Origin of the sequence: Rugamonas rubra (assembly GCF_900114705.1) — a bacterium.
Lineage (GTDB): Bacteria > Pseudomonadota > Gammaproteobacteria > Burkholderiales > Burkholderiaceae_D > Rugamonas > Rugamonas rubra.
Map to the genome: position 1 here is coordinate 110,448 of NZ_FOTW01000010.1, position 115,343 is coordinate 225,790.

Annotated in this window: 89 protein-coding genes (1 of these 89 only partly in view); 17 read left to right on the forward strand and 72 right to left on the reverse strand. The window is 69.1% G+C overall.

Annotated elements, in window-relative coordinates:
• Positions 1-323: 323 nt before the first annotated feature.
• The 11 genes from BM252_RS11195 to BM252_RS11245 all read right to left on the reverse strand — a co-directional run bounded on the left by BM252_RS11195 (position 324) and on the right by BM252_RS11245 (position 9,129).
• Positions 324-722, reverse strand: a complete 399-nt coding sequence (locus tag BM252_RS11195) for a hypothetical protein (RefSeq protein WP_093387508.1) — start codon at positions 720-722, stop codon at positions 324-326.
• A gap of 100 nt (positions 723-822) precedes the next feature.
• Positions 823-1,323 (reverse strand): hypothetical protein, encoded by a 501-nt coding sequence (locus BM252_RS11200; protein ID WP_093387509.1) that lies wholly within the window; start codon positions 1,321-1,323, stop codon positions 823-825.
• Positions 1,324-1,332: 9 nt separating this feature from the next.
• Entirely contained in the window at positions 1,333-2,448 is a 1,116-nt protein-coding gene (gene sctU, locus BM252_RS11205; RefSeq protein WP_093387511.1) for a type III secretion system export apparatus subunit SctU, read from the reverse strand.
• The gene (locus BM252_RS11210; RefSeq protein WP_093387512.1) at positions 2,445-3,266 is read right to left on the reverse strand and encodes an EscT/YscT/HrcT family type III secretion system export apparatus protein; all 822 of its coding nucleotides are present in this window, start codon (positions 3,264-3,266) and stop codon (positions 2,445-2,447) included. The genes sctU and BM252_RS11210 overlap by 4 nt, the downstream gene beginning before the upstream one ends.
• Positions 3,267-3,276: 10 nt before the next feature.
• Positions 3,277-3,543 carry a type III secretion system export apparatus subunit SctS gene (gene sctS / locus BM252_RS11215; RefSeq protein WP_093387514.1) on the reverse strand — a complete coding sequence of 89 codons (267 nt, stop codon included), beginning with the start codon at positions 3,541-3,543 and terminating at the stop codon, positions 3,277-3,279.
• A 45-nt stretch (positions 3,544-3,588) separates the two neighbouring features.
• Positions 3,589-4,245 carry a type III secretion system export apparatus subunit SctR gene (sctR, locus tag BM252_RS11220; RefSeq protein ID WP_093387728.1) on the reverse strand — a complete coding sequence of 219 codons (657 nt, stop codon included), beginning with the start codon at positions 4,243-4,245 and terminating at the stop codon, positions 3,589-3,591.
• Positions 4,242-5,384 carry a type III secretion system cytoplasmic ring protein SctQ gene (gene sctQ / locus BM252_RS11225; RefSeq protein ID WP_093387515.1) on the reverse strand — a complete coding sequence of 381 codons (1,143 nt, stop codon included), beginning with the start codon at positions 5,382-5,384 and terminating at the stop codon, positions 4,242-4,244. The genes sctR and sctQ overlap by 4 nt, the downstream gene beginning before the upstream one ends.
• A 46-nt stretch (positions 5,385-5,430) precedes the next feature.
• Positions 5,431-6,126, reverse strand: coding sequence for a hypothetical protein (locus tag BM252_RS11230; protein WP_093387517.1), 696 nt, complete (start codon positions 6,124-6,126; stop codon positions 5,431-5,433).
• The gene (locus tag BM252_RS11235) at positions 6,123-6,614 is read right to left on the reverse strand and encodes a hypothetical protein (protein ID WP_093387518.1); all 492 of its coding nucleotides are present in this window, start codon (positions 6,612-6,614) and stop codon (positions 6,123-6,125) included. The genes BM252_RS11230 and BM252_RS11235 overlap by 4 nt, the downstream gene beginning before the upstream one ends.
• Complete coding sequence (locus tag BM252_RS11240; protein ID WP_281249346.1) at positions 6,611-8,035, reverse strand: FliI/YscN family ATPase; 1,425 nt, start codon at positions 8,033-8,035, stop codon at positions 6,611-6,613. Before BM252_RS11240 ends, BM252_RS11235 begins: the two co-directional genes overlap by 4 nt.
• Positions 8,032-9,129 (reverse strand): FHA domain-containing protein, encoded by a 1,098-nt coding sequence (locus BM252_RS11245; RefSeq protein WP_093387520.1) that lies wholly within the window; start codon positions 9,127-9,129, stop codon positions 8,032-8,034. Before BM252_RS11245 ends, BM252_RS11240 begins: the two co-directional genes overlap by 4 nt.
• 205 nt (positions 9,130-9,334) lie before the next feature.
• Between BM252_RS11245 and BM252_RS11250 the strand changes: the two genes are divergently transcribed.
• The gene (locus BM252_RS11250) at positions 9,335-11,851 is read left to right on the forward strand and encodes a hypothetical protein (RefSeq protein WP_139236415.1); all 2,517 of its coding nucleotides are present in this window, start codon (positions 9,335-9,337) and stop codon (positions 11,849-11,851) included.
• 46 nt (positions 11,852-11,897) lie between these two features.
• On the opposite strand, the gene sctV is transcribed toward BM252_RS11250, so the two are convergent.
• The 5 genes from sctV to BM252_RS11275 are packed head-to-tail and all read right to left on the reverse strand — an operon-like array spanning position 11,898 to position 16,392.
• A complete protein-coding gene (gene sctV / locus BM252_RS11255) occupies positions 11,898-13,991 on the reverse strand; it encodes a type III secretion system export apparatus subunit SctV (RefSeq protein ID WP_093387523.1) in 2,094 nt (697 codons plus the stop codon).
• Positions 13,985-14,332 carry a hypothetical protein gene (locus BM252_RS11260; protein WP_139236416.1) on the reverse strand — a complete coding sequence of 116 codons (348 nt, stop codon included), beginning with the start codon at positions 14,330-14,332 and terminating at the stop codon, positions 13,985-13,987. The genes sctV and BM252_RS11260 overlap by 7 nt, the downstream gene beginning before the upstream one ends.
• Positions 14,329-14,766 carry a hypothetical protein gene (locus tag BM252_RS11265; RefSeq protein ID WP_093387526.1) on the reverse strand — a complete coding sequence of 146 codons (438 nt, stop codon included), beginning with the start codon at positions 14,764-14,766 and terminating at the stop codon, positions 14,329-14,331. Before BM252_RS11265 ends, BM252_RS11260 begins: the two co-directional genes overlap by 4 nt.
• The gene (locus BM252_RS11270) at positions 14,763-15,098 is read right to left on the reverse strand and encodes a hypothetical protein (RefSeq protein ID WP_093387527.1); all 336 of its coding nucleotides are present in this window, start codon (positions 15,096-15,098) and stop codon (positions 14,763-14,765) included. Before BM252_RS11270 ends, BM252_RS11265 begins: the two co-directional genes overlap by 4 nt.
• A gap of 22 nt (positions 15,099-15,120) precedes the next feature.
• On the reverse strand, positions 15,121-16,392 hold the full coding sequence (locus BM252_RS11275; protein ID WP_093387529.1) for a hypothetical protein: 1,272 nt from the start codon (positions 16,390-16,392) through the stop codon (positions 15,121-15,123).
• A 120-nt stretch (positions 16,393-16,512) separates the two neighbouring features.
• Between BM252_RS11275 and BM252_RS11280 the strand changes: the two genes are divergently transcribed.
• On the forward strand, positions 16,513-18,768 hold the full coding sequence (locus BM252_RS11280) for a hypothetical protein (RefSeq protein ID WP_139236418.1): 2,256 nt from the start codon (positions 16,513-16,515) through the stop codon (positions 18,766-18,768).
• Positions 18,769-18,936: 168 nt separating this feature from the next.
• On the opposite strand, the gene BM252_RS31980 is transcribed toward BM252_RS11280, so the two are convergent.
• From BM252_RS31980 to BM252_RS11320, 9 genes are all read right to left on the reverse strand, one after another.
• Positions 18,937-19,059, reverse strand: a complete 123-nt coding sequence (locus BM252_RS31980) for a hypothetical protein (RefSeq protein WP_281249347.1) — start codon at positions 19,057-19,059, stop codon at positions 18,937-18,939.
• 103 nt (positions 19,060-19,162) lie between these two features.
• Entirely contained in the window at positions 19,163-21,127 is a 1,965-nt protein-coding gene (gene sctC, locus BM252_RS11285) for a type III secretion system outer membrane ring subunit SctC (protein WP_093387532.1), read from the reverse strand.
• Positions 21,124-21,534, reverse strand: coding sequence for a hypothetical protein (locus BM252_RS11290; RefSeq protein WP_093387533.1), 411 nt, complete (start codon positions 21,532-21,534; stop codon positions 21,124-21,126). The genes sctC and BM252_RS11290 overlap by 4 nt, the downstream gene beginning before the upstream one ends.
• A gap of 3 nt (positions 21,535-21,537) precedes the next feature.
• Positions 21,538-21,762: a hypothetical protein gene (locus BM252_RS11295; RefSeq protein ID WP_093387535.1), complete on the reverse strand. Its 225-nt coding sequence runs from the start codon at positions 21,760-21,762 to the stop codon at positions 21,538-21,540.
• Between the two features lie 94 nt (positions 21,763-21,856).
• Positions 21,857-22,411: a hypothetical protein gene (locus BM252_RS11300; RefSeq protein ID WP_093387536.1), complete on the reverse strand. Its 555-nt coding sequence runs from the start codon at positions 22,409-22,411 to the stop codon at positions 21,857-21,859.
• Between the two features lie 40 nt (positions 22,412-22,451).
• Positions 22,452-23,072, reverse strand: coding sequence for a FliH/SctL family protein (locus tag BM252_RS11305; protein ID WP_093387538.1), 621 nt, complete (start codon positions 23,070-23,072; stop codon positions 22,452-22,454).
• Positions 23,073-23,097: 25 nt separating this feature from the next.
• Positions 23,098-23,712 carry a hypothetical protein gene (locus tag BM252_RS30970; protein ID WP_174900496.1) on the reverse strand — a complete coding sequence of 205 codons (615 nt, stop codon included), beginning with the start codon at positions 23,710-23,712 and terminating at the stop codon, positions 23,098-23,100.
• Positions 23,709-24,617 (reverse strand): type III secretion system inner membrane ring lipoprotein SctJ, encoded by a 909-nt coding sequence (sctJ, locus tag BM252_RS11315; RefSeq protein WP_245774199.1) that lies wholly within the window; start codon positions 24,615-24,617, stop codon positions 23,709-23,711. The genes BM252_RS30970 and sctJ overlap by 4 nt, the downstream gene beginning before the upstream one ends.
• 3 nt (positions 24,618-24,620) lie before the next feature.
• Positions 24,621-25,037, reverse strand: coding sequence for an EscI/YscI/HrpB family type III secretion system inner rod protein (locus BM252_RS11320; protein ID WP_093387541.1), 417 nt, complete (start codon positions 25,035-25,037; stop codon positions 24,621-24,623).
• Between the two features lie 157 nt (positions 25,038-25,194).
• Here BM252_RS11320 and BM252_RS11325 point away from each other — a divergent pair, with 157 nt between their 5' ends.
• Positions 25,195-25,401, forward strand: coding sequence for a hypothetical protein (locus tag BM252_RS11325; protein ID WP_093387542.1), 207 nt, complete (start codon positions 25,195-25,197; stop codon positions 25,399-25,401).
• Between the two features lie 143 nt (positions 25,402-25,544).
• On the opposite strand, the gene BM252_RS30975 is transcribed toward BM252_RS11325, so the two are convergent.
• The 3 genes from BM252_RS30975 to BM252_RS30980 all read right to left on the reverse strand — a co-directional run bounded on the left by BM252_RS30975 (position 25,545) and on the right by BM252_RS30980 (position 26,261).
• Positions 25,545-25,694, reverse strand: coding sequence for a hypothetical protein (locus BM252_RS30975; RefSeq protein WP_174900497.1), 150 nt, complete (start codon positions 25,692-25,694; stop codon positions 25,545-25,547).
• A gap of 69 nt (positions 25,695-25,763) precedes the next feature.
• On the reverse strand, positions 25,764-25,976 hold the full coding sequence (locus BM252_RS11330) for a hypothetical protein (protein WP_093387544.1): 213 nt from the start codon (positions 25,974-25,976) through the stop codon (positions 25,764-25,766).
• A 129-nt stretch (positions 25,977-26,105) separates the two neighbouring features.
• Complete coding sequence (locus BM252_RS30980) at positions 26,106-26,261, reverse strand: hypothetical protein (RefSeq protein WP_174900498.1); 156 nt, start codon at positions 26,259-26,261, stop codon at positions 26,106-26,108.
• A gap of 325 nt (positions 26,262-26,586) precedes the next feature.
• On the opposite strand from BM252_RS30980, the gene BM252_RS11335 reads away from it, so the two are divergent.
• The gene (locus tag BM252_RS11335) at positions 26,587-27,009 is read left to right on the forward strand and encodes a hypothetical protein (protein WP_139236422.1); all 423 of its coding nucleotides are present in this window, start codon (positions 26,587-26,589) and stop codon (positions 27,007-27,009) included.
• 22 nt (positions 27,010-27,031) lie between these two features.
• Here the strand turns inward: BM252_RS11335 and BM252_RS11340 are convergent, their stop codons facing one another.
• The 15 genes from BM252_RS11340 to BM252_RS11405 form a co-directional block, all read right to left on the reverse strand.
• Positions 27,032-27,586 carry an RNA polymerase sigma factor gene (locus BM252_RS11340; RefSeq protein WP_245774200.1) on the reverse strand — a complete coding sequence of 185 codons (555 nt, stop codon included), beginning with the start codon at positions 27,584-27,586 and terminating at the stop codon, positions 27,032-27,034.
• Positions 27,587-27,763: 177 nt separating this feature from the next.
• Positions 27,764-28,447, reverse strand: a complete 684-nt coding sequence (locus tag BM252_RS11345; protein ID WP_093387548.1) for a response regulator transcription factor — start codon at positions 28,445-28,447, stop codon at positions 27,764-27,766.
• Between the two features lie 22 nt (positions 28,448-28,469).
• Positions 28,470-28,904, reverse strand: a complete 435-nt coding sequence (locus tag BM252_RS11350) for a lytic transglycosylase domain-containing protein (RefSeq protein ID WP_093387550.1) — start codon at positions 28,902-28,904, stop codon at positions 28,470-28,472.
• Positions 28,901-30,565 carry a shufflon system plasmid conjugative transfer pilus tip adhesin PilV gene (gene pilV, locus BM252_RS11355; RefSeq protein ID WP_174900499.1) on the reverse strand — a complete coding sequence of 555 codons (1,665 nt, stop codon included), beginning with the start codon at positions 30,563-30,565 and terminating at the stop codon, positions 28,901-28,903. The genes BM252_RS11350 and pilV overlap by 4 nt, the downstream gene beginning before the upstream one ends.
• 48 nt (positions 30,566-30,613) lie before the next feature.
• A complete protein-coding gene (pilM, locus tag BM252_RS11360) occupies positions 30,614-31,111 on the reverse strand; it encodes a type IV pilus biogenesis protein PilM (protein ID WP_093387553.1) in 498 nt (165 codons plus the stop codon).
• Positions 31,112-32,107: an ATPase, T2SS/T4P/T4SS family gene (locus BM252_RS11365; RefSeq protein ID WP_139236423.1), complete on the reverse strand. Its 996-nt coding sequence runs from the start codon at positions 32,105-32,107 to the stop codon at positions 31,112-31,114.
• Between the two features lie 6 nt (positions 32,108-32,113).
• Complete coding sequence (locus BM252_RS11370) at positions 32,114-32,662, reverse strand: type 4 pilus major pilin (protein ID WP_245774201.1); 549 nt, start codon at positions 32,660-32,662, stop codon at positions 32,114-32,116.
• A gap of 51 nt (positions 32,663-32,713) precedes the next feature.
• A complete protein-coding gene (locus BM252_RS11375) occupies positions 32,714-33,790 on the reverse strand; it encodes a type II secretion system F family protein (RefSeq protein WP_093387557.1) in 1,077 nt (358 codons plus the stop codon).
• Entirely contained in the window at positions 33,780-35,348 is a 1,569-nt protein-coding gene (locus tag BM252_RS11380) for a GspE/PulE family protein (protein ID WP_425442301.1), read from the reverse strand. Before BM252_RS11380 ends, BM252_RS11375 begins: the two co-directional genes overlap by 11 nt.
• 89 nt (positions 35,349-35,437) lie before the next feature.
• A complete protein-coding gene (gene pilP, locus BM252_RS11385) occupies positions 35,438-35,986 on the reverse strand; it encodes a type IV pilus biogenesis protein PilP (RefSeq protein ID WP_093387559.1) in 549 nt (182 codons plus the stop codon).
• The gene (pilO2, locus tag BM252_RS11390; protein WP_093387560.1) at positions 35,976-37,247 is read right to left on the reverse strand and encodes a type 4b pilus protein PilO2; all 1,272 of its coding nucleotides are present in this window, start codon (positions 37,245-37,247) and stop codon (positions 35,976-35,978) included. Before pilO2 ends, pilP begins: the two co-directional genes overlap by 11 nt.
• A 10-nt stretch (positions 37,248-37,257) precedes the next feature.
• Complete coding sequence (gene pilN / locus BM252_RS11395; protein WP_093387732.1) at positions 37,258-38,937, reverse strand: PilN family type IVB pilus formation outer membrane protein; 1,680 nt, start codon at positions 38,935-38,937, stop codon at positions 37,258-37,260.
• Complete coding sequence (locus tag BM252_RS11400) at positions 38,937-39,560, reverse strand: toxin co-regulated pilus biosynthesis Q family protein (protein WP_245774202.1); 624 nt, start codon at positions 39,558-39,560, stop codon at positions 38,937-38,939. Before BM252_RS11400 ends, pilN begins: the two co-directional genes overlap by 1 nt.
• Positions 39,561-39,792: 232 nt before the next feature.
• Positions 39,793-40,017 (reverse strand): hypothetical protein, encoded by a 225-nt coding sequence (locus BM252_RS30025; protein WP_139236425.1) that lies wholly within the window; start codon positions 40,015-40,017, stop codon positions 39,793-39,795.
• Positions 40,018-40,075: 58 nt separating this feature from the next.
• Positions 40,076-45,925 carry an AAA family ATPase gene (locus tag BM252_RS11405; RefSeq protein WP_093387562.1) on the reverse strand — a complete coding sequence of 1,950 codons (5,850 nt, stop codon included), beginning with the start codon at positions 45,923-45,925 and terminating at the stop codon, positions 40,076-40,078.
• Positions 45,926-46,486: 561 nt separating this feature from the next.
• On the opposite strand from BM252_RS11405, the gene BM252_RS11410 reads away from it, so the two are divergent.
• Positions 46,487-49,195, forward strand: a complete 2,709-nt coding sequence (locus BM252_RS11410) for a sulfite reductase flavoprotein subunit alpha (protein WP_245774215.1) — start codon at positions 46,487-46,489, stop codon at positions 49,193-49,195.
• A gap of 97 nt (positions 49,196-49,292) precedes the next feature.
• Here the strand turns inward: BM252_RS11410 and BM252_RS11415 are convergent, their stop codons facing one another.
• From BM252_RS11415 to BM252_RS11480, 14 genes are all read right to left on the reverse strand, one after another.
• Positions 49,293-51,386 (reverse strand): TonB-dependent receptor, encoded by a 2,094-nt coding sequence (locus BM252_RS11415; protein ID WP_093387563.1) that lies wholly within the window; start codon positions 51,384-51,386, stop codon positions 49,293-49,295.
• A gap of 239 nt (positions 51,387-51,625) precedes the next feature.
• Positions 51,626-53,458 (reverse strand): translational GTPase TypA, encoded by a 1,833-nt coding sequence (typA, locus tag BM252_RS11420; RefSeq protein ID WP_093387735.1) that lies wholly within the window; start codon positions 53,456-53,458, stop codon positions 51,626-51,628.
• 238 nt (positions 53,459-53,696) lie between these two features.
• Positions 53,697-54,632 carry a tRNA pseudouridine(55) synthase TruB gene (truB, locus tag BM252_RS11425; RefSeq protein WP_093387565.1) on the reverse strand — a complete coding sequence of 312 codons (936 nt, stop codon included), beginning with the start codon at positions 54,630-54,632 and terminating at the stop codon, positions 53,697-53,699.
• A 179-nt stretch (positions 54,633-54,811) separates the two neighbouring features.
• A complete protein-coding gene (gene rbfA, locus BM252_RS11430) occupies positions 54,812-55,231 on the reverse strand; it encodes a 30S ribosome-binding factor RbfA (RefSeq protein ID WP_093387566.1) in 420 nt (139 codons plus the stop codon).
• A gap of 89 nt (positions 55,232-55,320) precedes the next feature.
• Positions 55,321-58,179, reverse strand: a complete 2,859-nt coding sequence (gene infB / locus BM252_RS11435; RefSeq protein ID WP_093387568.1) for a translation initiation factor IF-2 — start codon at positions 58,177-58,179, stop codon at positions 55,321-55,323.
• Between the two features lie 46 nt (positions 58,180-58,225).
• Complete coding sequence (nusA, locus tag BM252_RS11440; RefSeq protein ID WP_093387569.1) at positions 58,226-59,791, reverse strand: transcription termination factor NusA; 1,566 nt, start codon at positions 59,789-59,791, stop codon at positions 58,226-58,228.
• A complete protein-coding gene (gene rimP, locus BM252_RS11445) occupies positions 59,788-60,276 on the reverse strand; it encodes a ribosome maturation factor RimP (RefSeq protein ID WP_093387736.1) in 489 nt (162 codons plus the stop codon). Before rimP ends, nusA begins: the two co-directional genes overlap by 4 nt.
• A gap of 312 nt (positions 60,277-60,588) precedes the next feature.
• A complete protein-coding gene (gene rluB, locus BM252_RS11450) occupies positions 60,589-62,691 on the reverse strand; it encodes a 23S rRNA pseudouridine(2605) synthase RluB (RefSeq protein ID WP_093387571.1) in 2,103 nt (700 codons plus the stop codon).
• On the reverse strand, positions 62,678-63,472 hold the full coding sequence (gene scpB / locus BM252_RS11455) for an SMC-Scp complex subunit ScpB (RefSeq protein WP_093387572.1): 795 nt from the start codon (positions 63,470-63,472) through the stop codon (positions 62,678-62,680). The genes rluB and scpB overlap by 14 nt, the downstream gene beginning before the upstream one ends.
• 353 nt (positions 63,473-63,825) lie before the next feature.
• Entirely contained in the window at positions 63,826-64,851 is a 1,026-nt protein-coding gene (locus tag BM252_RS11460) for a glucokinase (protein WP_093387574.1), read from the reverse strand.
• A 369-nt stretch (positions 64,852-65,220) separates the two neighbouring features.
• Positions 65,221-66,183 (reverse strand): VTT domain-containing protein, encoded by a 963-nt coding sequence (locus BM252_RS11465; RefSeq protein WP_093387575.1) that lies wholly within the window; start codon positions 66,181-66,183, stop codon positions 65,221-65,223.
• A 68-nt stretch (positions 66,184-66,251) separates the two neighbouring features.
• On the reverse strand, positions 66,252-67,979 hold the full coding sequence (locus tag BM252_RS11470) for an ABC transporter ATP-binding protein (protein ID WP_093387577.1): 1,728 nt from the start codon (positions 67,977-67,979) through the stop codon (positions 66,252-66,254).
• A 1-nt stretch (position 67,980) separates the two neighbouring features.
• On the reverse strand, positions 67,981-69,003 hold the full coding sequence (locus BM252_RS11475) for an ABC transporter permease (protein WP_093387578.1): 1,023 nt from the start codon (positions 69,001-69,003) through the stop codon (positions 67,981-67,983).
• A 14-nt stretch (positions 69,004-69,017) separates the two neighbouring features.
• The gene (locus BM252_RS11480; RefSeq protein ID WP_093387580.1) at positions 69,018-69,956 is read right to left on the reverse strand and encodes an ABC transporter permease; all 939 of its coding nucleotides are present in this window, start codon (positions 69,954-69,956) and stop codon (positions 69,018-69,020) included.
• Between the two features lie 386 nt (positions 69,957-70,342).
• On the opposite strand from BM252_RS11480, the gene BM252_RS11485 reads away from it, so the two are divergent.
• The 3 genes from BM252_RS11485 (at position 70,343) to BM252_RS11490 (ending at position 76,373) form a co-directional block, all read left to right on the forward strand.
• On the forward strand, positions 70,343-73,063 hold the full coding sequence (locus BM252_RS11485) for a TonB-dependent receptor (RefSeq protein ID WP_093387581.1): 2,721 nt from the start codon (positions 70,343-70,345) through the stop codon (positions 73,061-73,063).
• Between the two features lie 112 nt (positions 73,064-73,175).
• Positions 73,176-73,337, forward strand: a complete 162-nt coding sequence (locus BM252_RS30985) for a hypothetical protein (protein ID WP_174900500.1) — start codon at positions 73,176-73,178, stop codon at positions 73,335-73,337.
• A 246-nt stretch (positions 73,338-73,583) separates the two neighbouring features.
• The gene (locus BM252_RS11490; protein ID WP_093387583.1) at positions 73,584-76,373 is read left to right on the forward strand and encodes a TonB-dependent receptor domain-containing protein; all 2,790 of its coding nucleotides are present in this window, start codon (positions 73,584-73,586) and stop codon (positions 76,371-76,373) included.
• Positions 76,374-76,458: 85 nt separating this feature from the next.
• Here the strand turns inward: BM252_RS11490 and aroG are convergent, their stop codons facing one another.
• Positions 76,459-77,520: a 3-deoxy-7-phosphoheptulonate synthase AroG gene (gene aroG / locus BM252_RS11495; protein ID WP_093387584.1), complete on the reverse strand. Its 1,062-nt coding sequence runs from the start codon at positions 77,518-77,520 to the stop codon at positions 76,459-76,461.
• 463 nt (positions 77,521-77,983) lie between these two features.
• Here aroG and BM252_RS11500 point away from each other — a divergent pair, with 463 nt between their 5' ends.
• Positions 77,984-80,779, forward strand: a complete 2,796-nt coding sequence (locus tag BM252_RS11500) for a TonB-dependent receptor domain-containing protein (RefSeq protein WP_093387586.1) — start codon at positions 77,984-77,986, stop codon at positions 80,777-80,779.
• A 129-nt stretch (positions 80,780-80,908) separates the two neighbouring features.
• Here BM252_RS11500 and tldD read toward each other — a convergent pair whose 3' ends face one another.
• The 3 genes from tldD to BM252_RS11515 all read right to left on the reverse strand — a co-directional run bounded on the left by tldD (position 80,909) and on the right by BM252_RS11515 (position 87,492).
• Positions 80,909-82,369, reverse strand: a complete 1,461-nt coding sequence (tldD, locus tag BM252_RS11505) for a metalloprotease TldD (protein ID WP_093387587.1) — start codon at positions 82,367-82,369, stop codon at positions 80,909-80,911.
• 66 nt (positions 82,370-82,435) lie between these two features.
• Complete coding sequence (locus BM252_RS11510) at positions 82,436-83,233, reverse strand: carbon-nitrogen hydrolase family protein (protein ID WP_093387589.1); 798 nt, start codon at positions 83,231-83,233, stop codon at positions 82,436-82,438.
• A gap of 83 nt (positions 83,234-83,316) precedes the next feature.
• Positions 83,317-87,492, reverse strand: coding sequence for a YhdP family protein (locus BM252_RS11515; RefSeq protein WP_093387590.1), 4,176 nt, complete (start codon positions 87,490-87,492; stop codon positions 83,317-83,319).
• Between the two features lie 182 nt (positions 87,493-87,674).
• On the opposite strand from BM252_RS11515, the gene glnE reads away from it, so the two are divergent.
• The 3 genes from glnE (at position 87,675) to BM252_RS11530 (ending at position 91,279) form a co-directional block, all read left to right on the forward strand.
• On the forward strand, positions 87,675-90,422 hold the full coding sequence (glnE, locus tag BM252_RS11520) for a bifunctional [glutamate--ammonia ligase]-adenylyl-L-tyrosine phosphorylase/[glutamate--ammonia-ligase] adenylyltransferase (protein ID WP_093387592.1): 2,748 nt from the start codon (positions 87,675-87,677) through the stop codon (positions 90,420-90,422).
• A gap of 109 nt (positions 90,423-90,531) precedes the next feature.
• The gene (locus BM252_RS11525; RefSeq protein WP_093387593.1) at positions 90,532-90,993 is read left to right on the forward strand and encodes a cache domain-containing protein; all 462 of its coding nucleotides are present in this window, start codon (positions 90,532-90,534) and stop codon (positions 90,991-90,993) included.
• Between the two features lie 106 nt (positions 90,994-91,099).
• Entirely contained in the window at positions 91,100-91,279 is a 180-nt protein-coding gene (locus tag BM252_RS11530) for a ribbon-helix-helix protein, CopG family (protein ID WP_093387595.1), read from the forward strand.
• Between the two features lie 25 nt (positions 91,280-91,304).
• Here the strand turns inward: BM252_RS11530 and BM252_RS11535 are convergent, their stop codons facing one another.
• Positions 91,305-92,942: a SulP family inorganic anion transporter gene (locus BM252_RS11535; RefSeq protein ID WP_093387596.1), complete on the reverse strand. Its 1,638-nt coding sequence runs from the start codon at positions 92,940-92,942 to the stop codon at positions 91,305-91,307.
• Between the two features lie 234 nt (positions 92,943-93,176).
• Here BM252_RS11535 and BM252_RS11540 point away from each other — a divergent pair, with 234 nt between their 5' ends.
• Complete coding sequence (locus tag BM252_RS11540; RefSeq protein ID WP_093387598.1) at positions 93,177-93,938, forward strand: YoaK family protein; 762 nt, start codon at positions 93,177-93,179, stop codon at positions 93,936-93,938.
• 439 nt (positions 93,939-94,377) lie between these two features.
• Positions 94,378-97,275, forward strand: a complete 2,898-nt coding sequence (locus tag BM252_RS11545; protein ID WP_245774203.1) for a TonB-dependent receptor domain-containing protein — start codon at positions 94,378-94,380, stop codon at positions 97,273-97,275.
• A 163-nt stretch (positions 97,276-97,438) separates the two neighbouring features.
• Here BM252_RS11545 and gap read toward each other — a convergent pair whose 3' ends face one another.
• Both gap and tkt read right to left on the reverse strand, forming a co-directional pair.
• The gene (gene gap / locus BM252_RS11550; RefSeq protein ID WP_093387601.1) at positions 97,439-98,449 is read right to left on the reverse strand and encodes a type I glyceraldehyde-3-phosphate dehydrogenase; all 1,011 of its coding nucleotides are present in this window, start codon (positions 98,447-98,449) and stop codon (positions 97,439-97,441) included.
• A gap of 41 nt (positions 98,450-98,490) precedes the next feature.
• Complete coding sequence (gene tkt, locus BM252_RS11555) at positions 98,491-100,488, reverse strand: transketolase (protein WP_093387602.1); 1,998 nt, start codon at positions 100,486-100,488, stop codon at positions 98,491-98,493.
• A 155-nt stretch (positions 100,489-100,643) separates the two neighbouring features.
• On the opposite strand from tkt, the gene BM252_RS11560 reads away from it, so the two are divergent.
• Entirely contained in the window at positions 100,644-101,369 is a 726-nt protein-coding gene (locus BM252_RS11560; RefSeq protein ID WP_093387604.1) for a 16S rRNA (uracil(1498)-N(3))-methyltransferase, read from the forward strand.
• Positions 101,370-101,488: 119 nt separating this feature from the next.
• Here the strand turns inward: BM252_RS11560 and BM252_RS11565 are convergent, their stop codons facing one another.
• Entirely contained in the window at positions 101,489-104,371 is a 2,883-nt protein-coding gene (locus BM252_RS11565; protein WP_093387606.1) for a TonB-dependent receptor plug domain-containing protein, read from the reverse strand.
• 556 nt (positions 104,372-104,927) lie between these two features.
• Between BM252_RS11565 and BM252_RS11570 the strand changes: the two genes are divergently transcribed.
• Complete coding sequence (locus BM252_RS11570) at positions 104,928-106,559, forward strand: NAD(P)/FAD-dependent oxidoreductase (protein ID WP_093387607.1); 1,632 nt, start codon at positions 104,928-104,930, stop codon at positions 106,557-106,559.
• On the opposite strand, the gene BM252_RS11575 is transcribed toward BM252_RS11570, so the two are convergent.
• The 6 genes from BM252_RS11575 to glnA form a co-directional block, all read right to left on the reverse strand.
• Positions 106,556-108,115 carry a DUF3369 domain-containing protein gene (locus BM252_RS11575; RefSeq protein WP_174900501.1) on the reverse strand — a complete coding sequence of 520 codons (1,560 nt, stop codon included), beginning with the start codon at positions 108,113-108,115 and terminating at the stop codon, positions 106,556-106,558. The two genes, BM252_RS11570 and BM252_RS11575, sit on opposite strands and share 4 nt — an antisense overlap.
• 143 nt (positions 108,116-108,258) lie before the next feature.
• Positions 108,259-109,224, reverse strand: a complete 966-nt coding sequence (gene corA, locus BM252_RS11580; protein ID WP_093387611.1) for a magnesium/cobalt transporter CorA — start codon at positions 109,222-109,224, stop codon at positions 108,259-108,261.
• Between the two features lie 95 nt (positions 109,225-109,319).
• Complete coding sequence (gene ntrC / locus BM252_RS11585) at positions 109,320-110,855, reverse strand: nitrogen regulation protein NR(I) (RefSeq protein WP_093387612.1); 1,536 nt, start codon at positions 110,853-110,855, stop codon at positions 109,320-109,322.
• Between the two features lie 67 nt (positions 110,856-110,922).
• Positions 110,923-112,014, reverse strand: a complete 1,092-nt coding sequence (gene glnL, locus BM252_RS11590; RefSeq protein WP_093387614.1) for a nitrogen regulation protein NR(II) — start codon at positions 112,012-112,014, stop codon at positions 110,923-110,925.
• On the reverse strand, positions 112,011-112,571 hold the full coding sequence (locus BM252_RS11595) for a DUF4124 domain-containing protein (protein WP_174900502.1): 561 nt from the start codon (positions 112,569-112,571) through the stop codon (positions 112,011-112,013). The genes glnL and BM252_RS11595 overlap by 4 nt, the downstream gene beginning before the upstream one ends.
• Before the next feature lie 124 nt (positions 112,572-112,695).
• Positions 112,696-114,111 (reverse strand): type I glutamate--ammonia ligase, encoded by a 1,416-nt coding sequence (gene glnA / locus BM252_RS11600; protein WP_093387616.1) that lies wholly within the window; start codon positions 114,109-114,111, stop codon positions 112,696-112,698.
• A gap of 371 nt (positions 114,112-114,482) precedes the next feature.
• Here glnA and BM252_RS11605 point away from each other — a divergent pair, with 371 nt between their 5' ends.
• Complete coding sequence (locus tag BM252_RS11605; RefSeq protein WP_093387617.1) at positions 114,483-114,941, forward strand: rhodanese-like domain-containing protein; 459 nt, start codon at positions 114,483-114,485, stop codon at positions 114,939-114,941.
• On the opposite strand, the gene BM252_RS11610 is transcribed toward BM252_RS11605, so the two are convergent.
• On the reverse strand, positions 114,897-115,343 hold the final stretch of the coding sequence (locus BM252_RS11610; protein WP_093387738.1) for a TAXI family TRAP transporter solute-binding subunit. 984 nt of this gene lie beyond the right edge of the window; 447 of the gene's 1,431 nt are visible here — the last part of the coding sequence; its start codon lies off the right edge, out of view; it ends in the stop codon at positions 114,897-114,899. The two genes, BM252_RS11605 and BM252_RS11610, sit on opposite strands and share 45 nt — an antisense overlap.

Here is a 115,343-nt window from a genome sequence, read left to right on the forward strand (position 1 = left end):
GGGCGTGACGATCAAGAACGCCGCCCCCGCGGGCGGCGCGTTGGCGCGGCCGGCGGCGCCCGGCCGCGCGCCCCCTGCCGGCAATTCTACCGAAGCGGCGGAAGAAAATTCCTCAACAATTATTACCGCCCGGGCGGGGGCGCGCCGGCGGGGCGCGCGCCGGGCTAGTGTCCTGAATTGCAGATTCGTTGAATAAATATGACGAGAATCGTCCTGATACTGCGTCACAAATGCGCGCAAGGCCCCGGCCTTGCTGTGCTTTGTTCCTTGTCTCAGGCCGATTTCGCCATATTTATGGCTCAACGAACCAGCAATTCAGGACACTAGTCCTTGATGTCGCCGTCCTCGCCGCCCTCATCCCCGCCGCCCTTGCCGGCCGCCTTCTCCAACGCCTTCGGGTCGACGCCCAGCATGCCGGCAAGCTTGTCGAGCTCCTCGGGGGTGATTTTGCCGCTCTTCAGCTTTTTGAGCAGCTCGGCCAACTCGTCCGAACCGCCCTCGCCGGCATCGCCACTTCCGCCGGCCTCCTCGGCCTTCATCTCCTTTTCCTTGCGCGAGGCCAGCTCGTCGATCACCGCCTTCATCTCGCCCGGTTTCAGGTCGCCGCTCTTCAGCATGCCCTTCAACTCGTTGTCCGACTTGTTCGCCAGGCCGTCGCGGAACTTGTCGTCCGCCGGGCTGTGGACGTCGTTGCTGGGCGCTGGGCCGCCGACTCTACTCATGATGTGTATCTCCTGTGGTTGGGAATGGGGGGAACCGCGTGCTACACAGATGAGTGGCGCGTGGCGCCGAACGGTTCCCGCCGCCACACGCCCGGCCCGCTCAGACCGACTCGGCGTCCTCGTCGCGGCCGCACAGCGCGCCGCCGCAGCTGTCGGCCAGGCTGGCGTCGCAGCGGCCGACGCCGCCGCAGCGCTGCTCGCACTCGCCGCGCGAACGGGGCCGCGCCCGGCTGCCGGCCTGGCGCGGCCCAGGCGCCGGCGCGCGCAGCTGCGGCCGGCCCGGCGTGCCGGCCAGCGCCAGGTGGGCCGCCCGGTCGTCCAGCCCGAGCAGCACGGCCGGCAGCTGGCGCGCCTCGGCGCCGATGGCGCAGTCGCGCGGCGCCGGCCAGGCGATGGCGGCGCCGCGCGGCGCGGCGGCGCGCTTCTTGAGCGCCGGCGCCGGCGCCGGGCCGGCCTCGGGCGGCGCCTTGGCGTCGCCGGCGGCGCCGGGCGCGCCGCCCCGGCCGGCGCCGGCCACGCTGGCGCGCGCGGCGCCGGCCGCCGGCGCCGGCGTTGGCGCCGGCGTTGGCGGCGCCGCCGCGCGGGAGTCGTTCAGCTTCACCCCGCCGCCTCAGGCCGCGCCGGGCCGCTGGCCGGGCGGCGGCTCGCCGTCGCTCTCCAGCTCGACCTCGCGGCCGCAGTCGTCGGCGGCCAGCAGCTCGGCCACCACCGCGTACACATAGGCCACCGCCTCGTAGCTGGCGCGCGGGATGGCGGCGTCGAGCCGGCCGCTGGCGTACAGCGTGCGCGCCAGCCAGACATGGCGGATCACCGGGATGCCGCACTCGCGCGCCCGCAGTATCATCGCCTGCGCCACGTCGTCGCGGCCCTTGGCCAGCACCAGCGGCACGCCGCCGGCCTCCGGCTGGTACAACAGGGCGACGGCGAAGTGGGTCGGGTTGACCACCACGGCGTTGGCCTTGGCCGTCTTGGCGCTCGGTCCGGACATGGCCAGCTGGCGCGCCAGCTGCTTGCGCTGGCCCTTGACCATCGGGTCGCCCTCGGACTCCTTGTACTCCTTCTTGACCTCCTCCATGTCCATCATCAGGTCCTTGGTGTGGAAATGCAGCTGCATGCCGTAGTCGACCGCGCCGAGACACAGGCAGACCACCACCAGGGTGTGGAACACCGAGCGCAGCAGTTCGAGGAAGCCGTGGAAGACGTCCTTCGGCTCGCCGCCGGACAGGGCCAGGATGGTCGGCAGCTGCTCGCGCACCAGGTTGAAGACGATCCAGCCGATCAGGCCGGCCTTGAACACGGTCAGCATCAACTCGATCAGCTTCTTCACGGCGAACAGCTGCTTGATGCCGTTGACCGGATTGAGCTTGTCGAACTTGGGCGTGATCGCCTCGCCCGAGATCAACACGCCGAACTGCCCCCAGTAGGCCGCCACCGCCACCACGCCGCACAGCAGCCAGAACAGGAAGACCACCACCAGCAACAGCAGCGTCACCGCCGACAGCAACTGGCCCAGCGCCGGCAGGAAGGGCCGGCCGATGCCGGCCAGGGCCAGCTCGAACAGCGCGAACAACGCTGCGCGCCACAGCGGCTCGGTGGCGAAGCACAGCTCGGCCACCGCCAGCAGCATGCACAGGCGCGCCAGGTCGCGGCTGACCGGCACCTGGCCCTTCTCGCGCGCGTCCTCGAGCTTCTTCTCGCTGGGTTGTTCGGTCTTGTCGTCGCTCACGGCAGCGGCTCCGCCGGCGCGCGCGGGCCGGGGCCGACCTGCAGCAGGCTGGCCGCCAGGTCCAGCATGTGGGCGAAGTCGCCGCCGACGTAGTGCGACAGCGTCGGCCAGTAGACCAGCAGGATGAACATGCCGAGCAGGCTCTTGATCGGCGACGAGGCGAACGACACCTGCAGGTTGGAGGCGAACACGCCGACCATGGCGAAGCCGAAGTCGACCATCACCAGCGGGATCAGCACCGGACCGCCGTACACCAGCACGTACCAGAGGAACTCGCCGAAGCGCTTGACCACCACGTCGAAATGGCCCGGCTCGAACGGCGGCAGCAGGTGGAACACCGGCCAGCTGCCGTAGCTCTCGATCAGGATGCGCGCCAGCGCGACGAACAGGCCGGCCTGTATCATCAGCAGCACCACCGCCTGCACCAGCATGGCGCCGAGCGCGCTGGCGTCCTGGTCCATCGACTGGTTGTTGGCCTGGATCTGGATCGGCGAGCGCTGGCTGTCGAGGATCGAGCCGATCGACTGCACCACCCAGATCGGCAGCGCCAGCAGCACGCCCAGCATGCCGCCGAGCAGCGTCTCCTTGAACACCAGCACGACGGCGGTGAACACGTCGGGCGGCGTGTGGCGCACGAACTCGAAGGTCGGCAGCGCCGCCGGCAGCGCCACGGCCAGCGCGGCGCCGGTGCGCGCCATGCCGGTCAGCGTGCGCAGGCTGAAGCCGGGCAGGATGGTCAGGCAGACCAGGGCGCGCGGCGTGACCAGGGCGATGGTCACCAGCAGCGTCTGCAGGTCGAGCAGCAGGGATGGCGGCATGCGGCGCTCCTCAGTGGCCGATGTTGGGGACCATGGCCAGCGCCAGGTCGGTCAGCTGCAGCAGCTCGGTGCCGAACCAGCGCCCCACCGCCGTGATGGTGACCGCCACCGAGACCAGCTTGACCACGTAGGGCAGCGTCTGGTCCTGGATCTGCGTGACCGCCTGCACCAGCGACACGACGACGCCGAACAGGGTGGCGATGATCAGCGGCGGCGCCGACAGGACGATCGCCAGCCACAGGCCGTGCTGGAAGAAGTTGATGGTGTCGGCGGTCATCGCGCCCCCCCCGCCGCGCCGCGCGGCGGCCGGCACAGGCGCCGGCTAGGCATACGACAACGCCAGCGCGTTGAGCAGCTTGCCCCAGCCGTCCACCATGGTAAACAGCAGCAGCTTGAGCGGAATGGTGATGGTCTGCGGGCTGACCTGCTGCATGCCCAGCGCCATCAGCACGTTCGACACCAGCAGGTCGATCACCACGAAGGGGATGTAGAGCAGGAAGCCGATCTCGTAGCCGGTCTGCAGCTCGGAGACGACGAAGGCGGGGATCAGCACCAGCGTGTCGCTGTCCCTGGCGCCCTGCGCGGCCTCCTTCGGCCAGAGCTTTTTCGCCGAGGCGAGGAACAGCTCGCGCTGGTCGGGCCGGCTGTGCTTGAGCATGAAGGCGCGCAGCGGCTCGAAGGCGTCCTGCGCCTGGGCCAGCACCGGCCTGGCCTGGCTGCCGCGGCCGGACTCGATGTTGGCGGCGATCTTGCCGATCTCCTGCACCGTCGGCGCCATCACGAACACCGTCATCGCCAGCGAGATGCCGTAGATGGCCAGCGTCGGCGGCACCTGCTGCACGCCGGTGGCGCTGCGCAGGATCAGCAGCACCATCGAGATCTTCAGGAAGGAGGTCGTCGTCACCACGATGAAGGGCACCAGCGACAGCATGCCCAGCAGGATGGCGAAGGAGACCACATCGAACTGGCCGCCCACTATGCCGCGTCCCACTCGGTGACGCGGATGCCCAGCCGGCCGGCCACGTCGACCGCCTCGCCGGTGCCGAGGCGGCGCCCGCGCGCCAGGATCGCCACCGCCGCCGGCGAGCCGCCGTGGCAGGACAGCACGGCGCCGGGCGCCAGCGCGCGCAGTTCGCCGAGCGTCAGGCGCAGGTGTCCCAGTTCGAAGCTGAGGGTCAGCGGCAGCAGGTCGAGCGGGGTCAGGGCGTCGTGCCCGGGGTCGGCGTCGGCGCCGGGGGCGGCGTCGGCGCCGGGCCCGGCGGGCGGGGCGGCGGCGGCGGCATCGGCCGGGCCGAGGTCGGCGTCGAGGTCGGGCGGCGGGGTGTCGGTCAGGGTTGGCTCCAAGGTGTCCTCCAAGGCGAGAATGTGCAGGGTGCCCGGCGCCAGGTAGCGCAGGCGGAAATGGCGGCCGCCGAGGCGCAGCCGGCCGACGCCGTCGCAGCCGAAGCGCGGCGTGTCCGGCAGCAGCACGTCGCCGGGCGCCAGCGCGCGGCAGGCGTGGCCGGGCATGGTGTGGCTGGCCAGGACCACGGCCGGCGCCAGCGGCAGGTCGAGGAAGCGCGCCAGCGGCAGGCGCCGCCGCGTCCACGCGCCGCCCTCCAGCCAGCGCAGCCAGTCGGCCGCGCCGGCGCGGGCGGCGCCGTGCAGCACGTAGGCGGCGCCGCGCAGCTCCAGGCGCAGCGTGACGGCGTCGTCCGGCGCCGCCGGCGCGGCCAGCACGCGCTCGGCGCCGGCGAACGGCGTGCCGGCCAGGCGGCCCAGCAGCGCCGCCTGCAAACAACGCCAACGCTCGTCGCCGCCGGCGCCGTCGGCCGGCGGCGGGCCGCCGCCCGGGTCGATGCCGCTCAGCGCGAGCAGCCAGCGCGCGCCGTCGGCCAGCTCCAGCGCGCCGAACGGGCCGGCCAGCGCCAGGCCGGCGGACCAGTCGGCGGCCGCGTCGGCGGCGCCCGGCCGCAGCGTCAGCACGGCGTCGAGCGCGGCCAGCGGGGTGTGGCAGCCCAGGCCCAGCCGGCGCGACAAGGCGGCCCGCGCCGCGCTCACGCCGGCTGGCGCCGGCGGCGGGACGGCGGCCGGCTGGACTGGGCCGGCGTGGCTGGCGGGGGCTGCGCTGTCTGGCATGGCCGATGGCTCCGGTGGGTTGGCGGGACGGAACGCGGCGGCGGCGCTACAACACCGTCAGCTCCACGTCCCGCTCCATCTGTCGCGCCAACCGGCCCTGTAGTTCCATTCGCCTGGCGCGCAGGCGCAGCGCCAGCCTGTCGTCGAAGGCGCTCAAATGGAAGCGCGCCACGCCCTGCCGCGCGTGCAGCGCCACGCCCAGCCTGCGGCCGTCCGCCATGGTCACCTCGAAGATGCCGTCGTCGCGGCCCGGCGCCAGCAGGACGGCGGCGAAGGCGTCCAGATCGAGCTCGCCGTCGGCCGGCATGGCCGGGCGCCGGATAGGGCCGGCGCCGGCGTGCTCCGTGGCCGGCGGCGCCGGCGCCGCGGCGGCACCGCCCGGCGCGCCGGCGCCGGCGCCGTCCGGCGCCGGCATGGCCAGCGGCGACGCCAGCCCCTCCGCGCCGCCCCGTTCGGCGCGCTGCGCCTCGCCGCGCGCCTCGGCCTGGCGCGCCGGCTGCCTGGACGCCGGCGGGCGCGCCGGCGCCGCCTTGCGCGCGGGCGGGCCGGACACGGCGGCCGGCGCGGCGGCCGGCCCGCGCGGCGCTGCCGGCGGCGCGGCCGCGGCGGCGGCCGCCGAGGCGCGCCGCGCCGCCGCCGCGTAGGCCGGCGCGGCGCGCGGCGGCGCTGGCGGCGCGCCGCGCGCCGCCTCGGCGTCCGCCTCGGCCCCGGGCCGCGTGGCCAGGCGCAGGTCGGCCATCATTGCTCGCCTTGCCGGGCCGCCGCGCCGATCTCGTCGCGCAGGATGCCCAGCTTCTCCTGCTGCCGGTTGGCCTGCAGCACGCGGCGGCGCGCCACAAAGAACTCGGCGCCGGCGGCGCGCGCGCGCGCGGCGATGTCGCGGCACTCCAGTTGCAGCTCCATGGCCTCCCCCTTCATCCTTTCATAGGCGCCCTTGGCGCGGCGCATCTGGCCGCTGGTGGTGGCCATCTTGAAGAACTGCGCGCGCGCCTCGCGCCAGACCTCGTGCGCCAGCGCCAGCGCGGCGCGCCAGCGCAGCTTGTTCTGCCGCAGCGCCAGGCGGGCGGCGCGCCAGGCCTCGCGCGCCTCCCGCCGTTCGCGCTCGAAGCGGTCGAGCCGCTGCTTGCGCACGTGCAGCAGCTGGTCCAGGCTGCGGTCGGGCGCGACCGGCTCGGCCACGTCGACCACCTCGCGCTGGCGCCGCCTGCCCGCCCGGCCCGCGCCGCTCATGCCGCCAACGCCGCCAGCGTGGCCAGCGCCTCGTGGTAGTCGGCGCTGCCGCTGGTGTCCTGGCGCAGGAAGGCCATCTGCTCGGGGCGCAGCTGGACGGCGCGGTCGGCCAGCGGATCGGTGCCGGCCTTGTACTCGCCGAGCCGGATCAGCAGCTCCATCTCCTGGTAGCGCGCCATCAGCTCGCGGAAGCGCGCGGCGGCCTTGCGGTGCTCGCGCGTGGTCACGTTGCCCATCACCCGGCTGATGCTGGCCAACACGTCGATGGCCGGGTAGTGGCCCTGCTCGGCCAGCTTGCGGGTCAGCAGGATGTGCCCGTCGAGCAGCGACTTGGCCTCGTCGCCGATCGGGTCGGAGGCGTTCTCGCCGTCGACCAGCACGGTGTACATGGCGGTGATCGAGCCCTCCGGCGTGCTGCCGGCGCGCTCGATCAGGCGCGGCAGGTTGGTGTAGACCGAGGGCGTGAAGCCGCCGCGCGCCGGCGGCTCGCCGGCCGCCAGGCCGATCTCGCGCTGGGCGCGGGCGAAGCGGGTCAGCGAGTCGATCAACAGCAGCACCTTCTTGCCGCGCGCGCGGAAGGCCTCGGCGATGGCGGTGGCGGTGAAGGCGGCGCGCGAGCGCTCCATCGAGGTGCGGTCCGAGGTGGCGCAGACGATGATGGTCTTGCGCACCAGCGCCTCGTCGAGCTCGTGCTCGAGGAACTCGTTGAGCTCGCGGCCGCGCTCGCCGATCAGGCCGAAGATGATGACGTCGGCCTCGCAGCCGCGGGCGATGGCCGCCATCAGCGTGGTCTTGCCGCAGCCCGGCCCGGCGAACACGCCGATGCGCTGGCCCACGCCCATGGTCAGCATGCCGTCGATGGCGCGCACGCCGGTGGCCAGCGGCACGCTGATGCGCGGCCGGTCGGTGGCCACCGGCGCGTCGCGGATCACCGGCACCGTGGCGCGCCAGGTGGCCACGTTGCCGGCCGCCGCCGGGGCGCGGAACAGCACGCGGCCGAAGCCGTCGAGCACCGCGCCGTACAGGTGGTCGCCCGCCTCCACCGAGTGGGCGCGCCGCAGCGGCTCGACCACGGTGCGGTTGGAGACGCCCTCGAGCGGGCTGAGCGCCGACAGGATGGCCGCCTTGTCGGTGAAGCCGACCACCTCGGCCAGCATCGGCCGGCCCGGCCGCGCCGGGTCGTGCAGGTGGCACAGCTCGCCGATGCGCACCGGCGGCATGTGCGCCTCGATCAGCGTGCCCAGCACCTGCGACACCTTGCCGTGGCTGCTCAGGCCGGGCTGCGCCGGCAGGCGCGCCAGCCAGGCCGGCAGCACGCCGCGCAGGCGCGCCAGCTCGGCCGCCAGCGCCGCGTCGAAGGCGGCGGCGGCGCGCGCGTCGGCGGCGCCGTCGGCCGGATCGGCGGCCACGGCGGCGCTCACCACTTCACCTCGATCTTGCGCTTGCCGGCGAAGCTCAGCTGGTTGGCCTGGATCGCCACCAGCCGCACGCCACGGTACTCGTCGCCGACATACACCCGCTCGCCGTCCTGGGTGATGACGCTGGCGTTGGCGCCCGACACCACCTGCTTGATCTTGAACGGCAACATCGATTCGCCGCTGCCGATCTTGGCGCTGACGTGGAAGCCGATGTGGTGCTGCTTGACGAAGGCGGTCAGGATGCGGGCGAAGCGGTCGGCCTCCTCGTCGTCCAGCGCGGCCTGCATCAGCCACTGCCGCTCCTGCAGGTCGAGGTCGAAGCGCTTCAACAGGTCGGCGTCGGACAGGCGCTTGCGGAAGGCGGCGCGCAGCTCGTCGGCGGTGAGCGGGCGGGCCGCCGCCGCGTCCGCATGCGGCGCGTCGAAGGCCGCCGCCACCGTCTTGTCGGCCGGCTTGCCCGCCGCCGCCGGGCCGTCCAGCCGCGCCCGCGCCGCCGCCTGCTTGGACGCCAGCGAGCCCTCCGGCTTGCCGGTGATGGCGTAGGCCGCCGCGCAGCTCAGCATGGCCGCCAGCAGCGCCAGCAGCACGCGGCGCCGGCCGGCGCCGCCGGCTGGTCCCGGCCGCGCCGCGCCGGCCGGCGCCGCCGCGTCCGCGCACGCCGCCGCCGGCGCCGTGGCCGCCTCGTCGGGCCCGCCTTGCGCCGGCGGCCGGGCCGCCCCGCCTTCCCCCGCCGGGCCGTCGGCCGCGTCGTCGGCGCCGTCGAACCAGGGGCCGTCGCTCGGCTGCGCCGGCGGCGCGATCCAGGCCGCGTCCTGCGCCATCACCGCCAGCCAGATCGGGCCGAGCCGCGCGCAGTCGCCCGCCGCCAGGTCGAGCGCGCTGTGCGGCCGCGCGCTGTCGGCCGGGTACAGCAGGCCGTCGAGCGCCGCCAGCAGCCAGCCGTCGCCGCTGGCCGACAGGCTGGCGTGGCGCGGCGCCACGCCGGGGTCGACCAGCACCACGTCGGCGTCGTCGCCGGCGCCGATGAGCAGGGTCTGCTCGTCGAGCGGCAGCGCCGCGCCCCGGTGCAAACCGTTCAAAACCCGCAATTCGAACATGATCCAACCTCCCGCCAACAGGCACACGTATGCTGGTGAGTCGCGCCCGCCGCCGCTTGGTTCCCTGCCCCGGGCCGCCGTCGACGCGCGCAAAACTCGGCGTGGCGCGGGCGAACCGGCACGCCGCCAAAGCCACTCATTGGCGGGCGCGGCACGCCTCCCGGCGCTCTCGCCCTCCCTTCCCCACCACCAGGAGACACCCGGCATGGTCATCACCACACAAGGGTACGGCAGCGCCGTCTTGCCAAGCAACGCAGGCGGCGCCGCGGCGCCCGCCACACCGCTGCCGCCAGCGGCGGCGGCAACGCCGACGACGACGGCGGCAACGCCGGCGACGGCGCAGCCCCACCCCGCCCGCAACACGGCGGGGCAGATCCAAACCATGGTCAGCAACGCCGCCCGCCCGCCCCTCGGCGTGCCGCTGCACCTGCAACGCATGCCGACCGAATGCATGATGCAGTGGATGGCGACCCTGGACGACGACATCCGCGCCGCCAACGCCCTGGCCGGCCGGACACCGGTCCAACAAGCCGGCATGAACACGCTCACCGCGCTGCTGCCGGCCGCCAAGGAAAAGTGGCTCCGGCACGAACTGAGCTTCGCCGACAGCCGCGCCTACTTCAGCCAGGTCGCCGCCAGCTGCGAGCAGGCCGGGCTGCACCGGCTGCGCGACCTGGCGAAACACCTGCACAGCCAGCTGCCCGGCGTCGAGCACGACAACTTCAACCGCGACCGCGCCGAGCTGCCCCACAAAACCCGCCTGCACGACAACGTCTACGGCCGCCGCTACGACAGCGCCTTCACCGCCGCCCTGGTGGCCAATCCGCCGCAGCGGATGAAGGACGGCATGGCGGTGGTCGGCAACGCCATCGCCCACCGCTACCTGATGCCGTGGCTGACGCCGGCGGACCGGCAGATCCACGGTGCCACCATCGCCAGGCACGTCGCCGACCTGCACCAGGCCCTGAACGACGACCCGCGCAGCTGGGGACTGAAATCGCCTCTGCTGCAGAGCTTCCTCGGCGCGACCGATCCGGCCGCCAAGCACCACGCGCTCGACGCCTTCCTGCGCTCGGCCAAGGACAACGGCATCGACTGCCTGGCGATCCCCTATGTGGCGGTCAAGCTGCTGATCAAGGATCCGTGGCCGACGCCGGCCTGGCGGCAGAAGGCCGACCAGAACTACATGGGCGTGATCGGCGGCCAGGTCAACCGGCAGGACAAGCAGGGCGACTTCCTGAACGCGCTGGCGCGCGCGCAACACACCGACTATGCCACGCTGCAGGCGCGACTGGGCCAGGCCACGGCCACGGCGCTGGACGCCCACCGCAACGATCCACCGGCGATGCGGGCGCAGCGTCAGCAGGCCGCCCTGCTGCGCCCGCAAACCGAAACGGCGGTCAGGGCCCAGCACGAGGCGCCGTGCCGCGCCCACACCCAGAGCACAAGGCCGGGCCGGCCGCAGGCCGCCGTCGAGGCCGAGGTGCAAGCGTGGCTGGCCGGCGAGGTGGACCGGCAGGTGCAGTGGCAGATGGCCGCGCCAATGCGCACGCGGCTGGAGGCCACGCTGCGCACCGAGTTGCAGGCCGAGTTGAGGCTGCAGTTGCCGGCGCGGCTGGACGCGCAGTTGGCGGCCCACGTCGAGGGCCTGCGCAAGGCACAGGCGGCGCCGACGCCGGCGGCGACCCTGCGCCCGCCTTTGGAGGCGAAGCTGGTGGAGCGCCTGCGCAGCCAGCTGCTCGCCGCCGCGGGCACGCCCCATACGGCGCAGACCCTGGCGCCGATGAACCGCGCGCAACTGCAGGACTTGCTGGCGACGCAGATCGCCGAGGCGGCGGCCGGCCCGCTGCTCGGCATGCAGCCGCCGGGCGTGCTCGCCAGTTGCGCCCATTGCCCGGCCCTGGCCAGGAGCGTGCTCGACCACGGCCAACTGGAGATCGCGCGCACGCTCAACGCTTGGAGCTTCGCCCACGCCGAGGTGCGCACCAGGGAGACGGTGGAGACCCATGCGGAAATCGGCACCATGATGCGCCACCAGGGGGCGATGCCGGCGCCGCCGCAGGCGGGCAACGATCCGCTGCAGGCCGCCATCCTGCCCGGACGCCGCAACCGCATCGACTTCGACCAAGTGGAAGGCCAGCGCGACCACCTCGGCAACGTGATCCCCGGGCCGCTCGACCAGCGCCTGCCGGCGGCCGTGCAACAGGCGCTCAGCCATGGCCTGCCCTGGGTCGGCGGCGTCTCCGGCACCACCAACCTGATGCTGCACCTGAGCGCCGACCTGCACGGCACGCCCGGCGACAACGGCGCGCCCCAGTTGTTCGAGCAAAAGGACGTGCTGCTCGCCACCATGATGTTCGTCAACTACGACGGCGGCCACTCGCTGCACTCCTCGATGTGGGTCGGCAACCAGCTCGACGCCGCCCCGCTGGCGGCGCAGCCGCCGCCGGCCGAGCCGCAGCAGGGCCCCGGCCTCGGCCTGGGCCTGGACCTGGACCCGGCGCGCGGCCCGGCGCTGGCCGCCTCGGTCGCGGCCGCGCCCAGCCGCGACGCGGCCCTGGCGCTGGCCGCCCGCTCGGCCGAGGAGTTCGTCTCCGACTACAGCCAGCTGATGGTCGGCCAGGCCGGCGACGAGGTGCGCCAGGCCGCCGAGCAGGCCTTCACCGAGACGATGCAGCACTTCCGCGAACGCAGCCGCTACGCCAGCCGGCCGGCGCCCTGACGCGGCAAGGCCCGCGCCGGCCGGCGCCGGCGGGCGCGGGCCGGCGTCACAGCTCGATCATCCCCACCGGCTGCACGCGGGCGTGCTGGGTCAGCTCGGAGAAGGCGAACACCGGCACCGAGAAGAACTCCTCCTCGATCAGCTTGCGCACCGAGCGGCGGATGTCGGCCGCCGTCACCAGCACCGGCGGCGCGGCCGGCGTGCCGCCGGTGCCGGCCAGCTCGCCGAGGCGGTCGAGGATGGCCTGCTCGACCTCCGGGTCGAGCTCCAGGTAGGTGCCCTGGCTGGTCTGGCGCATGGCGCCGCGCAGCTGGTCCTCCAGCTCGGGCGACAGCAGCACCACCTCGATCAGGCCGTCGCGCGCCACCTCGTGGCACAGCTGGCGCTTCAGCGCCAGGCGCACGTAGTCGGCCACCACGTCCGGGTCGCGCTCCTTCTGCGACCACTCCAGCGTGGTCTCCAGCACCAGCCGGGCGTTGCGCAGCGAGACGCCCTCGCGCGCCAGGCGCTGCACCACCTCGGTCAGGCGCGGCAGCGTGACCGACTTGGCGATCTCCTTGCCCAGCTCGGGGAAGCGGCGCTCGGCCCAGCGGGTGAAGCGCTGCACCTCGTGCACGCCGACGAACATCTGGCAGTTGCGCAGCATCTCGACCTCGATGTCGCTGGCCAGCACCGCCTCCCATTTCAGGTAGCGCACGCCGGCCGCCTTGAGCTGCTCCTCGTCGTCCAGGCGCACCCAGACGCGGCGCCGGCGCGTGCCGCTGACCACGTCGTCGACGGCGCTGAAGCCGAGCTCGCGCATGCGCTCGGCCGTCTCCGAGGTGGCCGCCCAGCCGGAGCGGATCTCGACGTCGACCAGCGGCACCTCGGCCATCAGGAAGTGCACCCGGCCGCTGGGGATCGAGGCGTGGTGCTGGAACTCGATGTTCTGCACGTCGGGGATGCCGCGGTGCTCGAGCACGCCGTTGCGCATGATGCGCACGGCGCCGTTGATCGCCTCGGCGGCGGCGGCACCGGCCAGCGCCGCCGGCATGCGCACGATGAACGGCTTGGTGGCGGCGAAGGCGGTCAGGTCGACGATCTTGGCGTTGCGCTTGTCCTCGTCCTCGCTCTGGCGCTGCAGCTCGGCCTCGGCCAGCGGCTTGAGCAGGCCCAGCGCGCCGCCCAGCGCCAGGCCGGCCGCCAGCGTGCCGAACACCAGCAGCGGCATGCCGGGGATGGCGCCGAACAGCAGCATGATGAAGGCCGCCGTCAGCAGCGCCTTGGGCTCGGCGAACAGCTCGGCGACGATGGTCTGGCCGATGTTGGGCGCCGCCTCGCCCTCCTCCGGCTCGTCGCCGGCGATGCGGGTGGTGATCATGCCGGCCGCCAGCGAGATCAGCAGCGCCGGGATCTGCGCGATCAGCGCGTCGCCGATGGTCAGGATGGAGTACAGCTGCATCGCGTCGGCCGCCGTCATGCCGCGCTGGATCACGCCGATCGAGATGCCGCCGATCAGGTTGACGGCGACGATGCACAGGCCGGCGATGGCGTCGCCCTTGACGAACTTCATGGCGCCGTCCATGGCGCCGTGCAGCTGGCTCTCCTTGCCCAGCTCGGTGCGCTTGCGGCGCGCCTCGTCGCCGCTCAGCAGGCCGGCGCGCAGGTCGCTGTCGATCGACATCTGTTTGCCCGGCATGGCGTCGAGCGAGAAGCGGGCGGCCACCTCGGAGACCCGTTCCGAGCCCTTGGTGATGACGATGAACTGCACCACCGTCAGGATCAGGAACACCACCAGGCCGACCACCAGGTTGCCGCCGACGACGAAGTTGCCGAAGGTCTCGACGATGTGGCCGGCGAAGCCCTCGAGCAGGATCAGCCGCGTGGTGGCGACCTCGATGGCGAGGCGGAACAGCGTGGTCAGCAGCAGCACGGCGGGGAAGGTGGTGAAGGCGGTCGGGCCGGGCATGTACATCGACACCACCACCATCAGGCCGGCGGCGCACAGGTTGATGGCGATCAGGATGTCGAGCAGCCAGACCGGCATCGGCAGCACCAGCATCAGCACGATGGCGATGACGACGCCGGCGGCGAACAGCTCGGCGCGGCGGGCCACGCGCGCCGCCAGCCGGTTCAGGCGCAGCACCAGGGGCATCAGCATGGCGCGCCCTCGCCGCCGGCCGGGCCGGCGCGGCGGCGCAGCAGCGCGGCCCAGGCGGCCCAGGCGGCGCCGTCGGCGCCGGCGCGCGCCTGCAGCGCCGCCAGCGAGCGCAGCGCCGCGCGCGCCTGCGGCGCCGCCGGCTCGAACAGCTCGATGGCGGCGTAGGCGGCCATCCAGGCCAGCCGCGGCTCGTCCGGCCACAACGCCAGGCAGCCGCGCGCCAGCGCGTCGGCCGCCTGGTACTGGCCGACGCTGAGGTGGCCCCAGACCAGGCCGATGGCCAGCGCCAGCTCGGCGGCGGCGCCGTCGCGCCGGCCGCCGCCGTGGACGCGGCCGCTCATGCCGGCTTGGCGCCGGCGCGCCCGCACGCCAGCTCCGCCTCGCTCAGGCGCATCTGCTGCAGGCGCAGGCGCAGGCGCACCGCCTGCTCGAGCACCACGATGGCCGCCATGCAGTCGCCGCGCCGCGCCGCCGCCAGGCCCAGCGAGTGCTCGACCAGGCGCTTCTGCAGCGCCCGCATGGCCGGCAGCGGGTCGCCGCACCAGGCCGCGCTGGCCACCGTCAGGGCCGGCCCGAGCAGCCGGGTCAGCGCGGCGGCGGCGCCCGGCGTGGCCGCGTCGGCGGCCGCCAGCGAGACGGCCGCCTGCTCCGGCGCCAGCTCGGCGCCGAGCACCTGGCGCGGCGCCAGCTGCGCCGCCAGGTTGTGGATCTCGCCGGCGTCGACGCCGGCGCCCCCCGCCTGGCGCGCGCCCAGGCCCGGGCCGACGGCGCTCATTGCAGCAGCTCCTCGGCCGCCGCCAGTTGCTCGTCCGACAGCGGCGCGGCGGCGCCGTCGAGCGCCGCCGGCGGCAGCCGGCGCAGCAGGTAGCAGCCGCCGTCGACGAACTGGGCCGGCAGCCAGTCGCCCAGGCGCGCCATGTCGCGCGCGCGCCGGCGCAGCAGCTCCTCGGCGCGCGGCCGGCCGGCCCGGCCGCCGCCCAGGCCGACGATGGCGCCGCCGGCCGGCAGCGGATAGACCAGCAGTTCCATGCCGTTGTCCAGCGTCTGGCTGGCCACGCCGCCCTCGCGCCGCGCGCTGCCGGCCAGTTGTCTCAACAAGTCTTCCATGTTCGCTCCCGGTGGTGGTGGTTCATTCTTCGCGGCCCCGCTCGAACTGGCTGCGCCAGGCCCGCTCGCGCCGCTCGACGCTGGTCTCCATCAGCGGCATGCCCTTGTGGGTGCTGCTGACCTGCCTGCCCAGCTCGTCGAGCAGCTCGACGCGCTGGGCCATCTTGTCGAGCGGCCACAGCGTGGTCGGCAGCGTGCGCACCGCCTGCAGCACCTGGGTGTAGACGCGGTCGCGGGTGGCGGCGTCGGCGTGGCGCAGGTCGTGGATCTGCGCCACCACGCCGAGCGCCTTGGGGCGGCCCGCCTCGACCAGCGTCAACAGCGACTGCGTCATCGCCGCCGGGCTGGCCTTGGGCAGCACGCGCGCCTTGGCCACCAGGTCGCGGCGCAGCTCGACGGCGACGCGGAAGGTCGACTTGACCAGGCCGAAGGCGCCGGCGTCGGACATGCACAGCCACAGCCGCGGCGTCATGCCCTTGCTCTGCTCGGCGCGCAGCTCGGCCGACATCTTGGTGTGCAGGCCGGACAGGCCGCTGCTGAAGTTGGCCGCGCCGAAGCGCTGGAACAGCGCCTTCGACATCGCCAGCGGCGTCAGCGGCGAGTCGAAGGCGCCCTTGCCCTTGGCGCCGTACAGGAAGCGCAGCTCGCGCAGCGAGGCCGGCCGCGCCTCGCTGCCGCCGGCCATGCGCTGCATCGCCGCCGCCAGCTCCTCGCTGTCCTCCAGGCCGTGGCGGATCTCGTCGCGGTGCTGCTCCATCAACTCGCCCAGCATGCCGCCCAGCTCGTCCTTGAGGCGGCGCTGGACGGCCGCCGGCAGCTGCTGCTGGTCGAGCTCGCACAGCGCGTTGTGCAGCAGCGCGTAGTGCTGCAGCGAGTCGTAGCTGGCCGCCAGCTCCTCGCTCAGCTTGCCCCGTCCGCCGTCGCGCAGCGCCGTCAGCGTGGCCAGCGCCGCCGTCCGCACCGGCTCGTCGTCCTCGTCCGGGTTCAGGTTGATGCGGGTCAGCTGCGTGCGCTGGGCGCCGCGCGGGCGCTGCTGCACGCCGGCCAGGCGCTGCTTCAGGTCGCGCCGCTTGGGCTGCGGCTGGCCGACGCCGGCCAGCTCGTCGAACACGGCGCTGGCGACCACGCGGCCGGCCTCGCCCGGCTCGGCGCGCGGCCGCGCCGGCGCCGCGCCGGGCGCGCCGGGCGCGGCGCCGGCACCCGGCCGCGGCGCCGCCTGGGCCGGCGCGGCCGGATGGTTGTCGTGCGGCGCGAAGGCCGCCGTTGGGTTGGGCTGGTAGGCGATCTCTCTCATGTCCGGTGAGTGGCGCCGGCGGCGCCGGCGGTTCCCTGCCGCGACGGAACCATGGCGCCGGCGCCGGCACTCAATGGAACGCCCGTCCGCGGGCGCCCCGCAGACCAACCAGGAGCATCCATGACATCAGTGAGAACCGTCACCTACACCGCCACCGTCACCGTCGAAGAGGACGAGGGGGCCGGCGGCCCCGATTGCCAGCACCACAAGCAGCGCTGCGCCGACGACGAGGACGGCGACAACGGCCCGCCGCGCCGTGGCGAGCGGCGCCCGCGCGGCGGCGACGACGCGATCGACGACCTGCCGCTGCCGAACCGGGTCAAGCGGGCGCTGCGCGAATGGCTGGGCGAGGAGCGCGGCCAGCACCACAAGAGGGAACGCCTGCCGTCGGCGGCCAGCGCCGGCGCCACCATCCGCGACTTCCAGAAATCGGCGCTGGGCGGCGCCAACCTCAGCTCGAAGCAGATGGACCAGATGGCGCGCACCGGCTACCTGACCAAGAACGACGGCAGCACCGTCGCCGTGCCGGCCGAGGTGCGGCAGGCCGCCAAGCGCTACATGGCCGAGGGCGGCAAGATGTTCAAGCAGCTCGAGTCGGCCAGCGACGGCAAGCACGACGGCCAACTCGGCACCGGCGACTACGACAACGCGCTGAAGGACGGCACGCTGGCGCCGCGCGACCGGCGCAGCGAGGTGGTCGGCTCCTGCCACGAATACGCGCTGCCCCCGGCGGGCAGGGCGGCCGAGACCATCAACCGCTTCCAGCACGACAAGCTGGGCGGCGCCATGCTGAGCTCGGAGCAGATGGACCAGATGGCCCGCACCGGCTACCTGAAGAAGGACGGCGGCGCCACCATCGCCGTGCCGCCCGAGGTGCAGGACGCCGCCAAGCGCTTCATGGCGCACGACGGCCGGCTGTTCAAGTCGGTCGAGTCGGCCAGCAACGGCAAGCACGACGGCATGCTGGGCACCGGCGACTACTACCAGGCGCTCAAGCACGGCAAGCTGTCGCAGCACGGCGGGCGCTGCGACGGCGGCGTCGGCCGCGGCGACCAGCTGCTGCCCTCCTCGCCGCACGCGGCGCGCACCATCCACGACTTCCAGGACGAGCAGCTGAAGGGCGCCAACCTGAGCGCCGAACAGATGGACCAGATGGCGCGCACCGGCTACCTGACCAAGAACGACGGCGGCACCGTCGCCGTGCCGGCCGAGGTGCAGGACGCCGCCAAGCGCTTCATGGCGCACGACGGCAAGCTGTTCAAGCAGCTCGAGGCGGCCAGCGACGGCCGGCACGACGGCCAGCTCGGCACCGGCGACTACGACAACGCGCTGAAGGACGGCATGCTGTCGCGCCACCGCCACGAGCCCGACGTGGTGCTGCACCACGGCGAGTACCAGCTGCCCTCGGGCGGCGCCGCCGCCCACACCATCCGCGACTTCCAGCAGGAGGAGCTGAAGGGCGCCAACCTGAGCGTCGAGCAGATGGACCAGATGGCGCGCACCGGCTACCTGAAGAAGAACGACGGCAGCACCGTCACCGTGCCGGCCGAGGTGCAGGCGGCGGCGCAGCGCATGATGGCCGACGGCGGCGCGCTGTTCAAGCAGCTCGAGGCGGCCACCGACGGCCAGCACGACGGCCAGCTCGGCACCGGCGACTACGACCACGCGCTGAAGGACGGCATGCTGTCGGCCAAGGGCGGCGACGCGGAGACGTTCTGCCGGCCGCGCGACTACCGGCTGCCGAGCGCCGCCAACGCGGCCCACGCGGTGCGCGACTTCCAGAACCAGCAGGGCGTCGCCCTGATGAGCAGCGAGCAGATGGACCAGATGGCGCGCACCGGCTACCTGACCAAGGACGACGGCAGCACCGTCGCCGTGCCGCCCGAGATGCAGGCCGCCGCCCAGCGCATGATGGCCGACGACGCCGCCCTGTTCAAGCAGCTCGAATCGGCCAGCGACGGCAAGCACGACGGCCGGCTCGGCACCGGCGACTACGACAACGCGCTGAAGGACGGCATGCTGTCGGCGCCGAGCGAGGAGAGCGAGGGCTACCAGCGGCCGGACGAGGACCACCTGCCGGGCCGCTCGCGCTCGGCCCTGGCGATCAGCGAGTTCCAGGACCGGACGCTGGGCGGCGCCATGCTCAGCAGCGAGCAGATGGACCAGATGGCGCGCACCGGCTACCTGACCAAGGACGGCGGCGGCACCATCGCCGTGCCGCCCGAGGTGCAGGACGCGGCGCGCCGCTACATGGCCAACGGCGCCGAGCTGTTCAAGGAGATCGAGGCCTCGCAGACGGGCAGCCACGACGGCCTGCTGGCGATCAGCGACTACCGCCAGGCGCTCAAGGACGGCACGGTGTACGAGCTCTCCTAGGCGTCGCGGCGGCGCCGCCGCCCGATCCGGCCCGGCCCGCGCCCGGCCGGATTTTTTTCGTCCGCCGGCGCCGCGGCGCGACGAAAAAATGCCGGCGGCACCTCGCGGTGCCGCCGGCATTGCCTGCTCAAGCGGGCGACGGGGCCCAGGGCGCTAGGCGCCCCGGGGCTATTTCACGTCGGCGGAGTCGCCCTTCTCCTGCTTTTTCTTCTTGTCGACATGCTCGGCGACGTTGAGGGCGATGTCGACGAGGGGCTTGGCGATGGCGAGCATGGCTGGCACTGGCATCATGGTGTTCTCCTATGGCTGTGGGTGACGCTCGGTAGTGAGCATAGATGAGTCATCGGCGCACGCCGTTTGTTCCAGGCGCCGAAGAATTTCGCCGCGCCGGCCGCTACGCCGCCGGCGGCCACACCGCCCTGGCCCGCTTGCACTTGGCCTTGCGCGGACGCGGCGCCGCCTCCTCCTGCAGCACCACCGACGCCGCGCCGGTGGCCAGCTTGGCGGCGATGGCGGCGGCCTGCTCGCGCTCCTGCGCGCTCGGCTCCGGCGCCGCCTTGGGCTGCTCCTCGGCCGTCTTGCGCGGCGCCTCCCTCTGCGCCTCGCGCTGTGCCTCGCGCTGCTCCTCCAGCGCCACCCGGCGCGCCAGCCTGGCGGCACGCGAGCGCTCCAGCGCCGTCGCCGCGCCGGTGGTGCCGGACAGGCGCGGCGTGATCAGGAACAGCCGCTCGCGGCTGCTGTGCGCCGTCTTCTCGCTGCGGAACAGCTTGCCGAACAGCGGAATGTCGCCCAACAGCGGGGTCTTCTGCGTGCTGCTCGACACCGACTCGGCGTGGTAGCCGCCTATCATCAGCGTGTGCTGCAGGTCGACGATGGCCTGGGTGCTGATCGTCGAGCGCGTGACGTTGCTCTTCAACGCGACGTCGCCCAGCGCGCCGTCCTCGATGTCGACCTCCAGCCGCACCCGCGTGGCGTCGCCCTCGCGCACGATGCGCGGCACCACGCGCAGCATGGTGCCGGCGGTGACGTTGGCCAGGTCGGCGACGCGCTCGCCGACCAGCGGCACGTAGGCGGTCTGGTTCAGGTCCAGCACGGCGGCCACGTTGTCGAGCGTCAGCACGGTCGGCTTCGCCAGCACCCGCGCCTGGCCGTCGCTCTCGAGCGCCTTCAGGCGGGCGTAGAAGCGCGCCGCGTTGCTGATCAACAGGGTGGCGCCGGGGATCGGCAGGTCGATGCCCTTCGAATCGGCGCCGCTGCTGTTGATCGTGCTGACGACGTTGCCGCTGCGCACGCCCCACTCGGCGCCCAGCTCGGACAGCTTGCTGCGCTCGATGTCGACGATCAGCGCCTCGATCTCGATCTGCTGCGGCTCGATGTCGAGCTGGGCGATCAGGTTCTTGTACATCTCGTGCTTGTTGACGCTGTCGTAGATCATGATCGCGTTGAGCGAGGGGTCGGCCTCGATGCGGGCGCGCTCCTCCGCCGGCGCCGCCTGGCCGCGCGCCGGCCGCTCGCGTTCGCGCTCGGCCTCGTCGGCGTCGCCGTCGCGCTGGCCGCGCTCGCGCTGCGCCCGCTCGCCCTGCGCCAGCATGCTGTTGCCCACCTCGTGGGCGCCGCCGCGCCCGCCCTTGTCCAGGCGCGAGCGCTTGACGCTGGCCGCGTCGAAGCGGCCGCGCAGGTCGACCAGCTTCTCGCCCGAGGCGGGGCCGTACAGCAGGTTGTTCAGGATGGTCTTGACGCCGGGGATGGTCTCGGCCTGGCCCCGGCTGGTGATGACGCGGTCGTTGGCGCTGGCGTACTTCAGGCGGAACACCATGATCTGCCGGCCCTTCTGGCGCGCCTTGCCCTCCTCCGGCAGCAGCACGTCGCGCACCAGGTTGACGTAGGCGCGCGGGCCGCTGACGATCACCGTGCCCTCGTCGGGCAGCTCGCCCCAGCCGAAGCGGCTGTCGAACAGGCCCAGGCCGATCAGCGCCTCCTTGGCGTCCTGCACCGCGTCCTCGCCGATCTCCAGCCGCTTCGAGGCGTTCTCGTCGCGCGGCACGACGTACAGCGTGTCGTTGTAGACGAACCAGCGGAAGCGGTACTGCTGCATCATGTGGTCGAGGAAGCCGGCGCCGCTGTCGGCCTTCAGGCGGCCCTTGACGGCCGCCGCGCCGTTGGCGCTGACGGCCACGCGCACGCCGTAGACGCGGCCGAACTCCTCGAGCACCTCGCTCAGCTTCATGCCGTTGGCGTCGATCGAGAAGCCGCTGTCCTTCCAGCCGGCCGGCGTGGCGGCGCCGGCCGGCGCGCCGCACAGCAGCAGCGCCGCCGCCAGCGCGGCCGCCAGGCGGCGCCAGGGCGCCGCGCCGCTCATGGCGCCGCCCCGCTCAGCATCTGGCGCAGGCGCTGCTCGCTGCGCTGCTCCGCGCCCGGCAGCGCCGCCTGGCGCGGCCCCAGCGCGGCGCGCCACATGGCCAGCTGGTCGAGCAGCTGCTCGAGCTGGGCGGCGGCGTCGATCCAGCCGTCGACCCGGGGCAGCCATCGCGTCAGCACCAGGTTGCGGCCGTCGGCCGTGTGCCCCAGCCCGGCGTCGAAATGCAGCGCGCTCTGGAAGCCCAGGCGCAGCGCCTCCTGCAGCTGGGCCGGCGAATAGGCGTGGACCAGGATGGCGCCCAGCTCGGCGCCGTCCTGGCGCGGCGCCAGGTAGACGAACTCGCCGTCGATCTCGACCGGCTCGTCAAGGGGCTGCTCCCGCAGCCATTGCGCGATCTCCTCGTCCATGGCCTATTTGGTCTCCTGCAGCACGGTGCGCAACGGCTTCTCGAGCAGCTTGAGCTGGGCCGACATGACGTCGTGGGTGACCGAGCGCTGGCGCAGCAGGGCGCCGAACTCGGCCGGGTCGGGCTGTTCGCCGGCGCTCTGGCGCCGCGCGAAGTCGGCCATCTGCTCGGCGGTCTCGTCGGAACGGTTGCTCAAGCGGCGTAGCGACTGGATCATTTGACTGGACATCTGGTGTACCCCCGGTGAAGTGGCTGCGGAATGTCCTCATGAGTGGCGCGCGGCGGTGGCCGGTTCGCCCCCCGCCCGGCTATTTTTCGCCGGATCAGATCAGGCTCATGGCCGCCTCCCGCCCCTTTTTCACGAGCTCGAAGAATTCCTTCAGGCCGTCGATGTCCTGCGCCGCTTTGGCGCCCTCCGCCGGCGCGCCGGCGGCCTGCGACGGCACCCCGGCGATCTCCGCCTCGACCCGTTCCAGCAGGCCCTCGAGGAACAGCTTGGTCTGGGTCAGGCTCTCCTTGCCGGCGTCGCCCGCCCGCAGCCGGGCCGCATGGCCGGCGGCGGCGCCCCGCTCGTCCTTCGCCAGGTGCCGGCCGAACTGCTCGCCCAGCAACGAGGCGAGGGTGGCGCCCAACAGCTTCAGGCCCTCGGCCGCCAGCGGCAGCGCGCCGCCGATCTTGCCGGCCAGGCCCTGCGCGGACAACTTCTGCTCGAGCTGGCGGCGCAGTTTGGCGCCGCCCCCCGTCGCGGCCAGCAGTTGGTGGCTGGCCGTGCCGGTGGACACCAGCGCCGCCGCCGCCTCGGCCTTCGGCGCCAGCGCCGGCAGCGCCGTGGCCAGCTTCCCCAGCATGGCCGCCGAGGTCGAAATCGCGTTGAACATGGTTTGCTTCCCTTCTGCGCGTCCGCCGGACGCGCTCGTGTTAGTCCATCGGTTCCCGGCCGTCGACGGCGGGGTCGGCCACGGCGGCGGCGGCGAGGGCAGAGCCGAGCGCGGCCACCGCAGCGCCGAAGTCGGCGCGCCACTCGCCGCTGGCCGCCTCCAGCCGGCACGTGCCGGGCGCCAGCGCCGGGTCGTGGCGCAGCTCCCAGTCCAGCGCCGGCAGCAGCGCGGCGTCGTCCGGATGCACGTACAGCAGCGCCTCGGCCAGCTTGGGCGGCGCCTCCTGCAGCAGCCGCCTGAGCGCAGCCTCGACGCGCTGGCGCGGCGTCGCCTCCAACACCAGGCGCTCGAACAGCGCCCGCGCCAGGTCGACCACCAGCTCCTCGGTGCGCAGCAGCAGCGCCGCCCTGGCCCCCTGCAGCCCTTGCAGCAGCTCGGCGGCGCGCTGCAGCGTGCGCCGCTCGACCGCCTGCTCGGCGGCCAGCGCCGCGCCGCGCGCCTGCCGCGCCACCGCGTCGGCCTCCGCGTGCGCCGCCGCCAGCATGCCCCGCGCCACCAGTTCGGCGTCGGCGCAGCGGGCCAGCGCGGCACCGCGCCACACGCCGTGCCGGCCCGCCAGGTCCGCCGCCGGCGCCAGCGTGGCCACGCAAAAGTCTGTCATCTGATGCCTCCCGTTCGAATCGGTTTCACAGCGGCGCCGCCAGGCGGCCAAGGCACAGGCGCCAGCAGCGCTGGGCGCGCCGCGGCGACGCCTCCGCCGGCTGCCCGGCGGCGGCCGGCAGCAGCGCGTCGACCCGCGCCGCCAGCGCCGCCGGCAGGCCCAGGCGCAGACGCGGCCACAGGCCGGCGAAGCGCGGCTCCAGGCGGCGCGCCAGCTCGACCAGGCCGGCCACCTCGAGCGCGTCGCCGGCCGCGTAGGGCGGCGCGGCGCAGGCCAGCAGCGGCTGGGTCGCGGCCACCCCCAGGCACCATTTGCGCTCGGCCGGGGACAGCTCGCCGAGCATGGCGGCGCGCTGCGCGCGCGCCGCCAGCAGGCCGGCGAACAGGCGCGCGGCGGCGCGCAGCGTGGCGCCGTCGCCGCCCGCCGCCACCTGCCAAGCGGGGTCGAAGGCGGCCGGCAACTCGGCCGCGATGCCGGCCCGGCGGCACCACAGGCGGTAGCCGTCGCGCCGCGCCAGCGGCTCCGCCGCGGGCGCCGGCGCCAGGGCGGCGTGGCGCCACGGCGCGAACCACCAGTCGACGAAGTCGTCGGCCAGCGGCGCGCTCCGGCCGGCCGCGCCGGCGTCGGCGGCGGCCATCAAGGTTGCGCGCCGGCGGCCGGCTCGGCCGGCCCGGCGGCGTCGTCGTCGTCCTCGCCCTCGCCCCGGCCGCGCGGCGCGCGCGCGGCGCCGAAGCGCCGCTCCAGCCAGCCCGCCACGCCGGCGTGGCGCCGCGCCAGCAGCAACAGGCCGAGCGCCAGGCCGAGCAGGCCGAGCGCCAGCAAGGCCAGCAGCGCGGCGCCCAGGCTGCCGGCCGAGTCGGCCATCACGCGGAACGGCCCGACGGTGGTCCATTCCACCGCCGGCGCGCTCAACTCGCTGGCCGTCAGCACCACCGTCACCTTGCGCCGGCCCTCGTCGCCGCCCAGGCCGGGAATGCTGGAGGCGACCATGTTGCGGATGCGCGGCACCACCGTGTCCTCGTCCAGCGGCGCCACGTACTTCACGAACACCGCCGCCGACGACGGCTGGATCGGCTCGCCGGGCGCGATGCGCTCCGGCAGCACCACGTGGACCCGCGCCGCCACCACCCGGTCGAACTGCAGCAGCGTCGACTCCAACTCGGCCGACAGGCCGTGGATGTAGCGCACCCGCTCCTCCAGCGGCGTCGAGATCATGCCCTCCTTCTTGAAGATGGTGCCGAGGTCGGAGCGGGCCCGCCGCGGCAGGCCGGCGGCGCGCATCACGTCGGTGGCGCGGGCGATGTCGCCGTCCTTGACGGCCAACACCACGCCCTCCTTGCTGGCGCGCTTCTGCGCCTCGATGCCGTGCCGGTTCAGCACCGTGACGACCTCGTTGGCGTCGATGTCGTTCAAGCCGCCTTGCAGGTCGACCAGCTTGGAGCAGGCGCACAGCAGGCCGAGCAGGCAGGCCGCCGCCGGCCGCGCCAGGCGCAGGCGGGCCTGGCGCAGCGCGGCGCGCGCGCGCATGGCGAGTGGATGGGCCATGGGCTACTGCAGCTTGGTCAGTTGGTCGAAGGCCTGGGTCGCCTTCGACACGGTCTTGGAGATCGTCTGCACCCGCACCTGGTAGTCGCTCAGCGCCATCATGGCCTTCATCAGTTGCATCGAGTCGCCCGTCTGGCTGGCCTTCTCCAGCATCTTGGAGACGTTCTGCTGCTCCTTGCGGATGTCGCCGGCCAGGCCGCTGGCGCGGCCGGCCAGGCGTTCGCCCAGCGTCGGCTGGCCGGCCGGCGGTGCCGCGCCGAAGACGCCGCCACGCGCCTGCAGCTGGCGCTCCAGCGCGGCGCTGAAGCGGGCGCCGTCGGACGGCTCGGTCGACTGGATCTCCAGCGTCAGGTGCTCGCCGCCGGCGCCGGCGCCACGCGGCGAGGCGGCCGGCGCGGCGGTGGATGGAATTGGGGTCATGGGATCTCCTCTTGCCTGGATTGGACAACGGGTCGTGTCTGCCCATGGGTGGGCCGGGCGCCGCATAAGTTCCCCGCGCCGCGCCGGCACGGGATGGAACCGGGGCCGCCGCCATCGCACTTACACGGTAACTGCCAACCCATTCGAAAGGACGACCATGCAAGCACAAAAAAATCCGCGCCAGCGCCACGCCGGCGGCCGCGCACCACAAGGCGCGGCCCGTCCGGCCGCGTCGGCGCCCGGACGCGGCGCGCCGAACTGGCGCCGCGTTCTGCTCGACGCCACGGCCGGCGCGCAACCGGACGCCGATCTGGCGGCCGGACTGGCGCGGCCGCGCCGGCGCGGCCTGCCGCGCAAGGATTGAGCCCCCGCCTAGGCGCGCCAAGGCGGGGCGCCAAGGCGGGGCGCCAAGGCGGAGCGCGGAAGAACAAAAGGGGGGAATCGAACGGAGGGGGACGGCGCCATGCTTGCCGGGATGGCATGCGACGGCACGCCGCCGCATGCTAACTACAGGGCCGCCTGGGCCACTTCCTCGGCCTTCTTGATCAACTTCGTGAACGCGGTCACGTCGTCGATGTCTTCGCCGGCATCGCTGACGGCGTTCAGGTCGGCCAGGCTGCGCGCCGCCGGTGTTTGCTGCTCTATCGTTTGCGCCATCTTCGCTCCCTGGTCGGACCGGCCGGGCGGGCCGGGGCCGCGCCATGCGCCGCGCGCATGGCGGCGCGCCTACTGTTGATCGTTGACCTGCTTGGCCATGCTGTGGAACACCTTCAACTTGGCCAGCGAGGTGGCCTGCTGCGACACCCACAACTGGAACGCCATGGCGTCGGCCGCGCCCTGCTGGGCCGCCTGGCCCAGCGGGTTGTCGGCGCCCGGATGGGGTGCGCCGGCGCCCTGCGACTGCGCGCCGCCCGGTCGGCTATTGTTCGCGTTAATCATCGTCTCTCCTTGCTGCCATCGAATCCGGCCAGCCGCCGGCGTGGTGGGAAAATCCGCCAGGGGGCGGAGGAGGCGCGCGCGTGGCGCGCCTCCCGCCGTCTCAGCCCGCGCCGCCCTGGCGGCGGCCGCTTAGATCAGCTGCATCGCGTCGTCGCGGCCCTTCTTCTCGAACTTCGCCTTGGTGTTGGCGGCATCGACCTTCTCCGACTGCTTGTTGGTTTCTTCGATGTCGTCGACTGCGGTGTTTGCACCACTTCCTGCTGCGCCAGATACTTTGGTACCCATATCAATCTCCTTGAATGAACAACTGGTTGAACAACTCTTGCGTCGCCTGCGGTGTATTCCAGCGACTGAAGATGAGTGGCCGGCGGCGCGCCAACAGTTCCCGCCATCGGCGCTGCGGCGCCGATTTTTTCGCCGCCGGAGCGCGCCGGCGCGGACGGAACCGGGGCCGCCCGGCGCGCCACTCAGCAAGGTTGCGGCGCCCTAAAACGCTTGCATACCGCTCGACGACGCGTAAAATGGCGCATCCCCACAGCATCCCCACCCGACCGGCGGCCGACACGGCAGCCGGCAACCACAAGGCCCCACTTGCAGCGGAAGATCCAACATGACTGGTGAACTCGATCGCTCCCTGGCGGGCATGCGGCGCTTCCTGCGCGAGATGGTCGACCTGGCCGGCCAGACCGACGAGGCGCACTCGGCGCCCGTGTTGGAGCTGCAGTTCGGTGTCGTCACCACCAGGACCACCGTCACGCTGCGCGACGGCCTGCCCTGCCTGACCGTGCTGGCCACGCTGCCGCGCAGCGCGCAGCTGCCCTACGGCTGCTGGCCGGCGGCGGCCCTGGCCGACGGCGCCGGCGCCACCGAGCTGCTGTGGCAGGCCGACGGCGGCTGCCACGTGATCGTCCGCAGCATACCGGTCGGGCAGATCGCCGACGAGCCGGCCGCGCTCGACGCCATCATGGCGCTGGCCGACCAGGCGGCGGCGTGGTTCGCCGAGGCGGCGGCGGCGAACCGCGCCCCGGACTAGGAGCGGGCGCCGGCCGCCGCCGTCAGACGCACTGCTGGCGCATCGCCGTGCGCACCCGCGAGACGCGCGAACGCACCGTGCCGATCGGAATATCGAGCTGTTCGGCCGCCTGCTCGTAGGTGGCCTCGCCGTCGAGCACGGCGTCGAAGGTGGCGCGGATCGGCGCCGGCAGCTGGTCCAGCAAGGCCTGCACCTTGCCGGCGATCTGGCGCAACTCGTACAGCTTGGCCGGATCGGCGTCGCTGTCGGCGATCTGTTCGAGGAAGTTCTCGTCGACCGGTTCGAGCATGTCGGCGCAGTTGCGCCGCACCTGGTTGCGCGCCAGGTTCAGGGCGATGCCGAACAACCAGGTGGACGGCTTGGACAGGCCGGAGAAGCGTTCGGCGCAGCGCGCCGCCTCGACGAAGGTGTTCTGCACCACGTCGGCCGCGTCCTCGGCGTTGCGCACGTAGCGCTGCACGAAGCGCAGCAGGTGCAGGCGGTGCTTGCGGTACAACTGGTCCAGGTCGAGCGGCGTGGCGGCGGGCGCCGAATCCTGTGCTGCGCTTTGGTTCACTGCGGTGGCGGTATGCGTCATATCCATCTCCCTGTTGCTGCGTTGGACCTCCAAGTGGCCAATCGGCGCCGAAGCGCGCTGCCACGCCATGTAAGCAAGATAGCAGCGCGCCGGCGGCGAAAAACCGATCCGTGAGCATTGATGAGGAATTGAGGAATGTTGAGGATTGGCGCCGCGCCGGCCGGCCGGCCGCGCGGCTCAGTCGGCCAGCTCGAGGCGGTAGCCCTGGTTGTAGGCGGTGCGGATGTTGACGGCGCCGGCCAGCGCGGCGGACAGCTTCTTGCGCAGCTTGTAGACGTGCTGCTCGATGGTGCGGCCGGCCACCTCGCTGCCGCTGCCCCAGATGGCGCTGCCGAGCGTCTCGCGCGAGATGTAGACGCCGGGCGAGGAGAACAACAGCCAGGCCATGGTGAACTCGCGCGGGGTCAGCTCGATCGGCGCGCCCTGGTAGCAGAAGCTGCCGGCCTCGCGGTCGAGTTGGAAGCCGGCCAGCTCGATGGCGCGGCGCGCCTGGCGCCGGCCGCAGCGGCGCAGCACGGCGCGGATGCGCGCCACCAGTTCGACCTCCTCGAAGGGGCGCGCCAGCACGTCGTCGGCGCCGGCGTTGAGCAGCTCGGCGACCCAGTCGGCGTTGCGCAGCGCCGACAGCGCCAGCACCGGCGTGTTCTCGCCGGCGCGGCAGGCCAGCCAGGAGAACAGGCTGTCGTCGGCCTGGCCGTCGTCGCCGAGGTCGACCAGGATGAAGTCGAAGCTGCGCCGGTGGATGGCGCGCAGCAGCAGGCTGTCGCTGGCGAAGCGCTCGCAGGCGAAGCCGGCGCGCGCCAGCGCCAGCCGCAACTGCTCGAACTGCGCCTCGCTGTGGACGTGGCAGGCGATGTTCATCCGTGGCGCGGCAGGGCCGGACTCATTGGCTGGCGCGCTGTTGCAGCGCGGCCGGCGGGATGTTCTGGTAGACGCGCAGCGCGTACTTCAGGCGCAGCGCCGGCTTGCTGGAGTTGTAGGCGCCGATCGCGTCCCACGAGTTGCCCAGCCTTTGCATGTTCTGCGCCAGTATCCAGGCGCCCACCTGGATGCTGGTGCACGGCTCGAGCAGCTGCTGCTCGTCCAGGCCGAACTGGCGCAGGCGCGGCAGCCAGCTGCTGTTGATCTGCATCAGGCCGACGTCGTAGGAGCCGTTCTTGTTGCGGTTCCTGGCCAGCGGGTTCAGGCCCGACTCGGTCTTGGCGATGGCGTACAGCAGCTGCGGGTTGACGTTGTAGCGGGCCGCCGCCTGCTCCCAGCAGGCGTGCGCGGCGCCCGGCGCCAGCGCCAGGCAGAACAGCGCGGCGCGCGCGCTCATTGGAACAAGTCCATGCTCCAGCCGGTCGACAGCGGCACCTGCTCCACCACGCTGCCGTCGTAGCTGCGGAAGCTGGCCCGGGTGTAGGGCGGCTTGGGCCCCTCGAAGGTGGTCCAGGCCGGGCGTATCCACACGCTGTAGCCGGTGCGGTTGCGCTGCACCGTCTTCGACAGCGTGGCGTTGATGGTCGCCGAGCTGTTCTCGATGCGCACCGACTGGGCGTCGGTGTGGCCGATGCTGGCGCCGGTGTCGTTGTCGACGATGTCGACCTGCAGCCGCACCTGGCCGCTGACCTTGTCGTTGTTGGCCAGGCCGCGGTTCATCTTGGTCCAGACGTTGACGTTGATCAGGCCGTTCTTGGTCGGCGTCAGCTGGCGCTTGATCTCGGCCTCCCAGGTGTCGACCTCCTGGTACCAGTTGCGCGGGCCGTGGTAGGGCGTGCTGCAGTCGGGGTTGGGCACCGCCACGCTGGACGGCAGGATCACCGCGCAGGCGGTGTCGCTGGCCTGCAGCGCCAGGTTGGTCTGCGACTGCCACAGGCCGAACTGGCAGGACATCACCAGGCCGCTGGCGTCGCGCGCCATGGTGCCGTCCGGGTCGCCGGCCTCGCAGGCGGTCTTGGCCACCACGACGCGGTTGAGCATGGCGTCGCGGCTGGCCAGGCGGCCGGGCAGCGACAGGTTGCCGTCCTGGTCGACCGCCAGCGCCAGCCACTGGCTGCCGCTCCAGCTGAAGGCGCGGCCCAGCGCCAGCACCATGCGCACGTCGCCCGGCTGGTTGTCGCCGGCCGGCAGCGCGGCGAAGCTCTCCACCGGGTCCCTCCAGAAGCCCGAGCCCTGGCGCCGCCAGACGCCGGACTGGCAGCTCAGCACGCGGCCCTTGGCGTCCACCGCGACCTTGCCGGTGCCGGCGGCCACGGTGCAGCGCGCGTCGCCGGCGTCGTTCTCGGTGGCCTCGGCGCCGCTGCCGGGCGCCATGTGGATCGGCGCGCGCATCTGGTTCAGCTCCGGCCGGCCCGGCACCTCGTTGCGGTAGAGGAAGTCGGTGGACAACTGGCCCGGCCCGTCGAAGAACAGGTTCGACACCAGGTGGCCGCCGTCGTCGGCGCCGCCGCCGAGCGCCGCCGCGGCGGCGCCCGGGCACTTGGCGCCCTGGTAGGCGGCGGTGGCCATGCTCCAGGAGGCGCCGCGCGCGGTGCCGGGCGCCGCCTCGGCGATGTAGCCGCTGCCCTGGCCGGCGCCGGCCGCCACCGCCGCGATGTTCTTGTCGGCGATCTTCTGGCCGCCGCTGCCGACGATCAGCGCGTCGAGCTTGCCGCTGCCCGGCACCGGCTGGCGCAGCAGCACGCAGCTGGTCTGCTGGAAGCCGTTCCGCGGCGCGAAGCCGTCCGGCAGGAAGTGCTGCGCCTTGAGCATGGCGATGTCCACCGTCGCCACGCTGGCCGCCGTCGGCGTGGCCGCCAACAGCGCCTGGTAGTTGGCGCCGATGTAGCGGCGCGCCGCCGCCACCACCTGCGCCTGGTATAGCGCCGCCTGCTGGCCCTCGCCGTCGTCGAGCGCGTCGCCTATCATCGCCGACAGGCCTGCCATCATGATCGAGCCGATCGCCAGCGCGCCTATCATTTCTATCAACGTCATGCCGCCCTGCCTGCTGTTCTTCATCGTCGTCCTCATTGGGTGTGAGCGCGCCTCATTGGGTGTGAGCGCGCCTCATTGCGCCGCCACGATCCAGACCGGGCTGCCGTCCGGGATGGCCGCGTCGGCCGGGGTGGGCAGCGGGATCCGGGTGTCGCCGAAAATGGGCGAGTACAAAGTGCTGTCGCCGCTGCGGTAGACGCCGGCCAGCACCGAGTTGCGCGACAGGCGCACGACGTCGGCCACGATGTTCTCGGCCGGCGCCTGCGCCGCGTAGATGTAGATGGTGCCGGCGGCGGCGCGGTAGTTGGCCCAGGGCGTGGCCGCCGCCGCGCCGTTCAGCGGCGACCAGGCGGGCAGCGCGCCGCTGGCGCGCAGCGTGGCCAGGTCGACGCTGCGCTGGCCGCCGGGGTGGCCGGCGAAGTAGCGCGCCACGGCGTCGCGGTACAGCGCCATGCCCTCGGCCAGGCTGTCGGCCCGGGCCTGGCTTTGCGCCTCGAGGCCGGCCTTGTCGGCGACGGCGTAGTAGCCGGCGAGGGAAACGAGCGCGGTCAACACCGCCAGGTTCCACATCTAGGCCGCCGCCATTCTTTGCGCCGCCGCGTTGGCGCTGATCATCGACGCCATCTGCCGGCGCAGCTCCGAGGCCAGCATCTCGTGGTCGCCGTTGCGCAGCGAGGCGCGCACCGCCGCCGCGCCGCGCAGCGACAGCAGCTCGGCCTTGAGCATCACCTTCGGACCGCGCAGCAGCTGCTGGTGCAGCACCGCGCCCAGGCCGTCGGCCAGCAGCGCCTGGCTGCGTTCGGCCGGCAGCTTGTGGCTGGCCAGCGCCTGCAGCTTGCCGACCGCCTGCGCCACGCTGTCGGCCAGCATGGTGGTGACGATCAGGTGGCCGCTGACGCTGGCCTGCAGCACCTCGACGGCGGTCTCGTGGTCGCCGATCTCGTCGATCAGGATGGTCTGCGCGCCCGAGCGCAGCAACTGGCGGAAGGCGCCGGCGAAATGGCGCGGCTCGGCCGGCATGCTGGTCTGGAAACAGATGCCCTGGCCGTGGCTGCCCTCCAGCGGCAGCTCGATCGGCCGCTCGCCGGTGACGGCCACGCCGCCGTGCGCCCGCAGGCGGTCGCGCAGCAGCGCGCAGGCGCTCATCGTCTTGCCCGACTTGGCGGCGCCGGCGACGATCACCAGGCCGCACAGCTCGCGCGCCATCAGCTGGTGCAGGTAGGCCTGCGGCAGCCCCAGCGCGGCCAGCGAGTCGACCCGGCCGGCCATCTTGCGCAGCACGAAGGTCAGGCCGGCCACCGCGCGCAGCACGGTGACGCGGTAGTTGACCTCGTCGTGGCTGACCTGGAAGGCGCTGGCCGCCGGCGTGCCGTCGAGGCGGCCCCGGCACAGCTCGGCCAGGCGGTCCAGGTCGGCGCGCAGGGCCGGCCCGGCGCACAGCGGGTTGGCCGGCGCGCCCGGCACGTCGGAGAAGCGCTCGGCCACGCCGGGGTGGCCCAGGTACAGGTCGGAGAAGTCGAGTTCCCGCACTTTGCTGGCGTGGCTCATCGGTCGTGGCTCGCTCAAGGGGGCTCAGTTCGCGGCGAAGGTGAGCTTGTTGGCGCTGGCATCCGCGCAGACACCCAGGGCCGCCTCGGCGTTGACCGGGAAGGTGGTGACCCCGCCCTTGCCGCCGTTGTCGATCTTGGTCCAGCCGTTGGCGCCGGTGACCAGGTTGATGCAAACGTCCTGCGGCACCGCCGGATAGCCGATGACGAAGGAGCCGCCGTTCGGTCCCGGCGTCACCGTGACGGCGCCGCCCCAGGAGTTGGTCACGGTCTTCGCCTCCGTGTCGACCACCAGCGAGCCGGGAATGGCGTGCGCCGCGATCAGCGTGGAGACGATGGTGGCCGGGTAGGTCTGGCCGGAATACAGCTTCTTGACGGCGGTGCGCAGCGACACCACCTCCTCCGAGGCCTGGTTGGAGCGGGCGTTGCCGAAGGCGCTGCTGAGCAGCGAGACGGCACCCAGGATGACGATGGCGGCGATGCCGAGATAGGCGATGCCCTCCAACAGCGAGGCGCCGCGCTGGCGGCCACGGAAGGCGACGACGCCGAATTTGTTGATGGAAGCTTTCTTCATGGTGCGGTTCCTCATTTCAAAGTAAAAGAAAAATCAACGAACACAAAAAAATCAATGGACCGCGCGCGTCATCGTGGCGATCTCCTGCTGGATGCCGAAGAAGCCGGCCACCAGCCAGGCGATGACCACGGCCAGCGTGACGATCGCGCAGCCGTTCAACACCTTCATTTGCAGCGTGACCTGTTCGATGCCCTCCTCCATCCACTCGTCGGCGAGCAGCTTGAGCGCCTGGGCGAAGCCCTTGTACTCGGCGTAGACGCAGAGGTCGTCGACCACCTCGCGCGAGGGGAAGCCGTAGCCGGCGTTGCGCAGCGCCTCGCCGCAGTTCAGGCCCGACTTGACGCCGAGCAGGGCGCCGTCGAGGCGCTCGCGCAGCCAGGGGTCGGCCATGTCGGACAGGCGCATCAGCGACTTCTCCACCGTGATGCCGGCGAACTGCAGGGCCGAGAAGGCCATCAGGAAGCCGCTGCCGACCACCAGCCGGTACACCGAGTACGGCGCGAAGCGGTCGGCCAGCACGCGCAGGTCGCCGCGCCAGCGCGGCAGCGACAGCAGCAGCGCGGCCAGCAGCGCGGCGGCGGCCAGCAGCGCGTACAGCATCCAATGCTGCACCAGCTGCGACATCAGGTACAGCGACTTGGCGGCGCCGTGCCAGCCGCTCGGGTCGACCATGCGGGCGAACTGCGGAATGACGCGGGTGCCGAACAGGTAGATGTAGGCCAGCACCAGCGCGAACACGGCGGCCGGGTAGACCGCCCCGCCGAGGATCACGTTGCGGATCTTCCTGGCCGCCTGCACCACGTCGATCAGCGCCATCAGCGTCGCCTCCAGCCGGCCCGACTGCTCGCCGGCCAGCAGGATCATCTGCTCGGTGCGCGGCACCCACCAGGCCAGCGCCTCGGCCAGCAGGCGGCCGTTCTGCACCATGCGGCGGCAGTCGTCGAGCACCAGCGCCAGCGGATCGTTGGGCTGCTTGCCCTGCTGCGAGGCGCGCCCCTGCAGCTCCTCCATGATGCGCAGCAGCGGCAGGCCGTTGCCCAGCATCTTGGCGATCTTGCGGTACAGCCGCAGCCGCACCGTGTCGGTCAGCTGGCTCCTGGCCCAGCGCCGTTGCAGCTCAAGCGCCATGGCCGCCCCCGCCGTCGCTGGCGGCCAGGTGGCCGACCGTCTTCTCCGCCATCTGCGGGTCGACCAGGCCGGCGGCGACCTTCTCCAGCGCGTGTTCGAGCAGCGTGCGCCCGCCCAGCGCGCCGCGCCAGTGGGCCACGGCGGCGACCTTCTCGCCGGCGCGCAGGTGCTGGAAGAACCGTTCGTCGGGCAGGATCACCTCGGCCACCACGCTGCGCCCCACGGTGCCCTGCTGGCGGCAGTGGGCGCAGCCGGGGCCGGCGACGCAGACGCCGTCGAGCTTGCCGCCCAGCGCCAGGCGCAGGCGCGCCAGCAGGGCCGGCGCCGGCGCCCGCTGCGGCGCCGACTCGGCCAGGTCGGCCAGGCGCAGCTTGCAGCGCGGGCACAGCAGCTTGACCAGGCGCTGGCTGATCAGGCCGGTGATCACCGTGTGGTCGGCCACCAGGCCGAGCGGCAGGCCCAGGTCGAGCAGGCGGTCGACGATGGCCACCGCGCTGTTGGCGTGCACCGTGGTCCAGACCTGGTGCCCGGTCATCGCCGCGCGCAGCGCGTTCTGCGCCGAGGCGCGGTCGCGCATTTCGCCGATCATGATGGTGTCCGGGTCGAGCCGCAACGCGTTGCTGATGGCGGCGGCGAACAGGCGGGCGCGCTCGTCCTCGCCGGCGGCGTTGGTGACCGAGGTCTGCACCGCGCCCTCGATCGGGTACTCGACCGGGTCCTCCACCGTCATCACGTGCAGCCGACCCTGGGCCTCGAGCAGGGCGCCGCTGAGCACGCGCTGCAGCGTGGTCGACTTGCCCGAGCCGGTCGGCCCGCTGATGATGTTCATGCCGATCGGCTGCTCCTTCAAATGCTGGATCTGCGCCGCCTGCGCGGCGGCGAAGCCGAGCGGCAGCAGGTCGATGTTGTCGCCGGCGTCGTTGTAGAGCAGGCGCAGCACCATCAGCGCGCCGTCGCTGGTCGGCGCGGTGGCGATGCGCACGCCGTACAACTGGGCCGGCAGCTTGTCGCGGTCGGCGATGCTGGCGTCCTGCCGCTCGGTCGGCTTGTACGAGCTGTCCGACACCGACGTCATGGCGCCGTACAGCGTGGCCAGCAGGCGCTCGCCGTACTCGCGCGTCTGGCAGCCGGCGCGCAGCAGGTCGTTGTGGACGCGGAAGTAGATCTCCGTCGCGTCCTTGCGCACGCGCAGGTGGATGTCGGAGGCGCGCTCCTGGCAGGCGCGCTTGAGCAGCTCCTTGGCCGTCACCTGCATCATGGTGTGCTCCTGGTGGCGGCCGGCCGCCGCGCCGCCGCCGCGGTAGGCCCGCTCGACGCTGGCGATGTCGACGAACTGCACGCGGCAGCCGTGGCCCAGCTTGTCGAGGCGGGCGCGGTAGGACAGCACGTGGCCGTTCAGCTCCTGGCCCTCGGCCACCAGCAGGCGGCCGTCGGCCAGCAGGCAGAGCATCTTGCGCTCCTCGGCGCTGGCCTCGAAGGGGCCGGCGGCGCTGAGCACGGCGGCGGCGGCCGGCGCGGCCGGCGCGGCCGGCGTTGCCTGGGCCAGCGCGGCGCGCAGCGCGGCCTTGGCCTCGGCGCCGGCGGCGCCGGCGCCGGCGGCGGCGAAGGCGGCGGCCTGGACCTGCGGCCGCCGCCAGCCCGCCGGCCTCACTTGCCCCCCCCGGGCGGCAGCCCCATCGACATCGGCAGCGACATCGGCAGCGGCGGCGGCAGCGGCACGCCGGCGCTGGGGAAGTTGGGGTTGAAGGTGGCCGGCGGGCGGGCGTTGGCGGCCAGGCGCACGCGCCGCTTCTTGCCGGTCTGGACGATCACCTCGTTGCTGCGGATCGACACCACCTTCATGCCGTTCGACAGCACCTCGCCGACCTGGGCGTCGACCTGGGTGCCGTTGTTCAGCTCCAGCGTGGCGTACAGCGTCTTGCCGATGCCCTCGATCGAGCGGATCACCGGGTCGCCCAGCACGGCGTTCTGCACCATCATCTCGTTGAGCTGCTGCTTGGCGACGATGTCGTTCTGCTTGCTCATGATGTTGACCTGGACCTCGAGCTGCTTCTCGCGCGCCTTCAGCACCAGGGTCTCGGCCTCGATGCGGGTGAGCCGGTCGGCGGCCGTCTCGGCCGCCGTGGCGGCCGGCGGGGCGCTCGTCAGCGCGGCCAGCAACAGCAGCGCGGGGGTCGGGCGGGGGCTATTTCGCATACATCACTCCTTCGATGGACCACGCACCGGCGCGGTAGATGAGTTTGTCGATCCGCACGCCGGGTAGGCTCAGCAGCGCGGCCACTTCGAGCGGCGGCAGGCCGGCCGCCGCCAGGGTGAAGGTGAAGGCCTTCCAGTCCGGCGGCGGCGCCGCCTGGCCGTCGACGGGCGGCGCCGGCGGCGGCGGCGGCACCCGGCTCAGCTTGGGCGCCAGGCCGAGCAGCTGCAGCCGCGACAGCAGCGGTTCGAGCAGCGCGCGCTGCTCCAGCAGCGCCTCGTCGGGGCCGGCCGGCGGCGCCAGCGCGGCGCTGTAGACGGCCTTCTCGCCGCTCAGGTCGAGCACGGCGGCCGGCACGCTGGCCAGCATGTAGGCGATGGTCGAGCCCTGGCGCGACCAGGTGTAGCTGAACTGGGCGGCGTCGCAGACGTAGTCGTCGAGCTGCCAGCCGCCCGCCGTCGGCAGCGTCAGCCGTTCGACGCAGGCCTGCGCCAGCGGCCGCGGCAGGGCGCGGCCGGCCCAGGGGTGGCGCGGCGCGGCGGCGCGGCCGCCGCCGGCCAGCGCGGCGGCGGCCGCGCGCGTCCGCTCGGCCTCGCCGCGCAGGCGCAGCTGCTGCTGCCACCAGGCGTAGCCGGCGCCGCCCAACAGCAGCAGCGCGGCGCCGGCGGCGGCGGCGTGGCGCCAGCCGAGGCGGCGCTCGACCGGGCGCAGGGCCCAGTCGCGGCGGCTGCGCGGCTGGCCGCCCCTGCCGCGCGGCAGCAGCTCGAGCAGCTGGCGCGGGTTGAAGTTGTGGAAGTCGTACTCGGCCAGCTCGGCGTCGCCGATCACCACGTTCCAGCCGCCCAGGCCGTAGTCGCCGTGCAGCCGCTCGAGCACCTCCTCCTTGCTGCCGGCGAAGTCGCCGTTGGGCAGGAAGTTGGCGTCGCGCACGGCGAAATAGGCCCACATGCCGTCGGGCAGCTTGAACGCGCCCAGCCAGTTGTGCACGCGCTGCTGGCGCCCGTCGTAGTAGGCGCCCTCGCTGGCGACCGCCTTGCAGACGGCGGCGGCCAGCGAGGGCAGGCCGCGGCGGGCCGCCGCGCCGGACTGGGCGAAGCCGGCCTGGGCGGCGCCGTGCTCGCTGCGCAGCAGCATCAGGTCGAAGGCCATCTTGCGCGCCAGCGCGCGGGCCTCCTGCTCGAGCTCGCGCGGGCGCGACAGCGATTGCCAGAACAGGCCGCAGACGAAGCGCTGCTTGCCGATGGCGGTCAGGTAGACGCTCATCGCGGCGCCCTCACAGACTGCCCATGGTGGTCGGCGTGACCAGCACCACGATCACCTCCTTGCTCGACTTGGCCTTGAGGCCGCCGCCGAACAGGTAGTTGCTGGCCGTGCCCACGCCGCTGCGGTCGAGGTTGTCGTCGGTCTGCTCGAAGCCGCTGATGATCAGCGTCTCGTTCGACTTCATCGCCACGCGCTGGAGGAAGTTGCGGGTGTCCATCTCCGGCGTCTCGATCATGCTGCCGTTGCTGCTCACCGTGCGGATGCCGCGCAGCGCCGAGATGTCGGTGGAGAACTGCAACATCACCGTGCCGTTGGCCAGGATGTGCGGCAGGATGCTCATGTTGAAGCCGGAGGTGACGGTGCCCGGCGTCAGCGTGGTCGAGGCGCCCACCAGGGCCGTCACCGTGGTCTGCGAGGACTGCAGGTAGCTGGTCTGGCGCGCCACCTGCACCGGCACCGGCTGGTTGTTCAGGGTCACCACCGAGGCGGTGGTCTGGCGCCGCACCTTGCCCTGCTCGGACAGGGCGTTGATCACCAGCGAGGTGCCGGCCAGCTTGCTGCCGGCGGTGGCCAGGATGCCGGCCGAGAAGCCGACGCTGTTGCTGCCGGCGGCGGCGTTGTTCTTGATGCCGTACTTGTTGCTCAGGCCCTGGTAGACCAGGTTCCAGTTGATGCCGTACTCGTCCGAATCGGCCAGGTTGACCGACAGCACGGTGACGTTGATCACCACCTGGCGCGACAGCGACTTGTTCTCGCCGTCGACGAAGGCGGCGATGCGGTCCAAGGCGTCGGGCGTGTCGACCACGCTGATGGCGCCGGTGGCCGGCGAGGCGACCACCTTGCCGTAGCCCGACAGCATGGCGCCGATCGACTTCTCGATGCTGGCGTAGACCGACAGCTTGGAGGCGACGCCGATGTTCTGGCTGTTGCTGGTGCTCACCCCGCTGGCGCCGCCGGCGCCGGCGCCGGCGCCGCCGTTGCCGCCGGCCACGCCGCCGGTCGAGCCGGCGCCGCTGGTGATGTTGGCGCTCATGCTCGAATCGCCCGGAATGGCGTTGATCTGGAAGGTGCGCGACTCGGTGCAGAAGAACTGGATGCTGCCGTCGACATACTTCCAGTAGACGCCGAAGCGGGCGGCGGCGGTGTCGAGCAGGCCCTTGAAGTTGCCGTTGTTGTAGGTGATGCGGATCGGCCCGCCGGCGCGGCCGCCGCCGTTGCCGCCCGGGTTGGCGCCGGCGCCGGCGCGCGCCGGCGCCGCGCCGGCCGCGGTGGCGCCGGCCGCCGCCACGCCGGCCTCGTTGCCGTTGTTGCCGTTGTTGCCGCCGCCGTTGGCGACGGCCAGCGCGTCCGGGCTGACCTTGGTGGGGATGCCGGCGCGCAGGGTGATGCGCTCGGCCAGCTCGGCCAGCGAGTTGACGCTGCGGTCGAAGGTGGTCGGCTCGTAGAAGATAGGCGGCAGGGCCGGCTGGCCGACCTTGACGATGTTCTTGCCCAGCCAGATGCCCTGCTCGTGCGTCACCGGCGCGCTGGCGGCGGCGACCACGCCGGGCGCCGTGCGGCCGACGTCGCGCACCAGGCCGGAGGCGCTGGCCTCCTTCTGCGGGAAGTCGCGCTCGATCTTCTCCACCAACCCGCTGCAAGCGGGCAGCAACACCAGGGCGGACAACGCCGCCAACAGTCTGACCCTCATCATTCGGCTCCTTTTGGCACGATGCGCAGGACCTTGTTGCCTGCGTAGAAAATGGCTTTCAACGGGATCTCGGCGCCCTCCATGCCCTTGGCCACCATCGCCACGGCCTCCTGGAAGCTGCCGCTGACCTGGGTGCGGGCGTCGACGGCGTAGTCGACCGGCAGCTCCCAGACCAGTTGCCAGCCGGCCTGGGCGGCCCAGCGCGCCAGCGCCGCGTTGAGCGTGCGGTCGGTCGGCGCGATCTCCCAGCGCGGCGCGGCGTCGAGCTCGACCGCCGCCCGGCTGTGCGAGACGATGACGATGTTCTTCTCGGCCAGCGCGGCGACGGCGGGCGGCGGCGCGGCCGGCGCCTGGGGCGGCGCGGCGGCGAAGTCCGGCGTGCCGGCGCCCAGCGTGAAATAGCCGGACGCCAGGGCCGCGATGGTGTCCTCCTCGTCGACGCAGTCGTCGGCGCCGGCCGCCCCCGGCGGCGTGTAGCGCAACGCCGGCTTGGGCGCCTGGCCCGGCTTGCCGGCCGCCGTCTGCGACGCCAGCGCCGGCGCGCCGACGCCGACCATCAGAACGCCGGCCAGGTGGGCGGCCAACAGCGCCCCCGAGCACGCTTTGCTTCGTGTATCCATCATGTCCATCCCTCTTCAAACGCATTCGATAGTGGATTGCCCGGTGGCACGTGCAGATGGGTGGCGGCGGCCGCCCCGCAGTTCCCGCACTGCCCATTTTTTCGCAATGTTTCCGTCCGCCGGGGGCGGGCCCCGGCGTCCCTCCCCGCCTTCATGCCAGCCGCGAAAGCCGGAGCGGAAATATGAAAAAAACATTCACATTGCGGAATAATTAATAATTAATAATTAATAATTATTAGAACATCACAAATGAAATATCTGGCCAACCGAAAGGTTGGTTTTCCTCGGCGGGGATGGCGAAACACGCTATCAAGGCGGTATCGACGGCGCGCCCGGCGGCGCCGCGAACGGCGCCGCGACGGACGGCGGGATGGGCGCGGCGGCGGCGGATGGTCGGCGGATTGGCGGCGATGGGCGGCGATGGGCGGCGATGGCGGCAGACGGGCGGGCAAGGCAGCATGGCGCCCCTCCGGCGCACCGCCCCCGGACGGCGCGCCGGAGGGGCCGCCGCTGCGGGGCTACAGTTGCAGCAGTTCGCGCGCGCGCGCCAGCGCGCTGGTGCGGTTGTTGACGTGCAGCTTGGTGTAAATGTTGTGCAAATGCCACTTGACGGTGGCTTCCGACAGGAACAGCAGGGCCGCCAGCTTGCGGTTGCTCAGCCCCTGGTTGACCAGCTTGAGGATTTGCACCTCGCGCTCGGACAGGGGCTCCGCCGCGCCGGCCTGCGGCGGCCCGGCGGCGGCGGCGGCGGCGGCGGGAGCGGCAGCGGCGGCGGCCGGCCCCGCCTCGCAGGCCAGCAGCAGGCGCGCCAGATAGTCCGGCGGCAAGCGGTCCGGCTCGGCGCCGCAGACGGCGCGCTGCCGCGCCGCCTCGATCAGGCCGCGCAGGCCGGGCGCGCCGCCGACCTCGTCGGCCAGCGAGCGGCACTGGCCGTGCGCGGCGCCGATCGCCAGCGCCCGCCCCAGGCTGTCGCGCGCCGCCGCCTCGCGGCCGGCGCGCAGCTGGCCGCCGGCCTGCAGGCACAGCAGGCGCACCGTCCAGCCGTGGCGCCCCTCGTCGCGCGCCTGCGCCAGCAGCTGCTCGAGCAGGGGCGCGGCGGGCGCGCCGGCGCCGCCGCCCTCGCCCCCCGCGCCGGCCAGGCGCAGGCGCAGCGCGGCGATACGCACGCCGATGTCGTCGTCGGCCGCCGCCGCGCCGTCGAGCTCGAGCTCCAGGCCGAGGCGGCGCGCCTCCCGCGGCCGGCCGCCCTTCAACTGCAGGTCGACGCGCTCGGCCGCCAGCGCGCGGCGCAGCCGCGCCAGCCCGTTGCGCTCGGCCAGCGCCATGCCCTCGGCCAGGCAGGCGTCGGCGCCGTCGGCCGCGCCGCGCCGCCACAGCACGCGCGCCCGGGTCAGGTAGGCCGCCATCGTCGTCTCGATGCAGCCGTTGGCCTTGGTGAAGGCGAACACCTGGTCGAGCAGGCCGGCGGCCCGCTCCACCTGGTCCAGCTCGTAGCAGCTCTGCGCCTGCACCAGCGCGATCAGGCAACTGCCGTAGCAGGCCGGATAGGGGTCGAACTGGCGCGGGCTGGCGGCCATCACGGCGCCCAGCAGGGCGGCGGCGGCGTGCACCTCGCCGCGCTCCCACAGGGCCAGCGCGTGCAGCGTCTCGGCCCAGGCCAGGCCGTTGGGCGGACGCGGGCAGTGGCGGTAGGAGCGCTTGGCGGCGAGGAAGTGCGCCACGGCGCCGGCGTAGTCGCGCCCGGCCAGCGCGCTGTAGCCCAGCACCACCAGCATGTTGCCGACGTCGTTGGGGTCGCTGCCGTCCCAGCGCGCCAGCCACTCGCGGCAGATGCGCGCGGCCGGCGCGACGCGCCCGCTCAGGGCGTGGAAGATGGCCTGCATCATCAGCGTCTTGCGCGCCACGTCGGCCGGCGGCGCGCCGGCCGACGTGGCGCCGGCCAGCAGCCGCCGCAGCTTGGCGATCTCCGCCTCGGCCTCGGCGTAGCGGTAGCTGATCAGGTAGGCGTAGATGCCGGGCAGCATGATCTCCGGGCGCCGCTCGACGTGTTGCGGCGGCAGCGCGGCGATCCAGCTGAGCAGGGTGGCGTCCTGGTCGCGCAGGTGCACCAGCCGGTAGGCGTGGGCGACGATCAGGTCGGCGGCGCGGGCGTAGTCCTGGCCGGCCAGCGCGCAGGGGATGGCCTCGGCCACCCGGCCCTGCTGCTCGAACCAGGCGCCGCCGCGGCGGTACAGGGCGCGCGCGCCGTCGGGCCGGCCGCGCAGGCAGCGCGCCCGCAGGTAGTCGCCGAACAGGTGGTGGTAGCGGTACCAGCGCCGTTCCGGCTCGAGCGCCACCAGGAACAGCTGCTGCGCCTGGGCGGCGTCGAGCAGGCGGGCGGCGTCGGCCAGGCCGAGGGCGGCGCAGAACTCGGCCGAGAAGCGCTCGAACAGCGCGCTGGCAAGCAGGAACTCGACCATCTCGGCGGGCAGCTGGGCCAGCACGATCTCGCCCAGGTAGGCGGTGATGTCGCGGTCGCTGCCGGAGAAGGCGGCGACGAAGCCGTCGGCGTCGTCGACCCGGCGCAGCGCCAGCGCGGCCAGCTGCAGCGCGGCCGGCCAGCCCTCGGTACGCTGGTGCAGCGCGCGCAGCTGGGCGGCGGCCAGCGGCCGGCCGCTGACGGCCAGCAGCAGCGCGCCGGCCTCGTCGAGGTCCAGGCCCAGCTCGTCGGCGCGCAGCTCGTGGACCTGGTCGGCCAGGCGCAGCCTGCTCAGCGCCAGCGGCAGGGCGGCGCGCGAGGCCAGCAGCAGGGTCAGCTGCGGCAGGTGCTGGGCCAGCAGCCAGTTCATCGCCGCGTGCACGGCCGGGTTGTCGACGGCGTGGAAGTCGTCGAGGAACAGCGCCAGCGGCGCCTCCAACCCGGCCAGCTCGCGGTACAGCGCGCGCAGCACCGCGTCCTGCGCCGGCGCCGCGCCGTGGCCGGCGCGCGCCAGCGCCAGCGCCGCGCCGCCCAGCCCGGGCGCGGCGTCCTGCAGGGCGGCGGCCAGGCCGTGCAGGAAGCGCAGCGGTTCGTTGTCCCCGCCGTCGAGGTTGAGCCAGCCGGCGCGCACGCCGCGCGCCTGGGCGGCGGCGCGCAGCCGCGCCAGCGTGGTGCTCTTGCCGTAGCCGGCCGGCGCCACCAGGCAGACCAGGCGGCGCGCGCCGCCCCGCTCGAGCTGGCGTTCGATCCGGGGCAGCGCCAGCAGGCTCTGCGGCATCGGCGGCGGCGCCAGCTTGGCGCGCAGCAGCAGCGCCTCGGCGCCGGCCGGCCGGGCCGGCGCGGCGTCGGCGCGCAGCTGCGGATGGTCGCGCTCGAGCTGCGCCACCTTGCGCGCCGCGCCCCAGCGCTGGTAGCCGTCGCGCGCCTCGCGCAGGTAGGCGTCGGCGCTGCGGGCGAAGCCGCCGGCGCGGTAGAAGCGCGCCGCCAGCTCCTTGGCCAGCGCGGCGTGCTGCACGAAGCCGTGCGCGCCGGCCTGCTCGATGGCCCGCTCGTACAGGCGCATGGCGTCCAGCTCGCGCCGTTCGATGCGCGCCACCTCGGCCGCCAACAGCATGTGGCGGTGCTCGAAGTCGGCCCGGTTGTGGCGCGCCCACAGCGCCAGCCTGGCCAGCGGCCCGGCCAGCCGGGCCAGCAGCGCCGGGCGCCGCGCCGCGTCGGCGCCGGCCGGCGAGGCCGCCAGCGCCAGGCCGTGGTAGTAGCAATGGCAGGCCTCGCTGATGCCGGCCGGGCCGCTGCGCAGCGCCAGCGCGGCCTGCTCGCCGTGCGCCAGCGCCTCGTCGAGGCGGCCGTGCAGGTAGGCCGTCCTCAGCTTCATGGTCTGGTACTCGGCCAGGCCGCCGGCGAAACCGGCGGCCGCCAGCAGGGCCAGGCATTGCGCCTCGCTGAAGCCGGCGTCGTCGAAGCTGCCGCCGCGCGGCGTGGCGCCCTGCAGCTCCAGCATGGCCTGCTGCTGCAGGCGCAGCATCTGGTGGATCGGCGGATTGCCGTGGCGCCCGGCCCAGTCGCTGTAGTGGCGCGACTGGCGCAGGCACGAGTCGATGGCGTCGCCGCGCTCGAGCCCGATCTGCACCGCGTGGTAGGCGGCGCAGCTGGCGTACAGCTGCTCGCCCGCCGCCACGCAGGCGTCGAAGGCCAGCCGCGCCAGGCCCGCGCAGGCGGCGTGGCGCTGGCGCCAGCAGTGGATGAACTTGGCCTGGATCGCCAGCAGCGCGGCGCGGCCGGCGGCGTCGCCGTGGACGGCGTTGAGGCGCAGCGCCAGCTCGGCGTAGTCGTGCGCGGCGGCGATCTCGCCGTCGGCCGCCAGCAGCGCCGCGTAGCCGCCGTAGACCAACGCCGCCGCCGGCGGGTGGCCGTGGCGCAGGCACAGCTCGAGCGCGCTCAGCACGATCAGCGCGAACAGCTGTTCGCAGGCCAGGTAGGCGCAGTCCTGGGCGGCGGCCAGCAGCTCGATCAGCGCCGCCGCGCCGGCGTCGGCCGGCGCCGGCGCCGACGCCAGCGCGGCCGGTTCGGCCAGCTGCGCCAGCCCGGCCAGCGCCGCCCGCTGCGCCGTGGTGGCGGCGGCGATCGCCGCCGCCTCGCCCGGCAGGGCCGGGCGGAAATGGCGCACGGCGGCCAGCAGCAGCGTCAGCGCCTCGGCGAAGCGGCCGGCCTGGCGGTGCAGGCCGGCGCGCAGCAGGGCCAGCCGGGCCAGCGCGAGCCGGGCGCGGCCGGCCGCCGCCGGCGCGGCGCCGGCCAGGCCGTCCGCCAGCTCGGCCGCCAGGCGCTCGGCGGGGCGGTGCTGCCCGGCCAGGGCGGCCGACTCGGCCAGCTCGAGCCGCCAGGCCAGCAGCGCCGCGCCGTCGGTGTCGGTGTCGGTGTCGGTGTCGGCGCCGGCGCCAAGCAGGCGGCCGGCATGGCGCAGGTAGTCGGCGGCGGCGGCGTGCGCCGCCAGCGCCCGCGCCTGCCGCGCCGCCGCGCAGTTGAGCCGGTACAGCATGCGGCGGGCGGCATCGTCGGCGAGCAGCCCGGCGCCGTGGTTGAGCCGGGCCAGCAGCTCGAACAGCGCCTCGCCGCGCGCCGCCGGGCCGGCGGCGGCGAGCAGCAGCCAGCCCTGGCGCAGCGCCTCGGCCTCGGCCTCGGCCTCGCCGGCCGGCGCCGGCGGCCGCAGGTGCTCCCACGATTCGCCCAGCAGCTCGCGCTCCAGGCAGTAGCGCGCGCCGTCGCGCCGCAACAGGCCGGCCCGCTCCGCCTCGTCAAGCGTCGGCGCCATCGCCGCCGCCGTCTGCTGGCAGACCACGGCCAGGCTGGCGACGCCGGCGCTGCCGCCCAGGTCGGCCAGGCGGCCCAGCATCCGCCGGCCGTCCGGCGCCAGCCGCGCCAGCCGAACCCGCGCCAGCGCGGCCAGGCCGGCCGGCCAGGCCCGCGCGGCGGCGGCCTCGGCGTCCCAGCGCAGCAGCCCGCTGTGCGGATCGACCGGCAGCAGGCCCTGCTGGTCCAGCAGGTCCAGTAGGCGCAACGCCGTCCCGGGCAGGCCGCCGGCGCGGCGCCACAACAACTCGGCCAGCGCGGCCCCGTCCTCGTGCCGGCAGGGCAGCCTTTCGGCGACCATGCGGCCCACGGCCTCCGGCGGCAGCGCCGCCAGTTCGATGTGCGTGAACGGCACGCCGGCCCGCAGGGCGGTCGCGCCCAGGCGCGCCAGCGGCTCGGCGGCGGCCGCCGGCTGCGGCCGGTAGGCGCCCAGCAGCAACAGCGCGGCCGGACCGGGCGCGCCCAGCAGGTCGCGCAGCAGCGCCAGGCTGGCCGGATCGGCCCATTGCAGGTCGTCGAGGAACAGCACCAGCGGATGGCCGGGCCGGGCGAAGGCGCCCAGCAGGTCGCGGAAGGCGGCGCGCAAACGCCGCTGGGCCGCCAGCGGCGCCAGCGGCAGCGGCGGCGCGGGCCGGCCCAGCAGGTGCTCCAGCGCCGGCACCAGCATCACCATCAGCTGGGCGTTGCCGCCCAGCGCGGCCTGCAGCCTGACCTTCCAGGCCGCGATGCCCGGCTTGCTGTCGGCCAGCACGCCGTGCACCAGCTCGCCGCAGGCCTGGGCCAGGCAGGCGTAGGGCCGGCCGCCGGGTTCGCAGCGGCCGGCGCCGAACCAGCCGTGGGCGCGCAGCACCGGCTGGCGCAGGCCCTGCGCCAGCGCCGACTTGCCGCCGCCGGCGGCGCCGCTGAGCAACAGCAGCTCGACGCCGCCGTGTCCGGCCGCCCGCTCGCAGGCCTCGCGCAGCACGGCGCGCTCGCCTTCGCGCCCGTGCAGGGCGGAGGCGGCGCGGCGCGGCGGCGGTTCCGCCGGCGGATAGGCAGCGGGGAGGTCCTTGTGTGTGTCCATTGCATTCCCGACTGACGATATGATTCAATGTTTCCTGGCTGGTCGAACGATGCGCGGGGAAGGCAACGTCGATGCCCGCCGGGCAGGCGCCGCCGGCGCGGACGCGGACGCGGATCGCGGATCGCGGATCGCATCGCATCGCATCGCATCGCATCGCATCGCATCGCATCGCATCGCATATTGCCACATAGCAATCAACAGGCGCCAGGAATTTACCACGCCCTGGCCGCCCACACCTGCACAAACATCGCCCGCCCGCCTGGCGCGCCGCAGCCATCGATAATGATTCTCATTTATAGTATGATGCCAAGCTCCGTCGTCGCCACCACAACCAGAAAGCGTCCGCCCCATGACCAGGCCCCGTCCCCTCCGCTCCCCCACCCCGTCCGCGCCGCCGGCCGCCGGTCTGCCGCGCAGCGTCGAGGCCGGCCCTGGGCGGGCGCGGTGAACGCCCGGCCGCAACGACGGGACGGCCGCAACGACGCCGTCGGCGCGCCGCCCCCGGCCGGCCCGACGCCGCCGCCGGCCCGGCCGCGCGCCGCGCGCCGCCCGACTCTACCATTGGCGCCACCCGGCTGGCGCCAGCTATGGTTCCAACTGCACTGGCTGGTCGGCATCACCGGCGGCACGCTGCTGATGGTGATCGGCCTGAGCGGCGCCCTGCTCTCCTTCCGCGAGGAATGCCTCGACCTGCTCAACCCCGGCGTGCGCCAGGTGGCGCCGCGCGCCGAGCCGGTGCTGGCGCCGGCCCAGGTGGCCGCCGCCGTGGCCCGCGTGCACGGCACGCGCCGCATCAGCACGATGATGCTCTACGCCGAACCCGGCGCCGCCACCCGCGTGATCTTCGCGCCGCTGCCCGGCCAACGGCGCGGCGAATCGATCTACGTCGATCCCTACAGCGGCACGGCGCAGGCACTGCGCGGTCACCAGGCCTTTGAATGGATAGAGGCGCTGCACCGCTGGCTGCTGCTGCCGCGCGAAACGGGCGACCCGGTCACCGGCACCCTGGCGCTGCTGCTGATCGGCATGGCCGCCAGCGGCCTGTACCTGCGCTGGCCGCGCCGGCCGCTGTCCTGGCGCACCTGGCTGACCTTCGACCCGGCGCTGCGCGGCCGCCCCTTCCTGTGGAATCTGCACGCCGTGCTGGGCACCTGGGTGCTGCCGCTGTACCTGGTGCTGGCCGGCACCGGCCTGTACTGGAGCTTCGACATCGTGCGCGACAGCCTGGAGAGCTGGGCCGGCCGGCCGCCGCGCGCGGCGATGAACCACGCCGCCGCCAAGCCGGCAGGCAAAAGCGCCGACATGCCGGCCGAGATGGCGCACGCCACCGGCACCCCCACCTTGGCGCTGGCCTGGGACAGCTTCCTCGGCAAGGCGCCGGACTGGCGCATGGCCAGCCTGCGCATATCCGAGAAGGCAACGCAGCCGGTCCAAATCAGCTGGCTGGACGCCGCCGCGCCACACGAGCAGGCGCGCAACCGCATGTCCGTGCTGGCCGCCAGCGGCAAGATCACGCAAGACAAACGCTACGCCGACCTGAACGCGCGCGACCGCTTCCTGACCACCTTCTATCCGCTGCACATGGGCACCTACTTCGGCCTGCCCGGCCGCTTGGCGATGATGGTCGCCGGCCTGGCCATGCCGCTGTTCGGCATCACCGGCTGGATGCTCTACCTGGGCCGGCGCAAACTCAAGCGCGCCGCCCGCGCCGAACGGGCGCTGTTGGCCGATGCCGACACCGCCGTCGCCGCGCCGGCCGGCGCCGCGGCCGCCAGCACGCTGCTGGCCTACGCCAGCCAGTCCGGCTCGGCCGAGCGCCTGGCGCTGCGCAGCGCCGCCGCCCTGCGCCAAGCCGGCGTCGCCGCCACCGTGCAATCGCTCGACCGCCTGGCCCCGTCCGACCTGCTCGGCTACGCGCGCGTGCTGCTGGTCGCCAGCAGCTTCGGCGAGGGCGAGCCGCCGGACGGCACGCGCCGCTTCGCCCGCCTGCTCAAGCAAGCCGACCCGGCCAGCCTGGCCGGCCTGCGCTTCGGCCTGCTGGCCCTGGGCGACCGCCACTACAGCGACTTCTGCGGCTTCGGCCGCGCGCTCGACGAGCGCCTGCGCGCCCTCGGCGCCAAACAGCTGTTCCCCGCCATCGAGGTGGACGACGGCGACGCCGTCGCGCTGCAACGCTGGTCGCAGTCGCTGGCCCAGCTGTGCGGCGTCGACCAGTTGACCGGCATCGCCGACGGCGCCGGCGCCGGCGCCGGCAAGCGTACACACGGCAGCGCCGACGCCACCAATGCCAACCCCGCCGGCGACCCCGCCGGCGCCTGGCAAACCTGGCCGCTGGTCGCGCGCACGCTGCTCAATCCGGGCAGCCAGGGCGGCCCGCTGTACGAGGTGGTGCTCGATGGCGCCGGCGCCAACTGGCAAGCCGGCGCGCTGCTCGAGGTGTTGCCGCGCAATCCGGACGGCGCCGTCGCCGCTTGGCTGCGCCAAAGCGGCCTGGACGGCCACGCCTCGGTACGCCTGGGCAGCGCCGTGTGCAGCCTGCACGAGGCGCTGGCACGCAGCATCCTGCCGGCGCCGGCCGTACCGACGAGCTCGGCTTCGGCCGTGCCGACGAGCTCGGCTTCGGTCGCACCGACCAGCTCGGCCCAGGCCTGCGCCGACCAGCTGCGCCCGCTGGCGCCGCGCAGCTACTCGCTGGCCTCGCTGCCGCAGGACGGCGGCCTGCAACTGCTGGTGCGCCAGGAAAGCCACCCTGGCGGCCTGGGCCTCGGCTCCGGCTGGCTGACCGCGCACGCTCCGCTGGACGCGCCCATCCAGGCGCGCCTGCAGGCCAACCCCGGCTTCGCGCCGGCCGAGGCAGACGGCCCCGCCATCTTCATCGGCAACGGTTCCGGCTTCGCCGGCCTGCGCGCCCACCTGCGCGCCCGCGCGCTGGCCGGCCGGCGCCGCAACTGGCTGCTGTTCGGCGAACGCGAGCAAGCCTACGACAGCATCTGCGCCGACGAGATCGCACAGTGGCAGGCCGCCGGCCTGCTGCCGCGCCTGGACCTGGTGTTCTCGCGCGACGGCGCGTGCCGCGAGTACGTGCAGGACCGCCTGCGCGGCGCCGCCGACGAGCTGCGCGGCTGGATCGCCGACGGCGCGATGGTCTACGTCTGCGGCAGCCTGCAAGGCATGGCCGGCGGCGTCGACGCGGCGCTGGTCGAGATCCTCGGCGCCGACGCGCTCGACGACCTGGCCGCCGCCGGCCGCTACCGCCGCGACGTCTACTAGGCGCCAACAAGCCGCCATCAAGTCGGCGGGCGCCAGGCCCGCCGACGCAGCCCGCCACAGCTCCGCATGGCTACGCCACGGCGCGCCATCCTCGGCCTCATTCGAACTTTTTTACCAAGCCCACATAGATGCGCCGCGCGACGAAATGATCGAAGCCGGCCTGACGGAATGTGCTCGTATCGATCCAATAGCGGCGCTTGCTGCCATCGAAAATATCATTGGCGTTGACCGTCAAGCTGAGTGTCTTACTCACTTGGTGCTTCCAGCTTAAATTGACGCTGCTGGTCGCCCCATATCGGCCCAGCGGGGTTATCCCCGCCGACTGGACATGCGCATCGAGCGACACGTCGTCGTGTCCGCCGCTATACGCCGCTCTGAAGTTGACATAGCCCGAGACGGCGTTCTGCCGCACGGGGCCGGAAAGATCGGGCGTATCAAGCATCACGCCGTACGCGCCGCCGTCCATACCCAAACGCAGCGTCGCGTCCGGCGTCCAATCGACAGACCCGGTGATGCCGGTCGAGCGCGCCCTGCCGCCGTTCTGCTTCGAGGTAAGCAGCACCTTGTCGGCAAAACTGCGCGCATCCGTCACCGTCTCGCGGCTGCTACGAAAGAAGGCACTCAGACTGCCGCTCAGCTGCCCCACTTCGACATTGCCGCCGATCTCCCAAGAGCTCAGCAGCTGCGGCTTGAGCCTGGGGTTGCCGCGACTCAAATTTTGCGCATCGACATAAGTGGTGAAGGGATTGAGATCGCGCGGGTCCGGCATCTGCACACTGCGGCGATAACTCAGCGTCAGGTCGACCTTGTCGCTGACGGCATATTGCGCGTGAAGGCTGGGATTGAATGCCCGCCAATGCGCCGTTTGCATGCCGCTCTGCGCCGGACTCACCTGGAGCGCCATGCGTTCGGCCCGTCCTCCCAACAGCACCTCCCATTTTTCGTAGCGGATCTGGTCGGTCAAATACGCCGCGTGCAGCGTGGTCTTCACGGCATAACCGTTGCTGGTGTTCAGGTCGGGCGTCTCGGCACCTGTTGAAGGATCGACCAGCGCCTGATAGTTATAGAGGTCGTCGACTTTGCGCTGGAGATCCAGACCCATGCCCCACTGGCCCCGCTCAGTCGAGCGGCTCCAGTCGATGGTGGCCTGGCTGAGGTGGCGCGCCGACTTGGTGGTGCCGTGACTGTAGGCGCTGGCGCGCGCAGGCTCGACGAACACGTCGCTGTACGACTTGTCGATCAAACCCTTCGTCGCGCTGTGCTGAAGCATTGCCTTCAGTGCTGCGCCACTGTCCTGGCGGCTGAAACTCACACTGGCGCTGTTGTCCGACTGCTCGTTTGGACCGTCGGAAATACGATGGTAAATGGTTTCCGCAGCGCCGCTACGCTCCTCGTTGAGCACGTCGAACAGCGGACGCGAGCGGCGCGCGTTGTGCCGTGCCGACAGGCTCAAGCTATCCCTGTCGCTCAAGGCACGATCGAGGCTCAGTGCCGCGCTTTCGACGGTGCGACGGACGAACACCTCCGAAGTCTGCCGCGTCTGTCCGGTTTGGCCGCCAAGTGGATTGTTCCAGTCTACCGCCGACTGGCGGATTTTCAGCGTGCCGTCATGGCGGAACGTCAGGTTGCCGTGCAGGCTCAAACTATCCCGCGTCACGTCGCCCGCGCTGCCGACATTCCATAATCCTTGGTCGGTGGCGCTGCCCTGGATCTGTGCGTGTGCGCCCGGCTTGCGGTTCCGCTTCAACACGATGTTGAGGATCGCGCCGCCATTGGCCTGGTAGGCAGCGGACGGATTGGTGATGACCTCGATGCTGGCAATGTCCGCGCCGCTCATGGTCTGTAGCGCCAGCGCCCGCTCGTCGCCCGAGCCCGAGGTGATCGCCGTCGGCTTGCCGTTGACCAAGACCGTGACCCGGGTATTTCCCTTGACCGAGATTTGCCCATCGGCCGACACCGACACCTCTGGCGTCGATTGCAACACATCTTGCGCCGTACCGTTTGCCGCCCTGGTCGAGTTGGCAACGTCGTAGACAGTCTTATCCAGCTTTTTGACGACCGCTTCCCTCTTTCCCGCCACCACAACCGTTGCGCTTGCCGCCTCCTTCTCCTGCGCGCGCGACGCTTCCGGCAGCGCGACGAGCCCGAGCAGTATCAATGAAAGTGCCGCCCTAGGCACGCAGGCGATCATGCAGCGGCGTAGCCATCAATGCCACCGTTGGGTGGACAATGTTAGCGGCGGACTCTTGGTTGGATTGCATGCCAATATTATAAAGTTTCTAAACAATAATTAGGCGCATATTTAAGATGTGACGTTGACGGCCCCGCAAACGACAAACCCGCCGTGTCCGCATCACCTTTTCAGGTCATGCGAACACGGCGGGTTTTGCTGCGGGCGGCTAGCGCCGCCCGCGCTGCTGCGAAACGCTATTAAGCGTCGCGCGATGCTTTCTTGCGCTCGTTTTCTTTCAGGAAGCGCTTACGCAGACGGATCGACTTAGGCGTGATTTCCACCAGTTCGTCGTCGGCGATGAATTCAACGGCGTACTCCAGCGACATCTGAACCGGCGGCACCAGGCGCACGGCTTCGTCGGTGCCCGACGAACGCACGTTGGTCAGCTGCTTGCCCTTGATCGGGTTGACCACCAGATCGTTGTCGCGCGAGTGGATACCGATGATCATGCCTTCGTACACTGGGTCGTTGTGGACCACGAACATACGGCCGCGATCCTGCAGTTTCCACAGAGCGTAGGCAACGGCGGCGCCGTCGTCCTGCGAGATCAGCACGCCGTTGCGACGGCCGGCCATTTCGCCACGGGTGTTGTCGACCGCTGCGTACTCGTCGAAGATGTGGCTCATCAAGCCAGTACCACGGGTCAGGGTCATGAACTCCGACTGGAAGCCGATCAGGCCACGTGCAGGGATGCGGTATTCCAGGCGTACACGGCCCTTGGCATCCGATTCCATGTTCTGCAGGTCGCCGCGACGACGGCCCAGTTCTTCCATCACGCCGCCTTGGTTGGCTTCTTCGACGTCAACGGTCAGCAGTTCGAACGGCTCGTGGCGCACGCCATCGACCATTTTGTAGACCACGCGTGGACGCGACACGGCCAGCTCGAAGCCTTCGCGACGCATGTTTTCGATCAGGATGGTCAGGTGCAGCTCGCCGCGACCCGATACTTCGAAGATCGTGTCGTCGTCGGTCGGCGCAACGCGCAGGGCGACGTTGGCTTTCAGTTCTTTGTCCAGGCGGTCGCGCAGCTGGCGGCTGGTGACGAACTTGCCTTCGCGGCCGGCCAGTGGCGAGTTGTTGACCATGAAGTTCATGGTCAGCGTTGGCTCGTCGACGGTCAGCATTTCCATCGCGTCCGGGGTGTCCGGTGCGCAGATGGTCGAGCCGATGCCGATTTCTTCGATACCGTTGATCAGGATGATGTCGCCGGCGACGGCTTCGTCAACCAGCACGCGCTCCAGGCCCTTGAAGTTCAGCACCTGGTTGATGCGGCCCTTGATCGGGGTCGAATCCGGACCGTTCAGGACGATGACGTCCTGGCCGGTGCGCACGCGACCGCGCGAAACGCGGCCGATACCGATTTTACCGACGTAGGACGAGTAGTCCAGCGAGGTGATTTGCATCTGCAGTGGACCGTCTGGATCGTCGTCACGCGAAGGAACGTGCTTCAGGATCGCTTCGAACAGCGGCTTCATGTCGCCTTCGCGGACGCTGTCGTCCAGCGAGGCGTAGCCGTTCAGGGCCGAGGCGTAGACGACTGGGAAGTCCAGTTGCTCGTCGGTGGCGCCGAGTTTGTCGAACAGTTCGAAGGTGGCGTTGATGGCCCAGTCAGGACGGGCGCCCGGACGGTCGATCTTGTTGACGACGACGATAGGCTTCAGGCCCAGCGCCAGTGCCTTGCGGGTCACGAAGCGGGTCTGTGGCATCGGGCCTTCTTGGGCGTCGACCAGCAGCAGAACCGAGTCCACCATCGACAGAACACGTTCCACTTCGCCGCCGAAGTCGGCGTGGCCTGGGGTGTCGACGATGTTGATGTGGGTGCCTTCGTACTCAACGGCGCAGTTCTTCGACAGAATGGTAATGCCGCGTTCTTTTTCAAGGTCGTTCGAGTCCATCACGCGGGTTTCAACTTGCTGGTTGTCGCGGAAGGTACCGGACTGGCGCAGCAGTTTGTCGACGAGGGTAGTTTTACCGTGGTCAACGTGGGCGATGATAGCGATGTTGCGAATTGCGCGTTTTGTAGTAGACATGGTCATTTATTTGCTGAAAAACTGCGGGGGCGTACAGCGTGTACGGAGGTGTTCGGTTGCTTGCCAATTTCTGGAACCGCGTAGTATAGCATGCGGCATTGCTTCAGTTCAAAAAATCCTCGCGATTCAAAGATTTAGCGCAATTGTGCACGGCCGCGCGGACGCGAAAAAGCCCGCCGGTGGAGCCGGGGGAAATCAAGGCGAGGCAGGCGCCTGCTGGCGCCGTCCGTGGCGATGCTTAGGTGTGCGCGGTGGCGATCAGGCGCTCGGGCGCCAGGATGCTGTACTCGCCCAGCTGGCCGGTGCCGAGCAGCTTGTCGTCCAGATAAACGCGGACCCTGCCCTGCTCGGCCGGCAGCGGGCCGGGCAGCGACTCGACGTCCTTGCCCAGCGCCAGGCGCTGGCCCTGCAGGAAACGCTTGGCCAGCTCGGCGGTCAGCTGCACGGCCGGGAAGCTGGCCAGCAGCGCATCGACCGGCGCCAGCAGGCTCAGCGGGTCCGGGTGGACCACCAGCGCGTCCAGCGTCAACATGCCCTCGATGGTCAGCGGGCCGACCTGGGTGCGGCGCAGCGCGTTCAGGTGGGCGCCGCAACCGAGCGCCTCGCCGATGTCCTGGCCCAGCACGCGGATGTAGGTGCCCTTGCTACATTTGACCGACAGCTTGAGGAACGGCGCCTCGTAGCTGATCAACTCAAGCTTGTGGATGATGACGTTGCGCGCCTCGCGCTCCAGCGTGATGCCGGCGCGGGCGTACTCGTAGAGCGGCTTGCCGTCGCGCTTGAGCGCCGAATACATCGGCGGCACCTGCGCGATGGGGCCGCGGAAACGGGCCAGCACGGCTTCGATCTGCTCCACCGTCACGTCGACCGGATGGCTCTCGACCACCAGGCCCTCGGTGTCGCCGGTGTCGGTGGTCTGACCCAGATGGACCGTGGTGTCGTAGGTCTTGTCGGCCTCCAGCAAGTCCTGCGAGAACTTGGTGGCCTCGCCGAAGCACAGCGGCAACAGGCCGGTGGCGAAGGGGTCGAGGGTGCCGGTGTGGCCGGCCTTCTTGGCGTTGAGCACGCGCTTGGCCTTGATCAGCGCGTCGTTGCTGGAGAAGCCGACCGGCTTGTCGAGCAACAGCACGCCGTCGACCAGGTCGCGGACTCGTTTCGGATGGTTTTGCTTCATGTGTGTGCGCTAGGAGGGTGTTTCAAAATGGACGTGGCAAGGCGCTGCGACGAAGACAGTGCGCTAGCACGGCTAGGAGCAGCAACGCCGCCACGGCCGTTTTGAAACAGCCTCTGGCCAGCCGCGTGGGCGACGGCGCACACACCGGACTTGGCCGGCCGCGCCGGCCTTCACTCAGCTTACTCGGCGTCCTTGTCCGTTGGTTCCTGCTGCGCCTGCTCGTCGTCCTTGGAGCGGGTGGCGTTGGCCTGGTCGATCAGCAGCGACAACTCCATGCCGCGCGCGGTCGAGCTGTCGTGCACGAAGTGCAACGCCGGCAGCGTGTGGATGTGCAGGCGCTTGCCCAGCTGGCCGCGCATGTAGCCGGCCGCCGCGTGCAGGCCGTCGCAGGTGTTCTTGATGTCTTCCTTGCTGTCTTTGAGCATGGTGAAGAACACCTTGGCGTGGGCGTAGTCCGGCGTGACCTGCACCTCGGTGATGGTGATCATGCCGACGCGCGGGTCTTTCAACTCGTAGGCGATGATTTCCGACAGGTCGCGCTGGATCTGGTCGGCCACGCGCAAGCCGCGCGCGGGGATGTTTTTACTGTGTTTAGCCATAAATTCGGAATTGCTTTTCTTTAAATAACAAGTGGACGGGAGCAATTATGCGCCCGTCCACCCGGTCAAACCACTCTAATCGACAGCGCTTACAGCGTGCGGGCGATTTCCTGAACTTCGAACACTTCCAGGGTGTCGCCAACCTGGATGTCGTTGTAGTTCTTCAGCGACAGGCCGCACTCCAGACCGGCGCGGACATCTTTCGCGTCGTCCTTGAAGCGTTTGAGCGAGTCGATCTCGCCGCTCCACACCACGATGTTGTTGCGCAGCAGGCGTACCGAGGAATTGCGCTTGACCACACCGTCGGTGACCAGGCAACCGGCGACCGCGCCGACCTTCGAGACCAGGATGACCTGGCGAATCTCGACCTGGCCGATGACGGTTTCGCGTTTTTCCGGTGCCAACATGCCCGACAAGGCCGAACGAATTTCGTCGATCGCGTCGTAGATGATGTTGTAGTAGCGGATGTCGACGCCGTTCGACTCGGCCAGCTTGCGCGCCTGGGCGTCGGCACGGGCGTTGAAGCCGATGATGACCGCTTTCGAGGCGACCGCCAAGTTGACGTCGGACTCGGTGATGCCGCCGACGGCCGCATGGACCACCTGCACGCGCACTTCCGAGGTCGACAGCTTCTGCAGCGAGCTGACCAGTGCTTCTTGCGAACCCTGCACGTCGGTCTTGATGATCATCGGCAGGTTTTTGACCTCGCCTTCGGCCATCTGGTCGAACATGTTTTCCAGCTTCGCGGCTTGCTGTTTGGCCAGTTTCACGTCGCGGAACTTACCTTGACGGAACAGACCGATTTCACGCGCCTTGCGCTCGTCGGCCATGACCATGACTTCCTCGCCGGCTTGCGGCACTTCGGTCAGGCCCTGGATTTCGACCGGGATCGACGGACCGGCTTCGCTGATCGGCTTGCCGTTCTCGTCCAACATGGCGCGCACGCGGCCATACGAGGAGCCGGCCAGGATCACGTCGCCGCGACGCAGGGTGCCGGACTGCACCAGGATCGTCGCGACCGGGCCCTTGCCCTTGTCCAGACGGCCCTCGACCACCAGGCCACGGGCCGGCGCATCGATCGGTGCCTTCAGTTCCAGAATCTCGGCCTGCAGCAGAACCTGTTCCAGCAGGGCGTCGATGCCCTCGCCGGTCTTGGCCGACACCGGCACGAATGGCGATTCGCCACCGTATTCTTCCGGCAGAACCTGCTCGGCGACCAGTTCCTGCGTCACGCGGTCCAGATTGCCACCCGGTTTGTCGATCTTGTTGATCGCGACAACCAGGGGCACGCCGGCCGCCTTGGCGTGGGCGATCGCTTCCTTGGTTTGTGGCATCACGCCATCGTCCGCCGCCACCACCAGGATGACGATGTCGGTGGCCTTGGCGCCACGGGCACGCATCGCCGTAAAGGCTTCGTGACCCGGGGTATCCAGGAAGGTGATGGTGCCGCGCGGGGTTTCCACGTGGTAGGCACCGATGTGCTGCGTGATGCCGCCGGCTTCGCCCGACGCCACTTTGGCGCGGCGGATGTAATCGAGCAGCGAGGTCTTGCCGTGGTCGACGTGACCCATGACGGTGACCACCGGCGCGCGCGGCACCGATTCAAAGTGAGCGTGCTCACCCTGGTCGGCCAGCAGCGCTTCCGGATCGTCCTGTTCGGCGGCGAAGGCTTTGTGGCCCATCTCCTCGACCAGAATCATGGCCGTTTCCTGGTCCAGCACCTGGTTGATGGTGCACATCTGGCCCAGTTTCATCAACTGCTTGATGACCTCGGAAGCCTTGACCGACATCTTGTGGGCCAGTTCGGCCACGGTGATGGTTTCCGGTACGTAGACGTCCTTGATCACGGCCTCGGTTGGGGCCTGGAAGTTGGTCTCGCGATCGTCCGAGTGCGAAGGACGACGGCCCTTGGCACCACCGCGCCAGCTGTCGCGGCCGGTCGACGGACCGCCACGGCCCTTGTTGGCGCTGTTGCCCGGCGCGCCGCGTTTTTTCGCGTCGTCCGACCAGGTCGACGAAACGTTCGCCGATTTGATCGATTTCTTGTCGGCGGTGACAGGTTTCTTGTCGTCTTTTTTCTCGCCGGGCTTCTTGTCGGCGGGCTTGTGCAGCGTGCCTTCAGGCGGTTTCGGCTTGACGGCGACGACCGGGGCGACCGGCTCGGGAGCCTTGATGGCGCGGCGTGGCGCGTTCATCATCGCCTTGATCTGGGCTACCTCGTCGGCCACGGCCTTGCGGGCGCGGTCGGTCGCTTCAGCCTTTTCGGCGGCTTCCTTGGCGGCTTGCGCGGCTTTCTTCTTGGCTTCCTCGGCGGCGGCGGCCTTCTTCTCTTCCGCTGCGCTATCGGCGGCCGGCGCGCTGCCGGCGGCGACCGCGGTCGCGGCGGCGGCGGCCTTGGCGGCAGCCTTTTTGGCTTCGGCGTCGGCTTCCTTCTTGGCGGCCGCTTCGGCTTCGGCGTTGGCCTTGGCTTGGGCGTCCTTCTCGGCGTCCAGCTTGGCCAGGCGCTCTTGCTTCTCGCGCAGGTCGGCTTCTTGACGGGCGATCAGTTCGACCTGCTTGCGGGCCTCTTCCTCACGGCGCGCGATATCGGCCGGGTCGGCCACGGCGACGGCGGGCGCGGCAGGTGCTGCCGGTGCCGGCACGTCGTCGCGTTGCACGAAGGTGCGTACCTTCTTGACGGCGACCTGGATCGTGCGCGACTTGCCAGTGGCGTCGGCCTGCTTGATCTCGGTGGTTTCTTTGCGCGTCAGCGTGATCTTTTTCTTTTCGGTGTCAGCCGCCGCGCCGTGGGTGCGACGCAGGTGATCCAGCAGCTTATCCTTATCATCTTTCGACAATGGATCTGACGTCGAACTTTTTTCGACGCCGGCAGAACGCAGCTGCGTCAGCAGCAAATCTGCAGGCATCTTCAGTTCGGTGGCAAATTGGGCTACGTTGTTACTCGCCATTCAGTCCTCTTTTCTATGTGTCGCGGAGATGATAAAGATACTCAAATTAAGCCTTTGCGGATTCGGCAAGACTCCATGCCTTGGCCTGGAGGGCCTTGGCACGATCGTCGTACTTTGAGTCAACCAACTTCATCTCATCGTCGGTCACATCTTCAAATTCACTCTTAATCAGTTCACGTGCGCGGTCGGCGGACAGTGCCAAAATAGCACCGAATTCGTCGTAGGCCAACGCACTAAATTCAACCACGGTCTTGATACCAGCCAGACCCAGCTTGCCGGCGGTGATGCGGTCCATGCCTTCCAGACCAACCAACGCCTCGTCCATGCCTTCCAGTCCCTCTTCCGAAGCGATCGCTTCGGTGACCAGCGCATCACGGGCACGGGTACGGAGTTCATTGACGGTATCCTCGTCGAACGATTCGATTTCCAACATTTCGGAGATCGGCACGTAGGCGATTTCTTCCAGGCTGGCAAAGCCTTCTTCCACCAGGATGTCGGCCACTTCTTGGTCGACGTCCAGTTTTTCCATGAACAGGGCGCGAACCGCGGCCGTTTCCTGGGCTGCCTTGTCGGCCGATTCCTCGGCCGTCATGATGTTGATTTTCCAGCCGGTCAGATCGGCGGCCAGGCGCACGTTCTGGCCCGAGCGGCCGATGGCGATGGCCAGGTTTTCCTCGTCGACCACGACGTCCATGGCGTGCTTCTCTTCGTCGACCATGATCGACGAGACGTTGGCCGGGGCCAGCGCGCCGATGACGAACTGGGCCGGATCTTCCGACCACAGCACGATGTCGACACGTTCGCCGCCCAGCTCGCCGGTGACGGCCTGGACGCGGGAACCGCGCATGCCGACACAGGTGCCGATCGGATCGATCCGCTTGTCCGAGGTGAACACGGCGATCTTGGCGCGCACGCCGGCGTCGCGGGCGGCGGATTTAATTTCCAGCATGCCTTGTTCGATTTCCGGCACTTCCAGTTCGAACAGCTTCATGATGAATTCCGGCGCGGTGCGCGACAGGATCACTTGCGGGCCGCGCATATTGCGGTCGATACGCAGGATGAAGGCGCGGACGCGGTCGCCGATACGCAGGTTTTCCTTCGGGATCATCTGGTCGCGCGGCAGGCGCGCTTCGATCTTGCCCGATTCCACGATCGCGTCGCCGCGTTCCATGCGCTTGATGGTGCCGGTGACGAGCGAGTCGCCGCGTTCCAGGAAGTCGACCAGGATCTGTTCGCGCTCGGCGTCACGCACGCGCTGCAGGACCACTTGCTTGGTGTCCTGGGCGAAGCGGCGGCCGAACTCGACGGATTCGATCGGTTCTTCGATGTGGTCGTCGACTTCGATGTCGGCGATCTGTTCCTTGGCTTCGAAGTGCAGGATCTCCTGATCCGGCAGCTGCAGGCCCGCCTCGTCCGGCACCACGTGCCAGCGGCGGAAGGATTCGAACTCACCCGACTCGCGGTCGATCGAAACGCGAATATCGACTTCACCTTCATAGCGTTTCTTCGTGGCTTGCGCCAACGCGAATTCCAGCGCGCCGAATACGACATCTTTATCGACGTTTTTTTCACGCGCCAGCGCGTCTACCAATAACAAAACTTCGCGACTCATGCTTTGCGTCCCTTAAAATCCACCTGCGGCACCAAGCGTGCCTTATCCACATCGGCGAGCGTAAACTCCAACATCGCCGGACCATCTTTTCCTTCAAATTCCAATGCCAAGTTCTCGCCCTGGGGTTCTTGCAGAACGCCCTGGAACGATTTCCGGTTATTACTATCCGGCATGGCCACGCGCAGTTTGACGATGACTTCGCATCCGGCAAACCGCACAAAGTCTTCCAGCTTGCGCACCGGGCGGTCCAGCCCCGGCGACGAGATTTCGAGACGTTCGTAGTTCACGTTCTCGACCGTCAGCACGTGCGACAGCTGGTGGCTGACGGTGGCGCAATCCTCTACGGTGATCGGGCCTTTTTCGGCAGCATCGGCTGCGGTGAAATCGATATACACGCGCAACAGTCCACGCTCGGCCCGTTCGACATCAACCAGCTCATAGCCCAGACCGGCCACGGTCTTTTCAATTAATTCCGGCAGCTGCAAGAAAATTCTCCAGATCAAGGCCCGTTTCACGGATGAAATCGGACCGTTCAAAACGGTTCACCAAAAAAAAAATGGGCATCTGCCCATCTTCCTGTATTACCAACCAGATGAAAGCACTCTCAGCAAATTACCCTGCGAAGACTTTTACTAGGCTGGTTATTATAACCGCATATCGTCCGCTCCGCAATGCCGCGCTACCGGCAGAGGCAGGCGTACAACAGAGCAGTACAGGCCGCTAGGCCAGTAAAACAGCGGCTTCACGGGCCGTGCGGCCTGCCGTCGCGAGGACGGCGGGCCGCGCCGGCCGCGCGTTTAACCCTTGCGGCGACGCGGCATGCCATGGTCGATGGCACCGCCGCGCGGCGGCTGGTTGCGACGCGGCGCCGAGGCGTTGCCGAAACCAAAAGTCGTCTGCAACGGATCGGGCTGGCGTGGACCGCGCGGGCCTTTCGCACCCTGCCCCATGCCGCCGCCCTGACCACCCTGGCCGCCTTGGCCGCCTTGACCACCCTGGCCGCGCGGGCCACGGGCTGGACCTTCGTACGGCGCGCCCAGCGGACGACCGCCAGCATAGGCGCCAATGCCTTGCGGACGACCACCCGGACGACCCGTACCCTGGCCGGCGCCGCCTGGGCGACCCATGCCTTGGCCGGCGCCGCCTGGACGACCCTGGCCTTGACCCTGGTAGCCGCCTTGCGAGCGACCCATGCCGCCGCGCGGACCTTTCGGGAACGGATCGGCGTTGCTGTTGCTGACGTCCGGACGGTTGAAGTTCGGCTCGTCGCGGTCCTCGCGCTCCTCGCGCTCGGCGTAGTCGCCACGCCCCGGACGCTCGCTGCGTTCCGGGCGCTCGGCGCGTTCGTTCGGACGCGAAGGACGCGGGCCGTTGCCCTTGGGACCACGGCTCTCGGCACTGACCGGAATCTTCTTCTCGACGCCATACGCCGTCAGCATTTCGCGCACGGCGTTTTCTTCCATTTCTTCCCAGCGACCGCGCTTCAGGTTGCTTGGCAGGGTCATTGCGCCGTAGCGGGTACGGATCAGGCGCGAGACGGTCAGACCGATCGCCTCGAACATGCGGCGCACCTCGCGGTTACGGCCTTCGCCGATGATCACGCGATACCATTTGTTGATGCCCTCGCCGCCACCGTCGGCGATCTTGGTGAACTGCGCCATGCCGTCTTCCAGCTCGACGCCGGCCAACAGCTTCTGGCGCATGCCCTCTTCCAGCTCGCCCAGCGTACGCACGGCGTATTCGCGGTCGATGTGGTAGCGCGGGTGCATCAGGCGGTTGGCCAGGTCACCGGAGGTGGTGAACAGCAGCAGGCCTTCGGTGTTGAAGTCGAGGCGGCCGACGGCCAGCCATTTGCCGGCCTTCATGGTCGGCAGGCGGTCGAACACGGATGGACGGCCGTCCGGGTCGTCGTGGCTGACGATCTCGCCGGCCGGCTTGTGGTAGACCAGCACGCGCGGCGGCTTCTTGCTGACGCGGCGCTGGATCAGTTTGCCGTTCAGGCGGACGTGGTCGGTGGCCAGGATGCGTTGGCCGATGTGGGCCGGCTCGCCGTTGACCGAGACGCGGCCGGCGAGGATCAAGTCTTCCATGTCGCGGCGCGAACCGAGACCGGCTTCGGCCAGCACCTTGTGCAGCTTGGGCGCGTCGTCGTCCGAGGTCAGATCGCGGCGCACCACTTTGGCGGGCGCCTGGTAGCGTGCTTTCGGCTCTTCGCTGTCGAAATCGTCCGAGGTAACGTAGGAGAACACCGCATCGGCGTCGTCCGTCGGCGCCGCGGCGCCGTGTGGCTGCGGCTTGCCGCCCTTGCCTTTGTGCGCCCCCTTGCCGGCGCCGCGCGTGTCGTTGCGCGGACCGCGCTCGTGGCGTGGCTTGCCGTCGGCCGGCCAAGCGCCTTCGGCGGCGACTTCGCCCTCGCCTGCGGCGACCGGCTCCGGACGCGGCATCATGGCTTGGCGGGCGGCGCGCTGTTCACGCATCTGGCGTGGGCCGCGCGGTGGGCGCGGACCGCGCTCGCCGGCCACGGCAGGAGCGCCTGGCGCTTCCACTGCCGGGGCGGCTTGCGCTGCCGCGGCGCCATCGGCTGCGGCGGCGACTGCGGCCGGCTTGGTGGCCGGCTTGGCGCGCGGCTTCTTGGCCGGCGCGGCTTGCTCGCCGGCTGGTGCGGCTTGCTCGCCGGCTGGTGCGGCTTGCTCGCCGGCTGGCGCGGCCACGGCGGTGGCGCCCTCGACGGCGGCGGCCTCGGCCTTCGGCTTGCGCTTCGGCTTGGCGGCGGGCGCGCCGGACTCTGCGGCCACGGCCGCGTCGGCTTCGATCTGCGCCTTGGTGCGGCGTTTCGGTTTGGCGGCCACTTCGGCGGCGATTGCGCCTGGGACGGTCTCTTCGGTATTAGGATTGTTCATTATTCATTTCTTGGTTGTGCTCAGCGTCAACCGTTAAATCTGGCGCGGGGTCGTGAGTAGGTGCTTCATCTACAACTAAAGCATCGTGGCCGGTGTCCGGGCTTGCCGTGACGTCGTCGGCCACAAGCTCCTCATTTTCCGTACCAACATGTTGGGCGGCATCTTCAGCCGCTCGATCAAAATTCTCCTGCAGGGCCGCCTCCAGCGCTTCCATATCCGGCTTGCTGCCCTGCGTATCGCTGATTTGCTGCAATGGCGGCAGCTGGGACAGCGAATTCAAACCCAAATCATCCAAAAACTGCTTGGTGGTGCCCAGCAAGGCCGGCCGCCCGACCACGTCGCGATAGCCGATGGCGTCGACCCAACCACGGTCTTCCAACATCTTGATCGTCTGTGAATTGACGGCGACGCCACGGATCTCCTCGATATCACCACGCGTCACCGGTTGCCGGTAGGCGATGATGGCCAGGGTTTCCATGGTCGCGCGCGAATATTTTGGCGGCTTTTCGGGGCTCATGCGGTCGAGATACAACTTCATCTCGGGGCGGCTCTGGAAGCGCCAGCCGGTCGACAGGCTGACTACTTCGATGCCCTTGCCGGCCCAGTCCAAACGCAACTGCTCCAGCAAGTCCTTGATCGTATCGGCACCCACTCCGGCGCCGCGCGGCCTGCCCTGGTCATCGAGCTCGACATACAGTTTTTTCAAACTATGTATCGACAAGGGCTCTTGCGCGCACAGCAACGCGGTTTCGAGGACTCTTTTCGCCTCAACTGTATCCATAGCAATCTTGTGGTTGCATCAAATGCAAGAAAGAAATCAATCACATTCAGTGAGGCCGTTGACCGACACGCCGTGTCGCCAGGAAGGAGTACTCGCTGAAGCTGTTTGTCCGACGCCCGGGCCGATGCGCGCCGAGCGGGAGTGTTACAGGTGGAGAGACATGCCACCGACGGCCTGCGACACAGCAGCAGTGACCGTTGATTTCAAAGTGAAACGCGATCCAGGCACGCCGCTTTCGGGCGAAAACGCACGTGCAACTATACAAACGATCAATACCGTTTCATCCAACAATCCGAATTGTACCTGATAAAAGCGCGAATAGCGCATTTCCACACCAGGATATGTAACACAGCTTACGCCAAGGAAAGCTTTTCGGACAAGATTGCGGATACACCAACAAAAGCCGGGTAGTCGGCGGTGATGACGAAGGTGGGCACCTGCGCCAGATACTTGGCGAAGCGGCCCTTCTGCTCGAAGCGGGCGCGGAAGCCGGAGCGGTCGAAGCGCTGGCCCAGGCGCGGCACGATGCCGCCGCCTATATAGATACCGCCCTGCGCGCCCAGGGTCACGGCGATGTTGCCGGCGACGGTGCCGAGCATGCAGCAGAAGGCCTCGATCACCTCGTCGCACAGGGTGCACTCGCCGACCAGGGCGCCGCGGGCGATCTCCGGCGCCGACAGGTTCTCGGCCGGCATGTCGGCGTGGTCGGCCAGGGCGCGGTAGATCAGTTCGATGCCGATGCCCGACATCAGGCGCTCGGCCGAAACGTGGTCGAACTCGCGCCAGGCGAAGCGCAGGATCGCCACCTCGGTCTCGTTCATCGGCGAGAAGCTGACGTGGCCGCCCTCGCTGAGCAGGGCCGTCCAGCCGCTGCGCGACGGCACCAGGCCGGACACGCCGAGGCCGGTGCCGGCGCCGATCAGGCCGATGGCGCTGTCGGCCACGGCGGCGCCGCCGCCGACCTGGCGCTTCTGCGCCTGCGACAACAGCGGCAGCGAGCGGGCCAAGGCGGTGAAGTCGTTGACCACGACCAGGGTGTCGAAGCCGCAGGCCAGGCGCAGCGCCTCGATGGAGAATTCCCAGTGGTGGTTGGTCATACGCACCAGGTCGCCGGTGACCGGGTTGGCGATGGCGATGGCGCCCAAACGCACGCCGAACACGCCGGCCGCCGTCACGGCCGGCGAGGCCAGGTAGGCCAGCAGGGCCGCCGCCAGGGTCGGGTAGTCGGCGCAGGCCAGCACCTCGATCAGCTCGATCTTGCCGGGCGCTGTCTCCAGCGCGAAGCGCGCGTTGGTGCCGCCGATGTCGGCCAACAAACGGGGGCCGTTGGCAAAACCGGAGGTGGGGGCGGACGACGTTGGGAGGGACTGGGCTGTCATGATCGAGGAATGAGAAAGGATGCTTAAGCTTAAAGTATTCCCCGGCTCAGGCGCAAGGTCTGTTTGTAGTTTTAGTACATCACAAGCCACACTCAGAACAAAAACTTACAATTTGAAATATTTGCCTCGTAGTATGACTACCGGATGGTGCGCGGCAATAGCCTGCGGCGGCGTGTCCGAAGGCGATGATTTGGCGAGGAAAAGGCGGCGAATGATTCGCCTGGCGGACCGGCGGCACGGGGGATTCGCGCACGAGGTGGCAGCCCATGGAGCTAGGGGGGGGCATAGACGCCAACGGCGCAACCGAGGGTCAGACCCTAGGGTCTGACCCTGGAACTTGGCCCGACGGTGCTCGGCACCGGAAAAAACCTACTGCGGCATGCCCTGGCCGAGCTCTTCCGCCGGCGCCGGACGGTCCGCCGCGAAGGCGGTGTTCCACGCCTCCAGGCCGCCGTGCAGGGGCTTGGCGCGGTGGTAGCCGTGGGCCAGCAGTTGCTTGGCCACATGGGCGGCCGTCACGTCGTTGGGGCAGCTGCAATAAACGACGATGTGCTGATCCTTGCCGAAGGCGGCCAGCGCCGTCAGCGGATCGCCGCCGTTGAACAGCACCGCGCCGGGCACGGACGGTTCGAGCATTTGCGCGGTGGCGCTGCGCGCGTCCACCAGCACCGGCTCCTGGCCCTGCTCCATCAACTGCTTCAAATCATGGATGCTGATGCGTTCGATATCGACCGACTGGTGGAAGCGCTTGCGCTCGACATACTTGAACGAGATGAACAACAGCAGCAACACGGCCAACACCACCAGCGCGGTGGTGCCCATGGTGCTGAGGATGCCCAGCACCTGGTCGACGCTGGTGTGGAAATAGGCGCCGATGGCGATGCCGGTGCCGCTCCACAGCAAACCGCCGAGCACGCTGAAGCCGAGGAAGGTGGCGTTGCTGGTGCCCATGGCGCCGGCCAGCGGCGGGGCGATGGTGTTGAAGCCGGGAATGAACTTGGCGACGATCAGCGCCTTCGGCCCCCAACGCTTGAAATTGTCCTCGGTCTGGCTGACGCAGTAGTCGGGCGACAGCGAGATGCGGCACAGCAGCTTGAGGATGCGCTTGCCGTAGTGGCGGCCGGCGCCGAACCAGAAGCAATCGCTGATCAGGCAGGCGAGCAGGCTCACCGCCAGCACGGCGGGCCAGCTGAAGTCGCCGTCGACGCCCAGCGCGCCGGCCACGATCAGGATGGGAAAGGCGGGAATGGGCAGGCCGATCTGTTCGACCAGCACGACGGCGAAGACGATCAGCACGCCATATTCTTGCAGCAGGAGTATTAAATTCGACATTCGTCTATCTTATCTCAAAAACCGCATGGCGACGGCCGGAACGGCCCGCCGCCAGCGCCGCGCGACACTCACCTCGCCGCCGCCACGCCGCGCGGAATGGCCGACAGCAAGGCCCGCGTGTAGGGGTGGCTGGGGTTGCGGTAGAGCTCGTCGGAATTGGCCAGTTCCACCACCTCGCCCTGGTGCATCACCATCACCTGGTCGGCGATGTAGCGCACCACCGCCAGGTCGTGCGAAATGAAGATGTAGGACAGGCCGAACTCGTCCTGCAAGTCCTGCAACAGGTTCAGCACCTGGGCCTGCACCGACACGTCCAGCGCAGACACCGACTCGTCGCACACCAATATCTCCGGTTGCATGGTCAGGCAGCGGGCGATGGCGATGCGCTGCCGCTGGCCGCCGGAGAACTCGTGCGGATAGCGGTGGAAGGCGGCCGCCGGCAAGCCGACCCGGTCGAGCAGGCGGTGGGCGCTGGCGGCGCGTTCGCGGTCGTCGGCGCCGATGCGGTGGATGCGCATCGGCTCGAGCAGGATCTGCCCCACCGTGAAGCGCGGATTCAAGGAGGCGTAGGGGTTCTGGAAAATGATCTGGATGCGCCGCTTGTAGGCCTGGTACTCGCGCGCCGGCATGGCCAGCAGGTCCTTGCCCTCGAACATGGCGCTGCCGCCGCTGGCCTGGTGCAGCCGCAGCAGCGTCAGGCCGACCGTGGTCTTGCCGCAGCCGGATTCGCCGACCACGCCCAGCGTCTTGCCGCGCGCCAGCGTGAAGGAGACGTTCTTGACGGCCTGGAACTCGCGCTGGCCGAACCAGCCCTCGCGCACGAAGAAGCTCTTGCTCAGGTTTTCCACCACCAGCACCTTGTCGTCGCCGGGCAAGTAGCCGCGCACGCGGTCGGGCGCCGCCGCCGGTACGGCCGCCGGCGCGCCGCCCGCCCCGCCCGGCTTGCCGTCCAGCTCGCCATTCATATAGTCGGCGATCACCGGCAGGCGGCGCGGCCGCGCGTCCAGCGGCGGGCGGCAGTGCAGCAGCGCGCGGGTGTAGGCGTCCTGCGGCCGGTCGAAGATCTGCCGCACCGGGCCGGCCTCGCGCACCTCGCCGTGGCGCATGACGACCACGCTGTCGGCGATCTCGCCCACCAGGCCGAGGTCGTGGGTAATAAATAGCACCGACATTTGCCGCTCCCGTTGCAGCCGGGCCAGCAAGTCGATGATCTGTTTCTGGATCGTCACGTCGAGCGCGGTGGTCGGCTCGTCGGCGATCAGCAGCTGCGGCGCGCAGGCGATGGCCATGGCGATCATCACGCGCTGCTGCTGGCCGCCGGACAACTGGTTCGGATAGGCGTCGATCTTGCGCGCCGGGTCGGGAATGCCGACCTCGTCGAGCAGCGCCAAGGTGCGCAGGCGCGCCTGGGCGCGGTTCATGCCCATGTGCAGGCGCAGCACCTCGCCGATCTGGAAGCCGACGCTGAACACCGGGTTGAGCGAGGACATCGGCTCCTGGAAGATCATGGCGATGTCCTTGCCGCAGACGCGGCGGCGCGCGGCGGGCGCCAGCGCCAGCAAGTCCCGGCCGGCGAACAGAATTTGGCTGGCCGGGTCGAGCAGCGCCTGGCCGGCCGGCAGCAGGCCCATCACCGCCAGCGAGCTGACCGACTTGCCGCTGCCCGACTCGCCCACCAGCGCCACGGTGCTGTTGCGCGGCACCACGAAGGAGACGCCTTTGACGGCCTCGACGCTGCTGTGCTTGTCGATTCGAAACCGTACGCGCAAGTCGCGCACGTCGAGCAAATGGTCCATGCTATGTCACTTTCGGATCGAGGGCGTCGCGCAGGGCGTCGGTCAACAGCGAGAAAGCCGTCACCAGCACGGCCATGGCCAGCGCGGCGGCGCTGAGCTGCCACCACTTGCCCAGGATCAGCTCGTTCTGCGCCTCGTTCAGCATGCTGCCCCAGGACACCACGCCGACCGGCACGCCGAAGCCGAGGAAGCTGAGGATCACCTCGGCCTTGATGAAGCCCACCACCAGGATCGACAGTTGCACCAGCGCGACGTGGCTGACATTGGGCAGGATGTGCGAAAACATGCGGCGCCAGTGCGAGGCGCCGATGGCGTCGGCCGCCATCACGTACTCGCGCCCCTTGTGCTTGATGTACTCGGCGCGGATCAGCCGATAGGGGCCGGTCCAGCCGGTCAGGCCGAGGATCAGCACGATGGTCAGCACGCCCTTCTGCTGCAGCACGGCGGCCACCGTCAAAATCATCAAGATCGAGGGGATGGCGGTGAAGACGCTGTAGAACCAGTTGAAAAAATCATCGACCAGGCCGCCGTAATAGCCGGAGAAGGCGCCGAACAAGGTGCCCAGGCCGACCGCCAGCAGCGCCGCCACCAGGCCGACGACGATCGAGGTCTCGCCGCCCTTGATGGTTTTCTTGACCACGTCGTGGCCCCATTTGTCCGCGCCTAAGGGCAAGGTTTGCCGCAGCGCCAAGGCGGCGCCGGCGGTGCCAGCGGCGCCGGCGCCGGCGCGCAGCTGGCGCAGCTCCTCGGCCAAGGGGTCGAACTCGTTGGCCGGGCGCGGCGCGCCGGCGGCGGCGGTGGCCGCCAACTCGGCCGGCGCGGCGCCGACGAAGCTCGGCGGGGCGTAGCTGACGGCCACCTCGTCCTCCCAGTCGGCGACGAGCAGGCCGCCGGCCGACAGCAGCAGCATCAGCAGGAAGGCGGCGACGACGGCCAGCGCCGGCATCGCCACGCGGTCGGCGCGCAGGCGGCGCCAGGCCAGCGCCCACAGGCCGGGAGAGTGTTGCGTGTTGCTCGAATCCATAGTCCGCGTTCCCATCACTTCAGTTGCACCCGCGGATCGACGGCCTGGTACAGCAGGTCGGTCAGCAAATTGAACAGCATCGTGGCGACGGCCACGTAGACGGTGATGGCCTTGATGACCGGAAAATCGCTGCGCTCGACGGCCAGGATCACCTCGCGCCCGATGCCGGGGATGCCGAAGAAGCGCTCGAGCAAAAAGGCGCCGATCAGCAGCGCCGGCAGATTGGCCATGACATGGGTGATGATGGGGATGGCGGCGTTGCGCAGCACGTGCAACCACATCACGCGGGCCTCGCCCAGACCCTTGGCGCGCGCGGTGCGCACATAGTCCTGGTTGACCTCGTCGAGCACGAAGCTGCGGTACAGCCGCAGGGTCGGCGCGATCGACACGGCCAGGCCGATCAGGATCGGCAGGCTGGCGTAGCGCAGCAGGTTCTCCCAGAAGCCGTCGCCCCAGCCCTGCACCGGGAACAGGCCCAGCTTGAAGGCCAGGCCGTACTGGAACACGATGATGTAGACCAGGATGCTGATCGACATGCCGACGGTGCAGGCGACCATCACCGCGCGGTCGGTCAGCGAGCCGCGCACGAAGGCGATGGCCAGCGCCAGCGCGACGCCCAGCACCGTCTCGAGCACGGTGAGCGGCAGCAGCACCGTCAGCGACGGCCCCAGCCGGCTGCCGATGATGTGCGCCACGCTCTCGCCGGTGGCCCAGCTTTGGCCGAAATCGAAGGTGGCGATCTGCTGCACGAAGATCCACAGCTGCACGTGGTAGGGCTGGTCGACGCCGAGCTGGCGGCGGATGTTGGCGATGCTTTCGGCGTTGGCCATCTTGCCGGCCAGGATGTAGGCCGGGTCGCCGCCCACCCAGTTGAACAAGATGAACACCAGCAAGACCACGCCCAGCATGGTCGGCAGCATCTGCCACAGCCGGCGCACGATATAAGCAAACATGAACCATCCCCATTCTTTATTAGCGGCGCTTATGTTGCCGCCGCCGAAAGGGCGTAACGATAACGCAAAAACCCGGCCCGCTTAACAATTTCCTCATGGCGTACGCCAAGTCCGGCGGCGCGCCGGCCGCGCCGCGCGCCCTACCTTATCCGAGTTCATTGCCATGTACCAACGGTTTCGTGCGCGGCGCGGTGCTCCGTTGTATTTAAACAAATAGCAAGCTTACGCAATTGACAGCGACGGCGCGGCGATGGTTCCATCAGTGCATTGAAAGAGGTTCGACTTCTTTCAACCGCAGTCTTACACCACGCATGCCGGCTGATCGGGTGTCGTTGGGAAAGCTTATAAGAAGAATCACGCAACTTTACTTTTTGGGAGTTTGGGCAATGATGAAAGAAACAGTCTTAAGCCGTTCCATCCGCACCATCTGCGCCGGCGGCCTGGCCGCCGCCAGCCTCGGCCTGCTGGCCGCGCCGGCCGTGGCGCAGGACGCCGCCGAGGGCAAGATGCAACGCATCGAGGTGACCGGCTCGTCGATCAAGCGGCTGGTGTCGGAGACGGCCAACCCGTTGTCGGTGATCAAGGCCGAGGAGTTCATCAAGCAGGGCCTGACCACCGCCGCCGAGGTGCTCGACCGCATCCCCTCGAACGGCTCGAGCATGGGCGCCGGCAACGCCGTCGGCGGCAACTCCAGCGGTCTGCCCACCGGCGGCCAAGCCTCGGCCGACCTGCGCGGCCTGGGCGGCGACAAGACCCTGGTGCTGCTCAACGGCCGCCGCCTGGCCAACCACCCCTACGACGGCGCCAGCGTCGACCTGAACATTATCCCCATCACCGCGCTCGACCGCGTCGAGGTGCTGCGCGACGGCGCCTCGGCCATCTACGGCACCGACGCCATCGGCGGCGTGATCAACTTCATCACCAAGCGCTCGCTCAACACCACCACCATCACCGGCGAGGTGGTGCGGCCGAGCAAGGACGGCGGCGGCGAGAAGCGGGTCAACCTGTCTAGCGGCATCGGCAACCTCGACAAGGACGGCTGGAACCTGTTCGGCGTGGCCGACTACCACAAGCAGACCGTGCTGACCTCGCAGCAGCGCGAGTTCTCCAAGACCGGCGTGATCCCCGCGCACGGCGTGTTCCTCACCAGCGGCACCACCTTCCCCGGCAACTACCGCGACCCGGGCATTCCCGGCCTGACCAAGGATGCCCCGCCCATCATCCCGGTGAAGGTCGGCAATCCGGGCTTCGCCAGCGGCTGCAACCCACCGTTCTCGGTGCCGTCGACCACGAACAGCACCTGCCGCCAGGACTACACCCGCCTGATCGACGATCTGCCTGAGCAGGAAACCACCGCCTTCTTCGGCAAGGGCACCTTCAAGCTGGGCGAGAACCACACCGGCTCGGTCGAGTTCCTACACGCCGAGAACAAGGTGATGTCGCGCACCGCGCCGCCGCCGCAGACCGACCTGATCTTGCCGAAGACCAGCAAATACTACCCGGGCAACTCGGGCGGCGTGCCGGCCCAGACCGGCCTGTCCGGCAACGACCTGACGGTCAACTGGCGCCCCACCGAGGCCGGCCAGCGCCGCATCAACTCCAAGGGCGAGGCCGACCGCCTGGTCGGCTCGCTCGAGGGCGAACTGGCCGGCTGGGACTACAAGACCGGCCTGAGCTACTCGGTCAGCAAGTCGTCGGAGGACTTCACCGGCGGCTACGTCAAGGACGACGCCTTCGCCGCCGGCGTGCGCAACGGCATCCTCAACCCCTTCGGCCTGCAGGACAGCGCCGGCAAGGCCTATCTGGACTCGACCGCGCTGCGCGGCCAGGTGCAGAGCGCCAAGGACACCACCACCGGCTTCGACCTGAAGGCCAGCCGCGAGTTGATGGACCTGCCGGGCGGCAAGCTGGCGGTCGCCTTCGGCACCGAGCTGCGCCACCAGAAGGCCGACTTCAACGTCAACCGCGAGATCGCCGGCCAGGCGACCAGCTCCGGCCTGTCCGGTTCGCTGTCGAAGTCCGGCTCGCGCAACATCAAGGCATTGTTCGGCGAGGTCAACCTGCCGCTGATCAAAGACCTGGAGGTCAGCTTCGCCGCCCGCTTCGACGACTATAGCGACGTCGGCAGCACCACCAACCCGAAACTGGGCGTGCGCTACCAGCCGAGCAAGGAAGTGGTCCTGCGTGGCTCGGCCAGCACCGGCTTCCGCGCGCCGACACTGTTCGAAAAGAACGCGCCGCCGTCGAAGAACGACACCAGCAACGAGTATAACGACCCCATCCTCTGCCCTGGCGGCAAGGTCGTTCTGCCGCTCGGCAGCGAACTGCGGGACTGCAACCTGCAACAGTTCAAGCTACAAGGTGGCAATCCCAACTTGAGTCCGGAGAAATCGAAAACATTCTCCTTCGGCACGGTGCTTGAGCCGATCAAAGAGGTGACGCTGACAGTCGACTACTGGAACATCCACCTGAAGGACAAGATCGGCGCCCTGCCCGAGACGACCATCTACGACCCGGCCAACTTTCAGAAGTACAAGGACCTGTTCCTGCGCAACCCCGACGGCACGCCCTTCGCCATCAAGGACCTCAACGAGAACCTGGGCGAAGTCAAAACCGACGGCGTCGACCTGAGCCTGACGCTGCGCCTGCCGCGTTCGGAGTACGGCGGCTTCACCTTCACGCTGGACGGCACCTACGTCCACAAGTACGACTACCAGAACGAGCGCAACGGCGAGTTCAAGCACAACGTCGGCAACTACGGCGACGACCGTCCGGTGTTCCGCTGGAAGCACAACGCCGCGCTGAACTGGCGCCTGGGCGACTGGAGCGCCACCCTGGCCCAGTCCTACAAATCGTCCTACACCGACCAGAACACGGGCCTCGACGACGACAAGTTCAAGCAGGACGTCTCCTCCTACAGCCTGTGGAACCTGTCGGGCAGCTACGCCGGCGTCAAGGGCCTGGTGCTGACGGCCGGCGTCAAGAACCTGCTCGACAAGGAACCGCCGTTCTCCAACCAGGGCACGCTGTTCCAGAAGGGCTACGATCCGCGCTTCACCGACGCGGTCGGCCGCGCCCTCTACCTGCGCGGCAGCTATAGCTTCTAAGCGGCGCGCCTGAGGCGCCCGCCGGACAACATCCAACACCCCGCCGGCGGCCCGCCGGCGGGGTGTTTTTTTTGGCCGCAGGGGGGCGCCAGTTATTTTGTCAACCTTGCCCATGAGTCAACAAATCGGCGACTTTGTCGCAAAAAAGTCACGCCAAGGACCAATTAAAAACCACCGGTTTGCAAGTCGCGTGCTGCACCGAGATGGCCGCCGCGCGGCCGGCCGGCCAGCATTTTTCATGTCGGAACTGCAGTTTTTCCGTAAAAAAGCCTGAGCTTTAGCACAACGCACCAAATTAGAGCGATTTTCCGCCCCCCTTTGGCCCCCTTCCCGACCATGCAAAATACGGCTTTCTGTGCAATGCGGAAAATTTTGCTGATTGACACCCCCGGTTTCAAAGTGATTTGATGGGCCCTTGAGAAAACCACCGTGTTTTTTTCAAGGGGCAGCCGCTTCGGCGCCCCTCATAAAACTATAAATGCCACCTGTCAATTCTTGTGTCAAATTGGGAGCTTAAAAAATGATGGTTGAAACAGTCTTGTCCCGCTCGGTCCGCTTAATTTGCGCCGGCGGCCTGGTCCTCGGCATGCACGCCGCCCAGGCACAGTCGGCGCCGGAAACGATCCAGCGCGTCGAAATCACCGGTTCGAGTATCAAACGTATTGCCGCCGAGGCGTCCCTGCCGGTGCAGTCGTTCAGCCAGAAGGACATCCAGCGCAGCGGCGTGACCTCGGTCACCGACTTCATCCAGCAATTGCCTGTGATGCAGGGTTTCACCATGGCGGCCGATTCGGTCGGCGGCGGCGGCGGCGGCATCACCACCGCCTCGATCCACGACGTGGGCGAACAGTACACCCTGGTGCTGTTGAACGGACGCCGCATGGCGCCGGCCACCTCCGGCACCACCATCGACATCAACTCCATTCCGCTGTCGGCCGTTGAGCGCATCGAGGTGCTGACCGACGGCGCCTCGGCCCTGTACGGCGCCGACGCCATCGCCGGCGTGGTCAACTTCATCCTGAAAAAGGGCGCCGCTCCGCTGCAAATCGACGTCAAGTACAGCAAGCCGCAAAGTCCCGGCGCCAAGGACAGGACGGTCAGCATCAGCAAGGGCTTCGGCGACATCGACGAGGACGGCTACTCCGTCTTCCTGGCCGCCAGCCACCAGGAGAACGAGCGCCTGAAGGGCTTCCAGCGCGACTTCGCCAAGACCGGCATCATCAACTTCAACGACCCGGTCACCGGCAAGCCGCTGCAGTTCTTCAACGGCTCGTCGCGCTCGATCCCGCCGAATGTGACGATCCGCTACAACCCGACGGTGGGGAAAGCCACGTCGGTCAGCATCAACCCCTACCTGAAGATCAACGGCAAGTGCCCGGCCCGCCACGTCGACACGGGCGACGGCCAGTGCACCTTCGACTACACCAGCTCGGTGGAGATCGCCCCGGAGATCCAGCGCGACAGCTTCTACGGTTCCGGCAGCATCAAGCTGGGCAACAGCGGCTTCAAGGCCTTCACCGACATCTCGCTCAACAACTCGCACGTCTACGCCAACATCGCCGCCTACCCGGCCGAGTTCTCGCTGGCCAAGAGCTCTCCGCTGTTCGGCAAGTACGTCGCGCCCTACCTGACGGCCGAACAACTGGCCGGCATGACCTCGGCCACCGTCAAGTACCGCCTGCAGGACCTGGGCGGCCGCGCCTACGACTACCAGAGCAAGACCACCCACATCGTCGCCGGCCTCGACGGCAACGCCTTCGGCTGGGACATCAACGGCGCCTTCACCTACTCGGAAAACAAGGCGCCGACCAACTACGTCGGCGGCTTCCCGCTGGCCGACAAGTTCAACGCCGCGCTGGAGAGCGGCGCGGTCGACCCCTTCCCTTACGCGCTGGGCGAGATGCCGTCGGCGATGAAGGACGCGCTGAAGGGCACCCAGTACGTCGGCAACTTCAGCAACACCGAGATCAAGATGAAGGGCTTCGACGTGCACGGCTCGCACGACCTGTTCACCTTGCCGGCCGGCAAATCGCAGATCGCCGTCGGCGCCGACTACCGCTCCAGCAGCTACTCGGAAAAAGGCAACGCCGCCGTCAGCCATTCGGAAATCCTGTTCGACGACGACCAACCCGCCTTCGACTACAAGCGCAGCAACAGCGGCGCCTTCACCGAGGTGCTGGTGCCGGTCATCAAGGGCCTGGAAGTCACCGGCTCGCTGCGCTATGACCGCGTCAGCAAGCTGACCGACAACCTGAAGGGCGGCAACACCGGCAACGACCAGTCGGCCAGCACCTACAAGATCCACACCCGCTACCAGCCGATCAAGTCGCTGGTGCTGCGCGCCGCCTACGGCACCGGCTTCAAGGCCGCCAGCATGAAGGAAATCGGTCAGCCGCAGGCCGACTTCGGCGTCACCGGCGGCACCTACAACTGCCCGCTGAGCACCGCCAACGGCCTGGCCAACCATCCGCTGGCGCAGTTCTGCGACACCCGCGGCCAGCTCGAGGTGTACAAGGGCGGCAACCCCGACCTGAAGCCGGAGAAGTCGAAGCAGTACTCGTTCGGCATGGTGTTCGAACCGACCAACAGCTTCAGCGCCAAGCTGGACTACTGGAACGTCGAGATCCGCGACGCCGTCACCAGCGTCAGCGAGTCGCTGATCGCCAGCGATCCGAACAAGTACCTGAGCCTGTACACCACCAAGACCAAGGCCTCGACCGGCATCAAGTCGCTGGCCATCATCCTGGCGCCGATCAACATCGGCCGCCAAGAGAACCAGGGTATCGACTACGATCTGCTGTTCAGGAACAAGGTCGGCGAAGGCAAGCTGACCGCCCGTCTGGCCGGCACCTACATGCTCAAGTCGCGCTACACGACGCCGGGCACCAGCGACAAGTGGGAAACCAGCCTGAACGAGTACGGCAGCAACGACAAGGTCTCGTTCCGCAACGTGCTGAAGGCCTCGGGCACCTACGAGATCGGCGCCTTCACCAGCACGCTGACGGCCAACTACCGCAACGGCTACAAGGACAAGCACCACGACATCGAGAACTGCGCCGTCAACACCAACGACGCGGCGCAGGATTGTGTCGACGTGCAACTGCAGATCCCGAGCTACACGACGCTGGACTTCCAGACCCAGTACAAGGTCCTGAAGAACCTGGAGCTGACCGCCGGCATCAACAACCTGGCCGACCGCACCCCGCCGCTGTCGCTGCGTAACACCGGCTCGCACCAGTTGGGCTACGATCCACGCTACGCCAGCGCGGTCGGTCGCACCTTCTACCTGAGCGGTTCGTACAAGTTCTAAGCACTTGACGCCGCAGTGAAAAAGCCCGCCGGTTCGCACCGGCGGGCTTTTTTTCGTTCTGCGGCCGGCGCCGCCGGCCCGCCCCCTACTCCTCGGCGCGCAGGCGGCGCTGGCGCACGGCGGCGGCCAGGCCGTGCAACACCTGCACGCTGCTGTCCCAGTCGATGCAGCCGTCGGTGACCGACTGGCCGTAGACCAGCTCCTTGCCCGGCACCAAGTCCTGGCGGCCGGCCACCAGGTTCGACTCGACCATCACGCCGACGATGCGCTGGTCGCCGCCGGCCACCTGGGCGGCGATGTCGGCGCACACCGGCACCTGGTTCTCCGGCTTCTTCGAGCTGTTGGCGTGCGAGGCGTCGATCATCAGGCGCGCCGCCAGGCCCTGGGCGGCGATGGCCTTGCAGGCCTCGTCGACGCTGGCCGCGTCGTAGTTCGGCGCCTTGCCGCCGCGCAGGATGATGTGGCAGTCCTCGTTGCCGTTGGTCGACACGATGGCCGAGTGGCCGCCCTTGGTCACCGAGAGGAAATGGTGCGGCTGCGAGGCCGCCTTGATCGCCTCGACGGCGATCTTGATGTTGCCGTCGGTGCCGTTCTTGAAGCCGACCGGGCAGGACAGCCCGGAGGCCAGCTCGCGGTGCACCTGCGACTCGGTGGTACGGGCGCCGATCGCGCCCCAGCTGATCAGGTCGGCGATGTACTGCGGGCTGATCACGTCGAGGAACTCGGTGCCGGCCGGCAGACCCAGCTCGTTGATGTCGCGCAGCAGCTCGCGCGCCATGCGCAGGCCGTCGTTGATGCGGAAGCTGTTGTCCATGTAGGGGTCGTTGATCATGCCCTTCCAGCCCACCGTGGTGCGCGGCTTCTCGAAGTAGACGCGCATCACGATCTCGAGCTCGCCGGCCAGTTCGGTGCGCAACTTGACCAGGCGGCGGGCGTACTCCATCGCCGCCTTCGGCTCGTGGATCGAGCAGGGGCCGACGACGACCATCAGGCGGTCGTCCTGGCCGTGCAGGATGCGGTGCAGCGCGACGCGGGCGCCGGCGGCGGTCTGCCCGGCCTGTTCCGTGCACGCGAACTCGCGGATCAGATGCGATGGCGGCGTCAGTTCCTTCATTTCACGGATACGCAAGTCGTCGGTACGGGGCATGGTGTTTCTCCTAAGTCGAACAATTGGTAGGGATAAAAAAAAACCGCCATCGCTGGCGGTTTTTTAGGAATTTGCTGGGAACTCGTTGTGCTGCTACGTGAACCGGCCGCTACTCCACCGCCTTGGGGTTGGAATCGCTAAAGTAAAAATAGCCGGTAAAGAAAATGAAGCTGTGCATGATCGGATCCATAGGTGATGGACTGACTATAACAACAATAGCCCGAACTTGGCAAGGGAATTATCCGCGCCCCATGCTAGCGCGCGGTCGATATTATCGCAATGAAATATTGCCCAATAAGGTTACAAAAAACCACATCTTTGTAAACTAGCACTATTTTACGTTGACGCCAACCGGGTCGGGGTGATTTGATATCAGCGTGTAACTCATATTTAAAATAGAAGTTTACAGTACACATAAACTTATCAAACACTTAACAAGTGCAATAATTGGGAGAAATTCAGTATGATGATTGAAACAGTTATGTCGCGCTCGGTGCGCCTGATTTGTGCCGGCGGCCTCGCCATCGGCATGCACACCGCCTACGCGCAAAGCGCGCCGGAGCCCATTCAGCGCGTCGAGATCACCGGCTCGAGCATCAAGCGCATCGCCGCCGAGGCGGCCCTGCCGGTGCAGACCTTCAGTCAAAAAGACATCCAGCGCGCCGGCATCACCTCGGCCTCCGACTTCATCCAGCAACTGCCGGTCATGCAGGGCTTCACCGTGGCGGCCGACTCGGTCGGCGGCGGCGGCGGCGGCATCACCACCGCCTCGATCCACAACGTCGGCGAACAGTACACGCTGGTGCTGGTCAACGGCCGCCGCATCGCGCCGGCCAACGCCGGCACCACCATCGACATCAACGGCATCCCGCTCGGCGCGGTCGAGCGCATCGAGGTGCTGACCGACGGCGCCTCGGCGCTGTACGGCTCCGACGCCATCGCCGGCGTGGTCAACTTCATCCTGAAAAAAGGCGGGGCGCCGCTGCAGATCGACGCCAAGTACAGCAAACCGCAGAGTCCCGGCGCCAAGGACAAATCGGTCAGCATCAGCAAGGGCTTCGGCGACCTCGAGACGGACGGCTACAGCGTCTTCCTGGCGGCCGGCCACCAGGAGCAGGAGCGCATGAAGGCCTCGCAGCGCAGCTTCGCCAAGTCGGGCATCATCAACTTCAACGATCCCAAGACCGGCAAGCCGCTGCAGTTCTTCAACGGCTCGGTGCGCTCGATCCCGCCCAACGTCGACGTCGGCTACCGCGTCTTCACGAACGGCGAGGAGGGCGAGGAGACGGTCAGCTTCAACCCCTACCGCAAGCTCACCGGCAAATGCCCGCCGGGCCACGTCGAGCAGAGCAACGGCGAGTGCAGCATCGACTACACCGCCACCGTCGAGATCTCGCCCGAGATCAAGCGCGACAATTTCTACGCCTCCGGCCAGGTCAAGCTGGGCAACAGCGGCTTCAACGCCTTCGGCAACGTCTCCTACAGCGAAAGCCATGTGACCGCCGTGATGGCGCCCTACCCGGCCGAGTTCTCGCTCGACGCCAGCTCGCCGATGTTTGCCAAGTACATCTCGCCCTACCTGACGCCATATCAGCGCGAGAACGTCACCTACACCACCGTCAAGTACCGCCTGCAGGACATGGGCGGCCGCGCCAACGACTTCGGCAGCAAGGCCACCACCGTGGTCGCCGGCCTCGACGGCGAGGCGCTGGGCTGGAGCGTCAACGGTGCCTTCACCTATTCGAGCAACAAGTCGCCGAGCGACTACACCGGCGGCTACCCGCTGGCCGACAAGTTCAACGACGCCCTGAGCAGCGGCGCGGTCGACCCCTTCCCCTACGCGCTGGGCGAGATGCCGGCGGCGATGATCGACAAGCTGCGCAGCACCCAGTACGTTGGCAACTACAGCAACACCGACATCAAAATGAAGGGCTTCGACGTGCACGGTTCGCGCGAGGTGTTCGAACTGCCGGCCGGCAAGGCCCAGCTCGGCATCGGCCTCGACTACCGCACCACCAGCTACGCGCAGAGCGGCAACCCGGCAGTCAGCCACGCCGAAATCCTGTTCGACGATCCGCAGCCCTCGTTCGACTACAAGCGCTCGAACTCCGGCGCCTTCGCCGAGCTGCAAGTGCCGGTGATCAAGGACATGGAGGTGACCGGTTCGCTGCGGCGCGACCGCGTCAGCAAGCTGACCGACAAGCTGCACGGCGGCTCGGTCGGCAACGACCAATCGGCCACCACCTACAAGCTCAGCGCGCGCTACCAGCCAACCAAGACGGTCCTGCTGCGCGCCGCCTACGGCACCGGCTTCCGCACCGCCACCATGCTGGAGATCGGCCAACCACAGGCCGACTTCGGCGTCACCGGCGGCAGTTACGAGTGCCCGTTCAAGGGCGCCCTGCTGAGCAACCCGCTGGCCAAGCTGTGCAGCGGCGTGCCCAACCAGCTCGAGGTGTTCAAGGGCGGCAACGCCGAGCTGAAGCCGGAGAAGTCGAAGCAGTGGTCGTTCGGCGCCGTGTTCGAACCGAACGCCAGCTTCAGCGCGAAGCTGGACGTATGGAACGTCGAAATCCGTGACGGCGTCAACGCCGTCGACGAGGCGCTGATCGCCGCCGACGCGGCCAAGTACCTGAGCCTGTACACCACCAAGTTCAAGGCCTCGACCGGCCGCAACGCGCTGGCCATCATCCTGGCGCCGATCAACATCGGCCGGGCGGAAAACCGCGGCATCGACTACGACTTCCTGTACCGCACAAAGTTGGCCGACGGAAAACTGACGGGCCGCCTGGCCGGCACCTACCTGCTGCGCTCGCGCCACACCATCCCGGGCACCGACGACCAGTGGGACGTCAACATGAACGCGTTCGGCAAGGACACCAAGGTGGCCTTCCGCAACGTGGTGCAGGCCTCGGCCAGCTACGAGCTGGGCGCGTTCACGCACAACCTGAAGGCCAACTACCGCAACGGCTACAAGGACATGCAACACCTGGCGGAAAACCACGCCGTGCGCACCAACGACGCCGCCCGCACCCCCGTCGACATCCAGCTCGAGGTGCCTAGCTACACCACCTTCGACTGGCAGACCCAGTACCGCATGATGAAGAACCTGGAGCTGAACCTCGGCATCAACAACGTGACCGACCGCAATCCGCCCCTGTCGCTGCGCAACGTCGGCTCGCACCAGCTGGGCTACGACCCGCGCTACGCCAGCGCCGTGGGCCGTACCTTCTACCTGAGCGGCTCGTACAAGTTCTAAGCACTTGACGCCTCGGTAACAAAGCCCGCCGGTTCGCCCGGCGGGCTTTTTTTCGTCCCGCCGCGCGCGGCGGCGGGACGAAAAAAAACCGCCCTGGCGGGCGGTTCGTCGCGGCCGGGGCGCGCCGGATCAGGCGGTGCCGCCGACGGTGACGCCGTCGACGCGCAGGGTCGGCTGGCCGACGCCCACCGGCACGCTCTGGCCCTCCTTGCCGCAGACGCCGACGCCGGGGTCGAGGCGCATGTCGTTGCCGATCATCGAGACGCGGTTGAGCACGTCCGGGCCGTTGCCGATCAGGGTGGCGCCCTTGACCGGGTAGGTTACTTTGCCGTTCTCGATCATGTAGGCCTCGCTGGCCGAGAAGACGAACTTGCCGTTGGTGATGTCGACCTGGCCGCCGCCGAAATTGACCGCGTACAAGCCGTTCTTCACCGAGGCGAGGATCTCGGCCGGGTCCTTGTCGCCGGCCAGCATGTAGGTGTTGGTCATGCGCGGCATCGGCAGGTGGGCGAACGACTCGCGCCGCGCGTTGCCGGTCACCGGCATCTTCATCAGGCGGGCGTTCATGGTGTCCTGGATGTAGCCCTTCAGGATGCCGTCCTCGATCAGCGTGGTGCACTGGGTCGGGTTGCCCTCGTCGTCCATGTTGAGCGAGCCGCGGCGGTCCGGCAGGGTGCCGTCGTCGACCACGGTGACGCCCTTGGCGGCGACGCGCTCGCCGATGCGGCCGGAGAAGGCCGACGAGCCCTTGCGGTTGAAATCGCCCTCGAGGCCGTGGCCGATCGCCTCGTGCAGCAGGATGCCGGGCCAGCCCGGTCCCAGCACGATGGTCATCGGCCCGGCCGGGGCCGGCCGCGCGTCGAGGTTGACCAGCGCGCTGTTGACCGCCTCGGTGGCGTACTGCTCGAGCAGGGCGTCGCTGAAGTAGGCGTAGTCGAAGCGCCCGCCGCCGCCGGACGAACCCATCTCGCGGCGGCCGTTCTGCTCGACGATGACGGTCAGCGAGACGCGCACCAGCGGCCGGATGTCGGCCGCCAGCACGCCGTCGCTGCGCGCCACCAGCACCACGTCGTATTCGCCGGCCAGGCCGGCCATCACCTGCACCACGCGCGGGTCCTTGGCGCGCGCCATCTTCTCAACGCGTTCGAGCAGCTTGACCTTGGCGGTGGCGTCGAGCGAGGCCAGCGGGTCGTGCGGCAGGTACAGCGCGCGGCCGCCCTGCTGCTGCATGGCGCCGGCGATCTTGATCTTGCCGGCGCCGGCGCGGCCGATGGTGCGGGTGGCGGCGGCGGCGTCGAGCAGGGCGCTCTCGGAGATCTCGTCGGAGTAGGCGAAGGCGGTCTTGTCGCCGGAGATGGCGCGCACGCCGACCCCCTGGTCGATCGAGAAGCTGCCGGTCTTGACGATGCCCTCCTCCAGGCTCCAGCCTTCGTTCTTGGTGAACTGGAAGTACAGGTCGGCGTAGTCGACCTTGTGGGTGAACATGGAGCCGAGCGCCTTGAGCAGCTTGGCTTCGTCCAGGCCGAACGGGGTCAGCAGCAGTTCGCGCGCGACGGCCAGGGTGGAGAGGTTGGGTTCAAATGGGGTCATGGTGGGGTTCTTCAGTGTCGGTTCTTGTCTTGGATGCCATTGTAGTGGAAGGCCGGCGCGGCGTCTTCACATGGTGCGATGTTTCAGCGCCGGCAGGCTGGCGCGCACCTCGGCGGTGAAGGCCGGCTCGAGCTCGCCGCAGACCACGCCCTCGCCCTCGGCCAGCACGGCCTTGACCTCGCCCCAGGGGTCGATCAGCATGCTGTGGCCCCAGGTGCGCCGGCCGTTCTGGTGCAGGCCGCCCTGCGCCGCCGCCAGCACGTAGCACTGGTTCTCGATGGCGCGGGCGCGCAGCAGCACCTCCCAGTGCGCCTGGCCGGTGGTGTGGGTGAAGGCGGCCGGCACCACGATCAGCTCGACCGGCCCCATGGCGCGGTACAGCTCGGGGAAGCGCAGGTCGTAGCAAACCGACAGGCCGACCTTGCCGACGTCGGTGTCGACCGTGCCGACCGTGGCGCCGGCGACGATGGTGCGGCTTTCGTCGTAGGATTCGGCGCCCTTGGAAAAGCCGAACAGGTGGATCTTGTCGTAGCGGCCGACGTGGCGGCCCTGCGGGTCGTAGACCAGGGTGGTGTTGACGACCTTGCCGTCCTGGTCGGATGCCAGCGGCAGCGTGCCGCCGATCAGCCAGACGCCGTGGCGGCGCGCCGTGGCGGCCATGAAGTCCTGGATGGGGCCGCCGCCGAGCGGCTCGGCGTGGGCCACCTTGTCGCTGTCGGACAGGCCCATGATGGCCCAGTACTCGGGCAGCAGCACCAGTTTGGCGCCCTGCCCGGCGGCCTGCTCGACCAGCCGGCCGGCGCTGGCGATGTTGTCGGCCACCGAGGGCGAGGAGATCATTTGAATTGCGGCAACTTTGCTCATGGCGCTGTCCTGTTCAATACACGGTTCAATAGGCTGTTCGATGGGCCGCTCAATGGGCGGCTGCGGCGGCGCGGCCGGCGCGGCTAGTCGGCGCCCTTGGGCGCGGACTCCAATTTACCACCTTCCAGCTTGGTCACCACCGGCGCCTTCCACGGCCCGGTGATCTGCATCTGGTAGGTCAGCGCCTTCATCACCGGCGCGCTGAGGAAGAGCTGGGCGAGGAAGCTGCCGATGCCGATCACCGGGTTGACCGCCAGCGCGTAGACCAGCGGCGCGGTGCCCAGGTTGACCTGGGGAATCACCACGACGTGCAGGTTGGTGGTCTCGTTGGCGATGTCGGCGGTGCCGTCCATCAACACGGTGGCGGCCACGCCGTGCATCTTCAGGTTGTCGGTCTTGACGATGCCGCGCGCGATGGCGGCGTTGGCGGTGATGCCGTCGAAGGCCAGGCCCTCGGAGAAGACGTCGTGGAAGTCGAGCTTGAGCAGGCGCGGCAGCGCTTGCAGGCTGAGCACGCCGAGCAGCTTGGCGGCGCCCGGGTCCTGCTTGAGGAACTGGCCCTTCTCGACGTTCATGCTGATCTGGCCGGACAGGCTGGGGATGTCGAAGGAGTACGGCAGGCCCTTCCAGGCGATGTCGCCGCTCAGCTTGCCCTTGCCGTTACGCAGCGTGCCGGCGAAGCCGAAGCGGTCGAGCAGCTTGCCGGCGTCGTTGATGTCGAGCGTGAAGTTCAGGCTGCTGTTCTGCACGCCGTCGCGGCTGAGCCACTTGCCGGTGCCCTTGAGCTCGCCGTCGGCGTTGCTCAGCGACAGCTTGCTGACGCGCCAGTCGCGCGCGCTGGAATTCGGCACATTGTTCAGCGCGTTGTTGGCCTGCAGTTCCAGCCGGCCCAGCGGCTTGTTGAACAGCTCGAAGCGCTCGGCGACGATGTCGAGGGCCGGGATGGTGGCCGCCGCGCTCTTGCCGTCGAGCAGCTCCTTGACGTCGTCGGCGGCCGACTCGGGGATGATCAGCGAGGACAGCCGCGCCGTCACCTTGCCCAGGCCGACGCCGTTGGGCGACTCGTTCCAGGTCAGGTAGCCGGAGGCCTGGTTGGCGTCGATGTTGGCCTGCCAGGCGCCCTTCTGGTGGGTGGCGCCGAGCACCACGTTTTCCAGCTTGCGCTCGCCGACGACCAGCTCGCCGGCGCGCGCCGCGATGCTGTCGGGGATCACGTACTGGCCGATGTCGACCGCCTCGGCGGCGCCGGCCTTGGCCGGCTCCGGCTTGCCGGCCACCTCGGCGCCGAAGTCGAGCCAGTTGTCCAGGTTCAGCGTGCGCAGGCTGAGCGACATGGCCATGCCGCTGTCCGGCTCGGGCGCCGGCGTGTTGACGCCGATGCCGCCGCGCGTCAGCCGCCAGGCCGCCTTGCCCTGCCTTTGGCGCTGGTAGCGCGCCGACATGTTGTTGCCCAGCGCGACGCGGATCTCGTCGCGCATCAAGCCGGCCTCGTTGGCGGCGCCGCCGCTGAGCACGAAGCGCAGCGGCAGCGGCTCGGCCGCCGCCTTGCGCAGCGGCGCCGGCAGGTCGACGCCGAGGCCGGCCAGGGTCGAGTCGACCGCCACCGTCACCTGGTGCTCGCGCGCCGTCACCAGGCCGCTGTAGCGGGTGGCGCCGGAGAAGTGGCCGGCCAGCCGCTGCATCATCGGCGACGGGTAGTTCTTGCGGAAGCCGTCGGCGCTGATGCTGCCGGCCAGCTTGACGGCGATGCTGTTGTCGCGCTGGCTGCCGCCGGAGATCGCCACCGGGCCGCCGAGGAAGTAGCCGGACAAGGCGTTCAGGTTGACGCCGTGCTCGTTGAACTCGATCTTGCCCTGCGAGGCCAGCACCGGCGGCAGGTCGTTGAACAGCACGATGTCGTTGCCGGCCAGTTGCAGCGTGCCCTGCACCTTGGCGTCGATCAGGTGGGTCAGCGGCAGGTGCAGCTTGAGGCCCAGCTTGGCGTTGCCGCTGGCCAGGGTCTCGTCGGTGAAGTGGGAGATCCACTCCAGCACCGGGCTGGCCACCACGTATTTGAGGAACTCCTGCATGGGGCCGGCGGCGCTGCCGTCGATGTCGAGCACCATGTCGTGCACGTTCAGGTCGGGGATCACCGCCTTCACGCCGCTCAGCGCCACGCCGCCGGTGCTGGCGCTGTCGCCGCGGATCTCCATGCGGGTGCGCTCGAACACGAAGCTGCCCTTGATGTGCTCGGCCTGCGGCCACAGCGGCGCCTTGCCGTCCTTGGCGAACTGGCCGGGCGCGTAGTTGAGCTTGCCGTTCTCCAGCCGGCCGGCGACGCGGAACTCGCCGCGCGCGCGCTCGGCCGGGGTGTCGCCGTGGAAGGGGAAGTGGGCCAGGTCGCCGCGCAGGCGCAAGGCCACGTCCTGCGCCACGCCGCCCTCGAGCGCGCCGCTGAGCCAGTGGCGCAGGTCGTGCGGGGTCTGCAGCGGCAAATAGCGGTCGATCTTGTTGAGCTCGAAGCCGTTCAGCTTGCCGCTGAAGTCGGCCACGCCGGCGCCCTTGCCGTCCAGCGGCAGGCGGTGGCTGCCGCTGAGCGAGCCGCTCAGGCCCTGCTGGACGAAGTCCAGCGCGTCGAGCTGGAGCAGCAGCTGGTCCTTGCCCTCGAAGGACCAGCGCGCCTTCAGCGCCAGCTTGTCGAAGGGCATGTCGGCCTCGCTGAAATAGGCCGGCAGGCGCAGCACCAGTTGCCGCGAGTCCAGGTTCAGGCTGCCGCCCCGGTCGTTGGCGTCGATGTTGCCGCTCAAGTTGTCGAAGCCGGGCACGGCCGGTATGCCGGCGACGGCCGGCGCGCCCGCCGTCTTCGCCTGCGGCGCGCGGGCCGCCAGCGGCTTCAGGCCGAGGCCGTCGAGGCGGCCCTTGACGCGGTAGCTTTGCAGCGCCGGCCAGGCGCCGGTCCATTCGGCGGCGACGTCGAGCAGGCGGCCGCGCGGCGCGAACTCGGCCAGCATGCTGCGCTGGTGCTCGGCCAGCGGCAGTTTGTCGGCCAGGCTGGCCAGGGTTTGCAGGTCGAGCACGCTGGCGCTCAGCTCGGTGCGGGCCGGCTTGCTCGGGCTGGCGGCGATGTAGCGCTCGCTCAGCGTGGTCGGCGCCATGGTCACGCCGTCGCGCGTGCTCAGCGAGAAGCCGGCCAGGCTGACGCTGTGGCCGCGCGCGCCGAAGGTCGGCTTGCCGCTGGGCTGGCCGCCGCTGGGCGCCGGCGCGATCTCCTCCTTGGCCGAGACGCGGCCCTGCACCCGCAACAGGTCGAGCGGCGGCACGTCGGCGCCGAGCACGGCGGAGAGGTCGGCCAGGCCGACGTCGGCGGTGAAGCCGGCCAGGCGGGCGTGGTCGAGCTTGACCCAGGCGCGCAGCGAGCCACGGCCGGAGCGCAGCTCGAAGGGATAGTCGAAATAGGTTTTCCAGGCCGCCAGGTCGGCGTCGCGCAGGTCGGTGTACAGCTCGCCCTTCCACAGCGCCACGTCGGACAGGCGCTTGGCGAAGGCCGGGTGGACGAAGTCGGCGCGCAGGTCGAGCGGCGCGGACAGCGCGGCCGGCGGCGTCGCCTGCAGGGCGAACTGGTGGCGCCGCCACTGGTTGCGCAGCACCAGGCGCAGGTTCCGCAGGGCCAGCGGCGCGGCGCCGCGCTGCAGGTCGGTCCAGTCCAGGCGGCCCTCGCGCACCACGATCTCGCGCTGCGACAACAGCCAGTCGAGGCCCTTGCCGTCGCCCGGCTTGGCCGGGTCGAAATACACGCCGGCGGCGTACAGCTTGCCGTCGGCCTCGCGCCGCACGTCGAGCTGGGGGCGGATCAGTTCGAGCGAGTCGAAGCGCACGTCGGCCGCCAGCACGCTCCACCAGGACAGGGTGGCCGACACGCTCGGCAGGCTCAGCACCTGCTTGCCGTGGCCGTCGCGCAGCACCACGTCGCCGAGGAAGAGGTTGGGCCGCAGCCCGGTCCAGGAGGCGTAGACGCGGGCGATGCTGACCGGGTTGCCGACGGCGCGGCTGGCCAGCCGCTCGATGTCGCCCTTGTAGTGGTCGATGTTCGGCAGCACGGCGTAGCGCAGGCCGAGGAACAGCAGGGCGAAGAGGAAATACAACAGCAGCACCAGCTTGACGCTGAAGCCGAGCACATGGTGGGTGGCCAGGTTGCACACCCGATAGGCGGCACGCAGCCGGTGCCAGCGCTGGGCCAATGGTCCCTCGTCTGTCACGCTGGTCGGTTCCGGTTTTTGCATCGATAAGCTAATAAATCAGGCCCGGCGTAAAATTAATCGCTAAAATCCTCATAGCGCACTTGCATCCAAGCAATGGCCTCAGGCTGTGGTCCTGCCAGGGTGCAAGCGTTTTCTGCCTGCGCGGCAATTTTACCGCATACCCGGCGCAATCCCGTGCCCGCTATGTGTTCTTTCCGGATTCCATGAGCCCTATTTCGCCCACTTCCCTGACCTCCGCCTCCCGTTTCTACCAACGCTGGCTGGCCGCCGCGCCCGAGCGCGCCGCCAAGTCCGACGAATTGGCGCAATTATCGCTTGCCCAGCTCAATTTTGCCGACTATTTGGCGAAAGAGGCCGAGGGCGGCCTGCCGCTGGGGCGGGCCATGCGCCGGCTGCGCAACCTGCTGGTGTGCGGCCTGATCCGCCGCGACCTGGAGGGCCGCGCCGACCTGGCCGAGGTGGTCACCACCATGACCCGCTTCGCCGACTTCGCCATCCAGACCCACCTGGCCGAGCTCGAACTGGAGATGACGGCGGCCCACGGCGCGCCGATCGGCCACGAGTCGGGCCGGCCGCAGCAGCTGATCGTGCTGGGCATGGGCAAACAGGGCGGCGGCGAGCTCAACGTGTCGTCCGACATCGACCTGATCTTCGTCTACCCGGAGGACGGCGACACGGCCGCCGGGCCGGGCCAGCGCGCCCTGTCGAACCACGAGTATTTCGTCCGCCTGGGCAAGAAGCTGATCGCCGCGCTGGCCGAGATCACCGAGGACGGCTTCACCTTCCGCGTCGACATGGCGCTGCGGCCGAACGGCGCCTCCGGCCCGCTGGCGGCCAGTTTGAACATGGTCGAGCAATACCTGATCGTCCAGGGCCGCGAGTGGGAGCGCTACGCCTGGGTCAAGGCGCGCGCCGTCAGCGGCGCCGCCGAGGACATCGCCGCGCTCGACGCCATCGTGCGCCCCTTCGTGTTCCGCCGCTACCTGGACTTCGGCGTGATCGACGCCATCCGCAACATGCACGCGCAGATCCGCGCCGAGGTCAACCGGCAGGAGCGGCTGCACCCGGACCGCAGCAACAACGTCAAGCTGGGCCGCGGCGGCATCCGCGAGATCGAGTTCCTGGCCCAGGTGTTCCAGCTCATCCGTGGCGGCCGCGACGCCGAGCTGCGCGACCGCTCGACCCGCGCCACCCTGCGCACCATCGCCGACAAGTCCCTGCTCAGCCACGCCATCGTGCTGCAACTGCTGGCTTCCTACACCTTTCTGCGCAACCTGGAGCACCGCCTGCAATACCTCGACGACGCCCAGACGCACACCCTGCCGGCCAGCGAGGACGACCGACTGCTGGTGGCGCGCATGATGGGCCTGGCCGACACCGCCACCCTGCTGGCCCAGCTCGAGGCGCACCGCGCCTTCGTCGCCGGCCAGTTCGACGAGATGTTCGCCGACAAGAGCGGCGCCGCCGACGGCGACCTCGACCCCGGCTCGAGCAACGACTGCGCCGACCCCGACAACCACGAGGCGATCGAGGCGCGCTTCGCCAGCCTCGGCTTCGCCGACCCGGCCGGCGCCGCCAAACGGCTGATCGCCACCTGGCAGGCGCCGCGCCTGCAGAGCCTGCCCGAGGCCAGCCGCAACCGCCTGGTCGCCCTGGTCAACACGGCGCTGCCGCTGATCGCCCGCTGCAGCGCCGAGTCGAGCGGCGCCAGCGCCCAGGCCACGCTGGGCCGCCTGCTCGACTTTTTCGAGGCGATCGCCCGCCGCTCGGCGTATTTGTCGCTGCTCACCGAGTACCCGCACACCCTGGAGCGGGTGATCCGCATGATGTGCGCCAGCGGCTGGGCCGCCACCTTCCTCAGCCAGCACCCGATCCTGCTCGACGAGCTGCTCGACGAGCGCGTGCGCAACGCCGTGTTCGACCAGCCGGCGCTGGCCGCCGACCTCGAGCGCCAGCTGGCCGGCGCCGCCGGCGACACCGAGCGGCAGATGGACATCCTGCGCGAGGTCCACCACGCCCAGTTGTTCCACCTGCTGGCGCAGGACCTGGCCGGCGACCTGACGGTGGAGAAGCTGGCCGACCACCTGTCGGCGCTGGCCGACAGCATCGTCGCCGCCACCGTGCAGGCGGTCTGGCGCACGGTGGCGACGCGCCACCGCGAGGTGCCGCGCTTCGCCGTGATCGCCTACGGCAAGCTGGGCGGCAAGGAGCTGGGCTACGTCTCCGACCTCGACGTGATCTTCCTGTTCGACGACGACGACCAGGACGCGCCCGGCCAGTACGCCAAGCTGGCGCAGCGCTTCATCACCTGGATGACCTCGCACACCTCGGCCGGCATCCTGTTCGACATCGACACCGCGCTGCGCCCCGACGGCGCCAGCGGCATGCTGGTCTCCAGCGTGGCCGCCTTCGAGCGCTACCAGAACGACGCCGCCTGGATCTGGGAACACCAGGCGCTGACCCGGGCCCGCTTCTGCGCCGGCGACGCCGCCATCGGCGAGCGCTTCGAGCAGATCCGCGAACAGGTGCTGCGCAAGCCGCGGCCGCTGGACGGCGAACTCAAGCGCGAGGTGGCGGCCATGCGGCACAAGATGGTCCAGGCCAAGGCCCACCGCTCCGAGCTGTTCGACCTCAAGCAGGACGCCGGCGGGATGATCGACATCGAGTTCATCGTCCAGTACCTGGTGCTGCAATATGCCGCCAACTACCCGCAACTGACGGCCAACTACGGCAATATCGCCCTGCTGCGGATGTGCGGCGAGCTCGGCCTGATCGACCCGGCGCTGGCCGCCGGGGTCGGCGACGCCTACCGCCAGCTGCGCCGCCTGCAACACCAGCTGCGCCTGCAGGGGCAGGACCTGGCGCGGGTCGATCCGGCGCTGGTGGCGAGCCACGCGGCCCAGGTGCGCCGGCTGTGGTTGAGTATCTTTGAACAAGATGTTGCCACTTAACAACAGTGGAAAGAAGTCAATGCGAGTAATATTTGCCGTGGGGCAAAGAAGCGCGTCGCGCCGGCCCGCCACCACACCCACACCATCGATATTTTGCCAGGAGACGGACATGAAAGCAGTACTCGGCGCGCTCGCCCTCAGCCTCAGTATGTTCACCCTGCCGCTGGCGGCCTCGGCCGCCGACAAGGGTTCGGCCGACGAGGCCGTCGCCATGGTCAAGAAGGCCGCCGCCCTGATCAAGTCGGACGGCAAGGACAAGGCCTTCGCCGCCTTCTCCGACACCGGCAACAGCACCTTCCACGACCGCGACCTGTACATCTACGTCTACGACCTGAACGGTGTCGCCCTGGCCCACGGCAACAATCCCAAGATGGTCGGCAAGCCGCTGATCGGCCTCAAGGACAACGAGGGCAAGGCGATGATCAAGGAGATGGTCGACCTGGCCAAGAGCAAGGGCAAGGGCTGGGTCGAGTTCAAATGGCCGAACCCGGTGACCAAGGCGGTCGAGGCCAAGGCCGGCTATGTCGAGAAGGTCGACGACATGATGGTCGGCTCGGGCATCTACAAGTAATCCCATGCGCTCCGCCGCCCGGCGGCGGCGCGCCCCGGCGCGCCGCCATGTGTGGTCGATGTGTGTACAATGATCATTCCATGACCATTGCACAGTAGAGTCCACGATGGAATCCAAAACGGCCAGGCTGACCATCCTGATCGATCCGGCCAAGAAGCAGGCCTTCGAAGAGCTGTGCGCGCTGCAGGACCAGACCGCCTCCCAGGTGCTGCGCCAGCTGATCCGCGACTACCTGGAGAAACACCAGGTCGACTACCCCACCAAGGCCAGGCTGCCGCCCAAGTAAGAACGCCGCCCTGCGGCGCGCCGGTTCAGGCCGCGCCGGCCGCCAGCGCCTGGCCGAAATCGTCGGCATAGTTGCCACCGCCCAACTGTTCGATCAGCCCGGCCCGCGCCAGCTTGCCCTTCACCCTGTCGTTGGCCTCGCACAACATCACGCGCACGCCGCGCTTCTGCCATTTCCCGATCACCTCCTGCAGCGTCTGCAAGCCCGTCATGTCCATGAAGGGCACCCGGCCCAGCCGCAACAACAGGATGCGCGGATCGGTGTGCGACTGTGCCAGCGCGCGCTCGAAGTTCTCCACCGCGCCGAAGAAGAAGGGGCCGTCGATGGCGTACACCAGCATACCGGCCGGCAACTCGCGCAGGCCGTGGCGGGCCAGCTCCGGCCCCAGCCGCTGCTCGTTCATCTGCTGCACCTCGACCGAGGCGGCCATGCGGCGCAGGAAGTGCAGCGTCGCCAGGATCACGCCGATGTTGACCGCGACCACCAGGTCGGCGAACACGGTCAGCACGAAGGTGGTCAGCAGGATCGCCACGTCGGCGCGCGGGGCGCGGCGCACCATGCGGGCAAAATGGCCGAGCTCGCTCATATTGTAGGCGACCACGAACAGGATGGCGGCCAGCGCGGCCAGCGGCACGTGGGCCGCCAACGGCGCCAGGAACAACACGATCAACAGCAGGGTGGCGGCGTGGGCCATGCCGGCCAGCGGGCTGGTGCCGCCGTTGCGCACATTGGTGGCGGTGCGGGCGATGGCGCCGGTGGCGGCGAAACCGCCGAACAGCGGCGCCACCATATTGGCCAGGCCCTGGCCGACCAGCTCCTGGTTGGAGTCGTGGCGGGTGCCGGCCATGCCGTCGGCCACCACCGCCGACAGCAGCGACTCGATGGCGCCCAACATGGCGATGGTGAAGGCCGGCCCGATCAACTCGAGCACGCGCGACAGGCTGAGCGCCGGCAAGGAAAAGCTCGGCAGCGCGCGCGGGATGCCGCCGAAGGCGCTGCCGATGGTGGCCACGCCGTCGAACTGGAACACCGCCTGCAGCACCGTGGCGCCGACCAGCGCCACCAGCGGGCCGGGCACGCGGCGCAGCGGCGCGATTTTGTTGGAAAACAACACCAGCAGCACGCTCAGCACGCCGAGCGCGCTGGTCGTGCCGTGCAGCGCCGGCAGGGCCTGCAGCGCGCCCCACAGCTTGTCGTGGAAATGCAGGCCGGCGACGGCCGGCAGGCCGAAGAAATACTGCCACTGGCCGACCCAGATGATGACGCCGATGCCGGCGGTGAAGCCGACCACGACCGGTGCCGGGATGAACTTGATGACGCCGCCCATCTTGGCCAGCCCCATCAGCAACAGCATCAGGCCGGCCATGAAGGTGGCGATCTGCAGGCCGTCGATGCCGTAGCGCGCCGTGATGACGGCCAGGATGGCGACGAAGGCGCCGGTCGGCCCGGCGATCTGGGTGCGGCTGCCGCCCAGCAGCGAGACCAGGAAGCCGGCGATGATCGCCGTGTACAGGCCCTGCTCGGGCCGCGCGCCGGAGGCGATGGCGAAGGCCATCGCCAGCGGCAGCGCCACCACGCCGACCACGGCGCCGGCCACGATGTTGGGTAGAATGTTCTTGCGGGTGAACAGGCCGGCCCGCCCCGCCTCCAAGACATTGATCATAGAAACCTTGCTTGCGCGTATGCTTGCTATGACTGTACACCCGATTGCGGCCAAGCCGCTATCGCCGATGACGCGCCGCCGCCGTCCACTGTGGCGTTTACCAACGGTCCCGGGGGACGGGAACACTACGTTCAAGCGGGAACTGATTATAATCACATTATCATGCGATGATCATCCGTCGCTGGCCGCGCAGTTCAACCCGAAGCCGCAACCCGGCCGCCTGGAGGCCGCAATATGCCCCTGCAATACATTTCCGGCCTGAGCAGCCGGCGCCGCAACCGCCAGTCCGACCTGCACCTGGGCTGCCTGCTGGCCTTCGTCGCCGGCGCCGTCAACGCCGGCGGCTTCCTGGCGATCGGCCAATACACCTCGCACATGACCGGCATCGTCTCCAGCATGGCCGACGAGTTGGCGCTCGGCCACTTCAGCCTGGCCCTGGCCGCGCTGGCCGCCTGGCTGGCCTTTCTGGCCGGCGCCGCCAGCACCGCGCTGATGATCAACTGGGCCAGACGCAAGCGCCTGCGCAGCGAGTACGCCCTCAGCCTGATGGTCGAGGCCAGCCTGCTACTGGCCTTCGGCGTCGCCGGCACCTATTTGTCCGAACTCGGCGATATTCTCGCGCCGGTCACGGTTTTATTGTTGTGCTTTATTATGGGCCTGCAAAACGCGATTATCACCAAGGCCTCTGGCGCCACCATCCGCACCACCCATGTCACCGGCTTATCCACCGACATGGGAATAGAATTGGGCAAGCTTTTTTATTATAACCATCTGCAACTGCCTGAATTGCAGGTGCGCGCCAATCGAATCAAATTGCGGGTCCACACCTTGTTGATCGGTTTCTTTTTTATCGGCGGCGTCAGCGGCGCGCTGGGTTTTAAGCACGTCGGTTTCTCCGCCACGATATTCCCCGCCGCCTTGTTGGCCGTGATGGCCGTCGGCCCCATCCTGCACGACCTGCGCCTGCGCTGGCGGCTGAAACGCCAGCACTCCTGACGCCCGCCGCACCCACCCCGATCCTCCCGACACGCCCGGGCAAACCGCGGCGCCGCGCGAACACGGTCTTGCCAAGCCAACTGTTGGCATGAATATACAAGATTATGGCACGACAAGCGGCACGCGCCGGCGCGCCGCCACGGCCGCGCGGGCGCGGGCGCGGAATGGTCTGACGCCGACAGGCCGACGAAACACTAGCTCCCCGCCATAACACATTCCAGAAAAAATGTTATTACTAAAAATTTACTGTTGCGTTTTTGAAAATGTTGGAAATCGACGTTTACTTGCAAACCGGATATCGGTAAAGTTCTTCGGTTAAAATATTTTTTAACAATAAAAGAAGATGTTCGACATACCCACGAGGAGTCAGGAAATGATGAAGGAAACGGTTTTAGCTCGCTCTGTTCGCATGATCTGCGTCGGCGGCGCGGCCCTGAGCATGCACGCTGCGTTCGCACAACAAGCCCCTGAGGCGATTCAAAAAATTCAGGTGACCGGCTCGCGCCTGTCCTCGCCCAGCGCCGAATCGGCCACCCCGCTGCAAATCCTGACCTCGGCCGACATCGCCGCGTCTGGCGCCACCAATCTGCAAGAGTTGCTGCAAAAGAACCCGACCCTGGGCACGCCGACTCTGAGCCGCACCAACTCGAACTTCTTTACCACCGGCGGCGGCACCGCCACCGTCAACCTGCGCAACCTGGGCGATTCGCGCACCCTGGTGCTGGTCAACGGCCGCCGCTTCGTCTCCGGCCGTCCCGGCGACAGCGCCGTCGACCTGAACACGATTCCGACCGACTTCATCGAACGGGTCGAACTGATCACCGGCGGCGCCTCGTCGGTGTACGGCTCGGACGCGGTGGCCGGCGTGGTCAACATCATTCTGAAACGCAACTTCAACGGCGTCACCGTCGACACCTCGATCGGCCGCAGCGAAAAGGGCGACGACTTCAAGAAGAAGCTCTCGCTGACCTTCGGCACCACCAGCGCCGACGGCGCCAGCAACGTCATGGGCCACTTCGGCTATACCAAGCAGGGCGCGGTGTTCTCGCGCGACCGCGAGTATTCGGCGATCGACCAGCAATCGAAAATTATCAACACCGGCGAGGCCGGCGACGCCTTCCTGGTGGACCGGCCGTTCTACTCCGGCATCGCGCCGCAGGGCCGTTTCTTCTACAACAACCCGGTAACCGGCAAGAAGGGCGACTACACCTACGACAAGGCCGGCAACGTCATCCCGTGGTCGACCAACGGTGGCGACGGCCTGGCCGCGACCGGTTTCAACCGCTCGGCATTCCGCACCATCGCCGTGCCGGCCGAGCGCTACCTGCTCGCCCTGAGCGGCAACCACACCTTCAACGAGATGGCCAGCGCCTTCTTCGAGGGCAATTTCGCCTCCAGCAAGACGCGCACCGCCACCGAACCGTTCGGCCTGTCGTCGAAGGACATCTTCAAGACCAACGGCCAGGTGCCGGCGGAAACCCTGGTCATCGGCAAGAACGGCCAGCCCAACAGCGTTGTGCGCAATCCGCTGGTGCCGCAATACCTGTTCGACCGCATCGGCGACACCGACGACGACGGCTTGCGCGACTACAACTTCACCCGCCGCATGGCCGAGGTGGGCAGCCGCAGCGCCGGCGCCGACCGCGACACCTTCCGCCTGGCGACCGGCCTGAAGGGCACGATCAAGGATTGGAACTACGACACCTATGTGATCTACGGCAAGACCAAGGAATCGCAGAACTCGACCGGCCAGGTCAACGTGTTGAACTTCCGCAACGCCCTGTCGGCGGTACCGGACGTCAACGACATCAACAACAACGGCAACCGCAGCGAGGCGATCTGCTCCGACGCCAACGCGCGCGCGCTCGGTTGCGTACCGATCAACATCTTCGGCTACGGCACGATCTCGCCGGAAGCGCTCAAATATGTCAGCGCGCCGGGCTCCCTGGCCACCTCGGTCACCCAGAAAATCGCCGGCGGCTCGCTCAACGGCGAAATCTTCGACCTGCCGGCCGGCAAGGTCGGCCTGGCCGCAGGCTTCGAATGGCGCGAGGAGTCCTCGGTCGCCATTCCCGACCCTCTGACCCAGGCAGGTTTGAACGCGGGCAACGCGACGCCGGTCACCGAGGGCAAGTTCCACGTCCGCGAATTCTTCGTCGAAACCCGCGTCCCCGTGCTCAAGGGCAAGCCCTTCATCAAGGAACTGAGCCTGCTGGGCGCCTACCGCACCGGCAAGTACTCCACCGTCGGCACCGCCAACAGCTGGAACGCCGGCGTCGAGTGGGCGGCGACCTCGGACGTCAAGGTGCGCGCCGCCCGTGCCCTGTCGACCCGCGCGCCCAACATCGGCGAGCTGTACCAGCCGGCCAGCCAGACCTTCCCGAGCGGCCTGGTCGACCCGTGCAACGGCATGAAGGCCGACACCAGCAACAAGTACTCGGCCACCTGCCTGGCCATCCCTAGCGTGCGCGCCAACATGGCGGCCAACGGCGGCGTGTTCACCCAGACCCAGGCGGACAAACAGGGCGTCAGCGGCTACAACAGCGGCAACCCCAATCTGGGCGCCGAAGAGGGCCGTTCGACCACCCTCGGCCTGGTGCTGACGCCGCGCTCGATCCCGGCGCTGAGCAAGTTCACCTTCACGGTCGACTACTTCGACATCAAGATCGCCGACGCCATCGTCAACACCGAGCGCCAGATCCTGCTGGAACAATGTTACACCGGCAAGAACCCGGCCTTCTGCAAGTTCATCACCCGCCGCGACGCCCCCGTCGGCGCCAACAACGGCGGCACCCTGTCCTACATCGACAGCTACGCCACCAACAGCGGCGGCACCGGCACCTCGGGCGTCGACTTCACCGTCTCGTGGGCGGACAAGGTCGGCCCCGGCCGCCTGAGTGCGAAACTGGCCTACACCTACCTGAAGGAATACTATGACATTCCTCTGCCGGGCGACGAGAAGGACTACTCGCAGGGCGAACTGACTTATGCCCGCAACAAGGCCGTGCTGAACCTGGCCTACAAATGGGGCGCCTTCGGTGTCACCACGACGAGCAGCTACATCAGCGCCTCGTCGCTGGACGACCAGTTCCTGAGCAACTTTGACTTGCCGGCCGGCTCGGTCAAGGTCGGTTCGAAGCTCTACAACGACGTCCAGTTCACCTACGCCGCCACCAAGGCGGTGGAAGTCTACCTGGGTATCGACAACGCCTTCGACAGCAAGGCACCGGCGGTGCCGATGGGCTTGAAGAACAGCACCACCGGCACCGAAACGAACGCCAGCGCGTACGACGCGATCGGCCGCCGTTTCTACCTGGGCCTGCGCGGCACGCTGTAATATCGCGGCGCGACCCTGCGGGCGGCATGGCGCCGCCCGCCACAAAAGCGGCGGGCTCGTCCCGCCGCTTTTTTTCGTCCCGAGATTTGCCCGGGCGAAAAAAAACCCCGCCGGCGCGCTGCCGGCGGGGTTTTTTTCGACGCCCCCGGTGGGGGCGGCGCAATTACTTGGCGCTCATCAGGGCCACGGTGGTGTCCAGCATGCGGTTCGAGAAACCCCACTCGTTGTCGTACCACGACGATACCTTGACCAGACGGCCCGATACCTTGGTCAGCGTCGAATCGAAGTTCGACGAGGCCGGGTTGTGGTTGAAGTCGATCGACACCAGCGGTTCGGTCTGGTAGGTCAGCACTTCCTTCAACGCGCCTTCGGAGGCGGCCTTCATCAGCGCGTTGACTTCGTCGACGGTGGTGTCGCGCTTGGCGATGAAGGTCAGGTCGACCAGCGACACGTTGATGGTCGGCACGCGGATGGCGAAGCCGTCCAGTTTGCCGTTCAGCTCGGGCAGCACCAAGCCGACCGCGGCGGCGGCGCCGGTCTTGGTCGGGATCATGCTCATGGTGGCCGAACGGGCGCGGCGCATGTCTTCATGCATCACGTCGGACAGCACCTGGTCGTTGGTGTAGGCGTGCACGGTGGTCATCAGGCCGGTTTCCACGCCGATCGCATCGTTCAGCGGCTTGACCAGCGGGGCCAGGCAGTTGGTGGTGCAGGAGGCGTTCGAGATGACGGTGTCCGAGGCCTTCAGCACGTCGTGGTTGACGCCGTAGACGACGGTGGCGTCGACATCCTTGCCGCCCGGGGCGGAGATGATGACTTTCTTGGCGCCGCCCTTCAGGTGGGCCGAGGCCTTTTCCTTGGTGGTGAAGAAGCCGGTGCATTCCAGCACGACGTCGACGCCCAGCTCGCCCCATGGGATTTCGGCCGGGTTGCGCTGCGCGAACACGCGGATGGTGTCGCCGTTCACGATCATGTTGTCGCCTTCGACCGTGACGGTGCCGGGGAACTTGCCGTGCGCCGTATCGTAGCGGGTCAGGTGGGCGTTCGACTTGGCGTCGCCCAGGTCGTTGATGGCCACGATCTGGATGTCTTGCTTCTTACCGCCTTCGTAGAAAGCGCGCAGCACATTGCGGCCGATGCGGCCATAACCGTTGATTGCAACTTTGATCGTCATACTTTGCTCCTGATTAAAAAAAAGGTACCCAGCAATAAAAATTACGCAAGCAGCACAGACTTGACCTTGGCCACGACGTTGTCCACCGTGAAGCCGAAGTGCTTGAACAGCACACCCGCCGGGGCGGATTCGCCGAAGGTGTCGATACCGACCACGGCGCCTTCCAGACCGACATACTTGTACCAGAAAGCGCTCACGCCGGCTTCGATGGCGACGCGCGGCAAGCCTTTGCTCAACACGCCGGCCTGGTAGGCGGCGTCCTGGCGGTCGTACACGTCGGTCGACGGCATCGACACCACGCGCACGGCGATGCCTTCGGCGGCCAGCGCGGCGGCGGCGGCGACGGCCAGCTCAACCTCGGAACCGGTGGCGATCAGGATCGCCTTGGCGTCGGCGGCGTCCTGCAGCACGTAGCCGCCACGGGCGATGTCGGCGATCTGCTGGGCAGTGCGCTCCTGGTAGGGCAGGTTCTGGCGCGAGAAGATCAGGGTCGACGGGCCGTCCTTGCGCTTGACCGCCGCGCCCCAGGACACGGCCGACTCGACCGTGTCGCACGGGCGCCAGTTGTCCAGGTGGGGGATCAGGCGCATCGACGAGATGTGCTCGACCGACTGGTGGGTCGGGCCGTCCTCGCCCAGGCCGATCGAGTCGTGGGTGAACACGAAGATCGAGCGCAGCTTCATCAGCGCGGCCATGCGCAGCGCGTTGCGGCTGTAGTCGGAGAAGGTGAGGAAGGTGGCGCCGAAGGGGATGAAGCCGCCGTGCAGGGTGACGCCGTTCATGATCGCGCTCATGCCGAACTCGCGCACGCCGTAGTTGACGTGGTTGCCGGGCTGGCCGGAACGCAGGGCGACGCACTCCTTCCAGTTGGTCAGGTTGGAGCCGGTCAGGTCGGCCGAGCCGCCGAGGAACTCGGGCAGCGACGGCGCCAGCGCCTGGATGGCGTTCTGGCTGGCCTTGCGGGTGGCGATGTTTTCCTTCTTCTCGACGCAGGCGGCGACGGCGGCGGCCAGCGTGGCGTCGAAGGAGGCGGGCAGCTCGCCCAGCATGCGGCGGCTCAACTCGGCCGCTTCGGCCGGGAACTGCGCGCTATACGCGGCGAACAGCGTCGACCAGTCGCCTTCGCGCTTGGCGCCGGCGGCCTTCGCGTCCCACGCGGCGTAGACGTCGGCGGGCATCTCGAACGGTGCCGCGTCCCAGCCGATGTATTCGCGCACGGCGGCGATTTCCTTGTCGCCCAGCGCGGCGCCGTGCACCTTGTCGCCGCCCTGCAGATTCGGCGAACCCTTGCCGATGATGGTCTTGCAGCAGATCAGGGTCGGCTTGTCGGCCGTCTTGGCGGCGGCGATGGCGGCCGAGACGGCGGCCACGTCGTGGCCGTCGACGGCGCGGATCACGTTCCAGCCGTAGGCTTCGAAGCGCTTCGGCGTGTCGTCGGTGAACCAGCCCTCGACCTTGCCGTCGATCGAAATACCGTTGTCGTCGTACAGGGCGATCAGTTTTTTCAGGCCCAGGGTGCCGGCCAGCGCGCACACCTCGTGCGAAATGCCTTCCATCAGGCAGCCGTCGCCGACGAAGGCGTAGGTGTGGTGGTCGACGATGTCGAAGCCCGGCTTGTTGAACTGGCTGGCCAGCAGGTATTCCGACAGCGCCATGCCGACGGCGTTGGCGATGCCCTGGCCCAGCGGGCCGGTGGTGGTTTCCACGCCCGGCGTGACGTCCACTTCCGGGTGGCCCGGGGTCTTCGAATGCATCTGGCGGAAGGCCTTGATGTCGTCCATCGTCACGGCGTAGCCGGACAGGTGCAGCAGCGCGTAGTGCAGCATCGAGCCGTGGCCGTTGGAGAGCAGGAAGCGGTCGCGGTTGATCCACTTCGGATTGGCCGGGTTGTGGCTGTAGTGGCCGCTCCACAGGGCGACGGCGATCTCGGCCATGCCCATCGGCATGCCTGGGTGGCCGGAATTGGCCTTCTGGACGGCGTCCATTGCCAGCGCGCGGATCGCGTTAGCCATTTTGGTGGTCGGGAGCGTAGAGTTCATCGTTGGTCAATCACGAAAGTATGGAAACTGGGGGCAACGCAGGTCCTGCTCACGCAAACTTCCTGCTTGCTGAACTAAGTATTTTACCAGACCAAGTGTCCACCAATTAAAATTGCGCTGCAAAAGTAGTGCCCACCAGACATCAGGATACCCGCATGCCCCGTTTCTACTGCCCCGCGCCGCTCGCCGTCGGCGCCATCGTCACCCTGCCCGAGGCGGTGGCCCACCACGTCCAGGTGCTGCGCCTGGCGCCGGGCCAGATCGTCACGCTGTTCAACGGCGACGGCGGCGAATACAGCGCAACCTTGGACAACATCGCCAAACGCAGCGTCAGCGCAGAGGTCAAGGCGCACCACCCGCGCGAGGTCGAACTGCCCTTCGCCGTGACGCTGGCGCAGGCGCTGCCGGAGGCGGCCAAGATGGACTGGATCGTCGAGAAGGCGGTCGAGCTGGGCGCCTCCGGCATCGTGCCGCTGGCGGCGCAGCGCTGCGTGGTGCGCCTGTCGGCCGAGCGCGCCGAGAAGCGGCTGGCGCACTGGCAGGGCATCATCGTCGCGGCCTCGGAGCAGAGCGGGCGCAACCGCCTGGCCCAGCTGGGCCAGCTGCAGGACTACAAGCAGTGGATCACCCAGCAGGACATGCACAAGCGCATCCTCCTGTCGCCGCGCGGCACGCAATCGTTGGCCGACTGGGCGCGCCACCAGGGGCCGCAGGCGGTGACGCTGGTGATCGGCCCGGAGGGCGGCCTGAGCGAGGACGAGGAGAACGCCGCGCTGGCCCACGGCGCGCTGGCGCTGGGCATGGGGCCGCGCATCCTGCGCACCGAGACGGCCGGCCTGGCCGCGCTGGCCACGCTGGCGGCCTGCTGGGGCCAGGGCTAGGCCGGGGCCAAACCGCGGCGGCGCCACGGCGACCGCCGCGGACAAGAAAAAACCCGCCGGATTCGCATCCGGCGGGTTTTTTTACGCGTTCCGTTCAGGCCCTCGCGGGCCCTTGGCGATTAGAACGACTGGTTGTAGCGAGCGTAGAAGAAACGATCGATCGGCAGGTTAGGATCTACCGACGACGACGACGACGGGCCGCTGTCGACACCCGAACCGGCGTCATAGTTGATGACCGGCTTCTTGTTGAACAGGTTGTTGGCGCCAACCATGATCTGGCCCTTCCACGACGTCTTGTAGCTGACGTTCAAATCGCTGTAGGTGGTGGCCTTGACCTTGTTGTAGTTGGTGCCCCAGCTAGCCTTGGCGCCTGGGTTGCTGCACTCCACGGTGGCGCTGAAGCAGTGTCCACGCAAGGCGCTGTAGTAGCGGGTGGTGAAGGTGGCCGCCCAGTTACCCAAGGACCAATCCAGGCTCAAGCTCGATTTCAGACGGTTGTTGGCGAACTCGCCGGCGTAGCCGATCCAATCCGCGTCGTCGGTGGACTTCTCCTTGAAGGAGGCGACGTAGGTCGACTCCGAACGCAGGTTGAACTGGCCGTAGGCGTTCTTCGGCAGACGATAGCTCAGGGCCAGGTCGGCGCCCTCGGTCGACAGCTGACCCATGTTGGCGTTGCCGTGCGACAGGCTGGTGATCATGCCCGAGACCGGATCACGCTTGATCTTGTCGCAGAACGATTGCACGCCGCTGACGTAGCACTGGTTGGCCGTGTAGGTCGACTCGACCGCGTTGATGCGGTTGCTGATCTTGATGTAGAACCAGTCGAGGCCGATGGTCAGGCCGGGCACGAAGGACGGGTTGTAGACGAAGCCGAGGGTGCGGGTCAGCGCGGTCTCTGGCTTCAGGTCGGCATTGCCGGCGCCGCTCATGAACGGCACGGTCGACTGGCCGCCGCCCGAACCGACCGGCTGGCCGGCCTGGTTCAGCTGGCGGTAGGTCGCTGGCACGCCGGCGGCGGCGCAACGGGCCGCGGTGGCAGGGCTGGAGGCGGCGTCGCCGTCTTTGCTGTCGCAAGGGTCGGCGTAATCGTCATACGATTGCGAGCCGCCACCGAAGGTGTCGCCCACGGTCGGGGCGCGGAAGCCCTCGGCGATGGTGCCGCGCACCAACATGTCCTTCACCGGCTTCCACATGAAGCTGGCTTTGTTGTTGGTGGTGGTGCCGAAGTTGCTGTAGTCGGAATAGCGGCTGGCGAAGTCGACGCTCAGCAGCTCGGCGAACGGCACACCCTTCAGCAGCGGGATGTTGGCTTCCAGGTAAGCCTCTTTGACGGTGTAGCCGCCGCTGGTCGACAGGCCGGCCAGGTCGGTCGACAGACCGGACTGCTCGAACTGGCCCAGACGGTCGTAGCCGCGCACTTCGCGCCGCTCGATACCGCCGGCGACGCCGAGGGCGCCGGCCGGCAGCGTGAACAGCTCGCCGCTCAGGTCGGCGGTGGCGCTGTTGACGGTGCTGCCGTAGGTCGCCTGGCCGGTCGACATGACATAGTTCAAGGCGGCCGGGGTGGCGGCGGACGGGCCGCCGACGATGTCGAACGGGGTGCACTCGGCCAGCGGGATCGGGCTCGCCGCGGTGCCGCACTGGATCACGCCGGCCGGATTACGGAACGACGGGCCGACGGCCTTCTTCAGGTTCGGCAGGTTCAGGTTGCCGGTGTTGACGTTGGTGCCGTTGATGGCGCTGTGGTTGTAGCCGACGCTCCAGTTCCACGGCAGGCCGCGCAGGTTCAGCTCGCCTTCGAGGGTGGCGTCGATGTGCAGCGTCTGGTTGCTATTGTCGCTGACGCGCGGCACGTCAACGGTGCGGCGGTAGAAGAACAGGTCCTGGCCCTTGCCGGCGCCGGCCACCTGGTTGCCGTAGGGGTTGAAGTAGCTGTCCTTGTCCAGATACACCGGATAGGTGGCCTGGGTGCCGCTGCTCAGCGGATAGCCGGCCACCTGGCGCGACGAGTCGCGCTTGGCGTACATCGCGGTGGTGGTGAAGCGCATGTCCATCGGCAACTGGATCGTGCCCTTGGTGAAGATCGAGGTCAACTTGTTCGGCATGATGTACATCATCTGGCTGGCCGAGTTGAAGGCGTCCTGCTCGGCGCCGGTGTACGGGTGGTAGCTGGCCGGGTTGCGCGAGTCGGCGCCGACGCCGACACCGTCATAGGTGCCGGTGTGGTTCAGGATCTGGTTGAAGCCGCTCGCCGAGCCGTCGGCGCCGACCTGCCTGATGCGGCCCCAAGGGCTGGTGCCCAGGCCGGATTTATAGTGGTCGGGCCCCTTGGAGAAGCGGGTGATCTCGCGTTCCTTGGCCCACACCGGATCGGTCAAGCTGTGGGTCAGGCCGAACATCAGCGAGGCCTTGTCGTTGCCGGCGCCGTAGGTCAGCGAGAAGTCCTTCGCCTGGCCGTCGCCCTTCTCGTTCTTGCCGGCGTAGATGCTCAGGTTGCCGCCTTCCATGCTTTTCTTCAGGATCACGTTGATCACGCCGGCGATGGCGTCCGAGCCGTAGATGGCCGAGGCGCCGTCCTTCAGCACCTCCAGGCGATCGATCATCGAGGTCGGAATGGTCGACATGTCGGTGAAGCCGTCAACCGACTGGGTCCAACGCTTGCCGTTGACCAGCACCAGCAGGCGCTGCGAGCCGAGGTTGCGCATGTCGGCGTACTGGCCGCCGGTTTCGCGGTTCGAGCTCAGCGAGGAACCCTTGCTGAACGCCGGATCGCCGCCGGCCGAGGTCATCTGGTTCAGGATGTCGCCGACGGTGATCAGGCCGGCGGCTTGGATTTGCGCCTGGGAAATTTTCAGGATCGGCTGGGCGGTCTCGGTGTCGACCGCGCGAATGCGCGAACCGGTGATCTCGACGCGCTGCGGCGCGTCGGCTTGTTGCGCGAAAGCCGCGATCGAATTCAGGGCCAGGGCCACTGCGACGGCGATTTTGGTACGTTGGTGCATGTGTTCTCCGATATGTAAATACTGTTGCCAGCCGCTCAAAGTCAGGCACGAAGTATAGTTCTTGAGTCTTTTGATACGGCGAGCTGCCGACCGCCCCACCTTGTGGGTGGCTGGCGGAAATACTTCACCGATCCGTGTAACGCGATGTATCAGACCATCTTACGTTGATGCTTGTCAATAAATGAAGGATGTCAATTCATCCAATAAACAACAGTGTGTGAAATGCAACATCCGCGATTGTGACATCCGAATGACGCGGGGCCTTGCCGCCACGGCGGCAAGGCCCCGTCCGCGAACCCTTTGACGAGCCCGTTCAAGTATAACTATGATGCATGGCAATGTTACGTAAAAAATCAGCCAATTATTTCAACATTCCCCAATTTACAACACTTGCGTAAAGCAAGTTGCCGGCAGCGCCGCCGCGCCGGCCGGGGATGGCGGCGCCCGGCGATGCGGGTAAAATAGCGGATCGACGCGCGCCCACGGTCGCGGCCGCCGGCGCGCGCACAGACTCTCCGCTAACTACGGAGCCCGGCAATTTTTCGGATCGACCACCATGTTGCGACTCAACGAAGTAAAACTCCCCCTCGACCACAGCGAGGCCGAGCTGCCCGCCGCCATCCTGGCGCGCCTGCAGATCCCCGCCGCCGAGCTGCTCGGCTTCAGCGTCTTCAAGCGCAGCTACGACGCGCGCAAGCGCAGCGCCATCGTGCTGATCTACTCGCTCGACGTCGAGGTCAAGGACCAGGCCGGCGTGTTGGCGCGGCTGGCGCACGACAGCCACCTGATGGCCTCGCCCGACACCGGCTACAAGTTCGTCGCCAAGGGCGAGCAGTTGGCCGGCCACGACCACAACGAACGCCCGGTGGTGGTCGGCAGCGGCCCCTGCGGCCTGTTCGCCGCGCTGGTGCTGGCGCAGATGGGCCTGCGCCCGATCATCCTCGAGCGCGGCAAGGAGGTGCGCGAGCGCACCGTCGACACCTTCGGCTTCTGGCGCAAGCGCGAGCTCAACCCCGAGTCGAACGTGCAGTTCGGCGAGGGCGGCGCCGGCACCTTCTCCGACGGCAAGCTGTACAGCCAGATCAAGGACCCCAAGCACTACGGCCGCAAGGTGCTCACCGAGTTCGTCAAGGCCGGCGCGCCGGCGGAGATCATGTACGTCAGCAAGCCGCACATCGGCACCTTCCGCCTGGTCAAGATGGTCGAGCAGATGCGCGCCAACATCGAGGCGATGGGCGGCGAGTACCGCTTCGGCAGCAAGGTGGTCGACATCGACATCGAACCCGGCGCCGACGGCGGCCAGGTGCGCGGCCTGACGCTCGAGGGCGGCGAGAAAATCGCCACCCGCCACGTCGTGCTGGCGATCGGCCACAGCGCGCGCGACACCTTCGAGATGCTCTACGAGCGCGGCGTCTACATCGAGGCCAAGCCGTTCTCGATCGGCTTCCGCGTCGAACACCCGCAGTCGCTGATCGACGCCTGCCGCTTCGGCCCCAGCGCCGGCCACCCGATCCTCGGCGCGGCCGACTACAAGCTGGTGCACCACGCCTCCAACGGGCGCGCCGTCTACAGCTTCTGCATGTGCCCGGGCGGCACGGTGGTGGCGGCGGCCTCCGAGCCGGGCCGGGTGGTCACCAACGGCATGAGCCAGTATTCGCGCAACGAGCGCAACGCCAACAGCGCCATCGTGGTCGGCATCACCCCCGAGCAGGACTTCCCCGGCCACCCGCTGGCCGGCATCGAGCTGCAGCGCCGGCTGGAGGAGAAGGCCTTCGAGCTGGGCGGCGGCGACTACAGCGCGCCGGGCCAGCTGATGGGCGACTTCGTCGCCGGCCGCGCCTCGACCGCGTTCGGCGCCGTGGTGCCCTCGTACAAGCCGGGCGTGCACCTGACCGACCTGGCGCTGGCGCTGCCCGAATACGCCGTGACGGCGCTGCGCGAGGCCTTCCCCGCCTTCGACAAGCAGATCAAGGGCTATTTCAAGGCCGACGCCGTGCTCACCGGGCTGGAGACGCGCACCTCCTCGCCGATCCGCATCAAGCGGCGCGACGACACCCTGCAAAGCCTGAACACGCGCGGCCTGTTCCCGGCCGGCGAGGGCGCCGGCTACGCCGGCGGCATCCTCTCGGCCGGCGTCGACGGCATCAAGGTGGCCGAGGCGGTGGCGCTGTCGATGGCCGCCGCCTAGTCGGGCGGCAGGCGGCGGTAGAGCTCGCGCAGCGCGGGCTCCTGCTGCAGCAGCAGCGCCGCCAGGTCGGGCGCGAAGCGCGTGCCGCTGTCGGCGCGCACCTGGGCCAGCGCCTGTTCCAGGGTTGCCGCCGGGCGGTAGGGCCGCGCGCAGAGCATGGCGTCGAGGCAGTCGGCCAGCGCGACGATGCGCCCGGCCAGGCTGATCTCCTGCCCGGCCAGGCCGCGCGGATAGCCGCCGCCGTCCCAGCGCTCGTGGTGCTCGTGGGCGATGCTGGCGGCCAGCTGCAACAGCGGGCGCGCCGAGCGCGCCAACATGGCGCGGCCGGTCTCGCAATGGCCGCGCATCACCAGCCACTGCGCCGCCGACAGCGGCCCCGGCTGGTGCAGCACGGCGTCCGGCACGCCGGCGTGGCCGCAGTCGTGCAGCGGCGCGGCCAGCCTGAGCTGCTCGGCCTCGGCCGGGCTCATGCCGGCGGCGCCGGCCAGCAGCGCGGCGATCAGGCCGACCCGCTGGACGTGCCGGCCCTCGCCGGCGGCACGCCGCTCCAGCGCCTCGCCGAGGATGGCCAGGGTGGCGTCCTGGGTGGCGGCGCTGTCCTCGCGCTGCAGCAGCTTCTCGTAGGTGATGGCGACGTTGGCCGAGAAGGCCGCCAGCAGCTCGTGCTCCTCGACGCCGATCGGCTCGGCGAAGGCCATGTAGAGGAAGCTCTCGCTGTCGTCGCGGGTGCGGTGGTAGCACACGTAGTACAACTCGCCATGGTGGTTGCAGCGCTCGCGCATGCAGCGGGCGAAGGCCTCGCGCACCGCCGGCGGCAGCTCGTCGAGGCGCTGCTCGGCGCGGCAGTCGGCGTAGGCCGGGGTCACCGCCAGCACCTTCAGGCCGCCGTCCATGCGGGCGGCGGCGAAGGCGTTGACGCGGCTGGCGCAGATGCCCTCGCCGTCGCGCCCCAGCAGCACGCTGGCCTGCTCCAGCACCGCCGAGCAGAAGCTGCGCAGGTTGTGCGAGTCGCCCACCTGGGTGATGGCGTCGATCGAGCGGCGCAGGCCGTTGCGGGCGCGCTCGAGGCGTATCAGGTCGCGGTAGGCGCGCAGCGCGGAATAGAACACCGTGCTCAGCTTGCCGTGGGTCAGCTCGGTCTTCTCGCGGTAGTCGTTGATGTCGTAGCTGCGGATCACGTATTCCTGCGGCGCCTGGCCCGGCTGGCCGGTGCGCAGCACGATGCGCACGTTGCTGTTGCGCAGCTCCTCGCGGATATGGCGCACCAGGTCGAGGCCGGCGTGCTCGCTCTCCATCACCACGTCGAGCAGGATCAGGGCGAACTGGTTGGGCCGCGCCAGCACGGCGCGCGCCTCGGCGGCCGAGTAGCAGTCGGTGAAGTGGACGCGGCGGCCGTCGAAGCTGAAGTCGGCCATCACCAGCTGGGTCACCTGGTGCACCGACGGCTCGTCGTCGACGATCAACACCTGCCACGGCGCCGGCGCCGCGCCGGCCGCCGCCGCCGAGTCCCGGCCCTGGTCCTCGTCCTCGTCCTCAAACAACATCTCGTCGTTCATCGCATCCTCCGTCGGCAGCCGTCCGGTATGCTCGATTGTACCTCCAAGTGGACGCGGCCTTTCGTTTTCGGCGGCAATTAACATTGCCCGATGAGTGCCCGATGAGTGCCCGGCGGAGGCGCCGCGCCGGCCTTGCGCGGCCGCTACAACCAGCCCGAGCGCTTGAAGCGGTAGAACAGGTAGCAGCACACCGAGACCATCACCGCCACCGCCATCGGATAGCCGTAGTGCCACTCCAGCTCGGGCATGAACTTGAAATTCATGCCCCACACGCCGGCGAAGGCGGTGCAGATGGCGAAGATCGCCGCCCAAGCGGCGAGCCGCTTGTTGACTTCGCTCTCGTCGATCGCCACCATCGACAGGTTGACCTGGATCGCCGTGCTGATGGTGTCGCGGATGGCGTCGATGGTGCCGTTGATGCGGTGCAGGTGGTCGTGCACGTCGCGGAAGTATTCCTGGGTGTCGAGGCACAGCGCCGGCACGCGGCCGCCGTGCAGCTTGCCGACGGCGTCGAGCAGCGGCGCGACGGCGTGGCGCAGTGTCATCACCTTGCGCTTGAGCGCGTAGAGCCGCTCGATGTTGTCGCGCTGCGAGCCGTGGATGAAGATGCGCTCCTCGATCTGCTCGAGCTCGCCCTCGAGCGCGTCGACCACCGGGAAGTAGCGGTCGACCACGGCGTCCATCAGGGCGTACAGCACGAAGGCCGGCCCTTGGCGCAGCAGGTGCGGCTCGTGCTCGGCGCGGGCGCGCACGCCGAGGAAGCCCTGCGAGCAGTTGTTGCGCGCCGACAGCACGTAGTTGTTGCCGACGAAGATGTCGACCTCGCCCACCAGCAGTTCGTCGTCCTTCAGCTCGACCGTCTTGACGACGACGAACAGCGAGTCGCCGTACTCCTCGATCTTGGGCCGCTGGTGGCCGCGGCGCGCGTCCTCGACGGCCAGCTCGTGCAGGCCGAACTCCTCCTGCATCACCGACAGCTCGGCCGGCTCGGCCTCGCGCAGCGCGACCCAGACGAAGCAGTCCGGCCGCAGGATGTAGTCGCTGATGTCCTCGACCGGGATGTCGGCCAGCTTTTGCCCATCGTGGTAGGCGACACAATTAATCAACATACGCAATCCAAAAAAAAGAAAAGCCCCTGGCTGGGGTCAGCCAAGAGCTTACTCTAAAGCGCGGCCCCGGTGGGCGCCGCCGTGCGCCAAGCGGTTCAGTCGTCCTTGGCGCCGTCGATGCCCAGTTCGGCGATCTTGCGCGTGATGGTGTTGCGGCCTATGCCCAGGCGCACCGCGGCGTCGTTCTTGCGGCCGTGGGTGTGCTTGAGCGCGGTGCGGATCAGCGCCGACTCGAACTGCCGGCCGAGCACCGCCATCACCTCCTGCTGGCCGCCGCTGAGCATGTTGGCCGCCTGCAGCTCGAGCAGCGCCAGCCAGCCGTCCGGCCCGGCCGCGCCGCCGGCCGCGCCGGCCGCCGCCTCCGCGCCGGGCGCCACGGTGCCGTGGTGCTGCAGCGCGGCGTAGCCCTCGGCGGCCGTCGGCACCGGCTGGGCCGCCGCGCCGGCCGCGAGTCCGAGCACCGCCGCCTGGCCGCCCTGCTCCTGGGCCAGCTCGGGCGGCAGGTCCTTGACCTCGACGGTCTGGCCGGGCGCCATCACGGTGATCCAGTTGCACAGGTTTTCCAGCTGGCGCACATTGCCCGGCAGGTCCAGCCCGCTGAGGAACTGCACCGTCGCCTCGCTCATGCGCTTGGCCTCGACGCCGAGCTGCTTGGCGCTCTGCACCAGGAAGTGGCGCACCAAAATGGGGATGTCCTCGCGGCGCTCCCGCAAACTGGGCAGGCGCAGGCGGATCACGTTGAGGCGGTGGTACAAGTCCTCGCGGAACAGGCCGTCGCGCACGCGCTGCTCCAGGTTCTGGTGGGTCGCCGTGATGACGCGCACGTTGGCCTTCAACGGCTGGTGGCCGCCGACCCGGTAGAAGTGGCCGTCCGACAGCACGCGCAGCAGCCGCGTCTGCAAATCGAAGGGCATGTCGCCGATCTCGTCGAGGAACAGGGTGCCGTTCTCGGCCTGCTCGAAGCGGCCGCGCCGCGTCGTCTGGGCGCCGGTGAAGGCGCCGCGCTCGTGGCCGAACAGCTCGGATTCGAGCAGGTCCTTGGGGATCGCCGCCGTGTTCAGCGCGATGAAGGGCTGCGCCGCGCGCGGGCTGTGCTTGTGCAGGGCGCGCGCCACCAGCTCCTTGCCGGTGCCGGACTCGCCGGTGATGAGCACCGTCACGTTCGACTGCGACAAGCGGCCGATGGCGCGGAACACCTCCTGCATGGCCGGCGCCTGGCCGAGGATCTCGGGCGTTTCGGCGGGGCCGGACTCGACGCTGGTCTCGCGCAGGCTCTCGTCGAGGGCGCGGCGGATCAGCTCGACGGCCTTGTCGATGTCGAAGGGCTTGGCCAGGTACTCGAAGGCGCCGCCCTGGAAGGCCGCCACCGCCGAGTCGAGGTCGGAGAAGGCGGTGATGATGATCACCGGCAGGCCGGGGAAGCGCGACTTGACCAGGCCCAGCAGGTCTAGGCCGGAGTCGCCCGGCATGCGGATGTCCGACACCAGCACCTGCGGCGTGTCGAACTCGAGCGCGGCGATGGCGTCGCGCGCGTTGGCGAAACTCTTGGTGGCGAGGTTTTCCCGCGCCAATGCTTTTTCCAGTACCCAGCGGATCGATTCGTCGTCGTCTACTATCCAGATTGGCTTCATGTGTGGCTCTCTATCCCGCAATATGGATCTTCAATCAAGGGACTCGGCGCCGCCCCGCCGGCCGCGCTTATGGCAACGGCAGCAGGATGCGGAAATCCGTATATCCAGGCCGGCTTTCGCACTCGATCACACCCATGTGCTGTTGCACGAAGGTCTGCGCCAAGGTCAAGCCCAGGCCGCTGCCGCCCTCCCGTCCCGATACCAGCGGGTAGAAGATGCGGTCGCGGATCTGCGGCGAAATGCCCGGTCCATTGTCGATGATATGCAAGTCTAATGCCAGGCCGTAGCGGACCTTCGCCAGGGTCACCTGGCGCGCCACCCGGGTCTTGAAGGTGAGCTGGGCCTCGCCCGCCTCGATGCGCGCCGACAGCGCCTGGGCGGCGTTGTGGGCGATGTTGAGCACGGTCTGGATCAGCTGCTCCTTGTCGCCCCTGAACTCGGGGATGGAGGCGTCGTAGTCGCGCAGGATGGTCAGGCCGGCCGGGAACTCGGCCAGGATCAGGCTGCGCACCCGCTCGCACACCTCGTGGATGTTGACGTCGCCGACGATGTGCGGCCGGCGGTGCGGCGCCAGCAGGCGGTCGACCAGGGTTTGCAGGCGGTCGGCCTCCTTGATGATGACCTGGGTGTACTCGCGCAGCTGGCCCAGGTGCAGCGGCGGCAGCTCCATCTCGAGCAGCTGGGCGGCGCCACGGATGCCGCCCAGCGGGTTCTTGATCTCGTGCGCCAGATTGCGGATCAGCTCCTTGTTGACCTGGCTCTGGTCGAGGATGCGCTCCTCGCGGTCCAGTTTGATGTGCTGCAGGTGCTCGCGCAGCTCGATCAGCACGTGGCCGGCCGGCTCGTCGAGCACCGAGACGATGCTGTGCACGTGCAGCGGGTCGCGCCCGGCGCGCTCCAGGGTGAGGTCCTGGCGCAGGTCGGAGAACTTGTGCAGGCGCGCCTGGGCGCAGATGTTGTCGAGCTCCTCGGGGTTGAGGAACTGCGCCGCCAGCTTCTGCCGCGAGAGCGCCTTGAGCGAACTCTCCAGCAGGTTCTCGGCGGCGGCGTTGGCGTAGCTGATGGTGCCGTCGGCGTCGACCAGCACCACGGCCGAGGCCAGCAGTTCAAGGCCGGCCAGCGCCGGCGGACGGTGGGTGTGACTAGAGGCAGGGCTCATCGGATGTTCGCGATCTCGCGTTTCAAGGCTTCCACATTTTTTTCCGCGCGGCTGACGCCATCCTTCAGCGTGGCCACCCGGTCCTGGTATTTGGCGTAGTTGCGCTCGTCGCCACGGCGCTCCGGCGCGCCGTTGTTGAACTCGGCGCGCAGCTCGGCCAGCTTTTGTTGCTCTATCCTCAGTTCGGCGTCGAGGATGGCGCGCCGGTCGGCGTCGCGGGCGCGCTGCTCGGCGCTGTCGACGCGGGGGAAACCGGCCGGTGTCGCCCCCGCTGCCGCGCCCGGGGCGGCGGCGCGCGGCGGCCCGGCCTGCGGCCGGCGCGCCGGCGGCGGCGCCGACAGCGCGCCCGGCACGTCGAGCACCTGGCAGTGCGGGCCGCGCCGGTTGTCGGTGAATTCGACGCGGCCGGCCGCGTCGACGCATTTATAGATGACGCTGTCGGCGCGCGCCGCCGGCGTGCCCGCCAGCAGAATCAGGCAGGCCAGGCAGGCCAGCGCCGGTGTTGCCGGGGTTGCTTCGGGGGCCGCGCGGAGGCGGCGGTTGCAGCGTGTGGTCATGCCCCATCCGTGAGTGAAACAGTCGATCCCGAATATACAACATCCAAAAGAAAACGCGGGGAAAGCCTAGGCCGCCCCCGCGTTTTTTCCTACCCCGGCCGCCCGACTGCGGACGGCGCCGCCATTACAGCGAGTAGTACATGTCGAACTCGACCGGATGGGTCGTCATGCGCATGCGTTGCACGTCCTGCATTTTCAGTTCGATGTAGGCATCGATCATCGAATTGCTGAACACGCCGCCACGGGTCAGGAACTCGCGGTCCTTGTTCAGCGCGTCGAGTGCTTCTTCCAGCGAGGAGCAGACGGTCGGGATCAGCGCGTCTTCTTCCGGCGGCAGGTGGTACAGATCCTTCGAGGCGGCTTCGCCCGGATGGATCTTGTTGGCGATACCGTCCAGGCCGGCCATCAGCAGCGCGGCGAAGCACAGGTAGACGTTGGCCAGTGGATCCGGGAAACGCGTCTCGATGCGGCGGCCCTTAGGATTGGCGACGTGCGGGATGCGGATCGAGGCGGAGCGGTTGCGCGCCGAGTAGGCCAGCTTGACCGGCGCTTCGTAGCCAGGCACCAGGCGCTTGTACGAGTTGGTGCCCGGGTTGGTGATGGCGTTGAGCGCCTTGGCGTGCTTGATGATGCCGCCGATGTAGTACAGCGCGGTGTCGGACAGGCCGGCATAGCCGTCGCCGGCGAACAGGTTGACGCCGTCCTTCCAGATCGACTGGTGCACGTGCATGCCGGAACCGTTGTCGCCAACGATAGGCTTGGGCATGAAGGTGGCGGTCTTGCCGTAGCTGTGGGCGACGTTCCAGATCACGTACTTCATGTTCTGGGTCCAGTCGGCGCGCTCGACCAGGGTCGAGAAGCGGGTGCCGATTTCGTTCTGGCCGGCGCCGGCCACTTCGTGGTGGTGCACTTCGACCGGGATGCCCAGCGATTCGAGGATCAGGCACATTTCCGAACGCATGTCCTGGAAGCTGTCGACCGGTGGTACTGGGAAGTAGCCGCCCTTGACGCTAGGACGGTGGCCGCTGTTGCCGCCTTCGGATTGCTTGTCGGTCGACCAGGAGGCCTCGTCGGAGTCGATCTTGACGAAGCAGCCCGACATGTCGATCTTCCACCGCACGCTGTCGAAGATGAAGAATTCCGGCTCCGGGCCGAAGAAGGCGGTGTCGCCCATGCCGGACGATTTCAGGTAGGCCTCGGCGCGCTTGGCGATCGAGCGCGGGTCGCGGTCGTAGCCCTTGCCGTCCGACGGTTCGATCACGTCGCACTGCATGAACAGGGTGGTCTCTTCCATGAACGGATCGATGTTGGCGGTGTTCGGGTCCGGCAGCAGGATCATGTCCGACGCTTCGATACCCTTCCAGCCGGCGATCGAGGAACCGTCGAAGGCGTGGCCCGACTCGAACTTGTCCATGTCGAAGTGCGACACGGGCACGGTGACGTGCTGTTCTTTACCACGGGTATCGGCGAAACGAAAATCAACAAATTTGACTTCGTTGTCTACTACCATTTTCAATACTTCAGCGGCTGTCATTGCCATGCGTTTCTCCTAGATGAGGGTGTGGGTGAGCCGACCAACTGTTCTGCGCGGATACTGCTGCACGTCCCCATGTTGCGTGCGACCGAAACTCATGAGGACTCTAAGCAGAAACCATGCCAGGATTCAAATCAAGCGTCCTGAACAATCCATCTTTGATCGTGTCGACAAAAGATTCTAAAATCGTCCGAGCAGCTAAATCGCGTTCGATTGTGCCGCATCAAAGGCGCACTATTCCGGTGCATTTTCACAAGAACGCACTATTTTTGTGCGCATTGAGAAAAATCAGGGAATTTGCATCCATTTGGTGCGCACGCTGCAAGAGCGCGACCCGGGCACCTATAATAAACGCAATCTCCCTTCTGGAACATCACATGAGCAACATCGACACCATTCTGTCCGTCGCCCGCGAACGCAACCAGGGCTGGCCCTACGCCGGCGCCGTCACGCCGCAGGAGGCGTGGGAGCTGATCGAGGCGGACGCCAACGTCAAGTTGATCGACGTACGCACCAACGCCGAGCGCGACTGGGTGGGCCGCGTCGCCATTCCCGACGGCCAGCACGGCGCGGTGCAATGGAGCACCTATCCGGGCGGCGTGCCGAACCCCGATTTCGCACCGCAATTGAGCGCGATCGCGAATAAACAACAGGTGCTGTTGTTCCTGTGCCGCTCGGGCGTGCGCTCGCGCCACGCCGCCAAGCTGGCCACCGAGCAGGGCTTCCAGCATTGCTTCGACATTCTGGAGGGCTTCGAGGGCGACAAGGACGCCGCCGGCCACCGCAAGTCGCTAGGCGGCTGGTGCAAGGCCGGCCTGCCCTGGCTGGGCGCCTAGGGCCCCGGCCCGGGCCGCGACGGCTGCGTCCGCCCCGCCCTCGCCCTGCATCAGGGCGAGCACGCGCTGGCGCACGAAATTGATGTGGCTGCGCAGGCCGTACAGGCCGTCAGCGAACGACAGCGGGATCGAGATCTGGTTGACCAGCTCCTCGATCTCGTTGAGGCGCTTCAGCTGCAGCGCGTAGATCTCCTGGCGCCGCCCGGCCGGCGCCTCCTCCAGGGCCTGCTCGACGGTGCGCAGCTGGCCGTACCAGCGGTAGACGCGCGAGCGGATGCGCCACACGTACAGCGGCGGCACCACCTTCGACAGCGGCAGGATCAGCGCGCCCAGCGCCACCACCAGCACCCACATGCGGTCGAAGAAATTGGCCAGCCAGAAACTCATATACCGTTGCAGGAA

What these genes read in the sequence shown, in the direction of transcription:
- BM252_RS11325 (WP_093387542.1), top strand. Translation starts at nt 25,195, where the DNA reads ATGCAAGCACAAAAAAATCCGCGCCAGCGCCACGCCGGCGGCCGCGCA.
- typA (WP_093387735.1), bottom strand. Translation starts at nt 53,458, where the DNA reads ATGTCTACTACAAAACGCGCAATTCGCAACATCGCTATCATCGCCCAC.
- pilO2 (WP_093387560.1), bottom strand. Translation starts at nt 37,247, where the DNA reads ATGAGCGTCTACCTGACCGCCATCGGCAAGCAGCGCTTCGTCTGCGGC.
- BM252_RS11565 (WP_093387606.1), bottom strand. Translation starts at nt 104,371, where the DNA reads ATGCACCAACGTACCAAAATCGCCGTCGCAGTGGCCCTGGCCCTGAAT.
- BM252_RS31980 (WP_281249347.1), bottom strand. Translation starts at nt 19,059, where the DNA reads ATGATGCCAGTGCCAGCCATGCTCGCCATCGCCAAGCCCCTCGTCGAC.
- sctV (WP_093387523.1), bottom strand. Translation starts at nt 13,991, where the DNA reads ATGCTGATGCCCCTGGTGCTGCGCCTGAACCGGCTGGCGGCGCGCGTG.
- BM252_RS11330 (WP_093387544.1), bottom strand. Translation starts at nt 25,976, where the DNA reads ATGATTAACGCGAACAATAGCCGACCGGGCGGCGCGCAGTCGCAGGGC.
- BM252_RS11260 (WP_139236416.1), bottom strand. Translation starts at nt 14,332, where the DNA reads ATGAGCGGCCGCGTCCACGGCGGCGGCCGGCGCGACGGCGCCGCCGCC.
- BM252_RS11400 (WP_245774202.1), bottom strand. Translation starts at nt 39,560, where the DNA reads ATGATGGATACACGAAGCAAAGCGTGCTCGGGGGCGCTGTTGGCCGCC.
- BM252_RS11305 (WP_093387538.1), bottom strand. Translation starts at nt 23,072, where the DNA reads ATGACAGACTTTTGCGTGGCCACGCTGGCGCCGGCGGCGGACCTGGCG.
- BM252_RS11605 (WP_093387617.1), top strand. Translation starts at nt 114,483, where the DNA reads ATGAGCAACATCGACACCATTCTGTCCGTCGCCCGCGAACGCAACCAG.
- scpB (WP_093387572.1), bottom strand. Translation starts at nt 63,472, where the DNA reads ATGGATACAGTTGAGGCGAAAAGAGTCCTCGAAACCGCGTTGCTGTGC.
- BM252_RS11500 (WP_093387586.1), top strand. Translation starts at nt 77,984, where the DNA reads ATGATGATTGAAACAGTTATGTCGCGCTCGGTGCGCCTGATTTGTGCC.
- BM252_RS11525 (WP_093387593.1), top strand. Translation starts at nt 90,532, where the DNA reads ATGAAAGCAGTACTCGGCGCGCTCGCCCTCAGCCTCAGTATGTTCACC.
- BM252_RS11535 (WP_093387596.1), bottom strand. Translation starts at nt 92,942, where the DNA reads ATGATCAATGTCTTGGAGGCGGGGCGGGCCGGCCTGTTCACCCGCAAG.
- sctJ (WP_245774199.1), bottom strand. Translation starts at nt 24,617, where the DNA reads ATGGCCCATCCACTCGCCATGCGCGCGCGCGCCGCGCTGCGCCAGGCC.
- BM252_RS11480 (WP_093387580.1), bottom strand. Translation starts at nt 69,956, where the DNA reads ATGTTTGCTTATATCGTGCGCCGGCTGTGGCAGATGCTGCCGACCATG.
- BM252_RS11405 (WP_093387562.1), bottom strand. Translation starts at nt 45,925, where the DNA reads ATGGACACACACAAGGACCTCCCCGCTGCCTATCCGCCGGCGGAACCG.
- BM252_RS11300 (WP_093387536.1), bottom strand. Translation starts at nt 22,411, where the DNA reads ATGTTCAACGCGATTTCGACCTCGGCGGCCATGCTGGGGAAGCTGGCC.
- glnE (WP_093387592.1), top strand. Translation starts at nt 87,675, where the DNA reads ATGAGCCCTATTTCGCCCACTTCCCTGACCTCCGCCTCCCGTTTCTAC.
- pilP (WP_093387559.1), bottom strand. Translation starts at nt 35,986, where the DNA reads ATGCGAAATAGCCCCCGCCCGACCCCCGCGCTGCTGTTGCTGGCCGCG.
- gap (WP_093387601.1), bottom strand. Translation starts at nt 98,449, where the DNA reads ATGACGATCAAAGTTGCAATCAACGGTTATGGCCGCATCGGCCGCAAT.
- infB (WP_093387568.1), bottom strand. Translation starts at nt 58,179, where the DNA reads ATGGCGAGTAACAACGTAGCCCAATTTGCCACCGAACTGAAGATGCCT.
- BM252_RS11470 (WP_093387577.1), bottom strand. Translation starts at nt 67,979, where the DNA reads ATGGACCATTTGCTCGACGTGCGCGACTTGCGCGTACGGTTTCGAATC.
- BM252_RS11195 (WP_093387508.1), bottom strand. Translation starts at nt 722, where the DNA reads ATGAGTAGAGTCGGCGGCCCAGCGCCCAGCAACGACGTCCACAGCCCG.
- BM252_RS11375 (WP_093387557.1), bottom strand. Translation starts at nt 33,790, where the DNA reads ATGGCGCTTGAGCTGCAACGGCGCTGGGCCAGGAGCCAGCTGACCGAC.
- sctQ (WP_093387515.1), bottom strand. Translation starts at nt 5,384, where the DNA reads ATGCCAGACAGCGCAGCCCCCGCCAGCCACGCCGGCCCAGTCCAGCCG.
- BM252_RS11460 (WP_093387574.1), bottom strand. Translation starts at nt 64,851, where the DNA reads ATGACAGCCCAGTCCCTCCCAACGTCGTCCGCCCCCACCTCCGGTTTT.
- BM252_RS11280 (WP_139236418.1), top strand. Translation starts at nt 16,513, where the DNA reads ATGACATCAGTGAGAACCGTCACCTACACCGCCACCGTCACCGTCGAA.
- nusA (WP_093387569.1), bottom strand. Translation starts at nt 59,791, where the DNA reads ATGAGTCGCGAAGTTTTGTTATTGGTAGACGCGCTGGCGCGTGAAAAA.
- BM252_RS30980 (WP_174900498.1), bottom strand. Translation starts at nt 26,261, where the DNA reads ATGGGTACCAAAGTATCTGGCGCAGCAGGAAGTGGTGCAAACACCGCA.
- pilM (WP_093387553.1), bottom strand. Translation starts at nt 31,111, where the DNA reads ATGTGGAACCTGGCGGTGTTGACCGCGCTCGTTTCCCTCGCCGGCTAC.
- BM252_RS11465 (WP_093387575.1), bottom strand. Translation starts at nt 66,183, where the DNA reads ATGTCGAATTTAATACTCCTGCTGCAAGAATATGGCGTGCTGATCGTC.
- BM252_RS11510 (WP_093387589.1), bottom strand. Translation starts at nt 83,233, where the DNA reads ATGAGCAAAGTTGCCGCAATTCAAATGATCTCCTCGCCCTCGGTGGCC.
- BM252_RS11540 (WP_093387598.1), top strand. Translation starts at nt 93,177, where the DNA reads ATGCCCCTGCAATACATTTCCGGCCTGAGCAGCCGGCGCCGCAACCGC.
- glnL (WP_093387614.1), bottom strand. Translation starts at nt 112,014, where the DNA reads ATGAGCCCTGCCTCTAGTCACACCCACCGTCCGCCGGCGCTGGCCGGC.
- BM252_RS11370 (WP_245774201.1), bottom strand. Translation starts at nt 32,662, where the DNA reads ATGAAGAAAGCTTCCATCAACAAATTCGGCGTCGTCGCCTTCCGTGGC.
- tldD (WP_093387587.1), bottom strand. Translation starts at nt 82,369, where the DNA reads ATGACCCCATTTGAACCCAACCTCTCCACCCTGGCCGTCGCGCGCGAA.
- BM252_RS11575 (WP_174900501.1), bottom strand. Translation starts at nt 108,115, where the DNA reads ATGAACGACGAGATGTTGTTTGAGGACGAGGACGAGGACCAGGGCCGG.
- BM252_RS30985 (WP_174900500.1), top strand. Translation starts at nt 73,176, where the DNA reads ATGAGTCAACAAATCGGCGACTTTGTCGCAAAAAAGTCACGCCAAGGA.
- BM252_RS11335 (WP_139236422.1), top strand. Translation starts at nt 26,587, where the DNA reads ATGACTGGTGAACTCGATCGCTCCCTGGCGGGCATGCGGCGCTTCCTG.
- BM252_RS11230 (WP_093387517.1), bottom strand. Translation starts at nt 6,126, where the DNA reads ATGATGGCCGACCTGCGCCTGGCCACGCGGCCCGGGGCCGAGGCGGAC.
- aroG (WP_093387584.1), bottom strand. Translation starts at nt 77,520, where the DNA reads ATGCCCCGTACCGACGACTTGCGTATCCGTGAAATGAAGGAACTGACG.
- BM252_RS11250 (WP_139236415.1), top strand. Translation starts at nt 9,335, where the DNA reads ATGGTCATCACCACACAAGGGTACGGCAGCGCCGTCTTGCCAAGCAAC.
- corA (WP_093387611.1), bottom strand. Translation starts at nt 109,224, where the DNA reads ATGTTGATTAATTGTGTCGCCTACCACGATGGGCAAAAGCTGGCCGAC.
- BM252_RS11350 (WP_093387550.1), bottom strand. Translation starts at nt 28,904, where the DNA reads ATGAGCGCGCGCGCCGCGCTGTTCTGCCTGGCGCTGGCGCCGGGCGCC.
- BM252_RS11485 (WP_093387581.1), top strand. Translation starts at nt 70,343, where the DNA reads ATGATGAAAGAAACAGTCTTAAGCCGTTCCATCCGCACCATCTGCGCC.
- BM252_RS11490 (WP_093387583.1), top strand. Translation starts at nt 73,584, where the DNA reads ATGATGGTTGAAACAGTCTTGTCCCGCTCGGTCCGCTTAATTTGCGCC.
- sctS (WP_093387514.1), bottom strand. Translation starts at nt 3,543, where the DNA reads ATGACCGCCGACACCATCAACTTCTTCCAGCACGGCCTGTGGCTGGCG.
- BM252_RS11560 (WP_093387604.1), top strand. Translation starts at nt 100,644, where the DNA reads ATGCCCCGTTTCTACTGCCCCGCGCCGCTCGCCGTCGGCGCCATCGTC.
- BM252_RS11595 (WP_174900502.1), bottom strand. Translation starts at nt 112,571, where the DNA reads ATGACCACACGCTGCAACCGCCGCCTCCGCGCGGCCCCCGAAGCAACC.
- BM252_RS11475 (WP_093387578.1), bottom strand. Translation starts at nt 69,003, where the DNA reads ATGGATTCGAGCAACACGCAACACTCTCCCGGCCTGTGGGCGCTGGCC.
- truB (WP_093387565.1), bottom strand. Translation starts at nt 54,632, where the DNA reads ATGAAGCAAAACCATCCGAAACGAGTCCGCGACCTGGTCGACGGCGTG.
- BM252_RS11340 (WP_245774200.1), bottom strand. Translation starts at nt 27,586, where the DNA reads ATGACGCATACCGCCACCGCAGTGAACCAAAGCGCAGCACAGGATTCG.
- rbfA (WP_093387566.1), bottom strand. Translation starts at nt 55,231, where the DNA reads ATGGCTAAACACAGTAAAAACATCCCCGCGCGCGGCTTGCGCGTGGCC.
- BM252_RS11545 (WP_245774203.1), top strand. Translation starts at nt 94,378, where the DNA reads ATGCACGCTGCGTTCGCACAACAAGCCCCTGAGGCGATTCAAAAAATT.
- BM252_RS30025 (WP_139236425.1), bottom strand. Translation starts at nt 40,017, where the DNA reads ATGCTGCCTTGCCCGCCCGTCTGCCGCCATCGCCGCCCATCGCCGCCC.
- BM252_RS11295 (WP_093387535.1), bottom strand. Translation starts at nt 21,762, where the DNA reads ATGTCCAGTCAAATGATCCAGTCGCTACGCCGCTTGAGCAACCGTTCC.
- BM252_RS11530 (WP_093387595.1), top strand. Translation starts at nt 91,100, where the DNA reads ATGGAATCCAAAACGGCCAGGCTGACCATCCTGATCGATCCGGCCAAG.
- sctC (WP_093387532.1), bottom strand. Translation starts at nt 21,127, where the DNA reads ATGAGCGGCGCGGCGCCCTGGCGCCGCCTGGCGGCCGCGCTGGCGGCG.
- rluB (WP_093387571.1), bottom strand. Translation starts at nt 62,691, where the DNA reads ATGAACAATCCTAATACCGAAGAGACCGTCCCAGGCGCAATCGCCGCC.
- BM252_RS11270 (WP_093387527.1), bottom strand. Translation starts at nt 15,098, where the DNA reads ATGGAAGACTTGTTGAGACAACTGGCCGGCAGCGCGCGGCGCGAGGGC.
- BM252_RS11290 (WP_093387533.1), bottom strand. Translation starts at nt 21,534, where the DNA reads ATGGACGAGGAGATCGCGCAATGGCTGCGGGAGCAGCCCCTTGACGAG.
- BM252_RS11245 (WP_093387520.1), bottom strand. Translation starts at nt 9,129, where the DNA reads ATGTTCGAATTGCGGGTTTTGAACGGTTTGCACCGGGGCGCGGCGCTG.
- BM252_RS11275 (WP_093387529.1), bottom strand. Translation starts at nt 16,392, where the DNA reads ATGAGAGAGATCGCCTACCAGCCCAACCCAACGGCGGCCTTCGCGCCG.
- BM252_RS11235 (WP_093387518.1), bottom strand. Translation starts at nt 6,614, where the DNA reads ATGAGCGGCGCGGGCCGGGCGGGCAGGCGGCGCCAGCGCGAGGTGGTC.
- pilV (WP_174900499.1), bottom strand. Translation starts at nt 30,565, where the DNA reads ATGAAGAACAGCAGGCAGGGCGGCATGACGTTGATAGAAATGATAGGC.
- BM252_RS11415 (WP_093387563.1), bottom strand. Translation starts at nt 51,386, where the DNA reads ATGATCGCCTGCGTGCCTAGGGCGGCACTTTCATTGATACTGCTCGGG.
- BM252_RS11320 (WP_093387541.1), bottom strand. Translation starts at nt 25,037, where the DNA reads ATGACCCCAATTCCATCCACCGCCGCGCCGGCCGCCTCGCCGCGTGGC.
- BM252_RS11570 (WP_093387607.1), top strand. Translation starts at nt 104,928, where the DNA reads ATGTTGCGACTCAACGAAGTAAAACTCCCCCTCGACCACAGCGAGGCC.
- glnA (WP_093387616.1), bottom strand. Translation starts at nt 114,111, where the DNA reads ATGGCAATGACAGCCGCTGAAGTATTGAAAATGGTAGTAGACAACGAA.
- BM252_RS11515 (WP_093387590.1), bottom strand. Translation starts at nt 87,492, where the DNA reads ATGCAAAAACCGGAACCGACCAGCGTGACAGACGAGGGACCATTGGCC.
- pilN (WP_093387732.1), bottom strand. Translation starts at nt 38,937, where the DNA reads ATGAGGGTCAGACTGTTGGCGGCGTTGTCCGCCCTGGTGTTGCTGCCC.
- BM252_RS11345 (WP_093387548.1), bottom strand. Translation starts at nt 28,447, where the DNA reads ATGAACATCGCCTGCCACGTCCACAGCGAGGCGCAGTTCGAGCAGTTG.
- tkt (WP_093387602.1), bottom strand. Translation starts at nt 100,488, where the DNA reads ATGAACTCTACGCTCCCGACCACCAAAATGGCTAACGCGATCCGCGCG.
- BM252_RS30975 (WP_174900497.1), bottom strand. Translation starts at nt 25,694, where the DNA reads ATGGCGCAAACGATAGAGCAGCAAACACCGGCGGCGCGCAGCCTGGCC.
- BM252_RS11210 (WP_093387512.1), bottom strand. Translation starts at nt 3,266, where the DNA reads ATGCCGCCATCCCTGCTGCTCGACCTGCAGACGCTGCTGGTGACCATC.
- ntrC (WP_093387612.1), bottom strand. Translation starts at nt 110,855, where the DNA reads ATGAAGCCAATCTGGATAGTAGACGACGACGAATCGATCCGCTGGGTA.
- BM252_RS11265 (WP_093387526.1), bottom strand. Translation starts at nt 14,766, where the DNA reads ATGAGCGCCGTCGGCCCGGGCCTGGGCGCGCGCCAGGCGGGGGGCGCC.